Annotated in this window: 106 protein-coding genes, 1 tRNA gene, 1 other RNA gene and 1 pseudogene (1 of these 109 only partly in view); 53 read left to right on the top strand and 56 right to left on the bottom strand. The window is 72.7% G+C overall.

All coding sequences use genetic code 11. The features are described 5' to 3' along the window. Positions 1-47, top strand: the 3' end of a protein-coding gene (gene sepH, locus AB0C78_RS20780; RefSeq protein ID WP_360750249.1) for a septation protein SepH. The gene continues 1,831 nt to the left of window position 1, outside the view; 47 of the gene's 1,878 nt are visible here — the last part of the coding sequence; the start codon falls outside the window, past its left edge; the stop codon is at positions 45-47. Positions 48-59: 12 nt separating this feature from the next. Here the strand turns inward: sepH and AB0C78_RS20775 are convergent, their stop codons facing one another. Continuing rightward, positions 60-1,733, bottom strand: coding sequence for a PH domain-containing protein (locus AB0C78_RS20775; protein ID WP_360750247.1), 1,674 nt, complete (start codon positions 1,731-1,733; stop codon positions 60-62). Next, positions 1,730-2,290 (bottom strand): PH domain-containing protein, encoded by a 561-nt coding sequence (locus AB0C78_RS20770; RefSeq protein WP_360750245.1) that lies wholly within the window; start codon positions 2,288-2,290, stop codon positions 1,730-1,732. Before AB0C78_RS20770 ends, AB0C78_RS20775 begins: the two co-directional genes overlap by 4 nt. A gap of 200 nt (positions 2,291-2,490) precedes the next feature. Here AB0C78_RS20770 and AB0C78_RS20765 point away from each other — a divergent pair, with 200 nt between their 5' ends. Both AB0C78_RS20765 and AB0C78_RS20760 read left to right on the top strand, forming a co-directional pair. Further along, entirely contained in the window at positions 2,491-3,483 is a 993-nt protein-coding gene (locus AB0C78_RS20765) for an ATP-binding cassette domain-containing protein (protein WP_360750243.1), read from the top strand. Then, complete coding sequence (locus tag AB0C78_RS20760; protein WP_360750241.1) at positions 3,480-4,289, top strand: ABC transporter permease; 810 nt, start codon at positions 3,480-3,482, stop codon at positions 4,287-4,289. The genes AB0C78_RS20765 and AB0C78_RS20760 overlap by 4 nt, the downstream gene beginning before the upstream one ends. On the opposite strand, the gene AB0C78_RS20755 is transcribed toward AB0C78_RS20760, so the two are convergent. Continuing rightward, complete coding sequence (locus AB0C78_RS20755; RefSeq protein WP_360750239.1) at positions 4,273-5,613, bottom strand: MFS transporter; 1,341 nt, start codon at positions 5,611-5,613, stop codon at positions 4,273-4,275. The two genes, AB0C78_RS20760 and AB0C78_RS20755, sit on opposite strands and share 17 nt — an antisense overlap. Positions 5,614-5,723: 110 nt before the next feature. Between AB0C78_RS20755 and AB0C78_RS20750 the strand changes: the two genes are divergently transcribed. Next, on the top strand, positions 5,724-6,692 hold the full coding sequence (locus AB0C78_RS20750) for an Lrp/AsnC family transcriptional regulator (RefSeq protein ID WP_360750237.1): 969 nt from the start codon (positions 5,724-5,726) through the stop codon (positions 6,690-6,692). On the opposite strand, the gene AB0C78_RS20745 is transcribed toward AB0C78_RS20750, so the two are convergent. Both AB0C78_RS20745 and AB0C78_RS20740 read right to left on the bottom strand, forming a co-directional pair. After that, positions 6,693-9,968, bottom strand: a complete 3,276-nt coding sequence (locus AB0C78_RS20745; protein ID WP_360750235.1) for a BTAD domain-containing putative transcriptional regulator — start codon at positions 9,966-9,968, stop codon at positions 6,693-6,695. A 90-nt stretch (positions 9,969-10,058) separates the two neighbouring features. Beyond that, positions 10,059-11,432, bottom strand: coding sequence for an NAD(P)/FAD-dependent oxidoreductase (locus tag AB0C78_RS20740; RefSeq protein ID WP_360750233.1), 1,374 nt, complete (start codon positions 11,430-11,432; stop codon positions 10,059-10,061). Between the two features lie 379 nt (positions 11,433-11,811). Here AB0C78_RS20740 and AB0C78_RS20735 point away from each other — a divergent pair, with 379 nt between their 5' ends. From AB0C78_RS20735 to AB0C78_RS20725, 3 genes are all read left to right on the top strand, one after another. Next, positions 11,812-12,396, top strand: coding sequence for a YbhB/YbcL family Raf kinase inhibitor-like protein (locus AB0C78_RS20735; RefSeq protein WP_151541383.1), 585 nt, complete (start codon positions 11,812-11,814; stop codon positions 12,394-12,396). A 255-nt stretch (positions 12,397-12,651) separates the two neighbouring features. After that, on the top strand, positions 12,652-14,553 hold the full coding sequence (locus AB0C78_RS20730) for a hypothetical protein (RefSeq protein WP_360750231.1): 1,902 nt from the start codon (positions 12,652-12,654) through the stop codon (positions 14,551-14,553). A gap of 158 nt (positions 14,554-14,711) precedes the next feature. After that, complete coding sequence (locus tag AB0C78_RS20725; protein WP_360750229.1) at positions 14,712-16,979, top strand: SulP family inorganic anion transporter; 2,268 nt, start codon at positions 14,712-14,714, stop codon at positions 16,977-16,979. Positions 16,980-17,029: 50 nt separating this feature from the next. Here AB0C78_RS20725 and AB0C78_RS20720 read toward each other — a convergent pair whose 3' ends face one another. Then, positions 17,030-17,317, bottom strand: a complete 288-nt coding sequence (locus tag AB0C78_RS20720; protein WP_360750227.1) for a hypothetical protein — start codon at positions 17,315-17,317, stop codon at positions 17,030-17,032. A 235-nt stretch (positions 17,318-17,552) separates the two neighbouring features. On the opposite strand from AB0C78_RS20720, the pseudogene AB0C78_RS20715 reads away from it, so the two are divergent. After that, positions 17,553-18,407 (top strand): annotated as a pseudogene (locus AB0C78_RS20715) (alpha/beta hydrolase); the annotation flags it as partial. A gap of 83 nt (positions 18,408-18,490) precedes the next feature. Here the strand turns inward: AB0C78_RS20715 and AB0C78_RS20710 are convergent. From AB0C78_RS20710 to AB0C78_RS20680, 7 genes are read right to left on the bottom strand one after another with little or no spacing between them, the layout of a single operon-like run. After that, positions 18,491-19,183, bottom strand: coding sequence for a putative N-acetylmannosamine-6-phosphate 2-epimerase (locus tag AB0C78_RS20710; RefSeq protein WP_360750225.1), 693 nt, complete (start codon positions 19,181-19,183; stop codon positions 18,491-18,493). Continuing rightward, positions 19,180-20,037: an ROK family protein gene (locus tag AB0C78_RS20705; protein WP_360750223.1), complete on the bottom strand. Its 858-nt coding sequence runs from the start codon at positions 20,035-20,037 to the stop codon at positions 19,180-19,182. Before AB0C78_RS20705 ends, AB0C78_RS20710 begins: the two co-directional genes overlap by 4 nt. Further along, positions 20,034-20,984: a dihydrodipicolinate synthase family protein gene (locus tag AB0C78_RS20700; protein ID WP_360750221.1), complete on the bottom strand. Its 951-nt coding sequence runs from the start codon at positions 20,982-20,984 to the stop codon at positions 20,034-20,036. Before AB0C78_RS20700 ends, AB0C78_RS20705 begins: the two co-directional genes overlap by 4 nt. Further along, entirely contained in the window at positions 20,981-21,997 is a 1,017-nt protein-coding gene (locus tag AB0C78_RS20695; RefSeq protein ID WP_360750219.1) for an ABC transporter ATP-binding protein, read from the bottom strand. The genes AB0C78_RS20700 and AB0C78_RS20695 overlap by 4 nt, the downstream gene beginning before the upstream one ends. Continuing rightward, the gene (locus AB0C78_RS20690; RefSeq protein ID WP_360750217.1) at positions 21,994-23,955 is read right to left on the bottom strand and encodes a dipeptide/oligopeptide/nickel ABC transporter permease/ATP-binding protein; all 1,962 of its coding nucleotides are present in this window, start codon (positions 23,953-23,955) and stop codon (positions 21,994-21,996) included. Before AB0C78_RS20690 ends, AB0C78_RS20695 begins: the two co-directional genes overlap by 4 nt. Then, on the bottom strand, positions 23,952-24,911 hold the full coding sequence (locus AB0C78_RS20685; protein ID WP_360750215.1) for an ABC transporter permease: 960 nt from the start codon (positions 24,909-24,911) through the stop codon (positions 23,952-23,954). The genes AB0C78_RS20690 and AB0C78_RS20685 overlap by 4 nt, the downstream gene beginning before the upstream one ends. A gap of 34 nt (positions 24,912-24,945) precedes the next feature. Beyond that, positions 24,946-26,541: an ABC transporter substrate-binding protein gene (locus AB0C78_RS20680; protein ID WP_360750213.1), complete on the bottom strand. Its 1,596-nt coding sequence runs from the start codon at positions 26,539-26,541 to the stop codon at positions 24,946-24,948. A gap of 165 nt (positions 26,542-26,706) precedes the next feature. On the opposite strand from AB0C78_RS20680, the gene AB0C78_RS20675 reads away from it, so the two are divergent. The 3 genes from AB0C78_RS20675 (at position 26,707) to AB0C78_RS20665 (ending at position 30,175) form a co-directional block, all read left to right on the top strand. After that, positions 26,707-27,444 carry an FCD domain-containing protein gene (locus AB0C78_RS20675; RefSeq protein ID WP_360750211.1) on the top strand — a complete coding sequence of 246 codons (738 nt, stop codon included), beginning with the start codon at positions 26,707-26,709 and terminating at the stop codon, positions 27,442-27,444. 100 nt (positions 27,445-27,544) lie between these two features. Then, complete coding sequence (locus AB0C78_RS20670; protein ID WP_360750209.1) at positions 27,545-29,251, top strand: sialidase family protein; 1,707 nt, start codon at positions 27,545-27,547, stop codon at positions 29,249-29,251. A gap of 96 nt (positions 29,252-29,347) precedes the next feature. Then, the gene (locus AB0C78_RS20665) at positions 29,348-30,175 is read left to right on the top strand and encodes a hypothetical protein (protein WP_360750207.1); all 828 of its coding nucleotides are present in this window, start codon (positions 29,348-29,350) and stop codon (positions 30,173-30,175) included. Between the two features lie 47 nt (positions 30,176-30,222). Here AB0C78_RS20665 and AB0C78_RS20660 read toward each other — a convergent pair whose 3' ends face one another. Then, the gene (locus tag AB0C78_RS20660; protein ID WP_360750205.1) at positions 30,223-30,735 is read right to left on the bottom strand and encodes a hypothetical protein; all 513 of its coding nucleotides are present in this window, start codon (positions 30,733-30,735) and stop codon (positions 30,223-30,225) included. Positions 30,736-30,766: 31 nt separating this feature from the next. Continuing rightward, complete coding sequence (locus AB0C78_RS20655; RefSeq protein ID WP_360750203.1) at positions 30,767-31,090, bottom strand: cupin domain-containing protein; 324 nt, start codon at positions 31,088-31,090, stop codon at positions 30,767-30,769. A 72-nt stretch (positions 31,091-31,162) separates the two neighbouring features. On the opposite strand from AB0C78_RS20655, the gene AB0C78_RS20650 reads away from it, so the two are divergent. Next, on the top strand, positions 31,163-32,116 hold the full coding sequence (locus AB0C78_RS20650) for a helix-turn-helix domain-containing protein (RefSeq protein WP_360750201.1): 954 nt from the start codon (positions 31,163-31,165) through the stop codon (positions 32,114-32,116). 189 nt (positions 32,117-32,305) lie between these two features. Further along, the gene (locus AB0C78_RS20645; protein WP_360750199.1) at positions 32,306-32,716 is read left to right on the top strand and encodes a hypothetical protein; all 411 of its coding nucleotides are present in this window, start codon (positions 32,306-32,308) and stop codon (positions 32,714-32,716) included. Positions 32,717-32,737: 21 nt separating this feature from the next. Here AB0C78_RS20645 and rnpB read toward each other — a convergent pair. The 4 genes from rnpB to AB0C78_RS20625 all read right to left on the bottom strand — a co-directional run bounded on the left by rnpB (position 32,738) and on the right by AB0C78_RS20625 (position 35,807). After that, positions 32,738-33,127: RNase P RNA component class A (gene rnpB, locus AB0C78_RS20640), an RNA gene on the bottom strand. Positions 33,128-33,157: 30 nt separating this feature from the next. Continuing rightward, a complete protein-coding gene (locus AB0C78_RS20635; RefSeq protein WP_360750197.1) occupies positions 33,158-34,249 on the bottom strand; it encodes a bifunctional RNase H/acid phosphatase in 1,092 nt (363 codons plus the stop codon). After that, complete coding sequence (locus AB0C78_RS20630; RefSeq protein WP_360750195.1) at positions 34,246-34,989, bottom strand: C4-type zinc ribbon domain-containing protein; 744 nt, start codon at positions 34,987-34,989, stop codon at positions 34,246-34,248. Before AB0C78_RS20630 ends, AB0C78_RS20635 begins: the two co-directional genes overlap by 4 nt. Further along, complete coding sequence (locus AB0C78_RS20625) at positions 34,986-35,807, bottom strand: Nif3-like dinuclear metal center hexameric protein (RefSeq protein ID WP_360750193.1); 822 nt, start codon at positions 35,805-35,807, stop codon at positions 34,986-34,988. Before AB0C78_RS20625 ends, AB0C78_RS20630 begins: the two co-directional genes overlap by 4 nt. A gap of 110 nt (positions 35,808-35,917) precedes the next feature. Here AB0C78_RS20625 and AB0C78_RS20620 point away from each other — a divergent pair, with 110 nt between their 5' ends. From AB0C78_RS20620 to AB0C78_RS20585, 8 genes are all read left to right on the top strand, one after another. Next, positions 35,918-36,502, top strand: coding sequence for a pyridoxamine 5'-phosphate oxidase family protein (locus tag AB0C78_RS20620; protein WP_151541406.1), 585 nt, complete (start codon positions 35,918-35,920; stop codon positions 36,500-36,502). A gap of 45 nt (positions 36,503-36,547) precedes the next feature. Beyond that, complete coding sequence (locus AB0C78_RS20615) at positions 36,548-36,907, top strand: DUF6191 domain-containing protein (RefSeq protein ID WP_360750191.1); 360 nt, start codon at positions 36,548-36,550, stop codon at positions 36,905-36,907. A 52-nt stretch (positions 36,908-36,959) separates the two neighbouring features. Further along, positions 36,960-37,358, top strand: a complete 399-nt coding sequence (locus AB0C78_RS20610; protein WP_360750189.1) for a hypothetical protein — start codon at positions 36,960-36,962, stop codon at positions 37,356-37,358. Between the two features lie 147 nt (positions 37,359-37,505). Next, the gene (locus tag AB0C78_RS20605; protein ID WP_360750187.1) at positions 37,506-37,766 is read left to right on the top strand and encodes a YbaB/EbfC family nucleoid-associated protein; all 261 of its coding nucleotides are present in this window, start codon (positions 37,506-37,508) and stop codon (positions 37,764-37,766) included. A gap of 31 nt (positions 37,767-37,797) precedes the next feature. After that, positions 37,798-38,154 carry a YbaB/EbfC family nucleoid-associated protein gene (locus tag AB0C78_RS20600; RefSeq protein WP_360750185.1) on the top strand — a complete coding sequence of 119 codons (357 nt, stop codon included), beginning with the start codon at positions 37,798-37,800 and terminating at the stop codon, positions 38,152-38,154. Between the two features lie 19 nt (positions 38,155-38,173). After that, the gene (locus AB0C78_RS20595; RefSeq protein ID WP_360750183.1) at positions 38,174-38,902 is read left to right on the top strand and encodes a WXG100 family type VII secretion target; all 729 of its coding nucleotides are present in this window, start codon (positions 38,174-38,176) and stop codon (positions 38,900-38,902) included. Further along, on the top strand, positions 38,895-39,494 hold the full coding sequence (locus tag AB0C78_RS20590; protein WP_360750181.1) for a hypothetical protein: 600 nt from the start codon (positions 38,895-38,897) through the stop codon (positions 39,492-39,494). Before AB0C78_RS20595 ends, AB0C78_RS20590 begins: the two co-directional genes overlap by 8 nt. Before the next feature lie 24 nt (positions 39,495-39,518). Next, entirely contained in the window at positions 39,519-39,875 is a 357-nt protein-coding gene (locus AB0C78_RS20585) for a hypothetical protein (RefSeq protein WP_360750179.1), read from the top strand. 25 nt (positions 39,876-39,900) lie between these two features. Here the strand turns inward: AB0C78_RS20585 and AB0C78_RS20580 are convergent, their stop codons facing one another. The 8 genes from AB0C78_RS20580 to AB0C78_RS20545 form a co-directional block, all read right to left on the bottom strand. Then, a complete protein-coding gene (locus tag AB0C78_RS20580; protein ID WP_360750177.1) occupies positions 39,901-40,785 on the bottom strand; it encodes a hypothetical protein in 885 nt (294 codons plus the stop codon). Next, positions 40,782-41,543: a hypothetical protein gene (locus tag AB0C78_RS20575; protein WP_360750175.1), complete on the bottom strand. Its 762-nt coding sequence runs from the start codon at positions 41,541-41,543 to the stop codon at positions 40,782-40,784. Before AB0C78_RS20575 ends, AB0C78_RS20580 begins: the two co-directional genes overlap by 4 nt. After that, positions 41,540-42,748, bottom strand: a complete 1,209-nt coding sequence (locus tag AB0C78_RS20570; protein WP_360750173.1) for a glycosyltransferase — start codon at positions 42,746-42,748, stop codon at positions 41,540-41,542. Before AB0C78_RS20570 ends, AB0C78_RS20575 begins: the two co-directional genes overlap by 4 nt. Before the next feature lie 11 nt (positions 42,749-42,759). Continuing rightward, on the bottom strand, positions 42,760-43,581 hold the full coding sequence (locus tag AB0C78_RS20565) for an alpha/beta hydrolase (protein WP_360750171.1): 822 nt from the start codon (positions 43,579-43,581) through the stop codon (positions 42,760-42,762). Beyond that, on the bottom strand, positions 43,574-43,870 hold the full coding sequence (locus AB0C78_RS20560) for an acyl carrier protein (protein WP_360750169.1): 297 nt from the start codon (positions 43,868-43,870) through the stop codon (positions 43,574-43,576). Before AB0C78_RS20560 ends, AB0C78_RS20565 begins: the two co-directional genes overlap by 8 nt. Next, positions 43,867-48,123, bottom strand: coding sequence for a beta-ketoacyl synthase N-terminal-like domain-containing protein (locus tag AB0C78_RS20555; RefSeq protein WP_360750167.1), 4,257 nt, complete (start codon positions 48,121-48,123; stop codon positions 43,867-43,869). Before AB0C78_RS20555 ends, AB0C78_RS20560 begins: the two co-directional genes overlap by 4 nt. Then, a complete protein-coding gene (locus AB0C78_RS20550; protein ID WP_360750165.1) occupies positions 48,120-55,709 on the bottom strand; it encodes an SDR family NAD(P)-dependent oxidoreductase in 7,590 nt (2,529 codons plus the stop codon). Before AB0C78_RS20550 ends, AB0C78_RS20555 begins: the two co-directional genes overlap by 4 nt. A gap of 242 nt (positions 55,710-55,951) precedes the next feature. Further along, complete coding sequence (locus AB0C78_RS20545; protein WP_360750163.1) at positions 55,952-57,139, bottom strand: alpha/beta hydrolase; 1,188 nt, start codon at positions 57,137-57,139, stop codon at positions 55,952-55,954. 330 nt (positions 57,140-57,469) lie between these two features. On the opposite strand from AB0C78_RS20545, the gene AB0C78_RS20540 reads away from it, so the two are divergent. The 3 genes from AB0C78_RS20540 (at position 57,470) to AB0C78_RS20530 (ending at position 60,762) form a co-directional block, all read left to right on the top strand. After that, on the top strand, positions 57,470-59,344 hold the full coding sequence (locus AB0C78_RS20540) for an HD domain-containing protein (protein WP_360750161.1): 1,875 nt from the start codon (positions 57,470-57,472) through the stop codon (positions 59,342-59,344). Between the two features lie 34 nt (positions 59,345-59,378). Next, a complete protein-coding gene (locus AB0C78_RS20535) occupies positions 59,379-59,831 on the top strand; it encodes a universal stress protein (protein WP_151542472.1) in 453 nt (150 codons plus the stop codon). A 61-nt stretch (positions 59,832-59,892) separates the two neighbouring features. Continuing rightward, positions 59,893-60,762 (top strand): hypothetical protein, encoded by an 870-nt coding sequence (locus AB0C78_RS20530; RefSeq protein ID WP_360750159.1) that lies wholly within the window; start codon positions 59,893-59,895, stop codon positions 60,760-60,762. On the opposite strand, the gene AB0C78_RS20525 is transcribed toward AB0C78_RS20530, so the two are convergent. Together AB0C78_RS20525 and glnII are read right to left on the bottom strand one after the other, a co-directional pair. Further along, positions 60,743-61,375 (bottom strand): hypothetical protein, encoded by a 633-nt coding sequence (locus AB0C78_RS20525; RefSeq protein WP_360750157.1) that lies wholly within the window; start codon positions 61,373-61,375, stop codon positions 60,743-60,745. The two genes, AB0C78_RS20530 and AB0C78_RS20525, sit on opposite strands and share 20 nt — an antisense overlap. Before the next feature lie 175 nt (positions 61,376-61,550). Next, positions 61,551-62,564 (bottom strand): glutamine synthetase GlnII, encoded by a 1,014-nt coding sequence (glnII, locus tag AB0C78_RS20520; RefSeq protein ID WP_360750155.1) that lies wholly within the window; start codon positions 62,562-62,564, stop codon positions 61,551-61,553. A 233-nt stretch (positions 62,565-62,797) separates the two neighbouring features. Here glnII and AB0C78_RS20515 point away from each other — a divergent pair, with 233 nt between their 5' ends. Further along, positions 62,798-64,285: a hypothetical protein gene (locus AB0C78_RS20515; RefSeq protein ID WP_360750153.1), complete on the top strand. Its 1,488-nt coding sequence runs from the start codon at positions 62,798-62,800 to the stop codon at positions 64,283-64,285. Between the two features lie 7 nt (positions 64,286-64,292). Here the strand turns inward: AB0C78_RS20515 and AB0C78_RS20510 are convergent, their stop codons facing one another. The 3 genes from AB0C78_RS20510 to AB0C78_RS20500 all read right to left on the bottom strand — a co-directional run bounded on the left by AB0C78_RS20510 (position 64,293) and on the right by AB0C78_RS20500 (position 66,580). Beyond that, positions 64,293-64,928: a hypothetical protein gene (locus AB0C78_RS20510; RefSeq protein WP_360750151.1), complete on the bottom strand. Its 636-nt coding sequence runs from the start codon at positions 64,926-64,928 to the stop codon at positions 64,293-64,295. Positions 64,929-65,047: 119 nt separating this feature from the next. Next, positions 65,048-66,043 carry a 2-dehydropantoate 2-reductase gene (locus tag AB0C78_RS20505; RefSeq protein ID WP_360750149.1) on the bottom strand — a complete coding sequence of 332 codons (996 nt, stop codon included), beginning with the start codon at positions 66,041-66,043 and terminating at the stop codon, positions 65,048-65,050. 87 nt (positions 66,044-66,130) lie between these two features. Continuing rightward, on the bottom strand, positions 66,131-66,580 hold the full coding sequence (locus AB0C78_RS20500) for a group II truncated hemoglobin (protein ID WP_360750147.1): 450 nt from the start codon (positions 66,578-66,580) through the stop codon (positions 66,131-66,133). 166 nt (positions 66,581-66,746) lie between these two features. On the opposite strand from AB0C78_RS20500, the gene AB0C78_RS20495 reads away from it, so the two are divergent. From AB0C78_RS20495 to AB0C78_RS20475, 5 genes are all read left to right on the top strand, one after another. Next, on the top strand, positions 66,747-67,205 hold the full coding sequence (locus AB0C78_RS20495) for a nuclear transport factor 2 family protein (RefSeq protein ID WP_360750145.1): 459 nt from the start codon (positions 66,747-66,749) through the stop codon (positions 67,203-67,205). A 79-nt stretch (positions 67,206-67,284) separates the two neighbouring features. Next, positions 67,285-68,250, top strand: a complete 966-nt coding sequence (locus AB0C78_RS20490; RefSeq protein ID WP_360750143.1) for an RNA polymerase subunit sigma-70 — start codon at positions 67,285-67,287, stop codon at positions 68,248-68,250. Positions 68,251-68,306: 56 nt separating this feature from the next. Then, positions 68,307-69,035 (top strand): SDR family NAD(P)-dependent oxidoreductase, encoded by a 729-nt coding sequence (locus tag AB0C78_RS20485; protein WP_360750141.1) that lies wholly within the window; start codon positions 68,307-68,309, stop codon positions 69,033-69,035. Between the two features lie 68 nt (positions 69,036-69,103). Further along, the gene (locus AB0C78_RS20480; protein WP_360750139.1) at positions 69,104-69,790 is read left to right on the top strand and encodes a DUF899 family protein; all 687 of its coding nucleotides are present in this window, start codon (positions 69,104-69,106) and stop codon (positions 69,788-69,790) included. Between the two features lie 185 nt (positions 69,791-69,975). Continuing rightward, on the top strand, positions 69,976-70,581 hold the full coding sequence (locus AB0C78_RS20475) for a response regulator transcription factor (RefSeq protein ID WP_360750137.1): 606 nt from the start codon (positions 69,976-69,978) through the stop codon (positions 70,579-70,581). On the opposite strand, the gene AB0C78_RS20470 is transcribed toward AB0C78_RS20475, so the two are convergent. Continuing rightward, entirely contained in the window at positions 70,507-72,372 is a 1,866-nt protein-coding gene (locus AB0C78_RS20470) for a histidine kinase (protein ID WP_360750135.1), read from the bottom strand. The genes AB0C78_RS20475 and AB0C78_RS20470 overlap by 75 nt on opposite strands. A 1,332-nt stretch (positions 72,373-73,704) precedes the next feature. Here AB0C78_RS20470 and AB0C78_RS20465 point away from each other — a divergent pair. Then, a complete protein-coding gene (locus tag AB0C78_RS20465) occupies positions 73,705-74,727 on the top strand; it encodes a DUF262 domain-containing protein (protein ID WP_360750133.1) in 1,023 nt (340 codons plus the stop codon). A 117-nt stretch (positions 74,728-74,844) separates the two neighbouring features. Here AB0C78_RS20465 and AB0C78_RS20460 read toward each other — a convergent pair whose 3' ends face one another. Then, on the bottom strand, positions 74,845-76,254 hold the full coding sequence (locus AB0C78_RS20460; RefSeq protein WP_360750131.1) for a hypothetical protein: 1,410 nt from the start codon (positions 76,252-76,254) through the stop codon (positions 74,845-74,847). 371 nt (positions 76,255-76,625) lie between these two features. Further along, positions 76,626-77,054 (bottom strand): NUDIX hydrolase, encoded by a 429-nt coding sequence (locus AB0C78_RS20455; protein ID WP_360750129.1) that lies wholly within the window; start codon positions 77,052-77,054, stop codon positions 76,626-76,628. An 80-nt stretch (positions 77,055-77,134) separates the two neighbouring features. Between AB0C78_RS20455 and AB0C78_RS20450 the strand changes: the two genes are divergently transcribed. The 14 genes from AB0C78_RS20450 to AB0C78_RS20385 all read left to right on the top strand — a co-directional run bounded on the left by AB0C78_RS20450 (position 77,135) and on the right by AB0C78_RS20385 (position 89,171). Further along, positions 77,135-77,920, top strand: coding sequence for a GntR family transcriptional regulator (locus AB0C78_RS20450; protein ID WP_360750127.1), 786 nt, complete (start codon positions 77,135-77,137; stop codon positions 77,918-77,920). A 136-nt stretch (positions 77,921-78,056) separates the two neighbouring features. Further along, positions 78,057-78,269, top strand: coding sequence for a helix-turn-helix domain-containing protein (locus AB0C78_RS20445; RefSeq protein WP_360750125.1), 213 nt, complete (start codon positions 78,057-78,059; stop codon positions 78,267-78,269). Then, the gene (locus AB0C78_RS20440) at positions 78,269-78,511 is read left to right on the top strand and encodes a hypothetical protein (protein WP_360750123.1); all 243 of its coding nucleotides are present in this window, start codon (positions 78,269-78,271) and stop codon (positions 78,509-78,511) included. Before AB0C78_RS20445 ends, AB0C78_RS20440 begins: the two co-directional genes overlap by 1 nt. 69 nt (positions 78,512-78,580) lie before the next feature. Further along, complete coding sequence (locus tag AB0C78_RS20435; protein ID WP_360750121.1) at positions 78,581-79,213, top strand: hypothetical protein; 633 nt, start codon at positions 78,581-78,583, stop codon at positions 79,211-79,213. Then, entirely contained in the window at positions 79,210-80,589 is a 1,380-nt protein-coding gene (locus tag AB0C78_RS20430) for a hypothetical protein (protein WP_360750119.1), read from the top strand. Before AB0C78_RS20435 ends, AB0C78_RS20430 begins: the two co-directional genes overlap by 4 nt. A gap of 269 nt (positions 80,590-80,858) precedes the next feature. Continuing rightward, a complete protein-coding gene (locus AB0C78_RS20425) occupies positions 80,859-80,996 on the top strand; it encodes a hypothetical protein (RefSeq protein WP_360750117.1) in 138 nt (45 codons plus the stop codon). Between the two features lie 73 nt (positions 80,997-81,069). Continuing rightward, a complete protein-coding gene (locus AB0C78_RS20420) occupies positions 81,070-81,783 on the top strand; it encodes a hypothetical protein (protein WP_360750115.1) in 714 nt (237 codons plus the stop codon). Then, positions 81,780-81,968: a hypothetical protein gene (locus AB0C78_RS20415; RefSeq protein WP_360750113.1), complete on the top strand. Its 189-nt coding sequence runs from the start codon at positions 81,780-81,782 to the stop codon at positions 81,966-81,968. The genes AB0C78_RS20420 and AB0C78_RS20415 overlap by 4 nt, the downstream gene beginning before the upstream one ends. Further along, complete coding sequence (locus AB0C78_RS20410; protein ID WP_360750111.1) at positions 81,965-82,267, top strand: hypothetical protein; 303 nt, start codon at positions 81,965-81,967, stop codon at positions 82,265-82,267. Before AB0C78_RS20415 ends, AB0C78_RS20410 begins: the two co-directional genes overlap by 4 nt. Further along, positions 82,264-82,572 (top strand): hypothetical protein, encoded by a 309-nt coding sequence (locus tag AB0C78_RS20405; RefSeq protein WP_360750109.1) that lies wholly within the window; start codon positions 82,264-82,266, stop codon positions 82,570-82,572. Before AB0C78_RS20410 ends, AB0C78_RS20405 begins: the two co-directional genes overlap by 4 nt. An 86-nt stretch (positions 82,573-82,658) precedes the next feature. After that, complete coding sequence (locus AB0C78_RS20400) at positions 82,659-83,027, top strand: hypothetical protein (protein ID WP_360750107.1); 369 nt, start codon at positions 82,659-82,661, stop codon at positions 83,025-83,027. After that, positions 83,027-85,321, top strand: a complete 2,295-nt coding sequence (locus AB0C78_RS20395; protein WP_360750105.1) for a DNA translocase FtsK — start codon at positions 83,027-83,029, stop codon at positions 85,319-85,321. The genes AB0C78_RS20400 and AB0C78_RS20395 overlap by 1 nt, the downstream gene beginning before the upstream one ends. A 420-nt stretch (positions 85,322-85,741) precedes the next feature. Next, positions 85,742-87,721: a DUF3987 domain-containing protein gene (locus AB0C78_RS20390; protein ID WP_360750103.1), complete on the top strand. Its 1,980-nt coding sequence runs from the start codon at positions 85,742-85,744 to the stop codon at positions 87,719-87,721. Positions 87,722-87,908: 187 nt separating this feature from the next. After that, the gene (locus tag AB0C78_RS20385) at positions 87,909-89,171 is read left to right on the top strand and encodes a tyrosine-type recombinase/integrase (protein WP_360750101.1); all 1,263 of its coding nucleotides are present in this window, start codon (positions 87,909-87,911) and stop codon (positions 89,169-89,171) included. A gap of 66 nt (positions 89,172-89,237) precedes the next feature. Here the strand turns inward: AB0C78_RS20385 and AB0C78_RS20380 are convergent. The 8 genes from AB0C78_RS20380 to AB0C78_RS20345 all read right to left on the bottom strand — a co-directional run bounded on the left by AB0C78_RS20380 (position 89,238) and on the right by AB0C78_RS20345 (position 95,577). Continuing rightward, positions 89,238-89,312 (bottom strand) — tRNA-Val (locus AB0C78_RS20380). A gap of 65 nt (positions 89,313-89,377) precedes the next feature. Beyond that, entirely contained in the window at positions 89,378-90,562 is a 1,185-nt protein-coding gene (locus AB0C78_RS20375) for a geranylgeranyl reductase family protein (RefSeq protein ID WP_360750099.1), read from the bottom strand. 32 nt (positions 90,563-90,594) lie between these two features. After that, on the bottom strand, positions 90,595-91,242 hold the full coding sequence (locus AB0C78_RS20370) for a dienelactone hydrolase family protein (protein WP_360750097.1): 648 nt from the start codon (positions 91,240-91,242) through the stop codon (positions 90,595-90,597). Next, positions 91,239-91,658: a CBS domain-containing protein gene (locus tag AB0C78_RS20365; RefSeq protein ID WP_151542490.1), complete on the bottom strand. Its 420-nt coding sequence runs from the start codon at positions 91,656-91,658 to the stop codon at positions 91,239-91,241. The genes AB0C78_RS20370 and AB0C78_RS20365 overlap by 4 nt, the downstream gene beginning before the upstream one ends. Positions 91,659-91,741: 83 nt before the next feature. Further along, complete coding sequence (locus AB0C78_RS20360; protein WP_225991911.1) at positions 91,742-92,650, bottom strand: PAC2 family protein; 909 nt, start codon at positions 92,648-92,650, stop codon at positions 91,742-91,744. A 98-nt stretch (positions 92,651-92,748) separates the two neighbouring features. Then, entirely contained in the window at positions 92,749-93,693 is a 945-nt protein-coding gene (cbbX, locus tag AB0C78_RS20355; protein WP_360750094.1) for a CbbX protein, read from the bottom strand. Positions 93,694-93,713: 20 nt separating this feature from the next. Beyond that, positions 93,714-94,142 carry a ribulose bisphosphate carboxylase small subunit gene (locus AB0C78_RS20350; RefSeq protein ID WP_151542493.1) on the bottom strand — a complete coding sequence of 143 codons (429 nt, stop codon included), beginning with the start codon at positions 94,140-94,142 and terminating at the stop codon, positions 93,714-93,716. Position 94,143: 1 nt separating this feature from the next. Then, positions 94,144-95,577, bottom strand: coding sequence for a form I ribulose bisphosphate carboxylase large subunit (locus tag AB0C78_RS20345; protein WP_360750091.1), 1,434 nt, complete (start codon positions 95,575-95,577; stop codon positions 94,144-94,146). 201 nt (positions 95,578-95,778) lie between these two features. On the opposite strand from AB0C78_RS20345, the gene AB0C78_RS20340 reads away from it, so the two are divergent. Continuing rightward, positions 95,779-96,708, top strand: a complete 930-nt coding sequence (locus AB0C78_RS20340; RefSeq protein ID WP_360750088.1) for a LysR substrate-binding domain-containing protein — start codon at positions 95,779-95,781, stop codon at positions 96,706-96,708. Here AB0C78_RS20340 and AB0C78_RS20335 read toward each other — a convergent pair. Beyond that, positions 96,665-96,844, bottom strand: coding sequence for a hypothetical protein (locus AB0C78_RS20335; protein WP_360750085.1), 180 nt, complete (start codon positions 96,842-96,844; stop codon positions 96,665-96,667). The genes AB0C78_RS20340 and AB0C78_RS20335 overlap by 44 nt on opposite strands. A gap of 180 nt (positions 96,845-97,024) precedes the next feature. On the opposite strand from AB0C78_RS20335, the gene AB0C78_RS20330 reads away from it, so the two are divergent. Then, positions 97,025-98,203 carry a saccharopine dehydrogenase NADP-binding domain-containing protein gene (locus tag AB0C78_RS20330; RefSeq protein WP_360750082.1) on the top strand — a complete coding sequence of 393 codons (1,179 nt, stop codon included), beginning with the start codon at positions 97,025-97,027 and terminating at the stop codon, positions 98,201-98,203. Here the strand turns inward: AB0C78_RS20330 and AB0C78_RS20325 are convergent. Together AB0C78_RS20325 and AB0C78_RS20320 are read right to left on the bottom strand one after the other, a co-directional pair. Then, positions 98,190-99,341, bottom strand: coding sequence for a GAF domain-containing sensor histidine kinase (locus AB0C78_RS20325; protein WP_360750079.1), 1,152 nt, complete (start codon positions 99,339-99,341; stop codon positions 98,190-98,192). The genes AB0C78_RS20330 and AB0C78_RS20325 overlap by 14 nt on opposite strands. A 110-nt stretch (positions 99,342-99,451) precedes the next feature. Beyond that, positions 99,452-100,108, bottom strand: a complete 657-nt coding sequence (locus AB0C78_RS20320; protein WP_360750076.1) for a response regulator transcription factor — start codon at positions 100,106-100,108, stop codon at positions 99,452-99,454. 182 nt (positions 100,109-100,290) lie between these two features. Here AB0C78_RS20320 and AB0C78_RS20315 point away from each other — a divergent pair, with 182 nt between their 5' ends. After that, positions 100,291-101,241, top strand: a complete 951-nt coding sequence (locus tag AB0C78_RS20315) for a phosphoribulokinase (protein WP_360750272.1) — start codon at positions 100,291-100,293, stop codon at positions 101,239-101,241. 130 nt (positions 101,242-101,371) lie between these two features. On the opposite strand, the gene AB0C78_RS20310 is transcribed toward AB0C78_RS20315, so the two are convergent. From AB0C78_RS20310 to AB0C78_RS20285, 6 genes are all read right to left on the bottom strand, one after another. After that, positions 101,372-102,430 (bottom strand): ion channel, encoded by a 1,059-nt coding sequence (locus AB0C78_RS20310; protein ID WP_360750073.1) that lies wholly within the window; start codon positions 102,428-102,430, stop codon positions 101,372-101,374. Between the two features lie 180 nt (positions 102,431-102,610). Next, entirely contained in the window at positions 102,611-102,961 is a 351-nt protein-coding gene (locus AB0C78_RS20305) for a hypothetical protein (RefSeq protein ID WP_360750070.1), read from the bottom strand. A gap of 73 nt (positions 102,962-103,034) precedes the next feature. Beyond that, positions 103,035-103,493 carry a peroxiredoxin gene (locus tag AB0C78_RS20300; protein WP_151542501.1) on the bottom strand — a complete coding sequence of 153 codons (459 nt, stop codon included), beginning with the start codon at positions 103,491-103,493 and terminating at the stop codon, positions 103,035-103,037. Between the two features lie 142 nt (positions 103,494-103,635). Continuing rightward, on the bottom strand, positions 103,636-104,064 hold the full coding sequence (locus AB0C78_RS20295) for a DUF3052 domain-containing protein (protein WP_151542502.1): 429 nt from the start codon (positions 104,062-104,064) through the stop codon (positions 103,636-103,638). A gap of 264 nt (positions 104,065-104,328) precedes the next feature. Then, complete coding sequence (locus tag AB0C78_RS20290; protein ID WP_360750066.1) at positions 104,329-104,736, bottom strand: secondary thiamine-phosphate synthase enzyme YjbQ; 408 nt, start codon at positions 104,734-104,736, stop codon at positions 104,329-104,331. Positions 104,737-104,811: 75 nt separating this feature from the next. Next, on the bottom strand, positions 104,812-105,018 hold the full coding sequence (locus tag AB0C78_RS20285; protein WP_360750063.1) for a DUF1918 domain-containing protein: 207 nt from the start codon (positions 105,016-105,018) through the stop codon (positions 104,812-104,814). Between the two features lie 218 nt (positions 105,019-105,236). On the opposite strand from AB0C78_RS20285, the gene aceE reads away from it, so the two are divergent. Next, on the top strand, positions 105,237-108,026 hold the full coding sequence (gene aceE, locus AB0C78_RS20280; RefSeq protein WP_360750060.1) for a pyruvate dehydrogenase (acetyl-transferring), homodimeric type: 2,790 nt from the start codon (positions 105,237-105,239) through the stop codon (positions 108,024-108,026). An 87-nt stretch (positions 108,027-108,113) separates the two neighbouring features. Here the strand turns inward: aceE and AB0C78_RS20275 are convergent, their stop codons facing one another. Together AB0C78_RS20275 and AB0C78_RS20270 are read right to left on the bottom strand one after the other, a co-directional pair. After that, positions 108,114-108,488, bottom strand: coding sequence for a VOC family protein (locus AB0C78_RS20275; protein ID WP_360750057.1), 375 nt, complete (start codon positions 108,486-108,488; stop codon positions 108,114-108,116). Continuing rightward, positions 108,485-108,994: an ATP-binding protein gene (locus AB0C78_RS20270; protein ID WP_360750055.1), complete on the bottom strand. Its 510-nt coding sequence runs from the start codon at positions 108,992-108,994 to the stop codon at positions 108,485-108,487. Before AB0C78_RS20270 ends, AB0C78_RS20275 begins: the two co-directional genes overlap by 4 nt. 131 nt (positions 108,995-109,125) lie before the next feature. On the opposite strand from AB0C78_RS20270, the gene AB0C78_RS20265 reads away from it, so the two are divergent. From AB0C78_RS20265 to AB0C78_RS20250, 4 genes are read left to right on the top strand one after another with little or no spacing between them, the layout of a single operon-like run. Next, positions 109,126-109,974 (top strand): helix-turn-helix transcriptional regulator, encoded by an 849-nt coding sequence (locus AB0C78_RS20265; RefSeq protein ID WP_360750052.1) that lies wholly within the window; start codon positions 109,126-109,128, stop codon positions 109,972-109,974. Beyond that, positions 109,971-110,162 carry a DUF397 domain-containing protein gene (locus AB0C78_RS20260; RefSeq protein WP_360750049.1) on the top strand — a complete coding sequence of 64 codons (192 nt, stop codon included), beginning with the start codon at positions 109,971-109,973 and terminating at the stop codon, positions 110,160-110,162. The genes AB0C78_RS20265 and AB0C78_RS20260 overlap by 4 nt, the downstream gene beginning before the upstream one ends. After that, positions 110,159-110,341, top strand: a complete 183-nt coding sequence (locus tag AB0C78_RS20255; protein ID WP_360750046.1) for a DUF397 domain-containing protein — start codon at positions 110,159-110,161, stop codon at positions 110,339-110,341. Before AB0C78_RS20260 ends, AB0C78_RS20255 begins: the two co-directional genes overlap by 4 nt. Next, the gene (locus AB0C78_RS20250; protein WP_360750043.1) at positions 110,338-110,526 is read left to right on the top strand and encodes a DUF397 domain-containing protein; all 189 of its coding nucleotides are present in this window, start codon (positions 110,338-110,340) and stop codon (positions 110,524-110,526) included. The genes AB0C78_RS20255 and AB0C78_RS20250 overlap by 4 nt, the downstream gene beginning before the upstream one ends. A 249-nt stretch (positions 110,527-110,775) precedes the next feature. On the opposite strand, the gene AB0C78_RS20245 is transcribed toward AB0C78_RS20250, so the two are convergent. Together AB0C78_RS20245 and AB0C78_RS20240 are read right to left on the bottom strand one after the other, a co-directional pair. After that, positions 110,776-111,765, bottom strand: a complete 990-nt coding sequence (locus tag AB0C78_RS20245) for a GNAT family N-acetyltransferase (protein ID WP_360750270.1) — start codon at positions 111,763-111,765, stop codon at positions 110,776-110,778. Positions 111,766-111,975: 210 nt separating this feature from the next. After that, entirely contained in the window at positions 111,976-113,286 is a 1,311-nt protein-coding gene (locus AB0C78_RS20240; protein ID WP_360750040.1) for a DUF222 domain-containing protein, read from the bottom strand. Positions 113,287-113,586: the final 300 nt, after the last annotated feature.

The following is a 113,586-nucleotide window of genomic DNA, read 5'->3' as shown; positions in this document are numbered from 1 at the left end:
TGCCGTCCTGGGACGAGATCATGTTCGGCGCCCGCCGCCCCGAGTGACCGCCGCCGGGGTCACGCCCGGGGCGCGGTGCCCCCTTGCGGGGGCGGTTCCGGCGCCGGGCGCTCGATGAACGGCGCGAGCCATTCGGGGGTGATGGCGGCGGCGAAGGCGACGGCGTCCGACTCGGACATGTCCGTCGCGGAGTAGCCGCCGTCGCCCGCGCCCGTCGCGACGAACAGGGTGGCGAGGCCGAGCCGGCGCTGGAACAGCGTGCGGCGGATCCGCCAGCCGATCACGGCGCCGTGGTCGACGACGACCTGGCGGCGGCGCAGGGAACCGGACCGGACGGTGAGGCGCGTGCCGTCGGAGGCGTGCCCCAGCTGGCGGTACCGGTCCAGGCCCAGCGGCACGGCGAGGACGGTGAGGGCCGCGCAGACGTAGGCGACCCACGGCTGGCCCGCGAGCACGGCGATCGCGGCGACGGCGGCGAGCGGCGCGACCGCGCGCGCGACCCGCCGGCCCCGCGCCGCGCGCGGATGCGCGACCAGCGGGCCCGGGACGGCGCCGAGGACCCGGGACGCGAGGTCCTCGGCGACGGGGCGGGGCGCGGCGGGCAGCAGCCGGCCGCGGTGCGCGGCGTCCCCGAGGCCGGTGATGAGCGCGCCCAGCCGGACGACCCCGGCGCGCCGTTCGAGGGGGTTGTCGGACAGCTCGACGCCCCGTAGCCGGCGGCGTTCGAGGGACACCGCCCGCCGGGTGAGCACGCCGCGCTCCACCAGGATCGAGCCGTCCCGCTCGTGCACGGTGAAGTCCCAGTTGAACAGCGCGAACACGATCACCGACATGACCGGCATGGCGACGATCATCAGGGCGAGGAGCGCGACCGCGAGCGCGGGGGCCGCCCCGGCGACGTCGTGTCCGACGGTCTCGACGCGCTGCCGGGTGATGAGCCCGAGGTCGTCGCCGACGTTGTAGAGGGTGCCGAGCACGCTGCCCGCCAGCGCGAACGGGGTGAGCAGGTAGGCGCCGCTGAGCGGGGCGTACAGGTACCAGCGCGGCGTCACGCGGGCGAGGAGGCGGCGCGGCGGGCGCCGGTCGGCGGACGGGCGGGCGAGCAGCACCCGCCGCAGCCGGTCGGCCTCCTGCCGGGACACGGCGTTGAGGGTGCCCTCGCCGCCCTCCGCCCCGGCGTCGATGTGCACGACGGCGAGGCCGAGCAGCCGCTGCGGGAGGGACGCGCTGACGTCGACGCCGCGGATCCGGTCGCGCGGGATGCTCTTGACGGACCGTCCGATGAGGACGCGGCGCAGCTCGATGCGGTCGCCGTGCAGGACGTAGGTGAAGGTGACCCAGCCGGCGACGTGGAACGCCAGCCCGAACGCGAGCCCGGCGAGGGTGAAGTAGAACGCGGTGGACATGCCGCCGACGAGCAGCCCGGTGGCGCCCGCGGCGAGCAGCGCGATCAGCTCGCGGACGGCGCCCACCACGAACGTCAGCGGGTGCAGCCGCCGCCGGCGCGCCCCGGCCGCGACGCCCGCAGCGGACTCGCCGGACGCGACGGCCGCAGCGGACTCGCCGGACGTGGCGGACACACCGGGCGCGGCAGGCGCGCCGGGCGCGGCAGGCGCGGCGGGCGCGGCAGGCGCGGCGGGCGCGGCAGGCGCGGCGGGCGTGGCGGGCGCAGGGGGCGCGGCGGGCGGGCGGTCCGCGGCGGCGGGCTCTCCGGCCTCGGGGCGGACGCTCACGTCGCGTCGTCGCGGAGGTCGTGCGCGCGGTGCGCGAGCTGCTCGGCGAGGCGGGTCGCGACGTCCGCGGGCAGGCCCGCCACCTCCGACGAGCCGGTGTGCGACGCGGTGTTGACCTTGATGGTGGCGAGGCCGAGCAGCCGCTCGATCCAGCCCTGCTCGGTGTCGACGGTCTGGATCCGGCTGACCGGCACCAGCAGCCACTCGCGGCTGAACCAGCCGGTGCGGGTGTAGACGACGTCGGCGCTGACCTCCCAGCGGTGCACCCGGTACCGCCACACGGGCGCCGCGGTGACCATGAGGAACCCGGCCGTCCCGACGATGTACGGCAGCCAGCCGACGCGCCCGGACAGCCAGCCGGGCATGCCGCTCCACCCCGCGTCGCCGAGCCAGGCGGCGACGCCGAGCGCGAGCCCGAACGCCAGCCCCCACAGCAGGAGGTACTCGATCGCCCAGTGCGCGATGGCGCGCGGCGACACCCGGTGTTCGGGCGGCCGCAGCCGCGGCGGGTGCGGCCCCCCGCCGTCCTTGTGGTGACTGCGCCGCACCGACGTCACACCGCGAGTCTAGAACGTCCGGAGAAAACCGGGCGCTGCCAGCGTTTTGTCAGTACCGGCTGCGAAGGTGGCCGGACGTGCCCGGGGAGCCGCCGGGGGCGGCGGAAAAGTGGATGCGGACGGACCTGGGGCACGCATAGGTTGGCGGGTCCGTCCCCGTCGGGCGGGAATGTCCGGCAGACCGAGTCCTAGGAGATCACATGTCCTACGCGATCCAGGCCGACGGCCTGGTGAAGCGGTTCGGTGAGACCAGGGCGCTGGCCGGCGTCTCGCTCACCGCCGAGCCCGGCACGGTGCTGGGCGTCCTCGGCCCGAACGGCGCCGGGAAGACGACGGCGACGCGGATCCTCGCCACGCTGATCGAGCCGACCGAGGGCAGCGCCCGGGTCGGCGGGTACGACGTGGTGAAGGACGCGCACAAGGTGCGGCAGCTGATCGGCCTCACCGGGCAGTACGCCGGGGTCGACGAGATGCTCACCGGCACCGAGAACCTCATCCTGATCGGGCGGCTGCTCGGCATCTCGCGGCGGGCGTCCCGGGCGCGCGCGGCGGAACTGCTGGAGCGGTTCGAGCTCACCGAGGCGGCCGAGCGCGCCGCCAAGACCTACTCGGGCGGGATGCGCCGCCGCCTCGACCTCGCGGCGAGCCTCGTCGGCCGGCCGGAGTTCCTGTTCCTGGACGAGCCGACCACCGGCCTCGACCCGCGCAGCCGCGGCGGCCTCTGGGACATCGTCCGGGGCCTGACCGACGACGGCGTCACCGTGCTGCTCACCACGCAGTACCTGGAGGAGGCCGACCAGCTCGCCGACGACATCGTGGTGATCGACCGCGGCCAGGTGATCGCGCAGGGCACGTCCGACCGGCTGAAGGAGCAGGTCGGCGGGCAGGTGCTGGAGCTGCGGCCGATCCGGGAGGCGGACGGCGAGGCCGCCGCGCGGATCGTCGCCGACCTCACCGGCGCCGAGCCGGAGACCCGGGACGGGCTGGTGTCCGCGCCGATCACCGACCCGGCGCTGATGCCCGCCGTCGTCCGGCGGCTCGACGACGCGGGCGTCGCGGTCGGCGAGCTGTCGCTGCGCAAGTCCAGCCTGGACGAGGTGTTCTTCGCCCTCACCGGCCACCACACCGACGACATCGACGCGGAGGCCGGCGCGCTCGAGCAGGCCGCCGACCGGGAAGGGGCGTCGGCATGACCGCCACGACGTTCGCGCCGCAGGACCTCGCCAAGCGCGTGTCGCCGGGCATCGCCGTCCGCAACACGCTGACGCTGGCGTGGCGCAACCTCGTCCAGATCAAGCACAACCCGATGGAGCTGCTGGACCTGTCCATCCAGCCGATCATGTTCGTGCTGCTGTTCGCGTACGTGTTCGGGCCGGCGATGGCCGGCAGCGTGCACGCCTACCTGCCGATCGTCATCCCGGGGATCATCGCGCAGAACGCGCTGTTCGCCGGGATGAGCACCGGTTTCGGGCTGAACACCGACATCACCAAGGGGGTGTTCGACCGGTTCCGCAGCCTGCCGATCTCGCGGTCGGCGCCGCTCGCGGGCCGGATCATCGCCGACACCGTCAAGCAGGCGTGGTCGATGCTGATCCTGCTCGGGGTCGGGTTCGCGATCGGGTTCCGGGTGCACACCGGCGTCCTGCCGGTGCTGCTCGCGTTCCTGCTGCTCCTCACGTTCGCGCTGCTGTTCTCCTGGACGTCGGTGTACATCGCGATGAAGGTCAACGAGCCGGAGAAGGTGCAGATCTTCGGCTTCGTGGTGATCTTCCCGCTGAGCTTCCTCAGCACGGCGTTCATCCCGACGACCAAGGGCATCCCCGGCTGGCTGGCGTTCTGCATGGACAACAGCCCGGTGACGCAGCTGGTCGCGTCCATGCGGGGCCTGCTGGTCGGCGGTCCCGTCCTGGAGCACGCGTGGATCGCGCTGGCCTGGGGCGTCGGGATCTCCCTGGTCTTCGCGCCGCTGTCGCTGCGCGCGTTCAAGAAGCGCGCCTGATCTTCCCGAGGGCGGTGAAGGCGAGGGCGGCGGCGGCCAGGCCGGTGACGGCGGCGGCGAGGTAGACGTGGTCGAGGCCCTTGGCGGTGTCGTGCGGGGCGTTCTGGAAGAGGACGCCCAGGGCGGCGACGCCGAGGGTCTGGCCGAGCTGGCGGAAGGTGGTCATCGCGCCGGCGGCCATCCCGCGCCGCTCGGGTGGCGCGGCCGTCATGACCGCGGCGCCCATCGCGGGGATCATCAGGCCGACGCCCGCGCCGGTCACGACGAGCCCGAGCGTGATCGAGGACGCGCCGGAGCCGCCGTCCAGGTGCGCCTGCAGCGCGCAGCCGACGCCGCTGAGCAGCAGCCCTCCGGTGACCGCGGTCCGCGGCGGGACCCGGCGCCCGCTCACCGTGGAGACCGCGAAGGTCGTCAGGGCCATCGGCATCAGCGCGAGGCCCGCGCGGACGGGGCCGAGGCCCACCGCCGACTGGAGCCAGATCGAGGTGTAGATCAGGCAGGCGAACGCGGCCGACGAGGCGAGCACGCAGATCATGACGGCGGAGAACGCGGCGTCGCGGAACAGGCGCAGGTCGAGCATCGGGTGGCGGCGGCGTAGTTCGAGAGCGACGAACGCGGCCAAAGCGGCGAGCGCGGCGCCCAGGCCGGCGAGGACGGGGGGCGCACCCCAGCCGTCCGTGCCAGCCCAGGTCAGCGCCGTGGTGAGGGCACCGGCGCAGACGGCGAAGAGGGCCATGCCGGCCGGGTCGAGGGCGGCGGGCCGCGCGGCGCGCTCCCCGGGGCCGATCGCCTTCACCGTCAGGACGAGGGTGAGCAGCGTGACCGGCAGGTTCACGAGGAAGATCGCGCGCCAGCCGAGCGCGGCGGTGAGGACGCCGCCGAGCATCGGCCCGGCCGCGCCGCCGAGGCCGCTGACGGCGCCCCACACGCCCATCGCCGTGCCGAGCGCGGGCCCCTGGTAGACGGCGCCGAGCAGGGAGAACGCGGTGACGGCCATGGCGGCGCCGCCGATCCCCTGGACGGCGCGGGCGGCGATGAGCGTCGCGGCGTCCGGGGCCAGCGCGCAGCCCGCGGACGCGGCCGCGAAGATCGCCAGCCCGGCGGTGTAGGCGGCGCGGTGCCCGTACCGGTCGGCGAACGACCCGGCCGGGAGCATCAGCACGGCGAGGACGAGCGTGTAGACGTTCGCGACCCATTGCAGGCCGGACAGGGAGGTGTGCAGGCCGCTAGCGACGCTGGGCAGCGCGACCGCGACGATCGTGGTGTCGAGGATGAACATGAAGGAGCCCAGGCAGACCGCGGCGAGCGGCGTCCATCGGCGCATCGGAGGCTCTCCTTTCGCTTGAAGACCTCGACAGCGTCGGCGGCGTGGGCACGCGTCCGCCAAGCAGGAACGGGATCACGGCGGAATCCGTCATCTATTACTGTCGATTGATGGATGACGTCACGCTGGACGAGATCGACCGCGGGCTCGTGCACGCGCTGCAGATCGACGGGCGGGCCCCGTTCAGCCGGATCGGCGAGGTGCTCGGCGTCTCCGAGAACACCGTCGCGCGCCGGTACCGGCGACTCCGCTCGTCCGGCGTCCTGCGGGTCACGGGCACGGTGAACGGCCCGCGGCTCGGCTACACCTCATGGACGATCCGGCTGCGCTGCACCCCGGACGCCGCCGGATCCATCGCGGGCGCGCTCGCGGCCCGCGACGACACCTCGTTCGTGCACCTGCTGTCCGGCGGGACGGAGATCTCCTGCAACACGCAGACCCGGTCGGCGGACGAGCGGGACGCCCTGCTGCTGGAGAAGCTGCCCCGTACCCGCCGCGTCATCGGCGTCTCGGCGCACCTGCTGCTGCGGAGCTACGCGCTGCCCGGCACCTGGCTCGGCCCGGCGGTGCTGTCCGACGAGCAGGCCGCCCGGCTCCGGCCGCCCCCGCCGGAGGACGGGACGCAGCCGATCGAGGTGGGCGCCGCCGACCGGGCGCTGCTCGCCGCGCTCGCCGCCGACGGCCGGGCCGGGTACGCCGACCTGGCGAAGGCGACGGGATGGTCGGACTCCACGGTCAGGCGCCGCGCCGAGGCGCTGCGCGCCGCGGGCGTCCTGCGGTACCAGGTCGACATCGAGCCGGCGCGGCTCGGCTTCCACGCCGAGGCGCGGCTGTGGATGGCGGTGCGGCCGTCCGCGCTCCAGGACGTCGCGACGGCGATGGCCGCGCATCCGGAGGTGTCGTTCGTCGCGCTCACCACCGGCCCGACGAACCTGGTCGCGGTCGTGAACTGCCGCGACACCGAGGACCTCGCCCGCTACCTCACCGGGCGCGTCGCCTCGCTGGACGGCATCGCGACGCTGGAGAGCGCCCCCGTGATCCGCACCGTGAAGCGCGCCGGCCCGCCGCTCCCCCTCTGATCAGCCGGGCGGGCGGTGCATGGTGGACGCGGGCGGCCGCTCCAGCGCGAACTCGCCGACGACGTCGTCGAACGTCCGGGCCGCGCCGCGGTCGTAGGCGGCGGTGTAGGCGGCTTCGCCCAGGTCGTCGCGGACGGCGGTTTTGATGGCGAGGACGTCGGGCAGCGACAGGTCGGGGCCGCCGCGCAGCCCGTCGGCGGTGCCGAGCAGCACGGCCGCCCGCTCCGGGTCGCCGAGCAGCCGCGCCCGTTCGGCCAGGCCCGCCAGGACGTACGACAGGATCGGGTAGTCGCGGGCCCGGGCGGCGCCGCGCACCGCCTCGTCCAGCCGGGCGGACGCCTCGTCCATCGCGCCCATCGCCATGTCGAGCTGCGCGCGCGAGCACAGGACCATCGCGCGGAACTGCGGCGGGCCGGGGATGTCCCTGGTCAGCTCCTCCGCGCGGGACAGCCGGCGCCGCGCCTCCGCCTGGTCGCCGGAGCGGCGCGCGAACTCGCCGAGCTGGTAGTGCACGGCCGCGACCTCCTCCGTCCGCCGTGACGCGTCGACGCCCTGCACCGCCGCGAGCAGCAGCGCCTCGCCGCGCTCGCGCTCGCCGACGAGGTCCAGCTCGTTGGCCAGCTTCATGTGGACGTGGACCAGGGCCGCCGTCCCGCCGCCCAGCTCGGCGTTCAGCCGCAGCGACTCCTCGAACAGGGCGACGGAGCGGCGGTGGTCGCCGTCCTGGCCGGCGATCTCCGCCTGCGCGGCGAGCGTGAACGACAGCCCCCACCGGTCGCCGGCCTCGCGGAACGCGGCGAGCGCCCGTTCGCAGTCCTCCTGCACCCGGCCGGACCAGCCGAAGTTGTGGGCGATCTGGCCGCGGATGAAGTACGCCAGCCCGCGGACCCACGGGTCCGGGTCGTCGAGCAGGCCGTCGACGCCGATCGCGGTCGTGTCGTCCCAACCGACCGTGTACATGTCGATGGTGGTGAGCATCAGCCGCAGCACCGGGTGGAGGCGCGCGGGATCGCGGCCGGCGCACAGGGCCCTGGCGCGGGCCAGCCAGCCGAGCACGCGGTCGCCGTCGAGCTGGTTGTCCAGCGAGGCCATGGCCCCGAGCGCGAGGGCGCGGGCGGTGGTCTCGTCGTCCGGGACGTCCGGGAGCGGGAGGACGTCCGCCAGGTGGTCGGCGCCGTCGCGCAGCTCGCCGCGCAGGAACCAGTACCAGCCGAGGGCCGCGCAGAACCGGACGGCGGTCGCCGCGTCCCCGGCGGAGATCGTCCAGCGCAGCGCCGCCGAGATGTTGTCGTGCTCGGCGGTGAGGCGGTCCAGCCACTCCAGCTGCTCGGCCCGGTACAGGTGCGGCTCCGCCTCCTCGGCCAGCCGGACGAAGCAGCCGGCGTGCGCACGGCGGACGTCGTGCTCCTCGCCCGCCTCGGCCAGCCGCTCCGCCCCGTAGGCGCGGATCGTCTCCAGCATCCGGTAGCGGGGCTCGCCGTCCGCGCCCGCCACGGTCACCAGGGACTTGTCGACCAGCGCGGCCAGCGTGTCCAGGACGGCGTCGCGGTCGAGGCCGGGACCGGCGCACACCTGCTCGGCGGTGTCGAGCGTGGCGCCGCCGGGGAAGGCGGCGAGGCGGCGGCACAGCGCGCGTTCGGGCTCGTCCAGCAGGTCCCAGCTCCACTCGACGACGGCCCGCAGCGTCCGGTGCCGGGGCATGGCGGTGCGGCTGCCCGCACTGAGCAGCCGGAACCGGTCGTCCAGCCGGGTCGCGACCTGCGCGGGCGTCAGCGCCCGCATCCGCGCGGCGGCGAGTTCGATCGCGAGCGGGATGCCGTCGAGCGCGCGGCAGATCCGGACGATGGGGGCGACGTTGGCGGCGGTGACGGCGAACCCGGGCGCGACGGCGGCGGCGCGGTCGGCGAACAGCCGGACGGCGGGCCGGGCGAGCGCGTCCTCCGGCGCGGCGGACGGCGGCGGCGCCTCCAGCGGCCCGACGGGCCAGAGCGTCTCGCCGGTGATGCCGAGCGGTTCCCGGCTGGTCGCCAGGATCCGGACGCCGGGGCAGCCGGCCAGGACCCGGTCGGCCAGCCGGGCGGCGGCGTCGAGCAGGTGCTCGCAGTTGTCGAGGACCAGCAGCATCCGCCGTCCCGACAGGGCGGTGACGACCCGGTCCAGCGGATCGGGCGGCGCGGCGCGCTGGCCGGGCCTCGGCTGCGGCGCCTCGCGCAGCCCGAGCGCGGTGAGGACGGCGGCGGGCACCTCCCCCGGGTCGGTGACCGGCGCCAGCTCGACGAGCCAGGCGCCGTCCGGCGCGGTTGCGGGGCCGGGGTCGCCGTAGCGGCGGGCGGCCTCGACCGACAGCCGGGTCTTCCCGGCGCCGCCGGGGCCGGTGAGGGTGACCAGGCGGGCGCCCGCCAGCAGCGCGCCGACCCGCTCCAGGTCCGCGCCGCGTCCGATGAAGCTGGTCAGCGGCGCGCTCAGGTTGCCCTTCGCGGGCTCCGGGCGAGCCTCGGGGCGTCGCTCCGGGCCGGACGCGGCGGCGGGCGCGGGCGCCGGACGGGCCGCCAGGGCCGGGTCGCGGCGCAGCACCGCCAGGTGGACGGCCGCCAGCTCGGGCGACGGGTCGACGCCGAGGCCGTCGGCGAGGGCGCGCTTGGCGTCCTCGTACCGGGTGAGCGCCTCGGCCTGGTGGCCTGCGGCGTACAGGGCGCGCATCAGCAGCGCGGTGACGGGTTCGCGGAGGGGGTCGCCGGCGGCGAGGGCGCGCAGCTCGGGGATCAGCTCGTCGTGCCGGCCGAGGGCGAGGTCGGCGTCGATGCGCTCCTCCTGCGCGGCGCGGCGCAGCGCGTCCAGCCGTGCGGACGGCGCGTCGGCGAACCGCAGCCCGGCCGCGTCGGCGAGGGCGGGCCCGCGCCACAGCGCGAGCGCCTCGCGCAGCCCCGCCGACCGGGCCGCCGCGTCGCCGGCGCGCCGCGCGTCCGCGACCCGCGCCTCGAACGCGTGCGCGTCGACGCTCTCGCGCGGCAGGACGAGCCGGTACGCGCCGGACCGCGACTCGACCGCCGCGCGGCCGATCGCGGCGCGCAGCCGCGAGACCAGCGACTGCAGGGCGTTCGGGGCGCCGCGCGGCACCGCGTCCTCCCAGAGCGCGTCGACGATCCGCTCGGCGGGCAGCAGGGCGCCGGGGTCCAGGGCGAGCAGCGTCAGCAGCGCCCGCAGCCGCGCTCCCCCGACCTCGACGGGGGCGCCGTCCGCACGCACCTCCAGGGGCCCCAGGATCCCGATCCGCACACCGGCGATTCTCCCCCACCGGCGGACATGCCGGAGCCCCGGCGGTCACGGGGACCGCCGGGGCTCCGGATGCCGGGCGAGGGGGGCGGGTCAGGCCGCCGGCTCGCTCGACTTCGCCTTCGGCTTGATGTCGTCCAGGGCCGCGAGCTCGAAGTCGGCGCGCGGCTGCTCGACGCTGGCCAGCGAGACGGTCTCGCGCTTGAGGAACAGCGCGAGCGTCCAGTCCGCGATGACGCGGATCTTGCGGTTGAACGTCGGGACCATCGCACCGTGGTAGCTGCGGTGGAAGAACCACGCGGGCCAGCCCTTGAGCTTGAAGCCCATCGGGTTCGCGACGCCCTTGTGCAGGCCGAGCCCGGCGACGGCGCCGAGGTTGCCGTGCACGTACGGCTTGAGGGCCTTGCCGCGCAGCGACCGGACGATGTTGTCGGCCAGCACCTTGGACTGCCGGACGGCGTGCTGGGCGTTCGGCGGGCAGAACATCCCGTCCTGGGTGAGGTCGGGGATGGCGGCGTTGTCGCCGGCGGTGAACGCGCGCACCAGGCCCTCGATGGTGAGGTACTCGGTGCCCTTGACGCGGCCCCGCTCGTCCACCGGCAGGTCGCCGTGCCGGACCACCGGGGACGGCTTGACGCCCGCGTTCCACACCAGCGTGCCGGCCTGGAAGCTGCTGCCGTCCGACAGCTCGATCTGGCCGTCCACGGCGGACTGCAGGAAGGTCTTCATCTTCACGTCGATGCCGCGGCCGCGCAGCTGCTCGGCGGTCCACTTGCCCATGTCGGGGCCGACCTCGGGCAGGATGCGGTCGGCGGCCTCGACGAGCATGAACCGCAGGTCCTGCGGGGTGACCTTGCGCATGTACTTGGTGGCGTCGCGGGTCATGTCCTCGAGCTCGGCGATCGCCTCGACGCCGGCGAACCCGCCGCCGACGAACACGAAGGTCAGCGCCTTGCGGCGGAGGTCGACGTCGTCGGTCGACTCGGCGATCTCCAGCTGCTCCAGCACGTGGTTGCGCAGGTGGATGGCCTCGCCGACGGTCTTGAGGCTGATGCCGTTCTCGGCCAGCCCGGGGATGGGCAGCAGCCGCGGCACCGCGCCGGCGGCCATGACCAGGTAGTCGTAGGAGATCCGCTCCGGCGGCCCGGCCAGCGGCTGGACGATCGCCCAGCCCTCGTCGTGGTTGAGCTCGGTGACCCGCGCCTTGCGCACGGTGCAGCGGGGCAGCACCCGGCGGAGCGGGACGACGACGTGCCGCGGGGAGATGTTCCCGGCGGCGGCCTCGGGGAGGAACGGCTGGTACGTCATGTACGAGTTGGGGTCAACGACGGTGACCTTGACCTCGCCCCGCTTGAGCTCCTTCTTGAGCTTCTTCTGCAGGCGCAGGGCGGTGTACATGCCCACATAGCCGCCACCCACGATGAGGATGTGGGGAGCGCCAGGGGTCTCCTCGGCGGTCCTGGCCATTGCGGCCTCCTATGTCACGGTCGGCTTGTGAAGACATTCACAAACTAGCCGATGGAACGTGCTCGACACCAACCGAGAACCAGGAAAGAACACGAAAACTTCCCGATCCGGCAAAGTGGAGCGTTACCAGGCGTGTGAAACTCGCCACTCCTTCCCAAAAATTCGCCTGGAACGGGGCAAACCACGCATGACGCAACTCACATCGCGGTTGACGAGCGGCGCCACGGCCGCGGGCGGCCGAAAGGCCCGTTCCACACCCGGGGAAGCCCTAAGGTTGGGCCGGACGAGAAAGGGGGCGCCACCGGCGCGGTGCGCGCGGGACCCGGATGACGGCGATCCGGCGGCGCGCAGCGTACGATCTCGCCCGGGAGCGTAACGAATGAAGAGCAGAGACCGGCGTCCGATCCTGGCCGCGGCGGGCGCCCTCGCGCTCACCGCGGCGCTGGGCGGCTGCGGGCTGATCGGCCAGCCCCAGAACAAGAGCGCCGAGCTGTCGGAGTGGTTCACCGTGACCAGCCCGGTCTTCCGGGATGGGCGCGACTTGCCCACGCGGTACGGCTGCGCGAAGTACCCTGGCGGCGAGGGAAAGACCCCGCCGCTGCACTGGTCGGCGCCGGCCGGGACCAGGTCGTTCGCGATCGTGATGGACGACCCGGACGCCCCGGAGGGCGCCTACGTGCACTGGGTGATCGCGGGGATCGACGGCACGACCAACGAGCTCGTCGAGGGCGCCGAGATCCAGGGCGCCGTCGAGGGGCTCACCACAGGCAAGAAGGCGGGATACGCGCCCCCGTGCCCGCCCAAGGGAGAGCGGCATCGGTACCGGTTCACCATCTACGCGCTGGACGGTCCGGCGCCGTTCCGCCAGGGCGCCAAGCTCAGGGACTCGCTCGGCGCCATCGCCGAGCACACGGTGGGCCGCGGCCGGATCACCGGGAACTTCGGCGGCAATCAGGCGCGTTGACCGTGGAGCCTCCGGGCGCCGGGGTCGGCGCGGACCCCTTCGGGGGGCTGGAGCCAACAGGGGTGTGCGGGTGGCCCGAACGGGCCGGCCGGTACGCGTCGGGTGAGGGTAAATGTGCGCGAAGGGTGTGACAACGGTCATAGCGGTCGGACAGAATCGGACCTACTCCGAGGATGACCGACCGCCGGCGACGAACGGGCCCGACCCGCGGACCGCGCCGACGACTCTCGCCGGGCCAAGGCATTGGGTGGTGGCATGACTTCTTACATCGTGGTCTTCGGCCTCATTGTGGTCGTGGTCCTGGTGGTCGTCCTCGTGGCGCTCGGGCTGCGGGCCAGCAGGGCCGGCCGCGACGACGACGACTGGATGGACGACGAGCCGCAGCAGCAGCCGCGCGGCCGCCGCGGCGTCCCGCCGCCGCCCGACGACATGGGCGTGCAGGACGACGGCTACGGCCCCGGGTACGACCAGGGCTACGGCGGCGCCGCCCCCGACCCCGGCTTCGACCGGCGCGTCGCCGGCGGGCCGCTCGCCGCCCCGGCCCCCGCCGCTCCCTCGTCCCCGCCGCCGCCCGCTCCCGGCGGCCAGGCGTCGGACGAGATGGAGGACGACGACTACTGGGCCACCATCACCTTCGACAAGCCCAAGTTCCCCTGGCAGCACGGCCAGGAGGCGGGCGAGCCGGACCCGGCGGCCGACCCGCTGAACGCCCAGCACGCCGCCCAGCAGGCGCAGGCGACCCAGCACGTGGCGCCGCCCGAGCAGCAGCCCGCCGTCGAGCAGCCCGGCCTCACCCAGCCGGTCGCCCTCGGCGCGGACGGGACGATCCTCAACGGCCTCGGCGGCCCGTCCGGCACCGGCCCGCAGCAGGTCCCCGGCGGCGGCTTCCAGGGCGCCACGCCGTTCGCCGCCGACCCCGGCTCCACCTCGCACGACCCGATCCCGGCGGACCTCGGCGCGCTCGGCGGGCCGTCCGGCACCGGGCCGCAGGCCCCCTACGGCGTGCCCGACCAGCAGGTGTACGGCGGGCAGGAGCCGCAGCCGGCGTACGGGGCGGCCGACCAGTACGACCCGTCCTACGGCGGCGCCGAGCAGTTCGGCGGGCACGGCGACCAGCCGCACTACGGCACGCAGGACCAGCCCGGCTACGGCGACCAGCCGCAGTACGGCGTCCCCGACCAGCCCCAGTACGGGTCCCCGCACGAGCCGTCCTACGGCGACTTCGGCGGCGACCCGCTCGGCTCGCGTCCGGCGGGCGGGCGCCCGGACGCCTACGACCTGCCGCTCGGCTCGTCCGCGCCGCAGCCGCCGGCGCCGCACCAGGCGCCGCCCGCGGCGGACCCGCTGGGCCTGCCGCTCGGCCGCACCGAGGAGCCCGTGCGCGGGTTCGGCGAGAGCACCGGCGGGCTGCCCGGCCCGGCCGAGGCGATGCCGCCCGCGCCCCCGGCCGCTCCCCCGGCCCCGGCCGCTCCGGCGGCGCACGGCGGCCTCGGTGGGGCGCCGTCCGGCGGATCGGGCTCCGACACCGACAACCACAAGCTGCCGACGGTGGACGAGCTGCTCCAGCGCATCCAGACCGACCGGCAGCGGTCCGCGGGCGGCCCGTCCGGGGACTCCGGCGGCTCGTACGGGTCGCTGAACGACCCGCTGAGCGACCCGCTCGGCACCGGCTCGTTCGGCACCGGCTCCGGCGCGGGCACGGGTTCGGGCGGCGGCTCCGGCACGGGCCCGTGGCCCCCGCCGGCGTCCGGCGGCGCGACCGGCTCCGGCGGCGGCTTCGACGGCGGGTACGGCGCGTCCGGCACGGGATCCGGTGCCGGGTACGGCCAGGGCTCGCACACCGACGGGTACCCGACCGCGCCGGCGTACGGCGAGTCGCCCCGCTACGACGACCCGCTGAGCGGCGGGTCGCGGGAGCCGTACGGTTCCGGCGGGCAGGGCGGCGGCACGGGCGCCTACGGCGACTTCAGCGGCAGCAGCTACAACGGCGGCGACCCGCTGGCCGCGCCGCACGACCCGGGCGCCACCCAGGCGTACGGCTCGGGGTACCCCGGGTCGTCGCAGCAGGGCGGCTACCAGCAGGGCGGGCAGCCGAACGACGGCAACCCGTACGGGTCGCGGCAGCAGCCCGACGACTGGGAGAACTACCGCCGCTGACGCGGCACCGCGCAAGCGACGGGACGAGGACCGCCGGTTTTCTGGCGGTCCTCGCTCGTTTCTCCGGCACGCGTGGTTCGTTTCTCAGGCACGCGGAGGGCGGCGCGGGCGGTGCGTTCGGGGGCGCGATACCGGAGAATCCTGATTGGATACGGAGAGTGACTTCAAAGCCACTCAATGCATCTGCACTGCGCCGGGACGTGCTCGCGTCCTTCGTCGTGTTCCTGGTCGCGATCCCGCTGTCGCTGGGCATCGCGGTCGCCTCGGGCGCGCCGGTCGCCGCCGGGCTCGTCGCCGCCGTCGCCGGCGGCGTCGTCGCCGGGCTGGCCGGCGGGTCGCCGCTGCAGGTCAGCGGCCCGGCCGCCGGGCTGACCGTGCTGGTCGCCGACCTCATCGCCGGCTACGGCTGGCGGGCCACCTGCACGATCACCCTGCTCGCCGGGCTGCTGCAGGTCGTGCTCGGGCTGAGCCGGGTGGCGCGCGTCGTGCTGGCCGTGTCGCCCGCCGTCGTGCACGGCATGCTCGCCGGGGTCGGGGCGGTGATCGTGCTCAGCCAGGTCCACGTCGTGCTGGGCGGCGGCCCGCAGGAGTCCGCCGTGGCCAACCTGCGGGAGCTGCCGGGGCAGCTGCTGCACCCGGCGCCGCACTCGGCGCTCGTCGCCGCGCTGACCGTGCTGGTGCTGCTGGGCTGGTCCCGGCTGCCGCGCGGCGGCCGGCTGCGCCTGATCCCCGGCCCGCTGCCCGCCATCGCCGCCGCCACCGCCGCCACGTGGGCGTTCGGGTGGCGGGCCGACCGGGTGGACCTGCCGGAGACCCTCCTGCACGGCTGGGGCCTTCCGGAGCTGCCGCACGGGTCACCGCACGGCGTCGCGGGCGCCGTCGTCTCGCTCGCGGTCGTGGCGGCCGTCGCGTCGCTGCTGTGCAGCGTGGCGGTCGACCGCGTCCGGCCCGCCGGGGTCGCGCCCACCGACCTCGACCGCGAGCTGGCCGCGCAGGGCGCCGCGAACGCGGTGTCCGGGCTGCTCGGCGGCCTGCCGGTCGCGGGCGTGATCGTCCGCAGCACCGCCAACCTGGAGGCGGGCGCCCGGACCCGGCTGTCCGCCGTGCTGCACGGGGTGTGGGTGCTGGTGCTCGCGGTGTCCTGCGGGCCGGTCATCGAACGCGTCCCGCTGTCGGCGCTGTCGGCGCTGCTGGTGGTGCTCGGCGTCCGGCTGGTGGACCCCGCGCGGATCCGTGACCTGCGCGACCATCGGGAGGCGCCCGCCTACGCGGCCACGTTCGCCGGCGTGGTCGTCCTCGGCCTCGGCGAGGGCGTGCTGCTGGGCATCGCCGTCACGGCGGTGCTGGCGCTGCGGCGGCTGACCCGGCTCACCGTCCGGACCGAGCGGCTCGTGCCCGCGCCCGGCGACGGGGACGTCCCGGCCCGCTGGCACGTGGTCGTGGAGGGAACGCTCACGTTCCTCGGGGTGCCGAGGGTGACGCGCGCGCTGCGGTCCGTCCCGGCGGGGGCCGGCGTGGACCTCGACCTCAACGTCGACTTCATGGATCATGCCGCCTTCGACGCCGTCCACCAGTGGCGGCTGGCGCACGAGCGCCAAGGAGGCAGGGTCGACATCGACGAGGTTCACGAGGGTTGGTATGAAAGAGGGGTGACAGGTGATTTGTCTTCGCCGCGTAAGTCGTCCCCTACCGCACGCTGGTGGGCTCCATGGGCGAATCGGCAGCGACGCTCCGCGAGCGCCGCCGAGACCCCGTCCCCGACCTCCGTCCTGCTCGACGGCGTCCGCGAGTACCACGACAGCACCGCCGGGCTGGTGCGGCCGATCATGGCCGAGCTGGCGATGGAGCAGAAGCCGGAGCTTCTCTTCATCACCTGCGTGGACTCGCGCGTCGTTCCCAACATCATCACCGCCAGCGGGCCGGGCGACCTGTTCATCAACCGGAACGTCGGCAACTTCGTCCCGCCGCACGGCTCGGCCGTCCCGGACGACTCGGTCATGGCGACGGTGGAGTACGCGACCAACGTGCTGGACATCCGCACGATCGCGGTCTGCGGGCACTCCAACTGCGGCGCGATGGCCGCGGTCATGGCGGGCGGCGAGGAGGTCGCGCACCTGGAGGGGCTGTCGCGCTGGCTCCGGCTCGGCGGGCCGACCCTGGAGCGCTTCCGCGCCGAGCAGGACCACGGCGACGACCCGCTGGCCCGGCTGAGCCAGGTCAACGTGATGCAGCAGCTCGACCACCTGCTCACCTACCCGTGGCTCCGGGAGCGCGCCGAGGCCGGCGAGCTGGAGCTCGTGGGGCTCTACTTCGATCTGAAGTCCGCGACGGTCAAGGTCCTCGATCGTGCCGAGGGGAAGTTCGCCACGATCCCGAACCACGTCCCGGAGTCGGCCTACCGGAACCCCGGCGACCGCAGGTCCTGACACCTGACGCGTGAGGGTCTCCGGGGCGCTGCCCCGGAGACCCTTTTTTCTCACCGTCCGACCAGCTGCTCCCCGCGCATCCGGCCGTCGTCCTCCGTCCTGCCGTCGTCGATCGCGGGACGGACGTTCCGCGGCGAACCGCGGTGGTACAGGGCGCCCTCCTGCCGCGGGTCGCGGACGTACACTCCGGTCACCCGCCGCGCGGCGCGCGCGCCGCGGCCCGCCGGGGGCGTGAAAAGCGTGTCGCTGCGGCTGGCCCGCGCGAAGACCGCGAGGTAGACCAGGGCCCCCAGCACCCCGGTCAGCACGAGGGCCACGAACACGATGATGATGGACATCAGCGCTCCTCTCCACGGGGCGGCCACCGCGCCCCGCCGCCTCCCGCCGAACCGGCGATCAGCTCTACAGATGACGTTAGGCGCGCTCTTTCAGGTCGTTTGTGTCGTGTGACCCGAAGCCGCCGAGATCCACGCCACTCGGCTCGCGTGCGAGGTTCCCTGCACATCTCAGCTCTGGACGCCCGAGCGGCGCACTGTAGGATGTCCTACGTCCTACGGCAGGAGGTCCGGCCCCGTGAGCACCGGTTTCGATCCCGACATCGCCGAGTGGCTGCGGCACCGCGCCGCGGACCCGACGGCCGCCGACGAGTCCGTCGAGGGCGCGCGCCGCCACTCCCTGGCCGTGAACGAGCGGTCGCTCGCGCTGCTGCCGGACCCGCCGGTCCCGTTCGCCGAGCGCGCCACCGCCCTGGAGACCGCCTCCGGACCGGTGCCCGCGCTGGTCGTCGAGCCCGCCGCCCGGCCCGCCGAGGCCGCGGTCGCGTTCTTCCACGGCGGCGGGTGGATCGCCGGCGACCTGCGGACGCGCCGGCAGCACATGCGCCGCCTCGCGGTGGAGTCCGGCGCGGCGGTGATAGGCGTGGACTACCGGCTCGCGCCCGAGCACCCGTTCCCGGCGGCCTTCGACGACTGCCTCGCCGCGACGCTGCACCTCGCCGAAACCCGGACCGGGCCGCTCGCCGTCGCGGGTGACAGCGCGGGCGGCCAACTCGCCGCGTCCGTCGCGCTCGCCTGCCGCGACCTGGGCGTCCGCCTGGCCGGGCAGCTGCTGGTCGTCCCGGTCACCGACGTCACGGGCGGCTACGCCGATCCGGACGTGAACGCGCGCTACCCGTCCCGGGCCGAACGCGCCGACGGGTACGGGCTGACCATGGCCGGGATGCGCTGGTTCGCCGAGCTGTACCGCCCGCCGGGACGCGGCGACGACCGGCGGGTGTCGCCGCTGCGCGCCGCGGACCTCGCGGGCGTGGCGCCCGCCGCGGTCCACACCGCCGGCTTCGATCCCCTACGGGACGAGGGCGCCGCCTACGCCGCCGCGCTGGACGCCGCCGGGGTCCCGGTCGTGCACCGCGACTGGCCGACGCTCAACCACGGCTTCTTCGGCCTGGGCGGCGTCTCCGCGACCGCCGCCCAGGCCGCGAGCCAGGCCGCCGCCGACCTGAGGTCCCTCCTTCAGCGGGATGGGAGGGCGGCGGCGAAGCGGGCGGTGATCCAGCGGGGGTCGGTGATCGCGGTGCCGACGACCACGCAGGACGCGCCCGCCTCGATCGCCGCGGACGCCGACGCGGGCGCGTGATAGCGGCCCTCGGCGACGATCAGCGCGCCAGGGAGCTCCTCGCGCAGCGCCCGGACCAGCTCCAGGTCGGGACCGTCCGGGGGCGGTCCGGGGGCCGTGTAGCCGGCGAGGGTCGTGGCGACCATGTCGGCGCCCGCCTCGGCGGCGGCGACGCCCTCGGACAGCGTCGCCACGTCCGCCATGAACAGCGCGCCCTCGTCGTGGACGGCCTTGATCGTCTCGGTGAGCGGACGGCCGTCCGGGCGCGGCCGGGACGTGGCGTCGGCCGCGACGACGTGCGCCCCCGCCCGGACGACGGAACGGGCCGCCTCGACGGTCGGCGTGATGAACACGCCGCCGGTGCCGTCCTTGGTCAGGCCGATGACCGGGACGTCCACGGCGGCGGCGATGGCGGCGACGTCGGGCGTCCCGCCGACCCCGCCGCAGCGGATCGCGGCGGCGCCGCCCCCGGCGGCGGCCTCCGCCATCCGGACGAGCGCGGCGGTGTCGCGCAGCGGATGCCCGTCCGGGGCCTGGCAGGACACGATGAGCCGGCCGGTGACGGCGGCGGCGAAGGTCTCGGCGTTCAACGGGCGCTCCCGTGCGAGGTGGATCCGGCGTGCAGGGCCGCGCCGGCGAGCAGGGCCGCGCCGGCCAGCGGCGCGTCCGTGCCGAGCCGGGCGGGGACGATCGGGGTCGCGCGCAGCGGCGGCAGCGCCTCGGCCCGGAACGCGGCGGCGACGGCGTCCAGGTAGGGCGGGCCGATCTGCGCGACGCCGCCGCCGATCACGACGGCGTCGGGGTCGAGGACGGCGAGGAGCCCGGCCAGGGCGCGTCCCAGCAGCGTGCCGGCGCGCGGCGCGTCGCCGGTGGCGGCGATGGCGGGGCCGGACGCGACGGCCTCCAGGTGGTCGCGGCGCCCGCAGCCGCACGGCACCGGCCCCCGTTCGGGGACGAGCAGGTGCGCCAGTTCCCCGGCGGTGCCGTGCGCCCCGTGGTCGAGGTCTCCGCCGGTGGTCAGCGCGCCGCCGACGCCGGTCCCGACCGAGACGTGCAGGACCCGGTGGAAGCCGGTTCCGGCGCCCGCCTGTGCCTCGCCGTACGCCATGGCGCGGACGTCGTTGACCACGGTGACGGGCAGGCCGGTGAGGTCGGCGAGCGTCTCGCGGACCGGCGTCCCGGCCCAGCCGGGCAGGACGTCCGTCGCGGAGACGACGCGTCCGGTCGCCGGGTCGATCACGCCGGGCGCCCCCACCCCGAGCGCGCGGAGCGGACCGTCGGCGAGGCCGTCCAGCAGTCCGGCCGCGGCGGCGAGGACGGCGGGGCCTCCCCCGGCCGGGGTCGGGACGCGCCCGCGCCGCAGGACCGTTCCATCCGCGTCCACCAGCGCGGCGGCGATCTTCGTGCCGCCGATGTCGAGCGCGGCGAGCGTCCCGCCGCTCACAGCAGCCCGGCGGCGGCCAGCGTGCGGCGGACGTGCCCGGTCTCGGCGGCGTCCAGCTGGATCTGCGGCGGTGCGGTGACCGGGCAGTCGATGACGCCGCGCAGGTGCAGGGCGGCCTTGAACGAGCCGAGCGCCGACGACCCTCGCCCCATCCGGGTGGCGCCGCCGGCGTTGACGATGTCGAACAGGCGCAGCAGCCGCTCCTGCTCGGCGCGCGCCTCGTCCCAGCGGCCCTCGCGGCACAGCCGGTAGAGCCGGACGTACCCGTCGGGGTCGACGTTGCCGAGGCCGGGGACGACGCCGTGCGCGCCCATCGCGAGGGCCGAGTCGACGGTCAGCTCCGAGCCGGTCAGCACGCTGAACCCGCCGGTCCCCGCGTCGCGGAGGGCGACGAGCAGCCCGCGCAGCCCGCCCTCGTCGCCGCTGGAGTCCTTCACGCCGGCGAGGACGCCCTCCTCCGCGAGCCGCAGCAGCATCGCCGCGTCCAGCTTGGAGTGCACGGACACCGGCAGGTCGTAGGCGTAGACGGGGACCGGGACGGCGGCGGCGACGCGGCGCAGGTGCGCCTCGATCTCCGCCGGATGGGTGCGGGTGTAGAACGGCGCGGTCGCGACGACGCCGTCGCAGCCGAGCTCGGCGGCGGCGCGGGCGTGCTCGATGACCCGCAGCGTGGTCATGTCGATCGCGCCGGCGAGCACCGGGACCTGCCCGGCGACGTGCTTGACGACCGTCTCCAGCACCGTGCGGCGGTGCGCGTCGGGCAGGAACGCGACCTCGCTGGTGGAGCCGAGCACGAACAGCCCGTCGACGCCGGCGCCGACGAGGTGGTCGACGAGCCGTTCGAGGGACGCGGCGTCGACGTCCAGGTCGGGGGTCAGCGGCGTGCAGACCGGGGGGACGACGCCGGTGAGCGGCGGGGCGGCGGGTCCGGCGGGAGCGGCGGTCACGGGATCTCCTGGGAAACGGGGGAAAGGGCGAGGTCGGACGGGTCGGTGACGGGATGCAGGCAGCGGTAGGCGTGCCCGGCGTCGCCGGCCTCGGCGAACGCGGGCATCGCCTCGGCGCACTCCCCGGTGGCGCGCCAGCAGCGGGTGCGGAACGGGCAGCCGCTCGGCGGGTGGACGGCGGACGGGACGGGCCCGTCCAGCCGGATCGGCTCCATCGGGTCGAGGAGGCTCGGCGTGGCCGACAGCAGCGCCCGCGTGTACGGGTGGCGGGTGTCGCCGCGGGCGACGGCGGCGGCCGGGGCGTCCTCGACGATGCGGCCGAGGTACATGGTGACGACGCGGTCGGACATGCGCCGGACGGTCTGGATGTCGTGCGAGACGAACACCATCGACAGCCCGAGCCGGTCCTTGAGGTCGAGCATCAGGTTGAGGATCTGCGCGCGCACCGACACGTCGAGCGCGGACGTCGGTTCGTCGGCGACCAGCAGCGACGGTTCGAGCGCGAGCGCGCGGGCGATCGCGACGCGCTGCCGCTGCCCGCCCGACAGCTGCCCGGGGAGGGCGGCGGCGAGGTGCGGCGGCAGCCCGACCAGCGACATCAGCTCGCGGACGCGGGCGTCGCGTTCGGCGGGCGTGCCGCGCCGGTGCACGTCGAGCGGGTCGCGGAGGATCGCGCGGACGGGCAGCCGCCGGTTCAGCGCGGTCGCCGGGTCCTGGAAGACCATCCCGACGGACGAGCCGAGCCGCGCCGACCGCTCGCGGGACTTCAGCGCGCCGAGGTCGTCGCCCTCGAACAGCACCGTGCCCTCGGTGGGCCGGGCCAGCCCGACGAGCACCTTCGCGAGCGTGGACTTGCCGCAGCCGGACTCGCCGACGATCCCGACGGTCTCGCCGCGTCCGATGGCGAGGTCGGCGCCGGTCAGCGCGTGCACGACGGCGCGCCGCAGCGGGTTGCCGCCGCGCACCGGCAGCCGGACGTGCACGCCGCGCAGTTCCATGACGGGTGGGGTCATCGCGGTTCTCCCGCCTTGGCGGTGACGTGCGCTTCGGCCGCGCCGATCGGGTGGTGGCAGGCGAACGCGTGCCGGTGCGGCTCGCCGGACGCCTCGGGACGGGTCGTCGCGCACAGCTCGGTGGCGGCGGCGCAGCGGTCGGCGAACCGGCAGCCCGCCGGGAAGTGCGCGGGCGACGGGACGGTGCCGGGGATCTGCACGGGACGCGCGTCGGCCGCCTCCAGCGACACGACCGCGCCGAGCAGCCCGCGCGCGTAGTGGTGCCGGGCCGCCCCGACGACCTCGGAGGTGACGCCGGCCTCGGCGACCTGCCCGCCGTACATCACCACGACGCGGTCGGTGACGTCGGCGACGAGCGCGAGGTCGTGCGAGACGAGGATCAGCGCGAACCCGAGTTCGGCGCGCAGCCGCAGCAGCAGCCGCATGACGGCGGCCTGGACGGTGACGTCGAGCGCGGTGGTCGGCTCGTCGGCGACGACGAGCTTCGGGTCGCGGGACAGCGCCATCGCGATCAGCACGCGCTGCCGCTGCCCGCCGGACAGCTCGTGCGGGTAGGCGCGCAGCGTCCGGTCCGGGTCGAGGCCGACGAGGTCGAGCAGCTCGGCGGGGGTGCGGGTGCCGCCGCGCCGGGTGAGCTGGCGGAGCTGGGCGCGGATCGTCATCGCCGGGTTCAGCGACGACAGCGCGTCCTGGTAGATCATCGCCATGTCGTGGCCGAGCAGCGCGCGGCGCTGCTTGGCGGGCAGGGCGCGCAGGTCGCGGCCGTCGAACAGGAGCCGTCCGCCGACGCGGGCGCCGCGCGGCTCCAGCCCCATGATCGCGAGGCTGGTGAGGCTCTTGCCGCAGCCGCTCTCGCCGACGAGGCCGACGACCTCGCCGGGCCGCACCTCCAGCGACACCCGGTCGACGACGTCGACGTCGCCGTAGCGTCCGGGGAACCCGATGGTGAGGTCCTCGACGCGCAGCAGCGGTTCGCCGTCCGGAAGGGGGCGCGCCCGGTCGGCGAGGCGGCGTCCGGCCTCGCGCAGGTCGCCGTCCAGCTGGAGGGCCGGGGCTGAGGCCGGGACCGCGGCCGGCCGGGCGACGGTCGCGGCCGCGGTCCCGGAGTCGGGGGCCGCCTCGGTGTCGGAGCGGGCGGCGGGCGCGGCCCACGCGTCCGACACGCCCTCGGACAGGACGTTCAGCACGAGCACCGTGACCAGGATGAACAGGCCGGGGAAGAACGTCGCCCACCAGCCGCCCGCCAGCACGAGCGTCTTGCCGTAGGCGATGACGCTGCCCCACGACGGGTCCGGGTCCTGGACGCCGGCGCCGACGAACGACAGGCTCGCCTCGAACACGATCGCGTTGGCGACGACGATCGTGACGAACACCAGGATCGGCGCCGCGCAGTTGATCAGGACGTGCCGCCACAGGATGTGGCCGCGGCGGGCGCCGAGGACGCGTTCGGCGGCCACGTAGTCCTCGCCGTACTGCGACAGCACGTTGCCGCGCACGACCCGCGCGACCTGCGGGACGTACAGGAACGCGATCGTGCCGATCAGCACCGGCAGGCTCTTGCCGAACACGGTGACCAGCACGGCGGCGAGCGCGACGGCCGGGAACGCCATGATCACGTCGAGGCAGCGCATCACCGCCTCGTCCACGGCGCGGTGCGCGGTGGCGGCGACCGAGCCGAGCAGCGCCCCCGCGACGAGGGCGAGGAACGCGGCGCCGAGCCCGATCGCCAGCGACCAGCGCGCCCCGTACAGGACGCGGGCGAACACGTCGCGGCCGACGCGGTCGGTGCCGAACCAGTGGCCGCCGGACGGCGCCTGCCCCGCGACGCCGGTGGCCAGCGGGTCGTGCCGGGCGATCAGCGGCGCGGCGAGCGCCGCCACGACGATCACCAGCAGCACGCCCAGCGCGATCCGGGACGCGGGCCGCAGCCGCCGCCATCCCCGTAGCAGGACGGTCATCGCGTCGCTCCCTTCAGCCGCGGGTTCGCGAACAGGTACAGCACGTCCACGAGCAGGTTGACGACCAGGAACGTCAGCGCGATGCACAGCACGACGCCCTGCACGAGGGCGGGGTCGCCGGCGGTGACGCCCTGCATGATGAGGGTGCCGAGGCCGGGCAGCCCGAAGATCGCCTCGACCACGACGGCGCCGCTGAGCAGGTAGCCGATCTGCAGGCCGAGCACGGTCAGCGGGGTGATCAGCGCGTTGCGCAGCACGTTGCGGCCGACCACGACGACGCGGGGCAGCCCGCCGCCGATCGCGGTGCGCACGTAGTCGCGGTCGAGCTCCTCGACCATCGCGGTCCGCACGACCCGGGCCAGCAGCGACCCGACCGGGAACCCGACGGCGATCGCGGGCAGCGCGAGGCTGCGCAGCCAGCCGCCCACCGAGTCGCCGGGGTTGACGTACCCGCCGGTCGGGAACCAGCCGAACCGCAGCGCGAACCACTGGATCAGCAGGATGCCGAGCCAGAACGACGGCATGGCGACGCCGGCCATGGACAGCACCCGGATGGCCTGGTCGGGCCAGCGGTCCCGGAACAGCGCCGCGGTGACGCCGAGGACCACCGCGAACACCACGCCGACCAGCACCGCCAGCAGCGTCAGCTGGAGGGTGAGCGGGAACGCCGTCCCGATCGCGCCGGTGACGGGTCTGCTCGGCGGCGCGGTCAGCCCGAGGTCGCCGTGCAGCAGGTCGCCGAGGAACCGCACGTAGCGGACCGGCAGCGGGTCGGTGAGCCCGTGCGCGGCGGCGTAGGCGTGCCGCGCCTCGGGCGTCGCGCCCTCGCCGAGCGCGTTGTAGGCGGGGTCGTTCGGGGAGAAGCGCAGCACGACGAAGACGAACAGCGTGATCCCGAGCACCATCGGCACGAGGGTCAGCAGCCGTCCCAGCGCCATGCGCAGGATCGTTGCCATCCGGGTGGTGTCCCTTCTGCGGAATCCGGGACGGTCAGGAGCGGCCGACGTTCAGGAACGACAGCCCGGTGGTCGCCATCGGCCGGAAGCCCGGCAGCTCCTCGCCCTTCCAGCCGGTGTCGAGCTTGCGGTGGAAGATCGGGTACAGCGCGGCCTGCTCGGCGACGACGTCGATCGCCTGCCCCCACAGCGCCTTGCGCCGCGCGGCGTCGGCCTCGCGGGCGGCCTGGTCGAGCAGGTCGACGACCTTCTTCGCCTCGGGGGTGCCGGCGTTGTAGCTGCGGTGCTCGGGCCAGGTGCCGACGTAGAACCAGCGCATCAGCAGGTCGACGTCGTTGCCGAACACCGACGGGTCGCCGGGCGCGGCCATGACCTGGTACTTGCCGGTGTCGACGCGGTTGGCGTACTGCCCGCCGGACTGGCCGACGTTCAGCGTGGTCGCGACGCCGATCGCGTCCCAGCTCTGCTTGATCAGCGGCGCGCAGTCCTTGACGAAGTCGGTGTCGGTGGTGATCAGCTCGACCTTCAGCCCGCTGACCCCGGCCTGCTGCAGCAGCTGCTTCGCCTTGTCCGGGTCGTACCCGTAGACCGTGGAGGCCTTGACGTAGTCGGGGTGCCCGGCGGGCAGGAAGCTGGTCGCGGCGGCCGCGTTGCCGAGCAGCGCCGTCTTGATCAGCTTGTCGGTGTCGAGCGCGTAGTGCAGCGCCTGCCGCACCCGCACGTCGTCGAACGGCTTCACCTTGCAGTTGAACATCATGAACAGCAGGCCGAAGCTCTGCACCGCCTCGACGTCCGCGGACTTCTTCAGCTCGGCGGCGTTCAGGTACGGGACGGCCTCGATCGCCTGGACGCGTCCGGACTGCAGCGCAGTGACCCGGGCGGACGGGTCCGACAGCAGCAGCCAGGTCATCTTGGCGACCTTCGCGGGGCGCGGCCCGTTGTAGGCGTCGAACTTGGCGAACGACAGCCCGCCGGTGGCGCTCGCGGCGGTGAGCTTGAACGGCCCGGACCCGACCGGCAGCGCGTCGAACTTCTTCTGGTCCGCCTCGACGATCTTCTTCGGCACGATCCGGACGACCGCGAGCCGCTCGGAGAACAGCGCGAACGCGTACTTGAGCGTGAACTCGACGGTGCTGTCGTCGACCTTCTTGACCTTGTCCAGGAACGGCAGGAACTGCACGAACAGCGAGGCGTTCTTCGGGTCGAGGACGCGCTCGAAGCTGAACACGACGTCGTCGGCGGTGACCTTGGAGCCGTCGTGGAAGGTGGCGCCGTCGCGGATCCGCACCCGGTAGGTGGTGTCGTCCACCTTCTCCGGCGCGGCCTCGGCCAGCGCGTTGTAGGGCTGCCGGGTCACCGGGTCGAGGTCGACCAGCGACTCCAGCACGTGGAAGTTGGCGGCGACGGCGACGGCGCTGGACGACGTCATCGGGTCGAAGCCGCCGGAGAGGGCGTAGGCGAGCGCGGCCTGGATCGTGTCCTTGGAGCCGCCGGATCCGCCGGAGCCGGTGGAGGACGGGCCGCCGCACGCGGACACGCCGGCGGTGATCGCGGCGGCCGCGCCGAGGAGCCCGGTGTAGCGCAGGAAGTCGCGGCGGTGCAGGCCGCGGCCCGGCTGGAGATCGGTCACGTCGTCTCCTGGAAGGAAGGGGTGGGGCGGTCGCAGGGTAGGCGACCGCAGGTGGGAGGGGAGGTAGGACATCCAACGTCGTTCGTCGGTGTACCGTAGGCTCCGGCACCGGCCAGGTCAAGTGCCGGTCCCGATACCGATCGACGCGATGGGGAGCGTGAGCCGATGACCGCAGCTCGGACGCGGGGACGTGCGACGCGCGGCCGCAGCAGCCGCACCGAGGAGGTGCAGCAGGCGATCAAGCAGCTGATCCTGGAGCGCGGGCTGGCCTCGGGCGACCCGATGCCCACCGAGTTCGAGCTGGTCGAGGAGCTGGACGTCAGCCGCAACTCGCTGCGCGAGGCGCTCAAGGCGCTGCAGGCCGTCGGCATCGTGGAGATCCGGCACGGCTTCGGGATGTACGTCGGCAGCATGTCGCTCGGCGCCCTCGTCGACGAGCTGACCTTCCACGCCCGCATGTCCAAGCGGCAGGGCCGCGACGACCTCGCGCACCTGGTGGACGTCCGCGAGGTGCTCGAACGCGGCCTGGTCGAGCAGGTCATCGACCGCCACCTGCTGTCCGACACCACCGAGCTGGACGAGATCATGCGCCGGATGGACGCCGAGGCCGCGGCCGGCCAGGTGACCCCGGAGACCGACCGGCTCTTCCACGAGCTGCTGTACCGGCCGCTCGCCAACCCGATCGTCAACCAGCTGCTCGGCGCGTTCTGGGACGTCTACCGGACGCTGCAGCACGACCTCGCGCCCGTCCGGCAGGAGGCGGCGGACGTGGCGCAGCGGCACCGCGACATCTACGAGGCGCTGGTCTCCGGCGACCGCGGGGCGGCGGCCACCGCCATGGCGGCGCACTTCCGCGGCATCCGCGAGCGCCTCGGCACGGCCCGCGACGGCTCCGGCGCGTGACCGCCGCGCGGGCGCCGGGGCTTGACGGCCCCGGCGCCCGCGCCTACCTTCCTTCGCGACAGGACATCCTACGTCCCATGTCCAATGTGAAGGTGAGGCCATGCCCCGGTTCCACCCCGTCCCCGCCGCCGTCGCCGTTGCCGCGGTCACCGTGTTCGCCGCGACCGCCGTCCCCGCCACCGCCCGCGCCGCCCGCGCCGCCACCGGCCAGTCCGCGGTCGTCACCACCGACTGCACGTCCGGCCGCGTCCAGGAGACCGTCGTCAACCGGACGTCCTCCGCGACGACGTTCACGCTGACCTGGCCCGGCATGGGCACCTGGACGGCGAACGTCGCCGCCGGCGACAGCTCGCACTTCTACTTCACCAAGCCGTCCGGCACCGCCTACACGTTCCGCACCACCACGCCGCAGGGCCTCGACCAGACCGACACCGGCACCCTCGACTGCTCGGACGCCCTCACCGCCCGCGCCGCCATGGACTGCGGCGACCCGCACCGGCTGCGCCTGATCCTCGACAACCGCTCCCCCGCCGCCCGGACGTTCACGGTCGCCTGGCCGGGCCGGTCCGGCTCCCCGTGGTCGGTGAACGTCCCGGCGTCATCGGGCGACAACAGCCTCCAGTGGACGGTCCCGGACGGCACGCCCTACACGTTCCAGGTCTCATCGGGCGGCTGGAGCCGCACCGTCGCGGGCACGTCCGGCTGCGGCCTCGGCTCCGGCCGGCCCGGGATGAACGCCCAGAGCGTCCTGACGACGTCCACGGTCATCTCCGGGCTCGGCAAGGCGGCGAAGTCCGTGCGCATCCCCGCCCTCGCCGTCGCGAACGACGGCACGGTGATCGCCACGATGGACGCCCGCGTCGACGGCAGCTACGACCTCGGCGGCGGGACGAACGACATCCGGGTCGCGATGGTCCGCAGCACCGACGGCGGCGTGACGTTCTCCGCCCCGAAGATCATCGCGCAGGCGCCCACCACGTCCGAGGGCTACGGCGACCCGAGCCTGCTCGTCGACCGCACCACCGGAAAGATCTTCTGCTTCTTCACCTACTCCCCCGGGCCCGGCGTCGGCTACTACGGCTCCACCGCCGGCGACACCTCCGCGACCGCCACGACCAACACCCACATCCGCTACGTCACCTCGACCGACGGCGGCGCGACCTGGAGTGCGGCCACGGACCTCAACCCGCAGGTCCGCGACGCGGCCTGGGCCGGGATGTTCGCCTCGTCCGGCCACGGCGTCCAGCTGAACTCGGGACGCCTGGTCCAGCCGATCGTCTACCACGACTCGTCGGGCGACCACGCGTCCAACATCTACTCCGACGACCACGGCGCGACGTGGCACAACGGCACCACGGCGGGCACCGGCGTCAACGAGAACAAGATCATCCAGCGGTCGACGGGCCGCGTCGCGCAGAACATGCGCTCCAACGCGGGCGGCAACCGCTGGTACGCGACCGCCGCCGACGTCACCGCCGCCTACGGGACCGCCTGGAACAGCGGCCTGATCGACCCGGGCTGCAACGGCGACGAGATCTCCTACGCGCTGCCCTCGTCCGGCGCGCCGCCCCTGACGGGCACCGCCCTGCACAGCAACAACGCCGCCACCGGCCGCACCGACCTGACCGTCCGGCTGAGCAGGGACGACGGCTCCAGCTGGCCGCAGGAGGCGCTGCTCAAGCCGGGCACCGCCGGGTACTCGACGATGGCGGTCCTGGCCGACGGCTCGGTCGGCGACCTCTACGAGATCGGCGACACCGGCGGCATCGTCTTCACCCGCTTCACCCTCCCCTGGCTGGCCCCCTGACCACGCCTTTCGACCTCCGCCGAAACCGCCGTTGACCTGGACTTTCGGCAACACCTGCGCGGTTTCGGCGGAGGCGCCCCGGGGAGCCCGGCAATTATGAACAAATCCACCATTTCGACCACAGCGGGCGCCGTCGTCCTGGCGGCCGGCGCCCTGCTCCCCGTCAGCACCGCGCACGCGACCACGGCCCCGGAGCCCGGCGCCCCGGCGACCACCGAGCCGGGCGGCGAGACCCCGGGCGGCGGCGGCGACACCGGCGGCCCGGACACGGGAGCCCCCGACACCGGGAACCCCACCGACGGCGGCAGCCCCACGGACAGCGGCAGCCCGACCGACAGCGTCAGCCCCACCGACAGCGGCAGCCCCACGACCCCCGGCGGGAGCCCGACCGCCCCCGGCGCCACGACGCCGGCCCCGGGCGGCGGCGCACCCGCCAACCCCAAGGCCACGACCGTCACCGTCACGGAGAAGGAGTACTCGCTGAAGCTCTCCCAGACCACCTTCAAGGCGGGCCCGTACGTCTTCATCGCGAAGAACATCGGCACCATGCAGCACGCCCTGGCCATCTCCGGTCCGGGCATCACCAACGCGAAGGTGACCCCGGGGATCTCGCCCGGCCGGCAGGCCAAGCTGAACCTCAGCCTGCAGCCGGGCACGTACAAGCTCTGGTGCCCGATCGACGACCACCGCGCGCTCGGCATGCAGACCAAGATCACCGTGCCCGGCTCCGGCGGCGTCGTCCCGCCGGGCGGCCCGGCCCAGAGCCCGACGACCAGCCCCACGGAGAGCCCGACGGGCAGTCCCACCGAGAGCCCGGGCAGTCCCACCGAGAGCCCGGGCAGCCCGACCGAGAGCCCGCCGGAGAGCCCGACCGGCGCCCCGACGGGCACCCCGACCGGCAGCGGCGCCCCCGGCGGCTACTGAGCCCGCCCGTGGCGTGCCGCCCGCTCGAAGGGGCGGCACGCCGCACCTCAACGCGGCTCGCGGACCGCCTCGCGGAGGATGCGGACGGCCTTCGGACCGACGCCGTGCATCGCCAGCAGTTCGGCGTCGGTCAGGGCGGCCACCTGGGCGAGCAGGGTGATGCCCGCGCCGGCGAGGGCCCGGGTGGCGGGCCCGCCGATGGCCTTCGGCAGGTCGCCGACCTCACCGGGTCTCGCCGCGTCCCCGGCGGCCACGCGCGCCGCCAGCCGCTCCGGCGCCTGCGCGAGCCAGGCGCGCCGCACCCAGTGGTTGAGCTGCTGGCCGTTGACATCGCCGATCGGGACGCGCACGCCGTCCGCCGCACCGCGCGCCGTCGGATGCGCGGCGAGGACGCCGTCCACATCGGGCGCCGGGAGCCGGAGTTCCACCAGGCCGTCGTCGCCCACCGACGCGAACCGCTTCTCCCGCACCGTGAAGGCGACGGTTCCCGAGCCGATGACCTGCTCGGCGGTCTCGGGATAGGAAAGGGCGGCCTTGCGAAGCTGGGCGAGCGTCGTCATGGACCCAACCTAGTTGGGCCGGTGCGACGGCTCAGCCTTCCGGATAGAAGAGGAACAGGGTGCAGCCGGTCGTCGTCTGCGGGACGTGCGAGGAGCCCGCGGGCGCGTGGATGAACGAGCCGGCCGGGTAGTCGCGCTCGCCGTCGTTGAAGACGCCCGAGACCACGAAGACCTCCTCGGGCCCCGGCTCATGGACGTCCACGCCCTCCCAGCACGTGCCCGCGTCCATCTCCAGCACGAAGGCCTTCGCGCCGCCGTCCCCGCTCCACAACGGGCGCAGGCGGATTCCCGGAAAGAGCTCGCGCACCGGAGCGTCCTGGACGGAGGACCACGCGTAACCAAGATCTGTCGTCATGGCACCCACCCTGGCGACGGCGCCACCGCCCCGCCGAGTGTCTGGAAAGACATCCTGCGGTACTTTCAGGCCATGCACCGTGTGGTCGCGCTCGTCCGCCCGCCGCAGTCGACCTTCGAGCTCGGCTGCGCGGCCCAGGTCTTCGGGATCGAGCGTGCCGGGCTCCCGACCAGGTACGACTTCGGCGTCTGCACCGAGCACCCCGGCCCCGTCAGCACCCTCGCCGGCTTCGACATGCTCGTCACCACCGGCCTGCAAGCCCTCGACGAAGCGAAGACCGTGATCGTCCCCGGCTGGCTGCCCACCACGGAGCCGCCCTCCCCCGCCGTCGTGGAGGCCCTGCGCCGCGCTCACTCCCGCGGGGCCCGCATCGTCAGCATCTGCTCGGGCGCCTTCGCCCTGGCGCACGCCGGCCTCCTCGACGGCCGCCGCGCCACCACCCACTGGGCGCAGGCCGACGAGTTCGCCGCGCGCTTCCCCCACGTCCAGCTGGACCCGGACGTCCTGTACGTGGACCACGGCGACGTGGCCACGAGCGCAGGCGCCGGCGCCGGGTTCGACCTCTGCCTGCACCTGGTCCGCAACGACCAGGGCGCCCGCTACGCCGCGCACGTCGCCCGGACCATGGTCATGCCGCCGCACCGCGAGGGCGGCCAGCTGCAGTACTCGTCCCCGCCCCACCCCGCCCACATCGACGACACCCTCGCGCCCCTCCTCGATTGGGTCACCGCCCGCCTCGACGAGCCCGTGACCATCGAGACCATGGCCGCGCACGCGGGCGTCTCCCCCCGCACCCTCACCCGCCGTTTCACCGACCAGCTCGGCACCAGCCCCGGCCAATGGCTCCTCGCCCAGCGAATCGCCGCAGCCCAGGACCTCCTGGAATCCACCGACCTCCCCTTGAACGCCATCGCCCGCCGGGTAGGCCTCTCCTCCGCCACCAACCTCCGCCGCCGCTTCCTGAACGCCCTGGCCACCACCCCAGGCGCCTACCGCCGCGCCTTCCGCACCACCCCCGCAGAATGAGGTCCCGAGCCGAACTCGCCATCCCCATAAAGGTCGACCCTTAAGATTTACCCTCAAACCACCCATACCCTATGATCGATGATCATCCCGGCTCCCCGCCCCCGCCGATCGTCCCTTTGAACGCGGCAGCATGCGGCCTTCCGGGGTTTGGACGAAGAGAAGTCCGCTCACGAGGAAACGGAGCGCGTCATGACGAAGATCGTCGGGCTTGTCCTCGCACTCGTCCTCGGGGCGCTCGCGCTGCTCGCAATGTTCGTACCGGCACGCTACTCGGAACCGAACAGCCCCGGCCATGACAGCCACTTCTGCCCGGTCGCGCCTTTCTACGATTCCAAATCCTTTATCGATGACCTGACTCCCGACTCCCTCTCCCACGACTCCGCTGAAATCGCCGCCGCCGAATGCTCGCGCAAACTGGATGGTCGAGTGCGCATTGCGGTCAGCGCGACGGCGATCGGGTTCATCGCCTTCGTCCTGTATGCTTGGGCCGCCCTCAGGGAATTGACACTACGAACGTCATACCTTGACAGAACTCAGGCCGACCTGAAGCGTTCCCTGCAACAACAGGGCCAGCGCGGCAACGCGAAAGACGATCAGTAGCACCACTCGATACGAGCAGGGCGGACGAGTCGGCCTGTAAGCCGGGTTCTGTGCCCGCCCCGGAGGGCGGGTGACGGCCATCCATCTCGGACCGCCGTTGCCGGCGGCCTCCAGCGGTCTACCCGCAGGCTCGGGCGGGCCGCCCTCAGGCACCTGCGCGGGGCCTCTTGCGGGGCCCCTTCTTGACCTTGCTCCGGGTGGGGTTTACCGAGCCGCCCACGTCACCGTGGGCGCTGGTGAGCTCTTACCTCACCGTTTCACCCTTACCACCGGCGGAACCGGTGGCGGTCTGCTTTCTGTGGCACTGTCCCGCGGGTCACCCCGGGTCGGCGTTACCGACCACCCTGCCCTGTGGAGCCCGGACTTTCCTCGACGGGGATCGCTCCCCGACGCGGCCGTCCGGCCGGCTCGTCCGCCGTACACAGAACTCTAGCGGGTCGGTCAGCGTTCCAGGTGATGGGCGTCGTTGAAGGAGCGCAGGCTCGCCGGGCCGTCGGCGTACCAGTCGATCGCGGTGAGGGACGCGACGTCCAGGTGCATCCGGTACAGCGCCTTCATCGGGGCGCCGAGGGCGTCCTTGACCAGCAGCTTGATCGGCGTGACGTGCGAGACGACCAGGACCGTCTGCTGCCGGTTGCGGACCTTCAGCTTGTCCAGGGCGGTGCGGACGCGGCGGGACACCTGCGCGAAGCTCTCCCCGCCGGGCGGCGCGGCCTCCGGGTCGGCGAGCCACGCCTTCATCTCGGCCGGCCAGCCCTTGCCGGCCTCGGCGAACGTCAGGCCCTCCCAGTCGCCGAAGGCGGTCTCGCGGAAGCCGTCCTCGACGCGGACGTCCAGGCCGGTGACGGCGGCGACCTCGGCGGCGGTGTCGCGGCAGCGCGCCAGCGGCGAGGTGACGATCGCCTCGAGGCCGCGGTCCTTGAGGGCGAGCGCGGCGGCGCGGGCCTGGGCGAGGCCGGTGGTGGTCAGCGGGACGTCGTTCGTCCCGGCGAAGCGCTTCTCCACGGACAGGGGCGTCTCGCCGTGCCGCAGCAGGATCGTCCGGGTGGGGGTGGACGAGACGGGCGGCGGCCCCGGGGACTCCTCCCGCGGGGGCTCCTCGACCTTGCGCGACCACTGCTCGCCGCGCGCCGCCGCGTCCATCGCCTCGTTGGCGAGCCGGTCGGCGTGCGCGTTGCGGTTGCGCGGGATCCACCCGTAGGACACGGACCCGAGGCCCTCGGCGACCTCCCGCGCCCGCAGGGCGAGGGGGATCATGTCCGGGTGCTTGATCTTCCAGCGGCCGGACATCTGCTCCACGACGAGCTTGGAGTCCATCCGCACCTCGACCCGCGCGGACGGGTCGATCCCCGCCGCGGCCGTCAGCCCGGCGATCAGCCCCCGGTACTCGGCGACGTTGTTGGTCGCCATCCCGATCGACTCGGCGACCTCCGCCAGCACCTCGCCGGTCAGCGCGTCGCGGACGAGGGCCCCGTACCCGGCCGGGCCCGGGTTGCCCCGGGACCCGCCGTCCGCCTCGACGATCAGCTTCACAGGCCCGACTCGGGGGTGCGGACGAGGATGCGCCGGCACTCCTCGCAGCGGACGACCTCGTCCTCGGCGGCCGCCCGGATCCGGTTCAGGTCGACGGTGTTGAGCGCCAGATGACAGCCCTGGCAGGCGCCGCGGAACAGCTTCGCCGCGCCGACGCCGCCGAACTGGCCGCGCAGCTTCTCGTAGAGGCCGAGCAGGTCGTCCGGGACGTCCTTGGCGACGGCGGTGCGGGCGGCGCCGGTCGTGCCGTTCTCCTCGTCGATCTCCTTCAGCGTGGCGTCGCGGCGCGCGACGACCGCGGCGAGCTCCTCCTGCGCCGCGGTCTGGTCGGCGCGCAGCGCGGCGACGCGGCCGTCGGCCTCCTCGATCCGCTCCATGATCTCCAGCACGACCTCCTCGAGGTCGGACTGGCGGCGGTGCAGCGACTCGATCTCGGCCTGCAGGCCGCTGAGGTCCTTGGCGGAGGTGACCTGCCCGGAGTCCAGGCGCTGCTGGTCCCGCTCGGCGCGGCTGCGGACCTGGTCGACGTCCTGCTCGGCCTTCTTCTGCTCCCGCGCCAGGTCGCCGGCGTCGGTCTCGGCCGCCACGATCGCGTCGCGCAGCTCGGCGAGCCGGCCCTCCAGCCGCTCGATCTCGGCCAGCTCCGGCAGCGTCCGGCGGCGGTGCGCCAGCCGGTCCAGCGAGCTGTCCAGGTCCTGCAGGTCGATCAGGCGAAGCTGGGCTTGCGGTGCGGCTTTCACTGTTCTCCTTCTGCGTGAAGGCTCCACGCGTCGGTGACGAGCGTGGACACCCGTGTCTCCAACTTGCCCGCTTCGGGTGCGGCGGCGGCCAGGCGGCGCGCGGCGTCCGCCAGCCAGGGCCATTCCGTCGCCCAGTGCGCGGCGTCCACCAGCGCCGGGCCGCCGTGCTCGGCGAACTCCGACGCGGGATGGTGCCGCAGGTCGGCGGTGAGGTACGCGTCGACGCCCGCCGCGCGGACGGTGTCGAGGAGGGAGTCGCCGGCGCCGCCGCAGACCGCGACCGTCCGGACGGCGCGGTCCGGGTCGCCCGCGGCGCGCAGCCCCCACGCGGTGGACGGCAGCCCCGCCGCGGCCCGCCGGGTGAACTCCCGCAGCGTGACCGGCGCGTCCAGCTCCCCGATCCGGCCGAGGCCGCGGCGCGGATCGTCGGCGGCCGGGACGATCGGGCGCAGCTCGCCGGTGAGCCCGACGGCCCGCGCCAGCGCGTCCGAGACCCCCGGATCGGCGACGTCGGCGTTGGTGTGCGCGGTGTGCAGCGCGACCCCGTTCGCGATCATCCGGTGGACCAGCCGGCCCTTCGGCGTCGTCGCGGCCACCGAGTGCACCCCGCGCAGCAGCAGCGGATGGTGGCACACGACCAGGTCGGCGCCCCACTCCAGCGCCTCGTCGATCACCGCGGCGACCGGGTCGACCGCGAGCAGCACCCGCCGGACCTCCTGGTCGGGGTCGCCGCAGACCAGGCCGACCGCGTCCCAGGGCTCCGCCCACGACGGCGGGTAGAGCTCGTCGAGAGCCGCGATGACATGGGATAGGCGCACGTCCCGCAGGCTACCGCGCCGAGCCGCTCCCAACGAGCCACCGAGCGTCACCGGGAGGCTCCGCGGTCTGAAACGATGGGCCGGGGAACGTCCGCAGAAGGGAGAGCGCCATGTCGGCTTCCGGGTTCGCCTCGGCACCGGAGCCCGCGTCCGGATTCGCCCTGGCATCGGAGCCCCGCCCCGGGTTCGTCCCGGCGCCGGAGCCCGCCGCAGACCGCCCGCACATGCCCGGTTACGGGATCCGGGGGCCCGCCGAGGGGAGCGGCCTGCTCCCCTGGTCGTGGGCCGTCGAGCGGCTCCGCGCCGCCCGCAACTTCTGGCTGTGCACCGTCCGGCCGGACGGCCGCCCGCACGCGATGCCGGTGTGGGGCGCCTGGTCCGGGGAGGCGCTGATGTTCAGCAGCAGCGTCCCGTCCCGCAAGATGGTGAACCTGCGGGCGAACCCGCAGGTCGTCGTCGCCACCGAGGAGGCCGAGAACCCCGTCGTCCTGGAGGGCCGCGCCGAGGTCGTCACCGAGCCCCGGGACCTGCAGCGCTTCATCGACCTGGTCAACTCCAAGTACGCGACCCGCTATCGTGTCGATTTCCTGGACCCGGAGGTGAACGCGACCGTCGCGGTGCGGCCACAGAAGGCGTTCGGGCTGCGTCAGGGAGATTTCACCGGTTCTCCCACCCGGTGGTCGTTCGGAGGCTGAACGCCCGCCGGGATCAATCTGGAGGCTCGTCGCGTTGGAGTCTGTGTGAAGTCACCGTTTCGCCGCCGCAAGCGCGTCAAGGGGCGCCCGATGGGCAACCGTCCCGAGCAGGCCGGTCACGAGCCCGTCGACTGGCCCACGGAGGGCACCGGCCGGTCGACGCTGATGGGCGCCATCCGCGGCGACGGCGAGACCGGCGCCGGCTTCGGCGGCGGCATGTTCGAGGACCTCGCGTCGGCGTTCGAGGGGTCCAAGAAGGTCAAGCAGGAGGAGCAGCAGCGGCAGAAGGTGCTGCGCCAGGACGACCACGAGCAGGCCGGGGACGGCTCCGCCCGCGACGACCTGGACTCCGGCAAGATCAGGATCCGCCGCAACGGCCCGATCACGCCGCCCGCAACCGACTGAGTTGTCCGGTTCGGGTCGAACATAGGTTCGAATTCCGGGTTATCGTGGACGCGTGAGCACCTACGTTCCGCCCGGCTGGCCCTCGCAGGTGCATCCACCGGGCACCGACCGCTTCGAGGACACGGCTCTGAGCTGGCTGCTGGAGCTCGTCCCGCCCGAGTACCGGCGCTACGGCGTCCTGCGCCGGTACCCGATCGCGCTCGCGCGGATGGCGCGGCACCACGTCAACGCGTCCGTCGAGGCCGCCCGCGAGGGGTTCCGCTCGGCCCGCGTCGATCTCGCGGTCCTCGTCCCGCCGCACGGCGTCGAGGCCGTCCTGGAGGCCTACCGCCGCGAGGGGGCCCGCCTCGTCTCGCTCCTCCAGGCCATCGAGCTGGTCGAGACGGCCCTGCGCGCCCAGGCCGAACCCGACGACCCCGCCCACCGCCGCCCCTTCACCCCCAAACTCTGACCCCGCCATTCCCGCAGATCACTCACAAAGCACGCACCACCGCGCGGCATCAAAAGAGTGAAGCGCCAATGACCGTCTATGCGCCGTCCTTACGCGCCACTACACTCTCCTGACAACTCTCGTTCCCCCGAGCCACGAGACGAGTCAATGCGCCCACCTCCCGAACTCAAGGAAGTGCACGCCGAGCTGTCCCGAGCCCGGATAACGACCGTGAAGGCCGGCGGCCTGGTCACAGCGGAGATCGACGGGAACGGCCGGCTCCTGGACCTCAGCATCGACACGACCCGCCTGGACGCGGCCGGGCTCCGGCTCATCGAGGCGGGCATCGTGGAAGCCGTCAACGAAGCCGAAGACCGCTCCGCCGCCCTCGCGGAACGCCTTTACGACCGCATGTTCGGCGACGAGTAGCCGTGGGGAGCCAGTGACCTTGAGACCTCCCATGAACGCCGGCGCGCGAGCCCACGCCGAGCAACGGCTGGCCGAACTCGACGCGGCGGAACGGCGAATGCGCGAGATCGAGCAGGCGGCGGCCGACTACGCGAATCAACTGTCCGGCCTGGACGCCGAGCAGCGGTATGTGCGGATTGCACAGAAGATCCGCCCCGGGCTCGGCACGATCGAGGTGGACGGCGACGGCCGCCTTCTCCGCCTCTCGCTCGACCGCGATGCCCTCGCGACGTCCGACCGGAATTCCCTCGGCCGCAGGATCCTCGAAGCCCTCGCGGCCGCGCGTGCCGAGGCGAGCGCCCAGTACAAGCAGGAAGCGGCCGGCATCGCCCGCCGCAACCGCGTCTGACCGGAAAGAGGGCCCCAGCATGAGCGCACCCAGACCACGCCCGAGGCCCGGTCGAAGTGGCGGAGGCACGAACTCCGGTCCCGGCGGCGCGGCCACCGGCCTCGAGCAGCCGCAGGAAGGCCCCACCGTTCCGGGCATATTGATCGATGTCGCCAGTTCGGTGCTGCTGGGCACGGAGGTCTTGAAGGCCTACAAAGAACTGCAGCGGATGAAACCCGACCCCGCAGCCGTGCGGAAGGCCGCGGAGAAGTGGTATCAGGCTTCGGCGCACTACCACGACTCGATCGATCCGATGAAGATCTCGTACATCCAGCTCGGCGGCTACTGGAGCGGCCGGGCCTTCGCGGCCTATCAGCAGTACATGGACGGGGTCGCCATATCCACCGCAGACAATAACGCGAAGGTCCTTCAGGCCATCGGAGACGCCTTGGTCGACCTGCACAACCAGGTCGTCGACCAGTACAACGAGGGCATGAAGGAGTACATGGAGACCCTCCAGAAGGCCATCGAATACCACAAGGAACTGGAGACGCAGAAGGGCGACGTGGACAGCGCGGCATGGGCCGCGCTCCACGGAATACTCAGCATCTGGATCGGCAACGTCAACTCCAGGAAGAAGAATCTGGCCTACATCTGCAACAAGGAGGCCGGCGCGATGCAGGCACTGCACGGCCAGATTCTCCAGCTCCAGGCTCCGGCGAGGATGCCCTCGATCGCCTCTGACAAGGGCAAGTGGACCTATGGCTGACATGCGCCGCGAGTCCCGGCAACGCCCTGGCCCCAGGAAGCGCGCACACGAGGTCGTCCTCGCTCTGATCGCCGGTGGATCCCTTGTGGCCGGCTGCTCGGGCGGCGCCGCCGTAGACACCGGTTTCATCAGGACCGGGGCTGTCGCTCCCGACGCGTGCACCCTGATCAACGCATCCCTGGCCCAGGAACTGGTGGGAGATCACACCCTGACGCCGGCGCAGAGGACGGCCGGTTCCAGTGGCTGCAGTTGGCAGGCGCCATTGTCCACGGAACTTTCAAAAACGAGTGGGCTGCTCAACGTTTCCGTCGTGACGGAGACGTTGCGGCGTGCCGGATCCGAGAAGTACGGCGAGGCCAAGACGACCTACCACGGTCTGCAGGACGATGAAGACTGCTCCAAGCTGTCCACTTCTGCCGACGAAGCCTGCTGGCAGAAGGGCCCAGAATCCCTGAGCGTCCTCGTCCGTCAGGGATACACGGTCCTCAAGGCCGACTACACCGCCACGGACTCCTCGGCCCTCAAGGAACAGAACATGGAGAACACGGCGAAGTCCCTCGCGAACGAGATGATCTCGCATCTGCACTCATGACCTGGGCTCCAGCGAGGAGGATCGATGGGCGGATACAGCCTCAAGGGGAAGAAGTACCTGATCGAGGCCGGAGACAAGATCAACGACGCGGTGAACATGTGGGTCGACGCGTCGGTCAGCATCGATGGCGCCTGGCTCGCCCCTGGGGCGTTGAGCAAGTTCGGCGAGGCGGCCGAGCGGAGCTACTCCCAGATGAAGGACGAGGCGCTGCGGAGGTTGCAGGCTTCGGCCAACTCTCTGATCGAGACTCGGGAGACGATGTACCAGGTCGCCGGGGTCTACTCGGCCGCCGAGGCGGAGGCGGCGCGGAAGGCGGCGGAGAAGGCGCGGGAGGCGGGGCTACGGCATCGGCCGGAGTTGGACGGGCCGCGGTACGGGTGACGGCTCCGGCCCCCCGGCCGCGGGGTCAGAGGTGGGGTGGTTCGGCGGAGGTCGGGAGGGCGGTCAGGAGGCGGGGCGGGCGTGGGAGGTCGGGGGTCAACCCGGCGGTGAGGGCCCGGCGGATCCCCGGGAGGGCCGCGGTGGGGGTCAGCGCGACGACGCAGGCGCCGATCTTGCGGCCGCCGAGCGCGCCGGCGTCGAGGGCGGTGCGGAGGGCGCGGTCGGGAAGCGGGTCGCCGAAGGTATGGGCGCCGGTGAGGTGCGGGCCGAGGGCGGACGGCCCCGACGCGCGGACGGCGGCGACGGCCCGGGCGGCGGCGCCGGGCGGGGTGGGCAGGGTGGACGAGTGCCGGGCGCCGAGATCGACGATCAGGACGCGGAGGTCCGCGGCGGCGAGGTCGAAGGGGACGTGTTCGAGGGTGCCGGGCGTGGTCAGGACGGCATGGGCGGCGCGGGCGTGCAGGGCCGTCCGGTAGGCGGGGTGGCCGGCGAGGGGGTGCGGGCCGGCGGGCGGGCCGTGCAGGGCCCGGAGGGCGAGGAAAGTGGCGGCGGCGGTCTCGGCGCCGGTGAGCAGGCCGGTCTCGGCGGGGATCTCGCGGTTGATCACCAGGTGGGTGCCGGGCGCGGGGTCGGCGTGGGAGTTGAGGACGGCGGCGGATTCGCGGGCCCAGTGCGGGACGGGTCCGGAGAGGGACGCGACGCCGTCGGTGTGGTGGTTCACCGAGTAGAGCGAGTGCCCCGCGGACAGGCCCGCGGCGGCGATGGTGCCCCAGGGGAGGGCGATGGTCAGGCCGTCCAGGAGCGGGAGGCCGATGAGGGCGCGGTGGATGGTGGCGGGCGGCGAGCCGTGGACGCGTTCGAAGACGTACGCGGTCATGCGGATCTCCGGGGACGTGGCGAGGCCGATCACGGCTCGTCCTTCCGCGGGTGGCGCAGTGCGGGGCGGCGCCAGGGCGGGAGGTCCTCGACGAGGGTCCGCCACCAGGTGTACGGGGTGAGGACGGGGCGCAGCAGCGCCATCCGGTGCAGGTCGCGGGGCGACAGCGGGGTTCCGGCGAAGACGAGGTAGGGCTCGGCGCAGTAGGCGATGACGGCGATGGGGCCCCATTGCGGGTCGGACGCGAGGGCGGCCAGGACGAGCGCCATGGCGAGGATCGAGGGCACCACGGCCTGCGCGAGCGAGACGCCGAGGCCCTGCAGCCAGGCCGCGCGTCCTTTGCAGGCGGGGGCGCGCGGGGTGAGGTGGCAGGGGACGACGACGTGCCCGGTGTCGGCGTCGTAGCGCCGGAGGCGGGCCATGGTGCTCGTGTAGTCGCCCGTGTAGGCGTCGTCCAGGAGTTCGGTGTGGACGACGGCCGCGAATCCCGCGTCGCGGGTGTGGCGGAGCATGTCGAGGGCGCGGGTGACGGGGAGGTCGGCGGGGATCAGGCCGAGGACGTCCAGGCCGGTGTCGCGGGCGTGGGCGATGGCGGCGTGCCGGACGTTGGCGGAGATGACGGCGCCGCCGGCGCCGATCACGTCGTATCCGCCGGGTTCCCGCAGGCCCTCCCAGCTCAGCGGGACCGCGCGGCGGGGCCGCGGGAGCCGGCGGAGCCGCGCCAGGCGGCGGCGGAGCCGCACCGCGTCCGCGATGAGGCCCGCCGCCACCAGCGCGGGTACCGCGATCACGCCAGTTTCTCCAGGCGGTCGGCGGCCTCGGCGGCGCCGCCGGCGGCGGCGAAGGAGTCCCGGACGGCCTCGGCGGCGGCGCGGTGCGCGCCGCTCGTGAGGACGGTGGTCAGCGCGTCGCGGAGTTCGGCGGCCCGGACCCGGCCGAACCGGACCTGGACGCCGGCGCCGGCGGCCTCGACCTGGCGGGCGATGACGGGCTGGTCGTCGCGGATGGGGGCGACGACCAGCGGCAGGCCCTGCGCGAGGCTCTCGCAGACGGTGTTGTGGCCTCCGTGGCAGACGACGGCGGACATCCGCTGCAGCAGCCGGAGCTGCGGGACGTACTCGCGGACGAGGACGTTCGGCGGCGGGTCGTCGAGGGTCCCGGGCGGGGCGACGAAGACGGCCTGGACGTCCAGGTCGCGGACGGCGTCGGCGGCGACGCGGTAGAACCGCTCGCCGGCGGGCCCGTTGAGGGTGCCGAGGGTCAGCAGGACGCCGGGCCGCCCGTCGAGCCACTCCCACGGGAACGCGGCGCCCGCCGGGCGGTCGAGGGCGGGGCCGACGAACGCGAAGTGGTCCGGGAAGAACGAGGTGTCGCCGACGAGCGCGCCGGTGGAGAAGATCAGCACGAGGTGGTCGGAGAACCGCAGGTCGAGCAGGTCCTCGATGCCGTGGTCGAGCTGGAAGTCGCCGATCCGGTCGCGGACCCAGGCCTCGACGAGCGGCATCCCGGCGAGCGGCCGGGTGAACTCGGCGGAGGTGGTCGCGGAGGTGGCCCACGGGATCTCGCGGTGCCGGGCGGCGACGGGCGCGGCGAGGACGATCTGGTCGCTGATCACCACGTCGGGGCGGAACCGGTCGAGGGCGGTCTCGACGCCGGGCATCATCGCGTGGCCGAGCGGGACGATGAACTCCTCCCACAGGAACCGCAGGGCGGCGGGGCCGCGCAGGCGCAGCCACTCCTCGCGGGCGGCGGTGAGCCGCGCGGCGAACGCGTCGTCCTCGGCGGAGAAGATCCGCGCGCCGGCGCGCAGCAGCGGTTCGAGGGTGGCGCGGTGGCCGGTCCAGGCGACGGTGTGGCCGCGGCGGACGAGTTCGGCGCCGACCGCGACGGTCGGGTTGACGTGCCCGGCGAGCGGCGGCACGGCGAACAGGAACCGGCGCTTCGGCGTCTCGGCGCGCGGGATGCCGGGCGCGCCGAGCAGGGACGGGACCTGCATGCGGCGGCCCTTCACCGGGCACCTCCGCCGGTGGTGACGGGGACGCGGGTGCCCGCGTGGTGCGCCAGCCAGGGCAACATGACCTCCAGGAGTTCGGCGGTCCCCTCGCGCAGCACGGTGTGGGCGTGGCCGGCCATGACGTGCAGGGTGCAGCCGGGGACGGTGCGCAGCAGCAGCCGCCCCGCTTCGGCGACGTCGGAGTGCTGCCCGTACACGGCGAGGACGGGGCAGCGGACGGCGGCGAGGTCGGCGGGGCGGACGGGGTCGGTGCGGGCCAGGTCGTCGAGCAGGCTGGTCCGGTTGATGAGGGCGTCGGCGGCGGCGATCTGCCGTCCGGTCTTGCGCCATCCGGCGGCGAGGAGCTGGTCGGCGAGCCGGTCGTACTCCAGGCCGAGCGCGGACGCGGTGAGCGTGTTGAGCAGGCCCTCGGCCCAGCCGTCGTGCTCGGCGGGCCCGTACGCCTCGATCAGCACGAGGCCGGCGATCCGGTCGGGCCGGGCGAGCGCGGCCTTCAGCGCGACGACGCCGCCGAAGCTGTTGGCGACGAGGTGGACGCGGTCGTGCCCGAGCGCGTCGAGGATCCCGAACAGGTCGGCGACGGCGTCGTCCGCGCCGTACCCGTCCGGGGTCAGCTCGGAGCGGCCGTGCCCGCGCAGGTCGTACAGGACGGCGTGGGCGCCGGCCTCGGCGACGGGCCCGGCGATCGTGTAGTAGAAGCTCGACAGGTTGTCCAGGACGAGCCCGTGCAGGAACACGGCGACGGGCGCGCCGGGCGCGGGCGGCCCGATGGTCTGGACGTGGAAGCGGACCCCGCGGACGGTGACGTCAGGCATGGGCGGCCCGCCCGTCGAGAACCGCCGTGGCGGCGATGTGGTCCACCAGGTCGCCGACCGTCAGGTCCATGATCTCGTCGATGTCCATGCCGGCGATGAACGCGGCGAGGTCGACGCCGTCGCCGTAGTGGTCGCGCAGCTTGTCGGCGAGGGCGACGAACTCGATGCTCTCCAGCCCGAGGTCCTCGTTGAACGAGGTGTCGCGGCCGATCTCCACGTCGAGCAGGAAGTCCTCCCCCACGACCTCGGCCAGCATCCGGACGACCTGCGTCAGGGCGTCGTCGCTCATGTTCGGCTCTCCTCCATGTCGGTTCCGCCCGCCGTGACCGTCCAGGCCACGACGTGTCCGTCCAGCTCGCGCGTCCCGACCTCGGTGACCGTGCCGCCGCCGGCGACCAGCAGGTGCTCGGCGTCGGCGGCGGTGAAGGCGGGTTCGGGGTGCCCGGCGGGCAGGGCCTGCAGGACGGCCTGGGTGGCGGCGCGGACGCGGGCATCCGCGCCGCCGAGGGCCAGTCCGATGCCCGCGGGCTCGCCGGGGGGCCGTGCCAGGGCGACGCCGAGGTCGGCGTCGCAGGCGATGGACACGGCCAGGTCCTGGTCGAAGGGTCCGGTGACGACCGGGTGGTGCCCGGTGCCGTCGCGGACGGTCAGCTCGGCGGGGAACAGGGGGCCGTGGCCGTTGCGCCACAGCCAGTCCCGGACGGCGTCCTTCGCGGCGACGCGCCCGAGCAGCCAGGGGCCCTGCGCGAAGCCGGGGAGCCGCTCGTACTCGGCGCGTTCGGCGGCGCACAGGTACTGGCGCATGACGAGGTCGCGGGAGGCGGTGCCGTCCCAGCGCTTGCGGGCGAGGCACCAGCCGCCGTCCTGCGGTTCCCCGATTCCGGACACTTCGGGGGTGAACTTCATCCGCCAGAGCGCTTCGTCGGTGTAGAAGCGGTGCGTGGTCCATCCGTCTATGCGCGCCCATAGGGTTCCGTCTTCGCGGACCATCTCGACGGAGCAGCGCAGGGTGGTGTCCGTAAGGGACTCCGCCCACACGGTGGTTTCGAGGCGTTCTCCTGCGGACGGCGACGGGCCGTACAGGGAGACGCGTTCGATCCCTACGGGGAAGACGGTCTGGTCCGTCTCCCCGTACACCTGGATCCAGTGGCCGCACAGCTGCCCGGCGCTGTCGATGATCGCGCCGGGCGTGGGCAGGGCCGTCAGGACGCCGCGCACGCCGTCCTCCGCGAGCGCGATCACCTCGGTGACGCCGCGGAACAGCGGTCCGTGGAACATCCAGCGTTCCTCGTAGAGCCGTTCGGCGGTGACGACGGGCGGGCCTTCCCCGGTCAGCGGGGTGCGGTCCGGGGCGGGCGGGGGGAGGTGGCGTTCGGCGAGCAGGACCGTCCCGTCGGTGTGGCCGGGGATGACGACCTTGACGCGGCGCGTACCGCCTTGGCCGTCGCCCGCCTCGACGAGGTGGGCGCGGATGTCGGCGCTGGTCGGCGGCGCCGCCACGACCCACCGGACGGCCCGGACGGCCTCGAACCCGACGACGACCGTGTCGGGCAGCAGCTCCCGCGCGGTCGCCGCCATCACCTCCAGCAGCGTGGCCAGCGGCACGATCGGGAACCGGTCCGACATGTCGGGCCAGCCGGGGGGCTGCGGGAACACGCAGTGGTCCGCGAGGTACGGCATCGCCTCCAGCGAGAACACCCGGGTGATCACCAGCTCGTCCGCCGGGCCGCCCGCATCGCCCGGGGACGCGGGCGCCGCCCCGCCGCCGCCGAGCGCCTCCAGGACGGTCTGCGCGCCGGTCGCCGCGTCGTTGAGCAGCGCCTCCAGCTCGGCGAGCACCGGATCGTCCGCCGGAAGCGACGGCACCGGCGCGCCGCCCGTCCGGATCGGCGGCACGGCACCGTCCAGCCTGACCAGCGGCGTGCCCAGGTCGAGGCGCATGCCCGCCGACGACGGCGGGGCCGGGGACGCCCCGTACCCCTCCGCCCACAGCGCCGCGACGACCCGCCGCAGCTGCGCCATCCCGTCCCGCTTCGGGACGTTCACCGCCATCGCCAGATGCTCGCGGGCGCCGAGCCGGTCGCCGACGAACCCGGTCAGGCTCCCCGGCCCGACCTGTACGAACGCCCGCACGTGCGCCGTCCCGTACAGCTCCTCGATCAGCTCGCTGAACCGCACCGGCTCCAGCAGGTGCCGGACGACCAGCTCCCGCACCGCGTCCGCGCCGGACGGGAACGGCGCGGCCGTCGTCCCCGACCACAGCGGGAAGCGCGGCTCGCCGATCTCCAGCGCCTCGAACGACAGCTGCACCTGCTTCTCGTACGCCTCCGCAAGCGGCGTGTGGAACCCGGTGCGGAACGGCAGCTCCCGGCCGAGGACGCCCTCGGCGGCCAGCCGGTCCAGCACGTCCCGGACGTCGCCGGCCGGGCCGCAGATCACCGACTGGTGCGGGCAGTTGTCGTGGCTGACGAACACGCCGGACCGCCCGGCGATCGCCTCCTGCGCCCGGTCCGCGCCGCAGCCGAGCGCCCCGTACACCACGTCGGGGACGTCGAGCCCCTCGCGGTCGAGGGCCTGCACGAACGCGTCCACGGCGCCCGCGTCGTACATCCCCGCGACGATCATCGCGGTCCATTCGCCGAGGCTGTGCCCGGCCGCGACGTCCGGCTCGACGCCGAGCTCGGCGAGCGCGGCGGCGAGCAGCCGGCCCACCGCGATCACGTCGGCGGCGTGGCCGAGCAGGTCGGTGCGGCCCGTCGGCTCCGGCTTCGGCATCCCGAAGTGCTCGGCGACGTCGTCCACGCGCGGCTCGAACGCCGGCTCGAACCCCGGGAACAGGAACGCCAGCCGGCCGCCCTCCGCGAGCAGCGGCCGCGGCGTGAACCACACGTCGCTGCGTCCCCGCCACGGCGTCCCCCGCTGGACGACCGCCCGCGCCAGATCCAGCCTGCGTGAGGTCGGCCCCACGATCGCGAGGCGGCACGGCAGGTCCGGCGGGGCCTCCCCCGCGCGCGCGAGCAGTTCCTCGTCGGGCACCGCCAGCAGCGCCGCAAGCTCGTCGGTGGTGCGGGCCGCCAGCCTCAGCACCCCCTCCTCCGAGGACGGCGCGTCCAGCCGCCTGCGCCTGCGCGCGCGCCCCGCCGGAGGCTCCTCCAGGATCACGTGCGCGTTCGCGCCCCCGAACCCGAACGCGTTCACCACCGCGCGGCGCGGACCGTCCGCCGGCCGCTCCCACTCCGCCGTCTCCCGGACGACCCGCAGCCGCCCCCCGTCCAGCGCCGGATGCGGATCGTCCACGTGCAGCGTCGGCGGCAGCACCCCGTCCCGCAGCGCGCACGCCGCCTTGATCAGCCCCGCCATCCCCGCCGCCGGCATCGCGTGCCCGATCATCGACTTCACCGTGCCGAGCCCCACCGGCGCGCCGTCCGTCCCGAACACCCGGCGCATCGTCGCCAGCTCCGCCTCGTCCCCCGCCGGCGTCGCCGTCCCGTGCGCCTCCACCAGCCCCAGCGCGCCCGGCGCCCGCGGATCCAGGCCCGCGTCCCGCCACGCCCGCTCCACCGCCAGCACCTGCCCGTCCACGAGCGGGCTCATGATCCCCGTCGCGCGCCCGTCGCTCGACGACCCCGTCCCCACGATCACCGCGTGGATCCGGTCGCCCGCCCGCACCGCGTCCCGCAGCCGCTTCAGCAGCACCACCCCGGTGCCCTCCGCCAGCAGCGTCCCGTCCGCCGCCCGGTCGAACGGCCGGATCGTCTCGCTCGGGCTCAGCGCCCGCAGCTGGCTGAACACGCTCCACACCGTCGCGTGATGCGCGTGGTGCACCGCCCCCGCCAGCATCGCGTCCGCCTCGCCGCTGCGCAGCGCCCGCACCGCGTGCTCCACCGCCAGCAGCGACGACGCGCACGCCGCGTCCACCGTGTACGCCGGACCCCGCAGATCGAACCGGTTCGCGATCCGCGCCGCCGCGAAACTCGGCACCAGCCCGATCGACGCGTCCGGGCCGTCCGGCCCCACCCGCTCGCAGAACGCCCGCCGGATCTCCTCCAGCCGCTCCGCGCCGAGCTCCGGCACCAGCTCCGCCAGCACCCCCGCCACCTGGTGCGACGTCCGCACCCGCTGGTCGAACCGCGCGACGCCCGGGGTGATGTAGCCGCCCCGGCCGATCACCACCCCGACCCGCGTCCGGTCCGGCAGCCGCTCGTCGCCGCCCGCGTCCGCGACCGCCTCCGCCGCCGCCCGCAGCGCCATCAGCTGGTCCGGCTCCATCCCCGGCACCGACGCCGGCATGATCCCGAACCGGGCCGGGTCGAACGTCGCGAGCTCGTCCACGAACCCGCCGCGCCGGCAGTAGAACCGGTCGCACTCCGGCGCCCGCCCGTACGCGTCCGGGTCGTAGTACAGCGCCGGATCCCAGCGGCCCGGCGGCACGTCCGTGATCGCGTCGATCCCCGCCAGGACGTTGCGCCACAGCTCCGCCGCCGAACCGGCCCCGGGGAACACCGCCCCGGCGCCCACGATCGCGATCGGCTCCCCCGTCACCGGACCGTCCCGGTGAACACGACCTGCGTCTCGTCCCCGTGCGCGATCTCCCGCAGCAGCGCCGCCACCCCCGCGTCCGGATCGATCAGCCCGATCCCCCGCCGCGCGTACTCGCGGGCCAGCTCCGGCGACACCATCCCGCCGCCCGCCCACGGGCCCCAGTCCGCCACCAGCACCCGGCCGCGCAGCCGCGTCCGCCACACGTGCGCGAGCGTGTCGCACGCCTCGTTCGCCGCCGCGTAGTCCGCCTGCCCCCGGTTCCCGTGGACGCCCGCGACGCTGCCGAACACCACGAAGAACCCCACGTCGGGCTTCACCGCCGCCGCCAGCGCCGACGCGCCGTCCACCTTCGTCCGGTACACCCGCTCGAACGACTGCGGCTCCTTGTCCCGGACGAGCCGGTCCTCCACGATCCCCGCGCCGTGGACCACCCCGTCCAGCCGGCCGTGCCGCAGATACACCCGGTCCACCACGTCCCGGACCACCCGGGGCTCCCGCACGTCACCCGCGTGGTAGCGGACCGACGCCGCGTGCTCCTTCAGCGCGTCCAGATTCGCGCGGATCTCCCGCTCCGCCAGGATCCGCCGCACCGTCGCCTCGATCTCCGCCGGACGCCGCCCGCCCTGCGCGACCAGCGCCCGCCGCAGGCCCGCCTCGTCCGGGACGTCCGGGAACGACGCCGGACCCACCGGCTCCAGCGTCCGCCCCATCACCTCGATGTGGCAGCCCGTCGTCCGCGCCAGCTCCAGCGCCACCCGCGCGGTGACGCCCCGCGCGCCCCCGGTCAGCAGGACGACGCCGTCCCGCTCCAGCGGCACCCGCGCCTCGCCCCGCAGCTCCACCGGCACCACCCGCGTCGTGTGCCGCAGTTCGCCCTCATGCCCGACCACCACCGGGCCCCGGGCGTCCAGCAGCTCGGCCAGGATCCGCAACGCGATCGCCCGCGGCGTGTCCTTGGTGTCCACGTCCACGGCCCTGACCAGGGTGTCCGGGTACTCCTGCGCGACCGTCCTCGCCAGCCCGCGCAGCCCGGCGCCCGGCCCCGGGTCCCCGATACCGCCGCCGTCGAACGCCCGCCCGAACGTCCCCCCGGCGCCGCTCGCGACGACAAGCCACCGCAATCCGCGCGCCAGCGCGTCGCGGATCCCCGCGTACGCGTCCGGCAGGACCGCCGTCGCCCCCGGCCGCAGCGCCGCCAGATGCACCAGCCCGTCGCACTCGCCGTCCACGTCCAGCGGGGTGCGCACCCGCGCCCCGTGCCGCTCCAGCAGGTCCGCCAGCTCCAGCGCTACGCCGCACCCGTCGTCCACGACCACGAACGTCCGCCCGTCGAACGCCGTCCCGGTGTCCGCGGGCACCGGCAGCGCCTCCAGGTCCGCCGTCCTCACCACCTGCCGGACGACCCGCCGGGCGCGCTCCCCCGACGGCCGGACCCGTCCGGCCAGCACGCGCCGCGCCCCCGTGGCGGTCTCGCCGTCCCGCTCGGCCGGGCCGCGCCGCGCGGGCGTCCCGCCGCGCGCGAAGAGCCCCGCCTGCGCGTCCTCTCCGCCGAGCGCGGCGACCCCGTCGCCGCCGAGCCGCACGACCTCCACGGCCGCCTCGCCCACCGACCGCCGCCCGGCCGCCTGCACCCCGCCACCGACCCCCTGGTCGGACGGCTCGGTGTGCGCTGCTTCGCCGTCCGAAGTCGACTCCGCAGCGCTGCTCGCGGCCTCTTCGGGCGCGGCGCTCCCGTTCGACGACTGCTCGGAGACGCCGGACGCCGCAGATCGCGAGGCCTCACCGGCCGAGGTCGCCTCCGCATCACGGGTCGCCGCGCCCCGAGACGCCGCATCCGAGGACTGCTCAAGCCGCTCGGCGCTCGTCTCGGAGGCGGGCGCCGACATGCGGGGCGCCCCTTCCTCCGAAGCCGACTTCCCAGCTCGGACGCCCACGCCTGTCGACCGCTCGGAAGCGTCGGACGGCTGCCGGCCCGATCCTTCGCCGCTGCCTGTCCGAGCGTCCGACGTCGCAGAGCGCGCCGTCCCGTCCGCGCCACGAGACGCCGCGGTCCGAGAGGTCGCGGCCGCGGGCCGGTCAGGCGCATCCTTCTCCGCAGGCCGGGCGCTCGCCTCCGACGATTGGTCGGGGATTCTTGGCGTCTGCGTGGCCGGGGCTTCGGTGTTGCCTGTCTGGACGTCCGACGCCGCAGGGCGCGATGCCCCGTCGGACGAAGTCGCCTCCGGGGGTGTGCGGCGCGGCGGTTCGGCGGGCCTCGCGGTTTCGAGCGAGGCCGCAGGGCGCGGGGTCGCCTGGGGTGGGACGGCGGGGCGGTGCGGGGCCGGCGCCGACGGCAGGCGGGTGCGGAGCCAGTCGACGATCTCGCCGATCGTGGTGATGCGGGTGAGCTGCTCGATGGCGGCGTCCGGGGCGGTGAGGCCGACGCGCTCGGTGACCTCGCCGATGATGACGGTGCGCTTGATCGAGTCGATGGACAGGTCGGCCTCGAGGTCGAGGTCGCCGTCCAGCATGGACTCGGGGTAGCCGGTGCGGGCGCTGATCACCGACAGCACGGTGGCGTGGACGTCGCGGGCCGGTTCGGGCGCGGCGGGCAGGACGGGGAGGGTCTCGCCGGGCAGGACGGGACGCGGCGCGGGGACCGGCGCGGCGGGCACGTCCGGTTCGGCGGGCGGGGCGCCGAGGTGGCGGAGGATGACCTCGCGCTGCGCGGCGATCAGTTCGCGGCCGGCGCGCAGGTACTCCAGGACGGCGGCGTCGGAGCCGGCGGGGCGGGCGGGCGCCGCGGCGGCGGCGACGCGTTCGGCGGGGCGGAGGGCGCCCGCCGGGTAGCCGCCGTCGGCGGTGCGGACGAGGTGGCCGTTGACGGTCCAGCCGGGCGCGGCGGGCAGGGACGCGGGGTCGAGGACGCGGGCGTCGCGGCCGGCGAACAGCGGCAGCGGGTCGACGGGGACGCCGACGGCGGCGAGTTCGGCGAGGGCGTGCAGGAGGCGTTCGACGGAGCCGCCGCCGGGTGCGTCGCAGGCGACGGCGGTGTGCGGGCGGTCGCCGAGGATGCGGCGGGTGAGCCCGGTGAGGACGCGTCCGGGCCCCGCCTCGACGAAGGTGCGGGCGCCCGCCTCGTACATCGCCTCGATCTGCTCGACGAACCGGACGGGCGCGGCGATCTGCCCGGCGAGGGTGGCGGCGAGGTCGGCGGGGTCGCTGTCGTAGGGGGCGGCGGTGGTGTTGGACCAGACGGGGAACGCGGGCGAGCGCAGGTCGCGGCCGGCGAGGGCGGTGCGGAGGGTGCCGGACGCGGCGGCGACGAGCGGGCTGTGGAAGGCGCAGGCGACCGGGATGCGCTCGGCGGCGAGTCCGCGTTCGGCGAGGACGGCGACGGCGCGGGCGACGCCGGCGGTGGTGCCGGACACGACGACCTGGTCGGGCGCGTTGTGGTTGGCGACGACGATCCCGGAGACGCCGGAGACGGCGTCCCTGACCTGCCGGAGCGGCGCGGCGACGGCGGCCATCGCGCCGGGGTCGGTGCCCGCGGCGGCGAGGATGGCCTCGGCGCGGGCGGCGCTGAGCTCGATCATGTCGGTGTCGTCGAAGACGCCGGCGGCGCAGAGCGCGACGAGCTCGCCGTAGCTGTGCCCGGCGGCGAGGTCGGGGTGCACGCCGACGGCGGTGAGCAGGCGGTGGACGGCGAGGCCGGCGATGCCGAGCGCGGGCTGCGCGACGCGGGTGTCGGTGAGCGCCTCGCGCTGCCGACGGGCGTCATCGGGGCCGAACGCGGCGGGCGGGAACATGGCGGGCGCGTAGCGTCCGCCGGCGAGGCGGAGCAGGCGCTGCAGGCGGGGGAAGGCGACGAAGAGGCCGGCGAGCATGCCGGGCCGCTGGCTGCCCTGGCCGGGGAACAGGAACGCGACCTGCCCGGGGTCGCCCGAGGCGCGGACGTGGACGCCGGGTTCCGCGCGGAACTCGGCGGCGGCGGCGAGCTTGCCGCGCAGGTCGTCGAGGCCGGTGGCGACGACGGCGACCTGGACGCGTCCCTCGGCGGACGCGCAGGTCCGGGCGAGGTCGCGCAGCCGGGCGGACGGGGCGTCCAGCAGCCGCCGGAGCCGGGCGATCTCGCCGCGGGCGGCGGTGCGGTCGGCGCCGCGGACGAGGAACAGCTCGGCGGGCCATTCGGCGAGGCCGGACACCGGTTCGGGGCCGCCGTCGTAGCCGGCGAGGACGGCGTGGAAGTTGGCGCCGCCGAAGCCGAAGCCGCTGACGCCGGCGTACCGGTCGCCGGGGCGGGCGGCCCAGGGCCGCGCGGACGTCCCGAACGCCAACGGCCCGTCCGCCTTCCATTCGGCGTTCGGGCTGGTGAGGTGCAGGGTGCCGGGGAGGACGCCGGTGTGCAGCGCGTACGCGGTCTTGATGAGCCCGGCGAGCCCGGCGGCGCACTTGGTGTGCCCGATCTGCGACTTGACGGAGCCGAGGGTGACGGATCCGGGCGCGGCGGCGGAGAACGCGGCGGTGAGGGTGGCGAGCTCGGTGCGGTCGCCGACCTCGGTGCCGGTGCCGTGCGCCTCGACGAGCCCGACGTCGGACGGGCGGACGCCGGCGCGCTCGTAGGCGCGGTCGAGGGCGAGCCGCTGCCCCTCGGCGCGGGGCGCGGTGAGGCCGAGGGAGCGGCCGTCGCTGGATCCGGCGACGGACTTGACGACGGCGTAGACGCGGTCGCCGTCGCGTTCGGCGTCGGCGAGACGCTTCAGCACGACGCAGGCGACGCCCTCACCGAGCGCGATGCCGTCGGCGGCGGCGTCGAACGGGGCGCAGCGGCCGGACGGGGACAGCGCGCGGACGGCGGAGAACATCAGGTAGTCCTGGATGCCGTTGTGCACGTCGGCGCCGCCGCACAGGACCATGTCGCTGCCGCCGGAGGCGAGTTCCTTGCAGGCGGCGTCGAGGGCGGCGAGGGACGCGGCGCAGGCGGCGTCGACGGTGTAGTTGGCGCCGCCGAGGTCGAGCCGGTTGGCGATGCGTCCGGCGATGACGTTGGTGAGGACGCCGGGGAAGGAGTCCTCGGTGGGTTCGGGGAGCCGGCCGTCGAGGGCGGGCGGGACCTCGCCGTAGTAGGACGGCAGGGCGGCGCGCAGGCCGTAGGCGGTGGCGAGCTCGTTGCCGCCTTCGGCGCCGAAGAACACCGACGTGCGGGACCGGTCGAACGGCCGGTCGGCGTATCCGGCGTCCTTCAGCGCGCGCGCCGCGACCTCCAGGGCGAGAAGCTGGACGGGTTCGACGCTGCCGAGCGTGTTCGGCGGGATGCCGTAGGCGAGCGCGTCGAACGGGACGTCCGGCAGGAACCCGCCCCATTTCGACGGGGTCTTGCCGGGCTCGGACGGGTCGTAGTGGACGGCCGGGTCCCACCGCTCGGCGGGCACCTCGGTGACGGAGTCGACGCCGCCGACGATGTTCGCCCAGTAGGCGTCGGCGTCGCGGGCGCCGGGGAAGACGCAGCCGACGCCGACGATCGCGATGTCGGCGGGGCGGGCGGCGGTGGACGCGGCGGCCCGGTCGCCGGCGATGCCGAGCTCGGCGGCGCGCGCGGCGAGCAGCGCGGTGGCGCCGTTGGTGACCTGTTCGTGCAGGTCGGCGACCGTGGTCGTGGCCGTGCGCAGCGCCGCGACGTCCCCGATCATGTAGAGGCCCTCGGCGCGCTGCTCGTCCGGGCCGACGGGGGTGGAGCGGCGCAGGCCCTTGCTGGCGATGCGCAGCCGGCCGAGGTTGAGGCGTTCGAGCTGCCGCCACATGTCCTGGCGGGTCGTCCCGGCGGCCTCCAGCTCGCGGCGCGCCTCGGCGAACCGCTCGACGTAGGGGGTGCGGGCGCAGCGGGTCGCGTGGCCCGGCGAGGTCTCCAGCAGCGCCGTCCCCTCGCAGTCGACGGCGGCCCTCTGGAAGCCGGGCAGGATCGCGCCCGCCGCGACGGCCTCGGCGGTGAACAGGTAGGCGGTGCCCATCAGGACGCGGACGTCGGCGCCGCGCTCGGCGAGCGGTCCGGCGAGCGCGGCGACCATCGCGGCGGACCGCGCGTCGTGGATCCCGCCGGCGAACATCACCGACAGCTCGGCGGGGTCGCCGCCGAACGCCATGAGCCGCTCGACCTGCGCCTCCCACAGCGGGAAGCTGGCGCGCGGCCCGACGTGCCCGCCGCACTCCTGCCCCTCGAAGACGAACTTGCGGGCGCCCTCCGCGAGGAACCGCTCCAGCAGGTCGGGTGACGGGACGTGCAGGTAGGCGCTGACGCCGGCGTCCTCCAGCGACGCGGCCTGCGCGGGCCGCCCGCCGGAGACGATCGCGTACGGGGGCGCGGCCTCGCGGACCGCGGCGAGCTGCGCCTCGCGGACCTCCGGCGGCGCGAACCCGAGCACGCCGACGCCCCACGGCCGGCCCGCGAGCCGGTCGGCGGTCTCGCGCAGCAGCGTCCGCACCCGGTCGCCGGCCATCAGCGCGAGCGCGAGGAACGGCAGCCCGCCCTCCTGCGCGACGGCCGCGGCGAACGTCGAACGGTCGCTGACCTGCGTCATCGGTCCCTGGACGGCCGGGTACTCGGGGCCGTCCGGGGTCTGCCGGGACGCCAGCGGCGCGGCCTGCACGGCGACCCGCAGGTGCTCGGCGATCCCCTCGCGGACCGCCTGGACGACCCCGCCGGCGGTCCGGTGCCGGGCCGCGAGCGCGGCGGCGAGCGGCGCGTCCTGCCCGGCGGGCAGCAGCCGCGACCGCAGCCCCGTCGCGCCGAGCCGCGCGTTCACCTCCGCCGGGGTGAGGTCGGCGAGGGCGATGTCGGGCAGGTCGGGGCGCGTGTAGACGCGGTGGCCGTGCACGACACGGGTCTCCGAGCCGTCCATCGCGGTGAGCGCCGCGGCGACGTCGGCGGGCAGGTCCATCTCCCGGACGAGCGCGAGCTGCACGTCGAGCACGACGCCCGCCGCTCCCCCGGCGACGGCCGCGGCGGCGGTACGGGGGCCGATGCCGCCGGCGGCGAGCACCGGGACGTCCACGGCCTCGTCCGCGAGGAGCCGCTGCAGCAGCACGAACGTGGTGAGGTCGCCGACCCGGCCGCCCGCCTCGCGGCCCCGGGCGATGAGCGCGGTGCCGCGCGTCCCGGGGAACCCGCCGGCGACGGGCAGCACGGCGGCGGCCTCGTCCGCGCCGACGACCTCGACGAGCAGCCGGCGGCCGCGCGCGAACCCGGCGATGTCCAGCGAGTCGTCGGCGAGCAGCGCCGGGGCGTCGAACACGACGGTGCCGACGGCGTCCGGCAGCTCCTGCGGGCGGACCCGGCAGCCCGCCGGGACCCGCACCCCGAACCGGCCCGCCCACCAGCGGCGCACGTCGGCGAGCGCGGCCAGCGCCGGCTCCCGGTCGGTGCCGAGGTCGAGCACGCCGTGCCCGCCGGCCCGCGCGACGGCCACCGCGAGGTGCGGCGCGGGGCGGCCGAACGGCGTGACGCCGACGATCTCGGTCCCCGGCCCGGTCCCGGACGTCCGCCGGTCCGGGCCGTCCTGGACGGCCCTCGTCTCGTCCCTGTCCGCCGCCGTGCCCCTGTCCGCGGCCATGCACTGCCCCCCGACGCGTCCCGCGCGGCCCGACCCGGCGACCGCGCGGCTGGTGACCCTCGCTCACAACAACGGTCGGCAAGACTACGGTCCGTGAGCGGCCGAGCACCGGGGCGACACACCCGGCGGCGCGCTGATGGCGGCACCGCAAAGGACTTTGGACGCTTCCTTGGCCTGCGGAAGACCCGCCGCCGGTGCGACCGGGCGGTCAGCCGCGCCGGACGGTCGGCCGCGCCGGGCGGCTAGCCGGTGACGGCGGGCGCGCGGCGCTGCCGGCGGATCCCGTGCCGGACCGTTCCCTCGTCCAGCCAGCGGTCCAGGTGCGCCCAGGTGGTCGCCCGCGCGGACCGTCCGGTCAGCACGTCGAGGTGGCCGCCGGCGGCGACCTCGAACCGGACCTTCGGCGCGCCGGGCAGCAGCCGGATCAGCGGCAGGACGGACCGGACGGGCGCGACGCCGTCGCCGCGCCCGGCGATGGCCAGAACCGGCACGCCGACGCGGCGCAGCTCGACCCGCCGGCCGTCGATGTCCAGGCCGCCCGCGGCGAGCGCGTTGTCCTGGAAAAGGGCGCGGTGAATGCGCCGCGCGGTGCGCCCGGTGAACCTGGTGACGGTGTCGGTGAATTGTTCGACGGCTTCGATCTGGGCGAGGAAATCGGCATTGTCGAGGTGGGTCAGCGTCCGGTAGGGGCGGAGCAGGCCTTTGTCGATTCCGGTCGCCCGGCGGACGCGTTTCATCAGCGCGCCCGGCGCGCCGCCGAACGGCGCGCCGAACGGTCCGGCGAAGGCCTCCGCCGCGGCGGCGCGGGCGAGCCCGGGCCACGGCGGCGCGGCGGGCAGGTGCGGCGCCGGCAGCCGGACGGGCAGCCGCGCCGCGCGGACGTCGACCGGCGCGGCGATCGCGGCGATCGACGCGATCGGCAGGGCCGGGTCGTCGGCGGCGGCGAGCAGCGCCACCACCCCGCCCAGGGACCAGCCGACGAGCTGGACGGGCTGCCCGCCCGCGTCCCGGCTGACCGCGCGGATCGCGCCGGGCAGCAGGTCGCGGACCCATTCGCGCAGGCCGGCGTCGCCTTCCGCCCGCCCCGCGGACCCGGCGGGCCCAGCGAACCCGGCCGGGTCGGCGGGGTCGGCGGGGTCGCGGTCGAGCAGGTAGCTGCGCCGTCCCGCGCGCACCACGTGCTCGGCGAGGCTGCACCCACGGCGCAGGTCGTAGCAGCGGGCCGGCGCGGCGGGCGGCGGCACGAACAGCACCGGCGGCCCCGCCGGGACCACCCCCTCCGGCGGCCGGTAGCGGCGCACCCCGCGGGCCTCCCCGCCGCCCTCCACCGGATCCGCCGGCATCGGCCGCAGATCGGCGAGATGGCCGTGCCGGGCGAGCTGGACGGCATTGGCGGCGGCGTCGCGCACGCCTCGCGGGGAGAGGATCATTTCGCCATTATCCAACCGTCCTGACAGAGCGCGGCGCGAGGCCATTGACCAAAGGCGGCCCGGCGCCCTTCACCGCATTAATACACTGGTCAGGGCGGCCGGGAAATCTCCGCCGTGTGAAGCGCGTGTTAAATCGTCTTGACAGCGTGGCCCGGCGGGTCCGTAATGGGCGTGCGGGCCGGTCCGGCGGTGGCACGCTCCAGCGGCCGCCCGGCGGCGCCGGCCCGACGCGAACGCCCCGCTCTCGCGCCACCGCCGCGACGTCGCGCATAATGTCGGTTACACCCAGTAGCAGGGGCGCTACCGGGGCGGGCGGCAGGTGGGTGCGTGATGACGACCCTCGATCCGGCGAACTCCACAGGCACGGCCTCCGCCGCGGGCGCACCGGAGGGCGGGGCCGCGCTCCCGGGCGCGCCCGTCCCGGCGCGCGGGCGGTTCGGTCTCCCGCCGGTCCGGCGGGCGCCCGGCGCCGCGTCGCGGGTGCCGCGCGGCCCGGACCGGCTCCCGCGCGGTCCGGCCCGGCTGCCGCTGCGCCGCCTCCGGTCCGCCGCCGCGGACGGGCCGGTCGGCCCCGCCGTCGCGCCGCTCCTCGCCGTCCACCGGTCCGCCTGCCCGGGCGGCGACGAGGCGGAGTTGCTGCGCGGGTACGAGGTCGCCGAGCGGCTGCACCGCGGGCAGCTCCGGAAATCGGGCGCGCCGTACATCACCCATCCGCTGGCCGTCGCGATGATCCTCGCCGGGATGGGGATGGACACCACCACCCTCGTCGCCGCGCTGCTGCACGACACCGTCGAGGACACCCCCTACACGCTCGGCGAGCTCCGCGCCGACTTCGGCGAGGAGGTCGCCGTCCTCGTCGACGGCGTGACGAAGCTGGACGGGAGCCGGTGGGGCGAGCGCGCCGAGGCCGAGACGTTCCGCAAGATCGTGCTGGCCGCGGCGGCCGACCTGCGCGTCCTGGTCATCAAGCTGTCGGACCGGCTGCACAACCTGCGGACCCTGCGCTACCGGCCCGCGCACAAGCGGGCCCCGTACGCCAAGGCATCCCAGGAGCTGCTCGTCCCCTTCGCCGAACGGCTCGGCATCCACGTGCTGAAGCGGGAGATGGACGACCTGGCGTTCGCCGCGCGCGCCCCCGAGGCGCACGCCGCGACCGACCGCGCCGTCCGGGCCGCGCTGCGGCGGGCCGACGCGGTGTTCGCGCCGGCGGTCGCGCGGATGCGGGACGCGCTCGCCGAGCACGGCGTCCGCGCGCGCGTGCAGATCCGTCCGTCGCACCTGTACGCGGTGCACGTGTCGTCCGGCGGCGACCTCACCGGGCTGCGGCCGTGCGAGGCGGCGCGTCTCCTGGTGCTGGTCGACGGCGAGGAACGCGACTGCTACATCGCGCTCGGCGCGGTGCACGCCGCGCTGCACCCCGTCGCCGGGCAGGTCCGCGACCACATCGCGATGCCGAAGGACAACATGTACCGGTCGCTGCACACCCGCGTCATCAGCCCGGACGGCGACCCGTTCGACGTGATCGTGCGCAGCGAGGCGATGCACCCGGTCGCCGAGTACGGCATCGTCGCGCACATCCGGCAGGCCCGCGACGACGCCGCCACCGCCGACGCCGTCGCGGGCCGCCGCGACCTGGCGTGGCTGAGCCGGCTGCTGGCCTGGCAGTCCAACGCGCCGTCCGCCGACTTCCTCGACGGCCTGCGCGCCGACCTCGCCGCCGGGCACCTCGCCGCGTTCACCCCGGACGGCCGCGCCGTGCCGCTGCCCGAGGGCGCGACCGCGCTCGACTTCGCCTACGCGCTGGACCCCGGCACCGGTGACCGCTGCATCGGCGCCGTCGTCAACGGCCGGCTCGCGCCGATGTCGGTGCAGGTCCGCACCGGCAACGTCGTGGAGGTGCTCACCGACCCGGCCGGCTCCCCGTCCGAGGACTGGCTCGACTTCGCCGTGACGGTCCCGGCGCGCATGCACATCCGGCGGAGCCTCGCGCTGCGGCGCGCGGAGGAGGCCGCCGACGCCGGGCGCCGCACCCTCGTCCGGGCCCTCGCGCAGCGGCGGCTCGACCTGCTCGCCGCGGAGGCGCGCGGCGACTCGCTCGCCGTCGCCCGCGACCTCGGCTACGGCGAGATCGACCAGATGTACGGGGCGCTCGCGGCCGGGGCGCTCGGCCTCGACGACCTGGTGGCCCGCTTCACCCGTCTCTGACATTCCCGACTACTCTGGTCGGCGTGATGATCGCATGACCGGCGAGGGGCCGTTCGAGTACGGCGTGGACGGGCCGAAGGTGATCGTGGCCGGCGTCGACGGGTCGGAGACCTCGCTGCACGCCGGCGCGTACGCGTGGGGCCTCGCGCGCCGCGGCGGGGCACGGCTGATCCTCGTGCACGTCGAGCGGATCGCCGCGCTGTCCACCCTCACCGCCGGCGGCGCCGCGGTGATGCGGGAGGCCGGCGAGGCCGTCGCCGACGACCTGCGCCGCGAGCTGGAACGCGCCGCCGCGAACGCCGACGTCCGCTACGAGTTCGTCACCGAGCAGGGCGACCCGTTCACCGTGATCTCCCGCATCGCCGACGAGAACCGCGCGGACGCGGTGATCGTCGGCGCGTCCGCGCAGGCCGGGCACCGGCTGATCGGGTCCGTCGCGGTCAAGCTGGTCCGCACCGGCCGCTGGCCGGTGACCGTCGTCCCGTGACCCGCCCGCGCCCGGCGGCGCGGCGGTCAGGTTGGACGGCGGCGGCGGGGGAACGGGTCCGGTGAACCGTGCGGAGGACGAGGCGGGGGCGGCGATGTCGGAGCCTTACCTGACGGAGGTCGGCTGGGCGGGGTCCGCGCTCCGCGTCGCCGGCGCGATCAGGCGCGACGACGACCTGCCGGCGGCGCCGGAGATGGAGCTGCTGCTGCGCGAGCGCGACGGCGACGGGCTGCTGCGGCTGCCCGCGTCCGTCGGCGCCGAGAACGGCCTCGTCACCTTCGAGGCGCTGGTGGACGTCGCGTCCGTCGAGCGCGGCGAACCGCTGCCCGGCGGGCTCTGGGACGTCGGCCTCGCGATCGGCGCGCCGCCCGAGGGGCGCGTCGTCGACCTCGGGCCCGAACGCGCGCCCGGCCTCGACACCTCCCCGCAGCGGCGGTTCCTGCCGGGCGCGGTCACCGTCGCCGCCTACTTCGGCGGGCGCGGGACGCTGTCCATCGACGTCGGCGGCCGCTCGCACGTCGCCGGCACGACGTCCGCCGACGGGGTCGCCTGGGACGAGCGCCGCGCCGAGGTCGTCATCACCGGGCACATCGACCGGCGGTGGCTCAGCATGCCGGTCTCCGGGACGCTGATCCTCACCGAGCGGGACACCCGCCGCACCTTCGAGGTCATCGCCGCGCTCGAGGAGACCGACGACCGGCTCGGCTACCGCGCCGCGCTGCCCGTCACGCGGGCGTTCGTCGACGACCCGCTGCCGCGCGGCACCTGGGACGTCTCGCTCTGCCTCGGCTTCTCCGGCATGCACCGCGAACTCGGCGTCCTCGCGCCGGAGGGCACGGTGGACGTCCAGGTGTGGAGGCGGCTCCGGCACGTGCGCGTGTCGTCGTCGTCCGCGCCGGACCCGCTGGCCATCACGGTCGGCCGCGCCTGAACGGCCGGTCCGGCCAGAACGGCCGCGAGCCGGCGGCGACCACCCCCGCGAGCAGAACGACCACCGACGTCCCGCCGATGAGGTTGACGCACGCGGTCGCCACCGCCGCGTCGGGCGGGCCGTTCAGCAGCAGCGGCAGGAGCGTCAGCAGCACGACCGCGAACCCGCCGATCCACGCGAACGCCCGGATCGGGCGCGCCGCCGTCGCCAGCAGCAGGTGCATCAGCGCGGTCGCCTGGATCGTCCCGGCCATCGCGACCAGCGCGTAGCTCGTCGCCGCCGGTCCCGCCGCGGTGTGCCCGCCCGCGAACACCGGCACGTCCAGCCCGAACAGGCCGCGCAGCCCCATCACGGCCGCGAACGCCATGCCGCCGGCGGCCAGTGCCGCCGCGATCCCCGCCCACCACAGTGGCCGGAGCGGGAGCGCCGAGCCCGCCGAGATCTCCTCGTGCAGGGCGACGAACTCCTGGTACCTCCTCGCCGGAGCCTCCGCCCGGCGCCGCCGCGCCGTGGAGGGACACCGGAACGACCGCTCGTACGGCCGTGGCGCAGGACGGCCGGCGTGCCTGCCCGGCAGGCCGCCGGGGTACCGCCCGAATGGCGTATCGGGCATGTTCCCTCCCCCCGGTGCGAACGATGTAGGTGCTACCCGGCACCGATAGGGGGAACTCTCACAAGCACAACAATTTGCAGATGTTTGGCCCCGTCACTGGTCATAGCGGCGTTCTTCGCGGAACGCGAAGGGCCCCGGGAAGCACGCTTCCCGGGGCCCTTCGCCGTGCGTTCGGTCAGACCTGGCCGGCCTTCTCCAGCGCCGCGCAGCAGGTGCCGGTGATGAGCCGGGCCACCACGTACGGGTCGACGTTGGCGTTCGGGCGGCGGTCCTCGATGTAGCCCTTCTTCTCCACCTCGACCTGCCACGGGATCCGCACGGACGCGCCGCGGTTCGACACGCCGTAGCTGAACTCGCTCCACGGCGCCGTCTCGTGCATGCCGGTCAGGCGGCGCTGGATGTCGGCGCCATAGCCCTGGACGTGCTCCTGCGCGCGCTCGGCGAGGGCCTCGCAGGCGGTGATGATGGCGTCGTAGTTCTCGCGCATCGCCTTCGTCGAGAAGTTGGTGTGCGCGCCGGCGCCGTTCCAGTCGCCCTCGACCGGCTTCGGGTCGAGCGTCGCGGACACGTCGAACTCCTCGGCGATGCGGTAGAGCAGCCACCGCGCGATCCACATGTGGTCGCCGACCTCCAGCGGCCCCGCCGGGCCGATCTGGAACTCCCACTGCCCGGGCATGACCTCGGCGTTGATGCCGGAGATCTTCAGGCCGGCGTCGATGCAGGCGTCGAGGTGCCGCTCGACGATCTCGCGGCCGAACACCTCGTCGGCGCCGACACCGCAGTAGTAGAAGCCCTGCGGCGCCGGGAAGCCGCGCTCGGGGAAGCCGAGCGGGCGGCCGTCCTTGAAGAAGGTGTACTCCTGCTCGATGCCGTACCAGGAGTCCTGGTCGGCGTACTGCTCCGCGATCGGGCGCAGCTCGGCGCGCGTGTTGGTCTTGTGCGGCGTCCCGTCGACGAGGTACACCTCGCACAGGACGAGCTTGTGGTCACCGCCGCGCAGCGGGTCGGGGCAGGAGAACACCGGCTTGAGCACGCAGTCCGAGTGGTCCCCGGGGGCCTGGTTCGTGCTGGAGCCGTCGAAGCCCCAGTCCGGCAGGTCGGCACCGTCGGGGAGGATCCTGGTCTTGGACCGCAGCCGCGCGGTGGGCTCGGTGCCGTCGATCCAGATGTACTCGGCCTTGTAGCTCAACGTCGATCCCTTCGCTCACTGCCGGGCCTTGTGGGTTCCGCGGCACCCACCACGCTGCCAACCAGCCATTTCGCACCTGTTGCCCAAATGTGAACGCCATGTAACACGCCACCCTGGCCCCGAGTCCCTCCTCACATCCCACGGGCCGTGATCAGGACCACCGAAACCACCAAGGCATGGCAACAACTCCTGTTAGCCTCAGTCAACACCGCCGTCCTCCAGGGAGTGGGACCTTGACCCCCAAAGGACTCTCCGCCGACGTCAAGTACTCGATCACCCAGCTGCTCTACTACGCGCCGCGCTACATCGAGGTGGGGCGGACCCTGGCGGACGCCGAGTCCAGCGCACGCGAACGCCTCCACGACCTGGGCCCGTTCTGGGGTCACTCCCTCCCCGACAAGCCGTTCGCCTCCAGCTACGAGCCCGCCCAGAACGCGCTCCTCGGCATCGCGCGGCAACTCGCCGTCGACATCCAGGGCATCGGCGGCGGCGTCCAGATGATGGCCAGGACGTACGGCATCGCCGAGGCCGACGTCACCCGCCGGGCCGCCCGCATAGGCGAGGCACTGGGCCGGTCGAACCACCAGATCATGCAGACCGGCGGCTTCCCCGAACCGCCCGACGTCCCGCCCGACCCCGGACCCGCCACGACGATCCGCACCGACGCCCCCATGCCCTCGCCCGGCGCCGCTCCCTCGGTGCCTCCGAAGTCCACCCCGAGACCGCATCCGGCGCACACACCCTCGACGCCGACCACCCCGAACCCCCGGCCCGACGTCGCGCCCGACGCGAACGCGTGGAAGAAGACGGGTTCCCTCTCGATCGGCGGCCCCTGGCCGTCCGGCGACGTGTCCAAGATGGAGGAGGCCGCCGGCGCCTGGAAGGACCTGGCCGGCGCCCTCGACACGGCATGGTCCGACCTCCAGCGCTACACGGCCTACGTCATCTCCGACAACCAGGGCCCCGCCGCGGACCGGTTCGCGAAGTACGTCCAAGGACTGACCGACGCGAACGCCGGCAGCCTGACCATGGCGATCCAGGGCTGCGAACACGCCGGCTACGCCTGCGCCGACCAGGCCCAGGCCATCCGGCGGCTCAAGCACGACGTCGAAGAGCTGATCGCCCAGCTGGTGGTCTCCTTCATCGTCGGCCAGCTCGTCGCCGCCCTCACCTTCGAGACCGCCCAGGCCCTCACCGACGCCCTCGACGCCGGCATCGCCGCGAGGATCTCCTACGTCATCGAAGACTTCGCGCTCAACGGCGGAAAGCTGGCGGCGGCGATCGAGAACGCGATCAGCACCCTCTCCTCCATCACCGCGAAGTCGATCGTCGGCGGCGGCAAGGGGGCGCTCACGGCGGGCATGGCGCTTCCCTTCAGCAACTCCGTCGCCGGGGCGTTCGGCGACGACCCGAAACTGGGCAAGGCGGCGCTGGAGTCCCTGATGTGGGGTGGGCTCCTCGGGGGTGCGGGCGGAGCGATCGGCGGTTCGGCCTCGGCGATGTCGTCCACGCTCCGGTCTCTGGCCGCGCAGGGCGGACCCGGTGCCATGAGGCTGGACGCGCTGGCGAGCGACCTCGACAGCGGCTCGATCAGCGTGACCGCGGCGAGCAACACGCTCGGTCAGCTTCTCCAGAAGGGAACCGTGGATCCGGCGGCACTCGCGTCCGCGGTCGTCGGCACGAAACTGCAATCGACGATCCAGGCGCGCAGGGAAGGCTGACTCGCGATCACGGGGCGTCGGTGTTCGCGCCCGGAGATTCCGCGGCGTGGGAAGTATCGAGTATTTCGAGGCGCGGCCCCGCGGCCTGCTTGATTCTTTCGACTGCTTCCGCCATGGGGATGTCGACGTCGTAAGGCAGAACGCCGACCACCAGCCACCGGCCGGTAGGGGGACGAACCTCGCCGCCGCGCAGCAGTGCGGCGTCCGGAGCGAGCCGGATGCGCACCGCAGAAACTGGCTTTCGCCCTTTCAGGGCATGTCGCAGGACCATCTGCTCAATGTCAGCCCAGGGGACGGTGACGTCACCTCGGCGCGCCTGGAACCGGACCCCGTCCGCTCGGAGCACGGCAGGCGGGCGCCGATAACGGCCCCAGATCCGCCGCGTCTTGATGGCCCCGTAAGCGAGGAGACCGCACCACGTCAGCGAAAAGAGGGTGAGGAGACCGCCGAAGATCAGGGATCGCACTTCAAGCAGAACGCCCATCCGGAAATCCGGGCCTCCCCAATGGGCCATTGCGACGACACCCCAGAAAAGGGCGGCGGCGGCCGCCGGAACCCCCGCCCATGCGAGCCCCCCGCCGTACAGCGTCCAGCCGGAAGGCCGGAAGCGCACCTCGGAACTCGCGTCTTGGGGGTCGGGCATGGTTTACCTCCGGGGGCCGGGGGGCCTTCAGAGGGTAGACCGGGGGTGCGGGCGGTGGTCGGTCTTCGTCTGAATCCGGGGTTTTCCGTGTCGGCGGGCGGTGGTCAAGGCGCCGATCGTCATGCGGGGATTTGGGCGGTGAGGGCGGTGGGGGTCATTGAGCCGGGTTCGCGGGCGGTGCGGGCGAAGTCGTTCGCGACTCGCAGGAGCGTCTCGTTGACGGGTGTCGCTATGCCGTGGAGGCGTCCGAGGAGCACGATCTCGCCGTTGAGGTAGTCCGCCTCGACGGAGGTGCTGCCGCGCCGCAGGCTCTGCCAGGTCGAACCGCCGGCGGGGGCGCCGCCCTCGACCGGCCGCACCTCGACGCGGCCGGACCGCAGGTCGCGCTGCTCGTCGTCGGTGGCGCGGTCGATGCCCGCCGCGTCCAGGACCTCGACGGCCTCCGCGCGCGCACGCGCGATCAGGGACTTCGCGTCGTCGCCGGCCTGCGAGCCGCAGACGGCCTCGACCGCGTTCGCGAGGTTGCCGAGCAGCTTCGCGTACTTCCAGCGCATCACCTCCGGCGTGACGGGCACGAGGAAGTTCGCCTTCTCCAGCCCTTCGGCGATGCGGTGGGCGGTCTCGTCGGCGCCGGACGGGTAGCGTCCGAGGTTGAGCGCCCCGGTGTACGGCGCGCAGCGGACGGTGACGGCGCCCGGCTCCAGGTAGCTCGCCGGGAGGAACACGCACATTCCGTAGACGCGGCGGAAGCGGCGCAACGCCAGCCGTTCGGCCTCCACGCCGTTCTGGGCGCACACCAGCGGCAGGCGCTCCGCCGCCGTCCCGCCGCCGGCGACCGGGCGCGGCGCCCACGCGTCCAGGGCCGCGACCGCGTCCTGGGTCTTCACGGCGAGCACGAGCACGTCGTCGGGGGTCAGGTCGAGCGCCTCGGGACCGTCGACGGCCGGGACCGGAAGGTCGAAGGAGCCGTCCGGTCCGACGAGCCGCAGCCCGCGCTCGCGCAGCGCCTCGTACTGCGCGCCGCGTGCGACCAGCACCACGTCCTGGCCCGCCTGCTGCAGACGGCCGCCGACCGCGCCGCCGATCGCCCCGGCGCCGATGATGACGTAACGCATGTAAGCCCCGTTCGACCTGGACGTCCGTGACCTCCACACCTTATGCGTCGAGATCATCGGCCTTGCGCCCGGCCGAGGGGTCCTGGGTCAGGAGGTTCCGGCGGGCCAGTCCCAGCGGGGGACCTCGCGCAGCGGATGCAGTTCGTCGTCGGTCTTGGCGTGCGAGTTCTGCTTCGCGACCTGCGAACCGAACTCGACGTGCTCGAGCAGCGCCTGCCGGAACGGCGCGTCGTCGGGCAGGCCCGTGGCGTCGGCGGCCGCCATGTACAGCTCGACGAACCTGCGCCGCTGCTCCTCGGTGATCTGCAGATGGCGGTGCACGTCGATGAGGTGGGCGAAGCCGCCCATCTCCCGCGAGAAGGTGTCGGGGCCGCCGAACGTCTCGGCGGTGAAGGCCGTCAGGTGCTCGACGTGCGTGGGCCGCCCCTCGCCGAACAGCGGCTTCAGCAGCGGGTCCGCCAGCAGCGAGGCGTAGAAGACATCGATGAACCGGTGCAGGCCTTCGTGGCCGCCCGCGTGCTCGTACAGCGTCCGCATGTCCCCGCCTGGGCTCGCCGTGTCGCGTACAAGCCGTTTATCGCAGCCGCCGGATCCCTTGTCCACCGGATCGCCGGTTCCGGCCGCCGGCCGGCCCGGTGGCGCCACCTCACGTTTCGGCCGCCTGTCTCGTCATAGAGGGGAGGAACGAGGTTAGGAGAGCACCATGACCGATCTGCAGGCCATCGCCGACCGCGTCGAGATCGAGGCGCTGCGCGCCGAGTTCTCGGACGCGGCGATGATGCGCGACCGCCCCCGCCTGGCGTCGCTGTTCACCGAGGACGGCGTGCTGCGGATGCCCAACGTCCCCGTCGAGATGACGGGCCGCGAGGAGATCCGCACCGGCGGCGAGAAGCTCCAGGCCCGGTGGGACTTCTTCGTCCAGACGACGCATCCGGGCGTGATCGAGCTCGACGGCGACACCGCGACGGGCCGCGCCTACATCCAGGAGATCGTCCGCACCCTCGACGGCATCGAGGGCGTGAACTTCGCCGTCTACCACGATCGCTACCGGCGCACCCCGGACGGCTGGAGGTTCACCGAACGGGTCTACGAGGTCAGGTACCTCGACACGACGCCGCTCGGCGGCTCCGCGCCCCGCCCCGTCCGCGGGGGCAGGGTGTGACGTAGGCCACAGCGCTCCCGCGTCGGATTCTCCTCGGGCGGACGGTCTTGATATCGACCGTCCCGCCGAAGGGAGCCCGATGCGATCCGACACGGAGTTCGCCGCCCTCGCCGAGCCGTTCCGGCCGGAACTGCTCGCCCACTGCTACCGGATGCTCGGCTCGATCCACGAGGCCGAGGACCTCGTCCAGGACACCTATCTGCGCGCGTGGCGCGCCTTCGACCGGTTCGAGGGGCGCTCGTCGCTGCGCCGGTGGCTGTACGCGATCGCCACCCGGAGGTGCCTGACCGCGCTGGAGAAGCGGCCGCGGCGGCCGGTGCCGTCCGGGCTCGGCGCCCCGTCCGACGACCACCGGACGGCCCTCGCGCCCGACGAGCCGGCGATGCTGTGGCTCCAACCCGTACCGGACGCGCTGCTGGACGGCGACGATCCCGCGGCGGTGGTCGCCGGACGGGCCGGAGTGCGGCTCGCGCTCATCGCCGCGCTCCAGCTCCTGCCCGCCCGGCAGCGGGCGGTGCTGACGCTCCGCGACGTCCTGGCGTTCCGGACCGCCGAGGTCGCCGAGATCCTCGGGACCACGACCACCGCGGTCGACGGCGTCCTCCGCCGCGCCCGGGCCCGCCTCGCCGAGGCCGGCCCGGTCGAGGAGGACCTCGCCGAGCCCGACGAGGAGTCCCGCCGCGCCCTGCTCGACGACTACGTCGAGGCGTTCGCGCGGGCCGATCCCGCCGCGCTGATCGAGCTGCTGAGGGCCGACGTCGAGCTGGAGATGCCGCCGACCCCGACGTGGTTCACCGGACGGGACGCGGTGCTCGGGTTCCTGGCCGCGGTCGTCCTGCGAAGCCCGGGCCTGTGGCGCATGGTCCCCACTCACGCCAACGGCCAGCCCGCCTGCGTCGTCTACCGCCGCTCCGCCGCCGGCCGGTACGAGGCGTACGGCGTCCAGGTCCTCACGCTGATCGGGCCGCGCGTCGCCCGCATCACGTCCTTCAACGACCCGAGCCTCGTCCCGACGTTCGGGCTCGCTCCCGCGCTCACCAGCTGACCCGGCCGCGTCCGCGACCGGTCCCGTCCCGAGGAACACCTAAGGAGAGCGGCAGCATGCCGACCATCACCGACAAGTCAGTACTGATCACCGGAGCCAACCGCGGCATCGGCCGCGCGCTGGTCGAGGAGGCGCTCCGCAGGGGCGCACGGCGCGTGTACGCCGCCGCGCGCGCCCCCCAGCCGCATCCGGACGAGCGGGTCACGCCGCTGACCCTGGACGTGACGGACCCGGAGCAGGTCCGGCGGGCGGCCGAGGCGGTCGACTCGCTCGACGTCCTCGTCAACAACGCCGGCGTCGCGATCTACGACGACCTGACCGACCGGTCCGTCCTCGAACGGCACCTCGCGGTGAACTTCTACGGCCCGCACCGGGTCACCGAGGCGTTCCTGCCCCTGCTGACCAGCGCAAAGGGCGCCATCGTCAACAACCTGTCGGTGAACGCGCTCGCCGCGCTGCCGCTGGTCCCGGGCTACTCGATCTCCAAGGCGGCCGCGTTCTCCATGACGCAGTCGCTGCGCGCGCTCCTCGCTCCCCAAGGGGTGTCGGTGCACGCCGTCCTGACGGGGATCGTGGACACCGACATGTCGCGCGGGGTGGAGATGCCCAAGGCGTCGCCGGAATCCGTCGCGAGCGCCGTCTTCGACGGCCTGGAGAAGAACGAGGAGGACATCTTCCCCGACCCCATGGCGGAGGCGATGGCCGTGGGCTGGCACGGCGGCCCCATCAAGACCCTGGAGCACCAGTACGCCGGCCTCGCCCAGGGGGCGTCCGCCGCCACGTGACCGATGACTTCCGGGGTCGGGCACGGTCTACCTATGAGGACGCCGAACCGTGAACCTCGGAGGAGACCATGACCACCAAGGCACTGCCGCCCGTCGTCGACGCCGAGACCTGGCGACGCCATCTCGACGAGCTGCGCGCCCGGGAGAAGGCCGCGACCCGGGAGCTCGACGCGATCGCCGCGGAGCGCCGCCGGATGCCGATGGTCGAGATGCCCGCCTACACCCTGGAGGGCGAGGAGGGCCCGGTCGGGCTGGCCGACGTCTTCGACGGCCGGTCCCAGCTGATCGTCTACAACCACATGTGGTTCCCCGGCAAGACGTGGCAGTGCCCGGGCTGCACGGGCTTCACGTCGCAGTTCACGCGGCTGGAGTTCCTGGACGCCTACGACGCCCGGTTCGTCATCGTCACCCAGGGCCCGCTCGACGAGGCCCTCGCCTACAAGCGGCGGGTCGGCAACAAGATGACCTGGTACTCCACGGCGAACAGCCCGTTCGGCACGGACGTGGGCGCCCCGCCCGGCGGCGGCTTCGCGGTCAACGTGTTCCTGCGCGACGGCGACACCGTCTACCGCACCTGGCACACCGAGGGCCGCGGCACCGAGCAGCTCAGCCACACCTTCCCGCTGATCGATGTGCTGCCGTACGGGCGCCAGGAGGAGTGGCAGGACGTCCCGGACGGCTGGCCCCAGTCCCCCACCTACAGCCGCTGGCCCGGCAGCAAGGACATAGCGGCCCTCTACGGCGAGGACGCCTAGAGCCCCGGGTGCCTGCGGCGTGAACCACGGCCGAGGGCGGGTCCCCCCGTCCTCGGCCTGTGCGTGCCGCCGTCACGCGGAAACCGTGAGTTCCGCACGTCCCCGGGAGTGCCGCCGTCACGGATCGGGTGTGCGGAACGCCCATATGATCGACTCGTGGTGGGGATGGCAGCCGGGGGCGCGGCGTGATCCGCGTGCTGATCGCCGAGGACATGGACCTCCTGCGGGAGGCGCTCGCCGAACTCCTCGACCTGGAGGACGACGTGCAGGTCGTGGCGCGGGTGGCCGCCGGCGACCGGATCGTCCCGGAGGCCGAGCGCCACGCGCCCGACGTGGCGATCGTCGACATCGACCTGCCCGGAATGGACGGCGTCACCGCCGCCGCGCTCCTGCGGTCGCGGGTGCCCGGCTGCCGGGTGCTGATCCTCACCGCGCTGAGCAGGCCCGGCGAGCTGCGCCGCGCGCTGGACGCCGACGTCGCCGGGTTCCTGCCCAAGGACGTCCGGCCGGACGAGCTGGCGGCGGCCGTCCGCACCGTCGCCGCGGGCGGCACGACGATCGACCAGGCGCTGGCGGTGTCCGCGCTGAGGGCGCCGCAGAGCCCGCTCACCCAGCGGGAGACCGAGGTGCTGCGCCTGTCGGCGACCGGCGCCCGGCCGCTGGAGATCGCCGAACGGCTGTTCCTGTCCCACGGGACGGTGCGCAACTACCTGGCCTCAGCGGCCGGCAAGCTCGGCGCCCGCAACCGGGTCGACGCCATCCGCATCGCCACCGAGGCCGGCTGGCTCTGACGGGAACTCGGCCACCACCTCGAACCCGCCTTCCGGCCGCGGCCCCGCCGACAGCCGTCCCGCGGCCCGCGCCGCCAGGCTCTCCAGCCCCACGCCCCCGGCGCCCGGCCCCGGCGGCGCGCCGACGCCGTCGTCGACGATCCGCAGCCGCACGGCGCCGTCCGCGCCGGTGACCGTGATGGAGCAGGTGCGCGCCCGGCTGTGCCGCAGGACGTTGGTGACGCCCTCGCGGAGCACGGCGGCCAGGGCGGTGCCCGTCTCCTCCGGCAGCGGCCCCGCCGCGACCTCGGCCCGGACGGCCAGGCCCGCGGCCTCCAGCACCTCGACCGCCGCGCCGACCTCCCGGCCCAGCTCGAGCCGGACCCGTCCGCCCGCGATCGAGCCGAGCTCGGCCTCCGCCTTCTCCAGCACCGGGACCAGCGCCGCCAGCTCCGTCGCGGCGCGGACCGGGTCGCGGTCGAGCAGCCGCAGGGCCAGCTCGCCGCGCAGCGCGACCGCCGACAGGCTGAAGCCCAGCACGTCGTGCAGGTCGCGGCCGATCCGGACGCGTTCGGCGGCGACGGCCGCCGCCGCCAGCTCGTGCCGCGCCCGTTCGAGCAGCACCACCAGGTCGGCGAGCCGCGACAGGCTGTAGAACAGCCACGCGAGGATCATGGTGGAGAGCAGCTCCGCCACCACGCCCGCCGGCGGGGAGACCGGCGGAGGGGTGACGGACAGCACGGCCACCAGCGCCAGCACGGCCGCGGCGATCGCCCACGACCTGGGCGGACGCACCCGGACCAGCACCGCGCCGACGAGCAGCCCCCACAGGCCCTCGACCACGCCCAGGACGTTCGCGACATAACTCCCGGGCCAGGCCACCGGGACCACCAGCAGGCCGAGCACGATCAGCCGTCCGCGCCCCGGCCGCGACAGCAGCAGCGGCACGGCCACCGCCAGCAGCGGGACCAGCAGGAACAGCCAGCGCGGGTCCCCGGCGAGAAGGAAGACGTTCACGACCGCCCTCACCGCCTGGATGAGCACCACCACAACGAGGATGACGCGGACGAACCTTGGCGACCTCACCGGCGGCGCCGCGCGGCCGCCGCCCGCGGCGCGGTAGCCGCTCGCCATCGAACGCACCTCGGCCAGCGTCCGCCTCGCCGTCTCCGTCGCCTCCCGCACCTCGGCGCGGGCGTCCTCGGGCGGCGCGCCGGCCGCCGCGGCCAGCCTGCCGGCGATCGTCCGCAGCCCGGTCCCCACGGTCCCGCGCAGCTCGGCGTCCATCCGCAGCCGTTCCCGGACCGTCTCCAGCGTGGCCAGCTCGTCGCGTGCGGCGTGCAGGTCCACGACCATCCTGCTGATGGTGTGCAGGCTGAACACGATCAGCGCGTCCGTCGCGACGGCCAGCGGCCGCCACACCCAGATACCGACCGGGTCCCCGGCCAGCAGACCGCCGACCGCCGTGCCCGCCAGGACGAGACCGAGCAGCGGCCAGGACACCCGCGCCGGAAGCGCGACCAGCACACCGGCCCCGATCGTCCAGGGCAGCCACTCCCAGTCCATGCCGACCAGCGCGAACGGCATGAGGGCGAGCACCACCAGCACCGCCAGCAGCCCGTACCGCACGCCCGCCCGCCACCGCCGCACCAGCAACGCCACCAACGGCGGATAGGGCGCCATGGCCACCACCCACACCTCGACGCCCAGGCCCTTCTGGACCGCGTTGAACAGCCGGATGCAGAACACCATCCCCAGCGCGGTCCACAACATCGCCCGCGCGACCCGCGCCCGAAACTCCCCAGCCCCCACGCCGCCTCCCGCAGCCCCAAACCCACCCATTCTCCCCCGCCCGACAAGCCCTCCACTTGACCAGCCACTACGCCGAGGGGAACGCCGGCACCCAGGGCGCACGGCGCAGGGCCCTGACTTGGGAGCTAATGGCACGCTGATAGCACAAAGACCCCGTTCCTAGATCAGGAACGGGGTCTTTTGGCTGGTGGGCGCGGACGGTTTCGAACCGCCGACTCCTCGCTTGTAAGCCAAGATCACCCAGCAAAGCCGCAGGTCCTGGCCCTGCACACGGGTACCCCACCGGCCGTCGACGTCCACCCATGTCCGCCACGACTGTCACCCAGTTAGACACTCCACGCGGCACAGCTCGGAAGCTGGACGACGGTCACTGATCACATCTCACCCGAACCTCGAGAGCCGCCTGCCCCGCCGGGACTTCGTCCGCCGACGCGCTCGGAGACTTCCAACCTCGAGCCCAAACGACCGCTGGTGAGAGCTATCTCCACACAGTCAAGGGCGCCGCTCCGCTGCCGCCTCGGCCAGCTCGGCGTGCGGCCGCTTCGGGCCCGGCCCAGCCAGCCGAGATCGAAACGGTGGACGAGGACTACCCACACGACCTGAGGAGGCTTAAGGAAGGTTCTCCGCCAATCCGGAGAAGACTGCCCCTGACGCCGCGATCAAGAGTACAATTTGGTCAATCGCGACAGCCCGATCCTACTGTGGACATGCGAGTCAAAGGATGAGTCTTCTGGAGACTATTGGGGATGACGAAATTATTAGGCGAAAGGAGAGATTTCGAACGACCTTACGAGATGAGGTAAATGATGTAGCTGTAGTAAATCAACACCTCCTCCACGGTTCATGCTTTGCGATAGACGAAACCAGCCACTACACCCTGAAACAGGAAGTAGCAGATCGGTTCTCACTGCAAGTCAATCAAGACATCTTCATTGTAGGATCGGCGAAGTTGGGGTTCAGTATCGCTCCACATAAGAGGTACCGCTCTTTCAGTGACAGCTCAGATATCGATATAGCCATAGTGAGTCATCGTCTATACGAGCGAGTTTGGCACGAAGTGAGCAACTATGTAGAGTCCGGCGCGGATTGGCCAAGGAAAAGCCAATTCGAGCGGTATGCAGCATGGGGCTGGATAAGGCCTGATAAATTGCCTTCGGGACCCTTATTTCCCTTTGCAGACGAATGGTGGGACTTCTTTCGGGGGTTGCAGTACTCGCGGAATTATGGCCCATATAAGATGGCGGCAGGACTTTATCACGATATGCATTTTTTAGTTAACTACCAGACTAGGGCAGTGGCGGCCTGTAGGGCCGATCAGATGGAAGGTTCCTAATGCAGACCTCAGCAACGAATAAGCGCATGCGGACCCTACTAACTGGGATACGCGATCAAACACTGATACCCAATCCACACTTTCAGCGTCGACTTGTTTGGTCGAACGCACATAAAATTGCGTTCTTGCAAACGGTCCTAGAAGGTTTGCCGTTCCCCGAAATTTTCATTTCGGCGGGAGAAGTTAACCCTGACACGGGGGACGGCACTGAACTCATCGTAGATGGCCAACAAAGGATGACGACCCTGTTTGAGTACTTCACAGGTTCGCGCGACCTTCGTTTTACTGGCAGCCCGATAGTGGAGTACAAGGAACTCGATCAGATACAGAAGGTCGCTTTCCTTGAATATGAAGTAGTCGTCCGGGACTTGGGACCGCTCACCGAGGATGAGACTCGCGATATCTTCCAACGCATCAATTCTACTAGGTATTCACTCAATGCAATGGAAGTGAATAGCTCTCGATATGACGGGGAGCTGAAGAAGTTTGCAGAGTTCCTTGCAAATTCAAGCTTCTTTATTAGACACAACATCTTCACCTCTCTCGATGGGCGGAGGATGAATGATGTTCGTTTCGTTCTGACACTCTTGATTACCATCATGAGCGGATACTTCAAGCGAGACGAGGAGCACGAAACCTACCTAGAAAGATACAACGACCAATTTCCCGATGAAGCCAAGATGAAAACGGAAATGCATGTCGTTTTCGATTTCATTGAATCCTGTCACTTCGACGAGAAGTCGCGGGTATGGCAAAAGGCTGACCTGCTCACGATTCTGGTCGAGCTGCATCGGGCGCTGATCGTTGACGGCCGTTCTCTCGATCCACTTTCTGTGGGGTCCACAATGACCGCCTTCTATGAGGAGGTGGAGTCCGTAACCCGCTCGGAGAGTCCTCAACCAGACGCTGCAGAGTACTACCGCCGAGTACGCTCGGGAATCAACGACAGGATAAGCCGGGCCAACCGTGGAGCTATCGTGCGAAGGCTCCTACTGAGTGCCGGCGAGATACCCTCAAAGTAAAATCGGATCATCGATAAGGGCTTCCAGGTCGGACGACACCTTCGTTCCGCCCGCGGCGACAGTATACGATCCAAGCCTCCAGTCCGCTGCGCCGGGGCAGCCGCCGCTGAACGTGCGTCAGGCTTCGGCATCGCCTTCTTGTACAGGGGCTGGCTTTGTTTCATGAATCACCGACCTCCAGTCATCGGCCCCCGCAAGCTTGCCGCAAGTCCCAAGCAAAGCCTTGCGCCATTTATCGGCCCGAGAAGAATCTTCTTCGAGGTCAGCAAGGATGACAAACAACTGAAGTCCCGTGATGAGACAGTGTCCTCTACTCTCACAATACGGGAGCATCTGGCTCGGAAAAGCATCCTGGACTCGCTCGTCGAGCGGCAATTCTCGCCAGGCATTGACTACAAGTATCCCCTTTGGTGCCTTTCCTGTCGCCTCGAGTTCTGCGGCCACCCACTTCTCAAGCTGAGCCGCATGTTTCTCTGCGGCACTCTTGCCTACCCCTTTAACTTCTACAACAGCATTTCCTTCCGGGAAAGCAACTTTCCAATCATCCCGTCCAGGGTCAGGCTCGATAACAATTCCACCGAGAGCCTCAAGAACCTTTCCAACCTCCACCTCAAGTGCCCGGCCACTGCCAAGAAACAGCTGATCGCGAGCCTCGGCAGCTTCTTTCTGCTGCTGAAGCTTTGCAAGTTTGTTCCGAGCCGATTCCACGCGTTTCTGCTGCTTTGTAAGCTCCTGCTGAATCTGCTCTTCTCGGGTCGTTGAATATCGCTCCATCCAGGTGGGTCTGCTGTGAGTAGCGCTGCCGACGAGCTGGCTGATCGCCTCAAGAAGATCCGCCTGAAAAGTCGGCGCCTCTTCGATATAGAGGTCCTCGTCTTCCTCGCCTTCCTCGTCTTCGACGTCTTCCTCATCCAAGCGCAGATCGACGACTGGCAGTAGAATCAGATATCCCCCGTCCTCTCTCCGATCGATTGAACTGACGACTCGATCGGTTCCGGTCACTCGAGCAACGGCCGTTCCCGGATACCTCGATAGAACCGCCTTGTATGCCAAATACTCCTTGTATTTCCGCAGCAGGCCAACTATTGGCCCATCGCCCACAAATTCGATTCTTGAGCCGCGAGCACGCGATGGATTAACCTCGCACGGCAAAGCCGACAGGAGATCAAAAAGAGAAACCATATTTGTGGTGATACGGTTTCTTCCCGTGCCAGAATGTTCGCGTTGTCCGGTGTCGATGTAGCAAAGTTGAGGCGGACGTGAAATCACCACAAGAGTTCGCCCAGAGCGAATGAATTCTCTAAATTCATTCGCCCTTCTATCGGCGTCCGCCTGTATGCGAACAGAAATTCCCTCTGCCAGGCACGGGAGCCCTCTATAAGTGTCGCTATGGGTAGCATAGAAGCGCAAACTTTCGGCAGGATCCCAGATCACAACATCATAGTCGAATGCACTGAAGTCTCCCGCAAAAGTGGCTCGAGTGGCCTCGCCATAGACAGGGTCGTAGTCTAGGGATAGTAGACGCATATTGTGATTATGGCATGTGACGTCTCCCCCCGCCTGTCATTTGCTGCGGATCGCACCACCTAGCACGGCAAGCATTGTCACTACGAGCTGCAGCCGAGCCGTCCGTTGCCTGAGCGAGTGTGAAGCGGGGCCTCGCAAGCACCACGTCGCGGGTGGCGGCACTCCCTGCCTGTGACGCCTTCTCGCCGTTCGCGCGGGCGCACCGCCGGAACGGTTCGTCTTCTAATGTCAGTCCAACCAGTGAGGCCGGATGTCCTCGGACGGGTATGCCCCGGCCGGACGGCGCAACGATGGCCAGCAGACTCTCGGGAACACTGCCGGACGATACTGATCTCGCTCGTAGTCAAGACAGGACCTGCGACCGGTGGACGTCAGCCGAGTATTTGAATGCCGTCATGTTGGCGGATGGGGACGGTTGAACGGGCGGCCATGGCGTCTTGGACTCGGATGGCGAAGGCTTCGTCGGCCAGCTCGGCGACTTCGTCGGCGGTGACCCAGCGGAAGGCGGAGGTCTCGTCGGACTCTCGAAGGGAGCCGGCCTCGGCCTTGCAGCGGAAGACCAGGGCAACGATGCCACGGGTCATGTTCTTGTAGACGCCGGTCAGGGCGATCGGCGTCACGTCCAGGCCGGTCTCCTCCTGCACCTCGCGGCGAAGGCCCGTGATGATGTCCTCGTCCTGCTCCAGGACGCCCCCGGGTGCCTCCCAGTGGCCGTTGTCACGGCGCTGGATGAGGAGGGCTCGACCGTGGTCGTCAACGACGACCCCCGCCACGCTGACGGAGTGGCGACTGTCGGGCATTTCGCAAGCTCCTCTGACCAGGTCCGGCTACTAGACTCAACGCTAGTACACGTACGTACGAGTTGAGGAGTTGGCCGCGCGTGGGCGAGCTGGGGTTGCCAGACCTGGATCCGACTAGCGATCGGCCGGTCTTCAAGCAGATCGCTGATCACCTGCGGGCGGCGATCGACAGCAAGGAGCTCGCACCGGGCGAGAAGCTGCCTTCGGAGAGCCAGCTGATTGGGCACTACGACGTGGCCAGGATGACGGTGCGGCACGCTCTCCAGATTCTGCAAAGCGAGGGGCTGACCGTCGCTGAGCATGGCAAGGGTGTTTTTGTTCGGTCCCGGCCCCCGGTACGGAGGCTGGCCTCCGACCGCTTTGCTCGGCATCATCGCGAAGAAGGTAAGGCTGCTTTCATCGCCGAGGCCGAAGAGGCCGGCGTCAAGCCGTCGGTCGACTCCATCAACATCACGGAAAGCACGCCATCGCCAGATGTTGCGTCGAAGCTGGATCTCGCGAGTGGTGAGCTGGTCATCGTCCGGGCGCGTCGATATCTGCTCAACGGGCACCCCGTGGAAACAGCAACCTCGTACATCCCAGCCTCGATCGCTCGCGACTCGCAGATTGCGCAGCCCAACAGCGGCCCCGGCGGGATCTACGCCCGCTTGGAGGAACTCGGCCACCGTCTCGACCACTTCACCGAGGAGATCCGCGCCCGGATGCCGCTCCGCGATGAGGCCCGGGCGCTGAAGCTCGCGCCCGGAGTGCCGGTGTTCCATCTGGTGCGCACGGCCTATGACCAGGCCGGACGACCGGTCGAGGTCTGCGACACGGTCATGTCGAGTGACGCGTACGTCCTCTCGTACGAGCTTCCAGCCCGGTAGCGCTTGACTCATCTAGACGAGTTGTGTCACGGTCTGGACGTACTCCTCTAGACGTCTAGGTGTCCTTCTGGACGTCTCTGGACACACCGGGCTCTCGCCGTTGTGCGGCAGAGCCGTCAAGGGAGGTTCCCACTCGATGACCACCATGACTTCGGGCGCCGTTGAGGCGCCGCCGGTGCGGCTGTACCGGGTCAGCGAGGCGATGGAGTTGCTGTCGCTGTCCCGGTCGGTGATCTACGAGCTGATCCGGTCGGGGCGGCTGCGGTCGGTCCAGGAGGGCCGCTCGCGCCGGATCCCCGGCTCGGCCATCGCCGAGTACATCGCGCTGCTGGAGAGCGAGGCCGGCTGATGGCCCGCGAGCGCCGCAGGCCCGGCTCCGACCTGGCGATTAAGCCGGTGGCCGCCGAGGGGATGCCCGCGGCCGGTCTCCGGATCCGGCTGATCGGTCTGCCGGACGAGGTGCTGGCCGGGGCCGAGGTCCTGGCCGAGGCGTTCGACCTGATCGAGGTGTCGTCGGCGTACCCGTGCCGTGGCGCCTCTCGGAACGTGCGCGCCTACCTGCAGGTGCGCCTCATGAGCCCCCGAACGTAGAGCGGCCCTCGTCATGGCGACGCAACCGCCTGACGAGGGCCTTGATTGGACCTCAGGAGGTCCAACCCGATGAACCTTCATTCTGACACTCCCTCGGCCCCGTTCTGGGTCGACGCGGAGTACGACCGGGAGTACGCCAGTGACGGCGTCTCCCGGTACGGCGCCTACGTGCGGGACCGGCTGGGCGGCTCGTTCGCCGAGTGCTGGGACGGGACGTGGGGCGAGGCTTCGACCAGGCTGGCCGAGTTCGCGGCCGCGGCCTGGCGGACGGCGACCGGGCCGGTCATGGCGCCCGGCTACGTCCGCCACCACTCGCGAGTGTTGAGCACCTGCGTGGAGCGGAGCCAGTGGGACGGAACACTGGTCGCGGCCGTGAGCCTGGTGGCTCCCTGGCCGACGGCGCTGGCCCAGTCGTTCGACTGGCAGCGCGGCCGGTACTGGCGCGACTGGCCCACGGAACTTCGCGGTGAGGGCTACGACTACGTCGACCCCACCGAGAAGGACGTGACCGAGTACCCGTTCATGCAGGCCAGCCTCGCGCTGACGTTCGCCGTTCCGGTCGGCCTGTTGCCGGCGGCTCCGAGCGGTCCGACCGACGGTGTCGAGTACGCCGCCCGGCAGGCCGTCGCAGGGATGGTCACCGAGCTGAACCGCGTGATCGGGCCGGTCCTGGACGTCCTGGAGGGAGGGCGTTCGCGATGACGATCCTGAACAGGAAGCCGCGGACCTCCCACGCGCCGGCGAGCCCGGAGGAGCTGACCCGTGAGCTGCAGCGGCAGCGGGAGCTGGCGGACGCGCGGCGGGTCGATGAGCTGGAGCGGCTCCGGGCGGCGGCCGGCCACGGCCGGGCGCGGGCGGACGTGGCCGAGGAGTCGCGGCTGGCCGAGTTGGCGCGGGCCGAACGTGAGGCCGACGTCCAGGCCGAGGCGGAGCTGGCTCGGATGCACCGGCAGTTCCGGGCGGCCGGTGAGCGGACGCGGGTCAAGGCGCTGATGGCGCGGTCCGGGGAGGCTCGTGCGCTGCGCCTGGAGTGGCTGCGCAGCCGGAACCTGCACGTCCTGGTGCCGTTGCTGGTCGGGTTCGGCATCTGGTCGACGACCGGTGTCCAGCAGGGCGCCGCACGCATCATGCAGGTCGATTCGCACAGCCCGGTGTGGTGGGCGCTGTGGGGCTTGGAGGCTCTGCTGATCGGCACGGTGTGCTGGATCATCGTCGTCCGCGCACGGCTGGCCGGCGCGGGCGGTGAGCTGTCGAGGCAGGCGGAGAAGATCGGTGTGGGCTGTCTGACCACGTCGGTCCTCCTCAACCTGGTCGCGGCCGTGCCCGCCGGCCACAGCGCCCACGTGTCCGTATGGGCGGTCATGGGGGCGATGTTCGCTCACGCGCTCGGGCCGGTCGGCGCGGCCGTGACGGCGCACCTCATCGGCGTGATCGACAGGTCGATCAGCACGGCCGATCCCTGGCATGACAACGACGGTCGGGCGATGCCGCGGCTGGCAGAGATGGATCTGCGAAGCGCCGGATCGGCGCTCGCCGAGCGCGGCACCGCCGTTCCTCCTCTGGACGCTTCCGACAGCGCCAAGGAAGGTGACGCTGAGCGCGCCGGCATCGTCCCGGTGATGGCGTGGCCGGTCGCCAGCGGGCAGCGGCGAATCCTGCCGGTCATCGCTCGCCCCACCCCGGCCCGGACTACCGCCGAGGGCGGCGAGACGAGGCCGCGAATCGGTGACGACCGGCCGCAACAGCGGAAGTCGGAAGCGCCCCGTAAGCGGCGTCCGAACAAGGGCGTCCGGGTGCCGGAGAGCGCGAAGCCCGCACCGCCGCGTGCGCTCACCGACGAACAGCAGTGCGAGCGAATGGTCGCTGCGATCGACCGGGGCGAGCTGCCCGAGGACGCGTCCATTCGCCAGGTCCAGAGCGCTCTCGGCCTCGGGTTCACGCGAGCCAAGAAGGTCAAGGAGCTGTACGCCGAGCAGCTCGCGGACATCGAGCGAGCCATCGTCCAGGCGCTGCCCGAGCCGGACGAGCCGTCGGCGACGTCGCGCGCCGAGCTGTCCGTGGTGGGCGGCGAGCGGTGATGACGGCCTTCCGCACCGGACGCCACGCCTGACCAGAGCCGGATATCTCCCGGCCCCCATCGTCTCGGGCACTTCCGCCCGTGACCAGCACAAAAGGGCCCCGCCGGCAGCCTGGCACGCATAACGGCGGGGCCCACCTCAAGAGAGGCAGGTCCAAGTATGTCCGATCAGAGCCGGTCCAGCAGCGGAGGCACCGCGACCGCGCCCACGTCCTCCATGTGGGGCAAGAAGGGCCGCGGCTACCCCGAGCTGGCCAAGGGCGGCAAGAAGTGAGCGGCAAGGCGTGCTGCCCGACGTGCGGTAGCGCGCAGAACGTGACCTACAAGGGCCGCGAGGGCGGCACCGGACCGAGCCAGGACGTCTGGCGGTGCTCCCGGGACGGCGAGTTCCGCACCACCGCCCGCTGACGACACGGCACCAGGGGGCCGGCTCCGGCCGAGTCGGCCCCCTCTCCCCCAAGACAACACAGGAGTTTCTCCGATGTTGAAGACCATTCCCGACGCGTTGCGAGCGCGGATTGACCGCTCGGCCGCGCGCCGCCGGTACGCCGACCTGCAGGACACCCTGAACGAGACATTCGACGACCTGTACGTGGTCCAGGACCACGACGACCGGGCGGCGCTGGAGGACCGCGCCGCGCAGCTCGCCGAGCAGCTGGCCGAGACGCACACCGCCGCGTGGGGCCGCGACGTCGACGCGGACGGACGGCCGATGGCCTACTCGCTGGCCTGCCAGGCGGCGTTGCTGCGTCAGGTCGCCGCGACCGAGCGCGCGGTCATTGGTGCGGTCAGTTGGCCGGACACCGAGCCGCTTCCGGGTGACGAGTACAGGACCGAGCTGTTGGCCTGGACGGAACTCGCGCACACCTCGGCGCCTGACCGGCGCGCGTCCTGCTTGCGGCGGCTGCGCTCGCTGGCCGCTGATCACCTGGGCGACCGGGCCGCCGAGGTCCTGGTCGTGCTCGCCGAGGTCGAGGAGCATCGGGCCGGCGGCAGCACCGAACGCCCGCGCCGGTATCGGCTGTCGCGGGTGCTGATCGGCGCGCTGATGGCCGTGCTCGCCGTCGTCGGTGTCGTCCCGGGCCTGGACGTCCTCGGCCGGATCGTGCTGTGGGCCATCGTCCTCGGGACGGCGTACGTGGCGCTATGCGTCTACGTCGGCGTCCGCGGCCGCGCCCAAGGGGTGAACCGATGAGCGCCCGGGCCCGGGCGCGGCGGTCGCTGGCCAGGGCGGTGCTGCTGTTCCTCCTGGTCTTCCTGGTGGTGTGGGCGGCGCTGACGATGTGGACGGCGATGTACGGCAACGCCGCCTGCATGGTCGCGGCGCTGACCGCCTGGTGGGCCGTCCGCTCGCGCCCTTTTGCCCGGAGGCGGCGGTGAACGCGACGCAAGGCGCCGCCCAGGGCTCGAGCTTGTCGCGGCACTTCCGGATCCAGACGCCGCCCGGCCCCTCCTTCTGGGAGCGGTTCGGCCCGGTGGCTCGCGGCGTGCTCGCCGTGCTGTCGCTGCTGGCGACGGCGCTGGACGCGCTGGTGACCGCCTTGCTGGGCACGGCGCCGCTTGCTCCGCGTCTGTGCAGGGCCGGGCGGGTGCTGGCCGATGAGTACCGGGCCGGACGCGCCGGCGCCGTCGACGCCGAGGTCATCGACGACAACGAGAAGCAGAAGGTGTGGCGATGAGCAACATCACCGAGCTGTCCAACGTGGAGTTCCGCGGCTCGCTCGGCGAGGCGTTCAAGACCTACGGCCAGGAGCTGGAGGCGCTGGCCGACCGGTGGAAGACCGAGCTGGAGATCGCCGCCGTGGACGCCGAGGCCGCGATGGGCACGATGAAGGGCCACCTGCTGCTGTTCGGTCTGGACTCCAAGATCCGAGCCCGCCGCGTGGCCAAGCGACTCAAGCGCGCGCAGGACCTGGCCGCCTCGGTCGCTGACAGCGCCGACCAGTTCCACCGCTCCTACCGCAAGCACTTCAAGCCGTCCTGACCCGATCGGGGCGGCCGGGTCCTCATAGGTCGGCCGCCCCGATCCGGGATGTGCCGTGAGAAGGAATCGCAGGAGGTCAACGTCAGATGGGTTCGGGAAGCCGGCGGCTGGACGAGATCGCCGCCATCGAGTTCCGCGGCAAGGTGCCCCGACAGGTCGCCGCCTACGCCAAGGCCACCCAGCGCTTCGCGCACGACCTGGCGCGCGAGCTGGACGCCGCCGAGTCGGCCGCGGACGCGGCGATGCGGCAGCTCAAGGGGCACCCGCTGCTCGCCGGGGTGGACGTGGCCGTCCGGGCCTGGTGGGTGAGCAGGCATCTGCGCGACGCCCGGGAGCTGGTCGAGGGGGTCAGTGCCGAGGCGGTGAAGTTCAACATCCAGTTCCGCAACGAGTTCCTCGACGGCGAGGACCGCTCCACCAAGAAGAGCGACTACAAGGGCGAGGTTGATCTGTGATGGCTCGCAAGACGCAGAGCCTGCAGCTGGTGCAGGACGCGACGATGGAGCGCATCGCCGTGTCGGCGGTGTCCAAGGTGGGCGTGCTGGTGCCGCCGTGGGCGGTGCTCGGCCTGGAGGCCGCCGGCGGCGCGGTGTCGCACGCGATGTGGGGTGCGGCGCCGGCGGTGACGTGGGCGGCGGCCGGATGCACGCTCGGTTCCACGCTGCTGACCGCGCTGACCTGGTTGGCAACCCACCGGCGGCGGATGCTCGGACGAGTCCACTCCACCGTGACCGCAGGTGCCGCGACCAGCTGGTTCACCGTGGCCACCATCACCGGCGTGACCGCCGACACCACGGCGGGGGCGTTGTTCTTCGGTGGTGCGACGCTGGCGTTGAGCTGGAACATCCGGACCGTGATCCGCGGCCAGGGCGACGGGGAGTCGTCCGAGGACGCGCTCGGCTCGCTGTTCGACCGGGCCAAGGAGCAGGCCGGGCTCAAGGGTGCACGGGTGCGCGCCACCGAGGTCACCGATCACAAGGTCAAGGGGCAGATGCAGCTCCCGGCCGGGGAGAAGACCGCCGAGGACGCCATCAAGGCCACCGACCGCATCGAGTCCGGGATGCGGCTGCCTCCCGGCTCGGTGATCGTGGCTAGGGACGACGACCGCGCCGACCGGGCGCACGTCACCGTCTCCGACCCGCGCGCCATCCGCCGTCCGATCGCCTGGCCGGGGCCGTCCCGTCCGGGCGGCTCGGTGGACGAGCCGCTGCGGATCGGGATCTACCAGGACGGCGACGAGGTCGAGTACCGGTTCGTCGGCCATCACCTGCAGATCATGGGCATGACCGGCAGCGGCAAGTCCATCGGTGGCGCGTGGAACATCGTCGCCGAGATCATCACCCGCGTCGACGCCGCCGTGTTCTCCATCGACGTCTCCAAGGACGACCAGACCATGGGGCCGCTCAACGCGGGGCTGCATCGCTTCGAGACCGGCAAGGCCGGCGCGGTCGACCTCATCCGGGCGATGCACGCCGCGATCCCCGAGCGCACCAAGTGGCTGGCCGCGCACGGGTACCAGGCATGGGAGCCAGGATGCGGGCTGACCTACTGGTACCTGCACATCGAGGAAGTCCCCAAGCTGTTCAACGAGCTGGCCGGAGAGGACGAGGAGCGGCTGGCGGAGATCCTCAAGGAGATCCGCTCGGCGGGCGGCAGCGTCATCCTGTCGCTGCAGCGCGCCGACTACACGCAGATCCCCACGCTGATCCGCTCCCAGATGGCCAAGATGTGCTTCGGGCTGTCCGATCCGGACGACGTCAAGTACGGCGTGTCCGCGCGGCAGCGCAAGGCGGGCGTCGAGCCGCACGAGTGGGAAGACCACTACCCCGGCATGGCCTACCTGGACGGCAAGAGCGTCCGGTCCACGCACTACGCGATGCCGCTGCGCACCTTCTCCTGGGGTACCGGCAGCGCGGAGGCCAACGCTGCGATGGCCTCGCACGCCGCCAGGTTCCCGGCCGCTGCCAAGGACGTCGACCACTTCACCGCCGCGCTGAGCCGCCTTCGGACGCCGACGCCCGTCCAGGCCCCGGCCGTGGCTCCTCCAACAGCGAGCCCCGCCCTGCGGGCTCGTGAGGACGACGTCGTCCAGGACGAGGAGCGCGAGGCGTTCGCTGCCGACTTCGCCGAGCTGCTCGGCGACGCGGCGGAGCTGGTCATCGCCGTCCAGCACGCGTCACCGCAGATGCTGCAGCGCAAGCTCCGTGTCGGCCGTGAGGACTCCCTGCGGCTCCTGGAGGCCCTGGAGCGCAAGGGCGTCGTCGGACCCGCCGGCGACGACGGTGAAGGCCGCCCCGTCCTGATGAACGCCGCCGACGGCGCTGAGGCGGCTGCTCGGCTGCGAGACAGCGGTGACCCGGTGGCGGCCGCGCTCCGCACCGACGACCCCGATCCGGCCGTCACCGCGGGGGCCGGCGACCGGGTCCAGGAGCCGACCGACGCCGAGGCCGAAAGCCTCGTTACCGAGGACGACGACCGTGAGCCGATGACACCGGCCGCCGCCCGCGGGCTGGTGTACGACTGGCTCCGCCACCGCCAGGAGAGCCGGAGGCCGTCGTTCACCGCCTCCGACTCCGAACTGACCGCCGTCCGCAATCGCTCTGGCAACGGCCGCGCCTGGATCTACAAGGTCCTCAAGGACCTGACCGCCCGCGGCGTTCTCCGGGCCGACAAGTCCGGTAGCAGCACGACGTTCACCATCGCCGACCTGTCGCCCCTGGACCGCGACGATCTCGGGCACGCCGCATGAGCGGCCGTGTGACCGTGACGCCGCCGCGCGCGAGGCCCGGCTTCCGTGCGGCTGCGCGTGGGGGCGTGCCCGCAGCGCGGATGATCTTGTCACACGCCTGTCACGGGCACGTGCCACACCCGCGTCACGGGCGCCGTGTCAAGGCGTCACACCGCCTCTGACCTGTAACTCCCTCCCCCAGCCCCTACCTGTGGCCCTGACCGGTGTCACGGGTTCAGCCGAACGACTCTCGCCGGCCGACCTGAAGAGCAGAGCCCGGCCACCGGCTCCGGTGGACCGGGCCTCTCTCGGCCCGTCGAGTCACATCCGTCCCGTCCCGCTCACCGCTCGCGGACGGCCTCGTCTTCGCCGTGGAGGACCAATGAGATCTGCCTGGGCACGCCCGCCCGGACGACACAGCGTCTTGAGGACGGTCACCCGATGACCAAGCCTCCGCTTCGCGTCGTGGACGATCGCCAGGACGACCAGAGCCTGTCCCAGGCGCTCCCCCACGACCTCGGAGCCGAACGACAGGTCCTCGGGGCGATGATGCTGTCCGCGCGAGCCGTAGCCGACGCCCGAGACGTGCTCGACGGCAGCGAGTTCTACCGGCCCGCCCATCAGGTGATCTGGCAGGCCATCTGTGACCTCGCCGACCGTGGCGACCCCTGCGAACCCACCGCGGTCGCCGCCGAGCTCGGCCCGCGCCGACTCGGCAAGGTCGGTGGCGGTCCCTACCTGCACACCCTGATCCAGGACACGGTGTCCTCGACACAGGCCGCCTACTACGCGCGCCGTCTGGCCGATCTCGCCTACGCCCGGACCGTCGCGACGACCGGCATCCGCCTCACCCAGCTCGGCCACCAGGCGGCCGACGGCGACACCACCGACCTACGCGGCGCCGTCACCTCGGCCGTCCAGGAGATCACCGCACCGGACGCCCGGGGGTGGCCGACCCCCACGCCGCTCGAGGCGGCCCGCATCCTGCCGACGTTCCCGTTGCCGATGCTGCCGGACTGGCTGGCCGAGTACGCCGCCCGGCTGGCCGAGCAGACCCAGACGCCGCCCGACCTGGCGGGCTGTCTCGCCCTGGCCGTGCTCGCGGTCGCCGCCGGCGGCAAGGTCTGGGTCCAAGCGCGCGGCTGGCACGAACCGACCAACATCTTCACCGTCATTGCCCTCGGGCCTGGAAACCGGAAATCCGAAGTGTTCGCGGCGATGACCGGCCCGATCCGCGCCGCCGAGGCAATGCTGCGAGAGCAGGCCCAGCCGTACATCACCGACATCGCCATGCAGCGGCGCGTCGCCGAGGCGGACATGGAGAAGGCGGAAAAGGCCGCGATCAACGCCATTGACGCCGTAGTCCGCGAGCAGCACCTGGCCGACGCGCGCATCGCCGCCGAACGGCTCCAGGAGCTGCAGGTCCCGGCCGAGCCGCGGCTGTTCTCCGACGACGCCACGCCTGAAATTCTGACGTCTCAGCTCGCGCAGCAAGGCGGACGGATGGCCGTCCTCTCCCCAGAAGGCGAGATCTTCTCCATCGCCGCAGGGCGCTACAGCGGCGCACCGAACTTCGCCGTCCTCAAGCATGGCCACGCCGGTGAGGGAATGCGGATCGACCGCGTCGGGCGGCCGTCCGAGATCATCGAGTCCGCGCACGTCACACTCGGCATCTGTACTCAGCCTGACGTCCTGGCCGGACTCGCGGACACACCGCAATTCCGCGGCCAGGGCCTGCTCGGGCGCATCCTGTACGCCGTCCCCGCCTCCCTGCTCGGCTATCGCGACGCCAGCCCAGAACTGATCCCGCCACATGTCGCCCAGACCTACGCCGACACGCTCACCAGCCTCATCACCCGGCTACATGACCGCGACGAACCGATCAGCCTCAACTTCAGCGACTCCGCCATTGCCGCCGTCCAGGAGCTGCTTCGCGAGACCGAGCCGCGATACCGGCCCGGCAACGACCTCGCGCACATGCCCGACTGGGGCGGCAAGTACCCGGGCGCCGTCGTCCGCATCGCCGGCCTGCTCCACATAGCCCAACACCACCACGGCACCTGGGCCCGCCCCATCACCGCGGAGACCTTCGCCTGCGCCCGCCAGATCGGCGACTACTTCCTCGCGCACGCCCAGGCCGCCTACGACCTGATCGGCGCTGACCCCGACCTGGCCGACGCTCGCGCACTGCGCGACTGGATCGCACGCACCGGCACTCACCGCTTCACCGCCCGCGACGCCGTCCAAGCCCTCAGGCCCCGCTTCCGCAAGGTCGCCGACGTCGACGCCGGCCTACGCGTCCTGGAAACCCACGGCTGGATTAGGCGCCTGCCCGTCCCACCTCGCAGCGGAGGCGCCGGACGGGCACCCGCCGCCACCTACGAAACCCACCCGAACACCGCATCGGAGGGCACTTCGTGACCACCGCCCACCGTCACACACCGTCACTGGCCCGACCGGCTCACGGCCGCCCGCACCCTTGCACGCATGCACACAATGCACGGAAATCAATTGTTGTGCATTGTGTGCATGCGTGCAGCCGTGCAGAGCCACGTCCGGGCCTCGCCACCCATCACTCAACGTGACCCCTGACCCGGAAGAGGAACTCATGGCTGACGACGACCGGCGTGCGCCCGAGAGCCCGGACGAAGGCAACGGCGACAAGCCCAAGCGGCGCAGCCGCGGGGACGGTGGCCTGCACTGGGACAAGAGCCGACGCCGCTGGATCGCCTCCGTGACCGTCGGATACACCCCGCAGGGCAAGCGGATCGTCCGGAAGGGCAGCGGCAGGACCAAGACCGCCGCCAAGGAGGCGCTTCGCAAGGTCCTGCGTGACCACGAGGACGGCCTGCCGTCCGAGCCGGCGAAGTACACGGTCGGCGAGGCGGTGGAGTACTGGCTGAAGCACGGCCTCAGCGGCCGATCCGAGCGCACCGTGGAGATGAACCGGACGTTCGCCGAGAACCACGTCATCCCTGCCTTGGGCGCCCGCAAGCTCCGTGACCTGTCCGCCGAGGACGTGGACAACTGGCTCAAGGCCAAGTCCGAGGAGCTCAGCACGCGCTCTCTCAAGCTCGTCCATTCCATCCTGCACCGCTCGGTGCGGAAGGCCATGGCACGCGACAAGGTCCGGCGCAACGTCGTCGAACTGTGCGACGTCCCCGAGGGCCGGGAGGGGCGCCCGTCCAAAGCTCTAACGCTCGTCCAGGCAAAGGCCGTGCTCAACGCAGCCCGGAAAACCGAACCGAGGATCGGCGCCTACATCGTCCTTTCCCTGGCGACCGGGGCCCGTACCGAGGAACTGCGAGCGCTGGCCTGGGATCACGTCGTCGCCTACGTCGAGGACGCCGAACGATGGATTCCCGTCCAAGAAGCGGGCTGGAAACACGGTGCCTATGCCATGTACGTCTGGCGATCCGTCCGCAAGAAGGGCGACACCAAGACCAGGAAGTCCCGCCGCACCCTGAAATTGCCGCGAATCTGCGTCGAGGCGCTCCAACGGCTCCACGAGCACCAGGAGGCGATTCGCGAGAGCGCCGGCGACGCCACTTCCGAGCCCAGCCTGGTCTTCTGCACGCGCAGCGGCCTCCCGCTGTCGGCCGCCAACGTGCGGCGGGACTTCCGCAAGGTCCTCGACCAGGCCGAGCTGGTCGGCGCCGAGTGGGCGCCGCGGGAGATGCGGCACAGCTTCGTGTCGGTGCTGTCCGACCACGGCATCCCCATCGAGGACATCTCCCGGCTGGTAGGCCACCGCAGCACGGCCGTTACCGAGACCGTCTACCGCCTGCAGATCCGTCCCGTCATGGAGAAGGGCGCGACCGCCATGGACGGCATCTTCGCCGCCGAAGACGGCACGGACGAGAACCCTTAGTCACTCACTCTGTCACTCGGATGAGGAAGGGCCATGATCCAGCTTGCTGGATCATGGCCCTGACCTTGGTGGGCGCGGACGGTTTCGAACCGCCGACTCCTCGCTTGTAAGGCGAGTGCTCTACCCCTGAGCTACGCGCCCGCGTGCTCGTGACCGGGAAAGCGTACCTGGTTCGGTGGGGCGATCGCGAAACGGTGGCGGGACGGTCAGGAGGCGGGGGCCAGGCGGGTGAGGGCGGCGGCGAGGCGGTCGGCGGACGGGTCGGTGAGGTTGCCGAGGAGCTTGAGGGCGAAGCGCATCAGGGGCGGGCTGCCGAGGCCGGCGCGGGTGGCGGCGCGCATGACCGCGGGGTTCTCGATGGCGCGGGCGAAGGCGCGGCCGAGGGTGAAGGGGCGCCCGTTGGCCTGGCGGATCGCGGACGGGTAGGTGTAGAGGGCGCGCTCGCGGGCGCCGGGGGTGGGGGCGGCGAGGGCGGTCGTGACGGTCTCGGCGGCGATGCGGGCGGCTTCGAGGGCGTACGCGATGCCCTCCCCGTTGGACGGGTTGATCATGCCGCCGGAGTCGCCGGTGAGCAGGAGGCCCGGGAGGTAGTGGGGGCGGCGCGTGTAGCCCATGGGGAGGGCGGCGCCGCGGAGGGGGGACGTGGCGTTCTCCTCGGTGAAGCCCCAGTCGGGCGGGGTGCGGGCGAGCCAGTCGCCGAGGAGGCGGCGGTAGTCGGCGTGCGCGGTGCGGAGGAGGGCGACGCCGACGTTGCAGGTGCCGTCGCCCATGCCGAAGACCCAGCCGTATCCGGCGGGGACGAGGTCGAGCCACGCTTCGAGGTACGGGTCGTCGTGGCGGGGGCTGCGGTAGTAGCGGCGGGCGGCGGTGCCGATGGGGCGGTCGCGGCGGGGGTGCAGGCCGAGGGCGACGGAGAGGCGGGAGGACGCGCCGTCGGCGGCGATGACGATCGGCGCGCGGTGCTCGCCGGCGTCGGTGCGGACGCCGGTGACGCGGCCCGTCCGGTCCCGGAGCGGGGCGGTGACCTTGGTGTTCTGCGACAGGATCGCCCCGGCGGCGACGGCCCGGCGGGCGAGGATGTCGTCGAAGTCGTGGCGGGTGCGGGTGAGGCCGAAGGACGGGTAGGGGCCGCCGGACGGCCATGGGAGTTCGAGGAGGCGGTCGCCGGCGATGAGGCGGAGCCCCCGGTTGCGGAACCAGCCGGGGCCGTCGATGTCGATGCCCAGGTCGAGGAGTTCCCGGACGGCGCGCGGGGTGAGGCCGTCGCCGCAGACCTTCTCGCGGGGGAACGCGGACTTCTCCAGCACGTGGACGTCGAGTCCGGAGCGGGCGAGGTGGCAGGCGGCGGCCGAGCCGGCCGGCCCGGCTCCGACCACGATGACGTCGGGCATGCCGACATCGTGCCCCGGGGGCCGGTTCCGAATCAGTTTCCGTGGTCGAGGTGGCGGTTGAACCAGTCGGCGGCCTGCGTGGTGACCTCTTCCAGCGCTCCCGGTTCCTCGAACAGGTGGGTGGCGCCGGAGACGATGTGCAGTTCGGCGGCGTCCAGCTGCTGCCGGGCCTCCTCGTTGAGGCGCAGCACCTCGGGGTCGGCGCCGCCGACGATCAGCAGGACGGGCGCGCGGACGCGGGGCAGCGACGGGCCGGCGAGGTCGGGGCGGCCGCCGCGCGACACGACGGCGCCGACGTCCGGGCGGGCCGCGGCGGCGGCGAGTGCGGCGGCGGCGCCGGTGCTGGCGCCGAACAGCCCGATCCGCAGGCCCGCGGTGTGCGGCGCGGACTCGAGTCCTTCGGCGAGCGCGTCGACGGTGCCGATCAACCGCATCGTCAGCAGCTCGATGTCGAAGCGGAGCGCGGCGGTGACCCGGTCGACCTGGTCCTCCTGCTCGGTGAGCAGGTCGAGCAGCAGCGTGCCGATGCCGGCGGCGTTCAGGCCCTCGGCGACGGCGCGGTTGCGGGGGCTGTGCCGGGAGCTGCCGCTGCCGTGCGCGAACACCACCATGCCCGCGGGGTCGTCCGGGATCGCGAGGTCGCCGTTCAGCTCGGCGTCCGGCAGCTTCAGCGTGATCATGTGTTGGGGGGTTCCGCGCTGATGTCGGCCAGCGCCGAGCGCTCGTCGCGCTGCACGGCGAGGTCGCCGATCGACACCATCCCGATCGGGCGGTCGCCGTCGACGACGGGGAGCCGCCGGACGGCGTGCCGCCGCATCAGCCGGACGGCCTCGTCGGCGTCCTCCTCGGGCGCCACCGTCACCATGTTGGTGCTGCAGATGTCGCCGACCGTGGTGTCCCCGACGTCCTTCTGGACGGCGACGGCGCGGACGACGATGTCGCGGTCGGTGACCAGTCCCCGCAGGCGCCCCTCGTGCACCACGAGCACGTCGCCGATGCCGTGCCGGCGCATCAGGTCGCTCACCGTGACCAGCGTGGTGTCCGGGGACACCGCCACCGGCACCGGCGTCATCACTTCGTTCACTCTCTGGGCCATGGGCGGTCCTCCCCCCTCGGGGGCTCGCCTACCCAGCGCCCGGCCGGATATGTCAGGACACCCGAGGGGGACGTCCGCCGGGGTCAGGACGAGGAGTCGGGGCCCTCCTGCTCGGCCAGGAACCGCTCGAACTGCGCGCCGAGCTCGTCCGCGGTCGGCATGTCCTGCGACTCGGCGAGCAGGCTGTCGCGCTCGGCGGCGCCCGCGAACGCGTCGTACTGCTGCTCCAGCGCCCGGACGACCTTCTCGACCTCGGCGTTGCCGTCGACCTGCTCGGCGATGTCGGCGTCGGTGGCGGCGGCGGCCTCGCGGAGCCGCTCGACCGGCAGCACCAGCCCGGTGGTGGAGACGATCTGCTCCAGGGCGGCGACCGCGGCGGCCGGGTAGGCGGACTGGGCCAGGTAGTGCGGGACGTGCACCGCCAGGCCGAGCGCGTCGCGGCCCGCCTCGCCGAGCCGCAGCTCCAGCAGCCCGGCGGCGCTGCCGGGCACCTGCACCTTGTCGAACCAGGTGTTGCGGGTGATCAGCTCGGGCCGGGTGGCGTGCGCGGTGACGCCGACCGGGCGGGTGTGCGGCACGCCCATCGGGATGCCGTGGAACCCGACGACCAGCCCCACGTCCAGCCGCTTCACCAGGTGCACGACGGACTGGGTGAAGCCCTCCCAGAGCCGGTCGGGCTCGGGCCCGGACAGCATCAGGAACGGGCTTCCGACCTCGTCGCGGAGCAGCCGCACCACCAGCTCGGGCGCGTCGTAGGACGCCCAGTGGTCGCGGTCGAAGGTCATCGTCGGGCGGCGCGCCCGGTAGTCGATCAGCGAGTCGACGTCGAAGCGGGCGATGACGCGGTGCTCCAAGGCCTCCAGCAGGTGCTCGCGCACGAGCTGCCCGGTGGATCCGGCGTCCACGAAGCCGTCGAGGCTGTGCAGCAGCACCGGGCCGGTCATCTCCGGCAGGTCGGTGTCCAGCTCGTACAGATCCTCAGGGTTCAGCAACTTCTCCCCCACCTCTTCATGTCTCGTCTTAACACTAGGACATGAAGAGGTGAATCCCTTTCCCGACTGTGATCGCGACCTCATTCGGGTGCCGTGGATCACAGGAAGACGCGGCTGGTGAGGAAGTCGTCCGGGGCCAGGGTGGTGAGGGCGGCGCGGTCGACCTCGCCGCCGGCGGCCAGGAGGCGGTTGGCGTGCCGGAGGCGCGCGCGCTCGATGGCGTTGCGGACGGAGCGGGCGTTGGCGAAGCGCGGCTGGACGCGCCGCCGGTCGAGGTAGTCGCGGAAGACCGGCTCGGTCTCCGCGGCCAGGACGTACCCTTCGCGTTCCATCATCAGGTGGCCGATCGCCTCCAGCTCGTCCGGCTTGTAGTCGGGGAAGTCGATGTGGTGGGCGATGCGGGAGCTCATGCCGGGGTTGGACGCGAAGAAGGAGTCCATGCGGTCCTTGTAGCCGGCCAAGACGACGACGAGGTCGTCCCTCTGGTTCTCCATGACCTGCAAGAGGATCTCGATGGCCTCCTGCCCGTAGTCGCGCTCGTTCTCGGCCCGGTACAGGTAGTACGCCTCGTCGATGAACAGGACGCCGCCCATGGCGCGCTTAAGGACCTCCTTGGTCTTCGGCGCGGTGTGGCCCACGTACTGGCCGACGAGGTCGTCACGCGTGACGGAGACCAGGTGCCCCTTGCGGATGTAGCCGAGCCGGTGGAGCAGTTCGGCGAGCCGGACGGCGACGGTCGTCTTCCCGGTTCCGGGGCTGCCGGTGAAGCACATGTGCAGGTTGGGCCGTCCGGAGTCGATGCCGAAGCGCGCGCGGACGCGGTCCACCAGGAGCAGCGCGGCGATCTCCCGGATGCGGGTCTTCACCGGGGCGAGGCCGACGAGTTCGGCGTCGAGGGCGTCCAGGACCTCGTCGGCGTGCGAGTCGGCGCGCTCCTTGGCGAGGTCGACGCGCGCGTCCGCGGGCAGCGTGGGCGGGGCCGGCTCCCCGGCGGCGGGAGCCTGGGGTGGGACCGCCGGGGAGCCGTTTTCGGAGGGTCGCATGCCGAACCCGGGACGGTCGCTCAAAGCGGGTCCCCGTAGCGCTCGCCTTCGGGACGGTCCGTCGCGTAGGAGTGCAGCGTGTACCGGATGCGCCGGTCGGAGGTCTCCTCGCGGTCGAGCCGGAAGCCGGGCTCCACGGGCGGGCGCTGCACGATGAACGACAGCGCCGTGGTCTGGCGCCCGTAGTGCGCGTCGTAGGCGTTCAGCCGGACGTAGTGGTTCGGGTACGCCTTGCGGCATTCCTTCACCTCGTACAGGACCCCGGCGGGGTCGGTGAGGTCGAACATGGGCAGTCCCCACATCTCCCAGTAGGAGTTGCGCGGGTGCGGGTCGTCGGTGAACTCGACCGAGCAGGGCCAGCCCTGGTCCAGGGCGTACGCGATCTGCTTGGCGATCTCGTCGTCGGTCAGCTCGGGCAGGTAGGAGAAGGTGCCTTGGGTGATCCGCATGTCACACGCTCACGGGGGTCTCGACGGCGTCGGGGGTGTCGGTCGACTCGTAGGTGAAGGTGATGTCGCCCCAGGTGGACAGGGCGATGTCCAGCTCGCGGCTGTGCTTGGCGGCGGCGCGCAGGATGTCGGGGCCCTCGGCGAGGTAGTCGCGGCCCTCGTTCCGCGCCTTGATCATCGCCTCGAGCGCGACGCGGTTGGCGGTGGCGCCGGCGGCGATGCCCATCGGGTGGCCGATCGTCCCGCCGCCGAACTGCAGGATCGAGTCCTCGCCGAGGTAGTGCAGGAGCTGGTGCATCTGCCCGGCGTGGATGCCGCCGGACGCGACCGGCATGCAGCCCGGCAGCGACGCCCAGTCCTGGTCGAAGTACAGGCCCTTCACCGGGTCGGCGGCCGCGTGGTCGAGGCGGAGGGTGTCGTAGTAGCCGCGGACGCTGTTGGGGTCGCCCTCCAGCTTCCCGACGACCGTCCCGGCGTGGATGTGGTCGACGCCCGCGAGGCGCATCCACTTGGCGATGACGCGGAAGTTCACGCCGTGGTTCTTCTGCCGCGTGTAGGTGGAGTGCCCGGCGCGGTGCAGGTGCAGGATGACGCCGTTGCGCCTCGCCCACTTGGCCATCGACTGGATCGCCGTGTAGCCGATCGTCAGGTCGATCATCACGATGACGCTGCCGAGGTCCTTCGCGAACTCGGCGCGCTCGTACATGTCCTCCATCGTCGCGGCGGTGACGTTGAGGTAGTGGCCCTTGACCTCGCCCGTCGCGGCCTGCGCCCGGTTGACGCCCTCCATGCAGTAGAGGAACCGGTCGCGCCAGCGCATGAACGGCTGCGAGTTGATGTTCTCGTCGTCCTTGGTGAAGTCGAGGCCGCCGCGCAGCGCCTCGTAGACGACGCGCCCGTAGTTGCGGGCCGACAGGCCGAGCTTCGGCTTGACGGTCGCGCCGAGCAGCGGGCGCCCGAACTTGCCGAGGTACTCGCGTTCCATGACGATGCCGTGCGCCGGGCCCTGGAACGTCTTCACGTAGTGGGTCGGGATCCGCATGTCCTCCAGGCGCAGCGCCTTCAGCGCCTTGAACCCGAAGACGTTCCCGATGATGGACGACGTCAGGTTCGCGATCGACCCCTCCTCGAACAGGTCGAGGTCGTAGGCGATGTAGGCGATGAACTGGTTCTCCTGGCCGGGGACCTGCTCCACCTTGTAGCACTTGGCCTGGTAGTTCTCGTAGGACGTGAGCCGGTCGGTCCACACGACCGTCCAGGTGGCGGTGGACGACTCGCCCGCGACGGCCGCGCCGGCCTCCTCCGGCGGGACACCGGGCTGCGGCGTGATCCGGAAGGCGGCGAGGATGTCGCTGTCCTTCGGCTCGTAGTCGGGCTTCCAGTAGCCCATCTCCGCGTAGGGGATCACGCCCGCCGACCATCTGCCCGAACCCATCGCCGATCTCCTTCGCGTGCTGGGCGGGACGCGGCGGCCCGTCCCGCGAAAGGACGGCAATGCCCAGGGGAATGGGGGCGGAGCGCCGCGTCCCGGCCACGTGGAACCGTGACGCGATGAGCTTCGCCTCCCGACACTTGCGCTGTCCATCAAGTGTTCTACGGTGATCCTCAAGTATTCGCTTGAACGAGGAGGCCGGACGTGACGGAGGCGCGGCTGCGGACGTTCGTGGCGCTCGCCGACACCGGGTCCGTGCGGGCGGCGGCGCTCCGGCTGTACGTGACGGAGTCAGCGGTGTCGGCGGCGGTGTCGGCGCTCACCCGCGACCTCGGCGTCCCGCTCGTCCGGCGGGTGGGGCGCGGCGTCCGGCTGACCCCGGCCGGGACCGTCTACGCCGGGTACGCGCGGCAGGTGCTCGGCCTGCTGGAGGAGGGGCGGTCGGCGGCGCGCGGCGCGGCCGACCCGGGACGCGGGCCGCTGCGGCTGGCGGCGGTGACGACGGCCGCCGACCAGATCCTCCCCGAGCTGCTCGCCTCCTTCCGGACGCGCTGGCCCGACGTCGAGCTGAACCTCGAAGTGGGACCGCGGCGGCAGGTGTGGAGCAGCCTCGCCGCCCACGAGGCCGACCTCGTCCTGGCGGGGCGCCCGCCCGCGGACGCCGCCGCGACCGTGCTGGCGACGCGTCCGAACGAGCTGGTCGTGGTCGGCTCGCCGGACGTCGCGGACGGCTTCTCCGCCGCCCGGACGCCGTGGGTGATGCGCGAGCCGGGCTCGGGAACGCGGGCGTCCGCGGACGCCTACCTGGCCGAACGGGAGGTCGCGCCGCCCCGGCTCGTGCTCGGCTCGAACGGCGCGGTGATCGCGGGCGCGGCGGCCGGGCTCGGGGTGGCGCTGGTGTCGCGGGACGCGGTCGGCGCCGAGCTGGCGGCGGGACGGCTCGTGGTGATCGAGATGCCGGGGATGCCGCTCGACCGTCCGTGGCACGCCGTCGCGGGCGCCGCGCCGACCCCGACGACGCTGCTGTTCGTCCGCCACCTGCTGGACGCCCCGGGCTGGACGGCCCCTCAGGCGGCTTCCGAGGCCCCCGCTAGGGCAGGCTCCACAGGGGCACCGACAGGAGGACGAGGCTGACGCCGATGAGCGCGACCGCCACCGACCGTCCGCCGTCACCGCCGCCCGGCACCGTCGCGGGCCGCAGCACGCCGATGAGGGACCAGCAGAGGCAGAGCACGGCGACCACGTCCATCGCCACGGCGAGCCCGATCACGCCACCATCCCCCCTCGTAGGGGCCAACACTAGGGCATACGCAGGCATGGGCCGGGCGCGCGCGAGGATCCTGCGTGCGGTCGCTCACATCGGTGGGCCAGGGTGCGCGCGGCGGGACGGAAGCACGACAGAATCAGGTTCGGTACAGGTTCACCGTCAGTACCGGGGAAAGGCGCAGCCATGACCACCGACCGTCCGTACGACATCGTGCTGTTCGGCGCCACCGGCTTCACCGGCGCCCTCACCGCCGAGTACCTCGCGGGGCACGCCGACCCGGGCACGCGCTGGGCGCTGGCCGGCCGCAACCAGGCGAAGCTCGCCGCCGTCCGCGACCGGGCCGCCGCGATCGACCCCGCCTGCGCGGACCTCCCGCTGCTGCACGCCGACACCACCGATCCGTCCTCCATCGAGGAGATCGCGAGGTCGGCCAAGGTCGTCATCACGACGGTCGGGCCGTACGTCCAGTACGGTGAACCCCTCGTCGCGGCGTGCGCGCGCGCCGGGACCGACTACGTCGACCTCACCGGCGAGCCCACCTTCGTCGACCGGATGTACCTGAAGTACCACGACGAGGCGGTCCGCACCGGCGCCCGGATCGTCCACGCCTGCGGCTTCGACTCGATCCCGCACGACCTCGGCGCCTACTTCACCGTGAAGCAGCTGCCCGAGGGCGTCCCGCTGCACGTCGAGGGGTTCCTGCGCGTGCACGGCGACGCGTCCGGCGGCACGATCGCCTCCGCGGTCGGCATCTTCGCCGACGTGACCGGCATGATGCGCGCCGAGCGCGAGCGGCGCCGCGTCGAGGGGCGGCCGGAGGGCCGGACGGTCCGGATCTCGCGGCGGCCCGCGCCGCGCGCGCGGATCGGCGGCGGCTGGACGCTCCCGCTGCCGACCATCGACCCGCAGATCGTCACCCGGTCCGCCGCCGCCCTCGACCGGTACGGCCCGGACTTCTCCTACGGCCACTACCTGGCGGTCAAGCGGCTGCCCGTCGCCGCCGGGATGGCGGTGGGCTCCGGTGCCCTGCTCGCGCTCGCGCAGCTCCCGCCGACCCGGTCGCTGCTGCTGCGGCTCCGCGCGCCGGGCGACGGGCCGTCGCCGGAGCGCCGCGCCCGCAACTGGTTCAGCGTGAAGTTCGTCGGCGAGGGCGGCGGGAAGCGCGTCGTGACGGAGGTCGCGGGCGGCGACCCCGGTTACGGCGAGACCGCGAAGATGCTCGCGCAGTCCGCGCTGTGCCTGGCCCACGACGACCTTCCGAAGACGTCCGGGCAGGTCACCACGGCCACCGCGATGGGCGACGCGCTGATCGCGCGGCTCACCGCCGCCGGCATCGCCTTCCGGGTGCTCAGCCGCGGGTAGCGGGTCCGGGGCGGCCGCGGCCCGGGACGGGGATGACCGCCTCGACGGTCGTGCCGACGCCCGGGCGGCTGGTCACGGTGACGCGGCCGCCCAGCAGTTCGGCGCGCTCCCGCATGCCGCGCAGGCCGTAGGAGTCGGTGCGCCGGGTCCGCTCCGCGCGCGCGCCCTGCGCGAACACCTCGCGCACCGAGAACCCCGTGCCGTCGTCGGTGACCTTCAGCAGGACCCGGTCGCTCGCGTGCTCCAGCAGCAGGTCCACGCACGTCGCCGACGCGTGCCGCAGGCTGTTGCCGACGGCCTCCTGCGCGATCCGGTACAGCGCGGTCTGCACGTGGTCGGGCAGTTCCTCCTCCAGCTCGCCCTCCACGGTCACGCTGACGTCGAGCACGCCGGACGGCCCCGGGCCGTCGCCCGCCTCCCGGGCGAGCGTCGCCAGCGCCGCCGACAGGCCGAGGTCGTCCAGCACGGGCGGCCGCAGCCCGCCGATCGCCGCCCGCGTCTCCGCCGCCGCCAGCTCGCACAGCTTCCGCGCGATCATGATCTGCGCGAGGCCCTCCGGATGGTGCTCGGGCAGCGCCCGCTCGGCCGCCGACAGGTGGAAGCCCAGGCTGGCCAGCCGCTGCGCGATGCCGTCGTGGATCTCCCGGCTGAGCCGGGACCGCTCGGCCTCCTGCGCCTCGACGGCCCGTTCCGCGAACCGCTCGGCGGCGTGCTCGCGCTCGCGGGCCGTCCGCAGCCGCCGGCACGAGCACAACACCGGCGCGAACAGCTCGGCCAGCGCGGTCACCAGCGCTACGTCGTCGTCCGGGCACGGGCCTGCGGACCGCACGTCGACTACGGCGATCGTGGTGTTCCCGCTGCGGACGGGGATCGCGACGCCTCGTCCGTCCGTGTGCGCGCGGGCACGGCCGTGGGCGGCCACCCAGCCCACATCACCCTCCCCTATCGGGACGGCCGGACCCGACCATTCGAGCGCCCGCTCCTCGTCGTCCAGTACGTAGACGTCGCAGAACGTCAGCGCGCGCGCCGACCGGACGACCAACCCCGCCAGCTCGTCGGCCATCCGCGGCAGCTCCCGGTCGGAGCAGGCCACCGCCACGATCCGGACGAGCAGGTCGTTGCCCCGCCCGGCGAGCAACTCCGCCGGCGACGACGGCGAAGACCCCGGCGGAGACCCCGGTGACGGCGGCGACCCTGGCGATCCCGGTGACGGCGGAGACCCCGGTGACGGCGGCGCGGGCGAGGCCGTCACCGGAACAGCCCCTCGCGCAGCGCGACCGCGATCGCCGCCGACCGGTCGGTCACCTCGAGCTTGCGGTACAGCGCCCGCAGATGGCTCTTCACCGTCTCCTCGCTGAGCACCAGCCGGGCCGCGATCGCCTTGTTGGACAGCCCGCCGACCAGCAGCGACAGCACCTCGCTCTCGCGCTGCGTCAGCCCCCGGTTCGCGCCCGGCCAGAACTCGCCGCGGGTCAGCCGGGCCGCCGTCACCGCCATCCGCCCGGCGAGCGTCGGGTCGACGACGGTCTCGCCCTGCGCGACCTCCTCCAGGCGCCGCACGAGCTCCGGCCCGTCCACCCGTTTCAGCAGGTAGCCGCCCGCCCCGGCGCGCAGCGCCTCGAAGACGTACTGCTCGTCGTCGTACACCGACAGGAACACCACCCGCGCCTCCGGGACGCGGCCGGTGAGCAGCCGGCACAGGTCGAGGCCGCTCTCCGGGCCGAGCCGCACGTCCAGCAGGACGACGTCGGGCCGCAGCGTGGTGACCAGGCGGGTGGCCTCCTCCCCCGTCCCCGCCTGCCCCACGACGCGCACCCGCCCGGCGAATCCGGCCAGCATCGCCTGGAGTCCGGCGAGGATCATCTCGTGGTCGTCCACCAGGACGACGCGTACGGGGGTGCCCATTCCGGCACGATAACAACCGCTGGCTACTCACCAGTAGCCCCCGTGCGGCGGGGCCTCCCGCGCACTTCACCCCCGCTCTCCCCCGACCGGGGGACGCGTCCGCGCCGGGACCGCCGTACTCTCCCTGTCGAAAACCGGATTCCGCAGGACGGAGGAGCAAGGTGCCCCATCGGATCGTGCATATGCTCCGGGCGCGCGGGTCGGGCCGCCGCCCCGTCATGCTCGCCATCGCCGGGGACAGCGCGGCGGGCAAGACCACACTGACCAGGGGGCTTGTGCGGTGTCTGGGGGCCGAGCGGATGACGGCCGTCTGCGTCGACGACTACCACCGCTATGACCGGGCCGAACGCGCCGGCAAGCCGTTCACGGCGCTGCACCCGGACTGCAACCACATCGACATCATGGAGCAGCACCTCCAGCTGCTCTCGATGGGCGAGCCGATCCTGAAACCGGTCTACGACCACGCCACCGGCGAGCTCGTCCGGCCGGAACTGGTCGAGCCCCGCGACTTCGTGATCGTCGAGGGCCTGCTCCCCCTGCACACGCGGCTCGCCCGCGCCTGCTTCGACATCACCGTCTACCTCGACCCGCCGGAGCCGCTCCGCCACTCCTGGAAGGTCCGCCGCGACTGCGAGAAGCGCGGTTACACCCCCGAGCAGGTGATGGCCGAGCTCGCCCGCCGCGAGCCGGAGAGCGCCGCCTACATCCGGCCGCAGCGCAAGTACGCCGACATCGTCGTGCGGTTCGCGCCCGTCGCGGGCCGGCTCGACCCGCCCGGCACGCCCCTCTCGGCGGAGCTGCTGCTGCGCCCCACGATCGACCATCCCGAACTCGCCGACGTCCTGGACGGCGCGTCCGGCGACGCCGACAAGCTCCTGCACCTGCGGCTGCACCGCGACGACGACGGCCGGCCCGTCGACGCCCTGCACGTGCACGGCTACGTCTCGCCCGAGGAGTCGCAGGTCGTGAAGAAGGCGATCTGGGAGCGGCTCGGCGCCCGCGCCGGGGACGGCCTGCCCGACCCCGACGCGCTGGGCCGCCTGGGCGACGCCGGCACCAGCGACCCCCTGGCGATCACCCAGCTGCTCCTGCTCTACCACCTGCTGGACGCCGACCACCGCCAGGCCGCCTGAGCACGCGGGCCGCCGGACTCCGCGGGCGTGCGGGGAGGCCCCGAGGCCTGGACCTGTGCCTCGGGCCGCACGCGCCGCGGCGGCCGGGAGAGCGTCCCCAGCGGGCGCGAGGGGCGCTCTCCCGGTCCTTCTACAGCTCCTGCCAGGGGATCTCCGGGCGGGACGGGGCGACGATCGCGAGCGACTGGCCGCCGCGGACCACCTCGGCCGGGTCGGAGGTGAGCCGGAAGCGGGCGTTCGGGCGATGCGACTCGCCGACGGCGAGCAGCGTGCTGCCGCGCCGCAGCAGGAAGATCGCCACATCCAGGCGGGGCCACTCGCCGGCGCCCTCGGGCACGTCCACGCGGTACAGGGTGCCGTCGGCGTCGAGGGTGCTGGCGAGGTTGTGGTAGATCGCGGCGACGCCGGGGTTGCGGATCGCGACCGCGACCACGGCGGGGTCGTCGATGTCGACCGGCTCGATGTCCGGGCCGATCAGGCCGAGCGCCTCGGTGATCTCGGCGCGACGGCCGCCGTCGTGCACGCCCGCCAGCAGGTGGACGGCCGGCGCCCCGTGGCGCCGCAGGTACGCCGAGACGCCCAGCATCACCCGGACGGTCTCGTCGTCGGTGCGGCCGACCACCACGACCGTCCGCGCCGCCTCCAGGCAGGCCCGCTGGTAGGCGGTGTCGTCGAAGGCGACCACGTCGTACAGGTCGGGGTCGGGGTTCTCGCCGGCCAGCTCGCCCGGCCAGAAGACCGTGACAACGGGGGTGCGGGCGAACTCGGGGTCGGCGCGCAGCTGGGTGATGATGGCGCGCAGCCCGTCCCGTTCGTACCCGACGACCACGATGTGCCGCTTGACGTGCAACTGCGCCTGGCCGTTGGCCCGCATCGTCCTGCCCTTCGCCATCCAGAGCGTCAGCTCGGCGAACAGGACGAGCCCCGCGGTGAGCCCGGCCACGATCACGATCACGCCGCCGATCCGGCCGCCCGTCGAGGACGGGTAGAGGTCGCCGTAACCGGTGGAGGTGCCGCTGACGAAGAAGTACCAGATGTAGTTCCACGGCTGCTTGATCTCGGCGCCGGGCTTCTCGCACACCGCGATCAGCAGCCAGCCGATGCCGAACGCCCCGAGCAGCACCAGGGCCGGCGCGCGCCAGGAGCGTGCCGCGACGCGGTGCGCCAGGCGCAGCAGGATGATCGGCATTCGCGCAGCGTGCCAGCAGGCGAAATACCGCGTCAAGCCCGGAATGCCCGGAACGTGACCACCGTACGTGACGGGATGCGACAGGCTGGCCGGAGGCGGCCACCAGCGGCTCGACCCGCCTCGTGCGGGTCGGCCCGTCACGCGTGCCCGCCTCGCCCGGGTCAGCCCGTAAAGCGGGGATCAGCCGGCCGGGCCGCGCCGCAGCACGCGGGTCAGCGCCGCCGCGACCTCCTCCGAGAGCCCGCGGTCGTCCCGGGGCCCCGCGCTCGACGGCACCAGGTCGGGCGGGCGGGGGTCGTCGCGCACCGCCTCCCGGGTGTGGCCGCAGTCGCGGCACTCGACCTCGCCGAGCCGGCAGACCAGCGCGACGGAACCGCAGTCCGCGCAGCGGTCGAGATCGTCCGCCCAGTCGTGGGCGGTCTGGCAGCCGGGGCAGACCAGCACCTGGTGGTCCGCCCGGACACCGCGCCTCCACGGGCTCGCCCCGCGCACGGGGTCGGTCTGCCGCGCCCCGCAGCGGAAGCAGGGCATCACACCTCCAGGGGTGCGGGGGCCGGAACCGGCCGCGGGACGCCGCCGCGCGGCCGGGACCGGCCCGTTTCGCTCAGAGCCCGGCGAGCGCCTTGCGGTACTCGTCGAGGTCGCGTGCGTCCGGGATGGCGTTCACGACCTTCCAGCGGACCACGCCCTGCGCGTCGATGATGAAGGTGCCGCGGACCGCGAGCCCCTTCTCCTCGTCGAACACGCCGTAGCGCTGCGCCGTCCCGCCGTGCGGCCAGAAGTCCGACAGCAGCGGGAACTGGTACTTCTCCTGCTCGGCCCAGGCGCGCAGCGCGAACACCGAGTCGACCGACACGGCCAGCACCTGCACGTCGTCGCCGCCGAGGGTGGGCAGCTCGTCCCTGATCTGGCACAGCTCGCCCGTGCACACGCCGCTGAACGCCAGCGGATAGAACACCAGGACGACGGTCTTCTCGCCCCGGAAGTCCGACAGCTTCACCGGCGTGCCGTGCTGGTCCTTCAGCTCGAAGTCCGGTGCGCTGTCGCCTACCTCAACCGACAAAGCCTCTCCCGCGGATCGTCCCCGCCCGGGCGGGGGGTGTGGGCGCCCCCACGGGCGTGGGGACGGGCCCAGTCTGCCACCCGCCGCCGGAGCCGGACGGCCCGGCCGTCCGCCGCTGCGGCGGACGTCCCGGGCCGTGCGGCTACTTGCGGACCTTGGGCGCGACCAGCCGCGTTCCGGACCACTCCTTCGCGGCGCTGACGCTGCTCGTCTGCGACAGCCCGGCCGTCTGCGCGGCCTCGCCGATGTCGCTGGGCTCCACGTGCCCGTCCCGGCCCGCCTTCGGCGTCAGCAGCCAGATGTTGCCGCCGCCGGTGAGCGGGATCATCGCGTCGGTCAGGCCCTCGAACAGGTCGCCGTCCTCCTCGCGCCACCACAGCAGCACGATGTCGACCACGTCCTCGTAGTCCTCGTCGACCAGCTCGGTCCCCGTGACGGCCTCGACGGAGCGGCGAAGCTCCTCGTCGACGTCGTCGTCGTAGCCGATCTCCTGCACCACCTGGCCCGGCTTGAGGCCGAGCCGTTCGGCCAGGCTGCGCTCAGACTGCGCCTGACCCGCGGTCGCGCTCACGAAAGTCCTCCCATTGTCGTCAGTCCGCACGGTGTCCCGCGCATTTCTCGTCTCCAGGCCCCGTGTCGGGCGGCCTGCCCGCACCCGTGCGGTGTTTGCGGGACAGTCCACACAAGTGAGGGCCCCTAGCGCAAGTGTCTTCCCGGCTTTTGGTGGGCTCATTGGCCCGAACACGGCGACCGTCGTCACAGGACCTCCACAGAAAGTGACAACGCGCGGTCATGCCGTGCCCCCGCGACGGGGGGATTCCCCCGCTCGTCCCGTTCATCCCCGGAGAAAGGACAGCCGGACCTGCCGATCCGGGTTGTCCACGTTGAGATCGACCAGGGCCACCGACTGCCAGGTCCCGAGCGCGAGCCGGCCGTCCACCACCGGCAGCGTCGCGTACGGCGGGACGAGCGCCGGCATGACGTGCGAGCGGCCGTGCCCCCGCGACCCGTGCCGGTGCCGCCACCGGTCGTCGGCCGGGAGCAGGTCGCCGAGCGCGGCGAGCAGGTCGTCGTCGCTGCCCGCGCCCAGCTCGATGATCGCGATGCCCGCGGTGGCGTGCGGCACGAACACGTGCAGCAGGCCGTCGCCGCCGGCCGCGCCGGCGAACCGCTCGCACTCGGCCGTGATGTCGTGCACGGCCTCCTGCGTCCCGGTGGTCACCCGGACCACGGTGCTCTCCATGATCGCAGGTCTACCCGATCCGCGGCGCCGGACGCATCCCGGCGCGCGCGGATCCGGGCGGGCCCGCCCCGTCCGCTACCGGGCGGGGTGCCCGGCGGTCTCGCGGGACTCGACGACGGCGTCCGGCCCCGGGTAGACCAGCGTCTGGTGGCCGTCCTCGAACTGGACCACGTACGGCGGGCCGCCGCTCTCGCCGCGGATCTCGATGATCTCGCCGACGCGGTCGTGCTGGCCCACGACGGTGCCGTGGACGTGCAGCAGGTCCCCGATTCGCGCGTTCATGGCTCCCCTCCGTTCTCTGTGAAAAACGGCTCCTCGAAAGGTGCGTACCCCGGTTGACCGGGGAGAATGGTTACCGGTTGGTAGAGATGCGTTAGCCGTCACGAACGACGACGATGGATCACGAAACCAGGCGGTGAGACACCTCCGCCGGGGACCGCGGACCGCCGAACGGCGGCCGGGTCCCCACCAGCAAAGACGGCAAGCACAGAGGGGATCCCGTGGCTTCCGGACGTCAACGCTTTTCGATCATCAGCGACGGCCTGCCGAGCCAGCTGCCGGACATCAACCCGGACGAGACCCGGGAGTGGCTGGAATCGCTGGACACGGTCATCAAGACCGAGGGCCGCGGCAGGGCGCGGTACGTGATGCTCCGCCTCCTGGAGAGGGCCCGGGAACTGCAGGTCGGGGTCCCCGGGCTGCGGAGCACCGACTTCATCAACACGATCCCGCCGGAGTCGGAGCCCTGGTTCCCCGGCGACGAGCACGTCGAGCGCCGGATCCGCGCCTACATCCGGTGGAACGCGGCGATCATGGTGTCGCGGGCGAACCGCCCCGAGCTCGGCGTCGGCGGCCACATCGCCACCTACGCCTCGGCCGCGTCCCTGTACGAGGTCGGCTTCAACCACTTCTTCCGCGGCAAGGACCACGGCGAGTCCGGCGACCAGGTGTTCATCCAGGGGCACGCGGCGCCCGGCATCTACGCGCGCGCGTTCCTGGAGGGGCGGCTGCCGGAGGAGAAGCTCGACGGGTTCCGGCAGGAGCAGTCGCACCCCGGCGGCGGCCTGTCGTCCTACCCCCACCCGCGGCTGATGCCGGACTTCTGGGAGTTCCCCACCGTCTCCATGGGCCTCACCGCGATCAACTCGGTGTACCAGGCGCGGTTCAACCGCTACCTGTACAACCGGAAGATCAAGGACACCTCCCGCTCGCACGTGTGGGCGTTCCTCGGCGACGGCGAGATGGGCGAACCGGAGTCGCTCGGCGCGATCGGCCTCGCCGCCCGCGAGGAGCTGGACAACCTCACCTTCGTCGTCAACTGCAACCTCCAGCAGCTCGACGGCCCGGTGCGCGGCAACGGCAAGATCATCCAGGAGCTGGAGTCGTTCTTCCGCGGCGCCGGCTGGAACGTCATCAAGGTCATCTGGGGCCGCGACTGGGACCCGCTGCTCGCCCAGGACGTCGACGGCGTGCTGGTCAACCAGATGAACACCACCCCCGACGGGCAGTTCCAGACCTTCTCGGTGGAGACCGGCGACTACATCCGGGAGAAGTTCTTCGGCGCCGACCCGCGGCTCCGCAAGATCGTCCAGCACCTGTCGGACGACGACCTGCGCAAGCTGTCGCGCGGCGGGCACGACTACCGCAAGGTGTACGCGGCGTTCAAGGCGGCCCGCGAGCACGTCGGCCAGCCGACCGTGATCCTCGCGCACACCATCAAGGGCTGGACGCTCGGATCCGACTTCGAGGCCCGCAACGCCACCCACCAGATGAAGAAGCTCACCAAGGCCGAGCTGAAGGAGTTCCGGGACCGCCTCTACCTGGACATCCCCGACTCGGCCCTCGAAGCGCCGCTGCCGCCCTACTACCACCCGGGCGAGGACTCCGACGAGATCCAGTACATGCGCGAGCGCCGCGCCGCCCTCGGCGGGTTCCTGCCGAAGCGCGTCGTGCGCGCCAAGCCGCTGAAGCTGCCCGGCGACCCGGTCTACAGCGAGCTGAGCAAGGGCTCCGGCAAGCAGAACGTCGCGACGACGATGGCGTTCGTCCGGCTGCTCAAGGACCTGATCAAGGACGAGAACCTCGGCGCCCGGTTCGTCCCGATCGCCCCGGACGAGTACCGGACGTTCGGCATGGACTCGCTGTTCCCCACGTCCAAGATCTACTCGCCGCACGGGCAGACCTACGACGCGGTGGACCGCAAGCTGCTGCTGTCCTACAAGGAGTCCGAAAGCGGCCAGATGCTCCACGAGGGCATCAGCGAGGCCGGGTCAATGGCGTCGGCGATCGCCGCGGGCACCGCGTACGCCACGCACGGCGAGCACATGATCCCCGTCTACATCTTCTACTCGATGTTCGGGTTCCAGCGGACCGGCGACCAGATGTGGGCGCTCGGCGACCAGATGGGCCGCGGGTTCCTGCTCGGCGCCACCGCCGGCCGCACCACCCTCACCGGTGAGGGCCTGCAGCACGCCGACGGGCACTCCCCGCTGCTCGCCGCCGCGAACCCCGCGTGCGTCCACTACGACCCGACCTGGGCGTTCGAGCTGGCGCACATCACCAAGGACGCGCTGCGCCGCATGTACGGCTCGTCCGAGGAGCACCCGCAGGGCGAGAACGTCTTCTACTACCTGACCGTCTACAACGAGCCCTACCAGCAGCCCGCCGAGCCCGAGGGCCTCGACGTCGACGGCCTGCTCAAGGGCCTGTACCGGTTCCGTGAGGCGCCGGAGGTGTCCACGGGCAACGGGCAGCCGCCGCGCGCGCAGATCCTCGCGTCCGGCGTCGGCGGCCGGTGGGCCCTGGAGGCCCAGCGGATGCTCGCCGAGGACTGGGGCGTCGCCGCCGACGTCTGGTCGGCCACCTCGTGGAACGAGCTGGCCCGCGAGGCCCGCGAGTGCGACGAGCAGAACCTCCTCAACCCCGAGGCGGAGCAGCGCGTCCCGTACGTCACCCGCACGCTCGACAACGTCGCCGGGCCGATCGTCGCGGTGTCGGACTTCATGCGCGCCGTCCCCGACCAGATCGCGCCGTGGGTGAACGGCGACTTCACCTCGCTCGGCACCGACGGGTTCGGGTTCTCCGACACCCGCGCCGCCGCCCGCCGGTTCTTCCACGTGGACGCCGCGTCGATCGTCCTCGCGGTCCTCACCCGGCTGGCCCGGCACGGCGAGGTCAAGCCGGAGGCGCTGCCCGAGGCGATCCGCCGCTACCGCCTCGACGCCGAGGTCAGCGACGTCTTCGCCGGCGGCGTCGGCAGCGCCGAGAGCAACACCGGCGGCGACGCGTGAGACGGGTGATCGCGGAGGTGTAGGCCGCGATCACCCGCGAAAGGGCCCCGAGGAGCGTCTCCTCGGGGCCCTTTCTCACGCGCGGGGTCAGGACGCGGGCGGCGTGAACACGGCGAACCGGTTGCCGGACGGGTCCTGCAGGTGCGCGAACCGCAGGCCGTCGGGCGTCGTCACGCTGGGAACGGCGACGCTGCCACCGGCCTTCTCTGCCTGGGCGCACGCCGCGTCCACGTCCTCGACGAGGACGAAGAAGACCGCGTGGTTCTGCGACGCGTCCGGCACCTGCGCGACGCCGCCGCTGGGGTGCTCGGCGCCCTCGTAGCTGACGAGGTCGTAGCCCTCGCTCTGCGGGTCGGACGTGAACTTCCACCCGAACATGTCGCCGTAGAAGCGGCGCGCCTCCTCCGGCGCGTCGGTGCCGATCTGGAACCAGGCGACGGTGTTGTATGCGGGAACGCTCATCGTTCTCCTCCTTCGAACGCTGTGGACATCAGCGTCGAGGAGCCCCGCGACAGCCCCCTGTCGGAGTTTCCGAACAGATCGGGGCCGGCCGACGGGAACTCCGCCCACACGACCGTGCCCGGCCCGTCCGGACGGAATCCCCAAGCGCAGGCCAAGGCGTCCACGATCCGCAGCCCGCGCCCGCTCTCGGCGCCCGTCTCCGCCCTGACCTGCGGACATCCGCCGCCCGCGCCGTCGTCCGCGACCTCCAGCCGCAGGAAGCCGTCCCCGGCCAGCAGGCTGACCGTCACCCATCCCCCATCACCCGAGGCCGTGTGGGTGACGGCGTTGCAGACGAGCTCGCTCACGACCGTCACCAGGTCGTCCAGGCCGGGGTGGTCCGGGGACAGCATGTCCCGCAGGAACCGCTGCGCATGCCCGACAGACCGCCGGACGCCCGGAAGCGTGAGCGCGCCCACCACGACCAGCCCGGGCCCCGTCCCTCTGTTCTCGGGCGCTCCCATCATGCGCCTCCCCTCGATTCGGAAACGCCCGCCACATTCGCCGCCCGCCGGCCTCCCGGTACCGGCTCTGAACGTTTCCCGACTGAACGTTCAACCGGTCACCACCCCGACACACTCAGTGACATTCTCGAAGGATGCCTTCCGGTACCGCCCCCACCGTCCGCCAGCGCCGGATCGGCTCGGCGCTCCGCAAAGCCCGCGACCGCCACAACCTGACCGTCGCCACCGTCGCCCGCCGCTTCGGCCGCTCCCAGGGCTGGATGAGCATGGTCGAGAACGGCCTCCAGGCCATCGCCCCCGACGAGCTCAGCGACCTCCTCGACCTCTACGGCATCGAGGACGGCCCCCTCCGCGAATCCCTCCTCCACCTCGCCACCCACCGCCGCGGGACGTGGGAGCGAGCGTGGGAAGGCCGCATCTCCGCCGCCGCTCTCGACCTGGCCAGCCTGGAAGAGGACGCCGACGTCATCCGCACCTTCCAGCCCAATCTCGTTCCAGGGCTGCTCCAGATTCCCGACTACAACCGAAAACTGATCGCCGTCGGACCTGCAAAACACAACTCCAAAGCGCTGGTCGACTTCCGACTGTCGCGCCAGCAAGTCCTAAGCGCTCCCAATCCACCCCGCTACATACCGATCATCTCGGAAGCGGTCCTCCACAATCGGGTCGGCGGCGACCCAGGAATCCTGCGCAGACAGCTTCAGCGGCTGGGCGAGGCCGCCCGACTCAAGCACATCGACTTGCGGGTGCTCCCCCGCGAAGCCAGCGAGTACCTGTGGCTCATCACCCCGTATCACCTTCTTTCCCTGCGGCCACCCGGACGACTCACCGTCTCTGTAAGCGACCAACTCAACCGGAGCATCTTCGTCGAGGACGAGGACGAGGTCGCGGCACACGAGGAGATCTTTGAACTGCTGCTCTCAGCGACCTTGAGCAGAAGCTCTTCGCTGCTGCTGATCGAGGAGGTAGCGTCGCATTCATGAACACTCCGGAGCCGCCTCAGGCCGTTTGGCGCAAGAGCACTTACAGCGGCGGCGTCGAAAATGAGTGCGTCGAGGTCGCTGACCTCAAGAGCCACGTTGGCGTCCGCGACAGCAAGGACCCCGCCGGTGGGCACCTCACCCTCACACGCCAAGACTTCGCCGACCTCCTCTCCCAACTGCGGTCGTGACCACCACCCCGACCCGCTGGCGCAAGAGCACTTACAGCGGCGCCAACGAAGGCAACTGCATCGAGGTCGCCGACCTCAACGGCCGTATCGGCGTCCGTGACAGCAAGGACCCCGACGCCAGACACCTCACCCTCACCCGACAGGACTTCGCCGACCTCCTCGCCCACCTGCGACCATGACCACCCCAGTCCACTGGCGCAAGAGCACCTACAGCGGCGCCAACGAAGGTGAGTGCGTCGAGGTCGCCGACCTCCATGGCCGCATCGGCATCCGCGACAGCAAGGATCCCGCCGCTAGGCACCTTGCCATCACCCGCCGCGACTTCGCCGCACTTCTCGCGCGCTTGGGACAGCGGACGGAATAGGTTCGCGACGACGAGCCGGGGTGAGGTGAGGCTCGGCAGTAGACCGGGGCAGACGGTCAGCATGCAGGGCGGCGGACATCGGCGTCATGCGATGGCGGCTGCGTGTCTGGGCGTGGTGAGCACGCCCAGGCGCCCTCCCACCGGACGTACCGGTGGTGGTGAACTGATCGTCGGGTTGCCGTGTTGGTGAGTTTCAGCAACACCCTGGGGCTTGCCGAGACCAGACCGCCGGCTGATCCGCACCACGGCTCATCCAAGGGCGGGACCGCACCGCGGCCCGCCCTTCAATCGGTCGGTTGATACCTCCACCAGCAGACGCTCTCGCAGAAGGCGGTAGCCGACCGCCCGGTTCACGGCGAGCATCGGCGCGTTCTGCTGGTTGACCGTCACCGTGACCGACTCGACCGTCGGGAACAGCTCATGCAGACGCAAAGCCTGACGGGCCTTCATCCATCGAGCCAACCCGCCACCCCGATGCTCGGGCAGCACCGCGGTGTCGTGCTGCTCAGCCACCCCCGCCTCCCAAGACGGAACGGTGGTGACCGTCGCACCGACGACATCGTCCGACGGTAAATGAACCACCGCACCGACAAGCAGATGCCGACCGCCCATCCCTGCCTCCCATGCACGGACCGCCGCGGTGTCCCAGGTCCGGGACGCCATTTGCAGATCAGCGCCCGGCGCGTCCAGCACATGGCCCATCACCCGCCCGAACGAGGCCACCCATTGCTCGGGCGCGGCCCCCTGCCAGAACACCAGCCGGTGAGCCGGGTGCGCTGCGATCGCCAGCTCCTGGCAGCGCCGCAGCGTGTCCTGATCGAGCCGCTGCTCATGCAGCTCCAGCCGCAACACCACCCGCCATCCACCGACAAACGGCTCGCCAGGCGGTCCCGCCAGCACGGTCGCCTGAATCCGCTCCACACTCGCATCCGCCGCGACCCGGGCAAGCAGCCTGGACCCGACCCCCCTTCGCCGCGCCGACGGTGTCACGAACAGGCGAAGGAACCCAGCCGCGGGATCATGCTGCTGCGTCCGCAACTCCGCCACGCCACAGATCGAACCGGCCCTCCGCGCCAGCCACCGTCGCACACGACCTTCGTCCCCGACACGCAACTGTTCAGCCAGTACTCCGGGATCAACCACCCCGCCGGACAGCTCCGCCTGGCCCTCTGCGAACACAAGGCACCAGGCATCCAGATCTTGTTTCATGGAGGTCTTCGCCTCGAACGCCTCAATCACCAGCAAGTCCGCGACCTCCTTGGGCCCGTGAGGCCGCCACTTCGCCACCGCCTGCCCCCGGAGGGCTCAGAAAGAGGCGCTCACCTATCCACCGCCACCTCACCGTCGCTGGTTCTCATCAACATCATCGTCCCCGCCGGCTCCCGACCGTCGCTCAAACCGACGCACAAACGTTGCTGCTTCTGACGGCCGCAGCCATGGGGTGGATGGTCAGGCGGCCCAGCCGGTGGGCGGCGGGGGTTCCCAGGGGGAATCGCCTTCCTCTGGTGAGTGCCACGTCCGCGTCGAGTCGCTCGGCCAGGGTGGGTCACCAGTTCGAGGCGGTGTTGTGGTGGGTGGCAGGAGCCGGTAGACCCAGCGCCCGTCCGGATCCTTGCCGATGGCGATCTGGTGGGGCTTGGCGTGCTTGAAGCGGTTGTGCCAGCCACAGGTGAGGGCGAGCTGGTCGATGTCGGTCGGCGAATTCCCGAGGGCCCAGCCGTGGACGTGGTCGACCTCGCACAGCGTCCCGGGGATCTCGCACTCCCGTACCGCGCACGACGGATACAGCGCCTCCAGTACCTGACGCTGCGCCGCGCTGGCGAACCGCTGTCGATGTCCCAGATACAGCGGGGTGTTGCCGCGTCCCAGCAGCAGGGGCGACACCCCTGCCGCAAGCGCGATGCGGCGGGCCTGCGCCGCCGGGATCGGTGTCCCGTCGGTCAACCGTGCCGGTGCGTCGCCGCCGGTCAACGTGTCCAGGTCGCAGAGGACGGTGACCTTGGTGGCCTGGTGCCCGTCCGACAGCGCACTGGACAGCGCCGCCGCCGTCCGCTCCGCCACGTCCCGGCGATCGTCCGGCCCTGCCGGTTTGACCAGGGGGCCGAGGGTGCCGTCCCAGATCGCGGTGTCCTCGGCGTTCAGCCATCCCCTGATGTAGCGGCCACCGTCCAGCGATCGCGTCGAAGTGATCCAGGACCGCTCGTATCCCCGCTTGACGTCGTCGGGTGCTCGCCCGGTGCCGTCGCGGTCGGCGATGACCTCCCGGATCCGCCGCCCGAACGCCGCCACCTTGCCGGGAGAGAACCCGTCGCCGGCCATCCGCAGCAGGGTGGCCTCTGCGGTGGCGCAGTCGGTGTCGTCCAGGCGGGCGACCGAGTCGGCGACGGTGGCGGCGTAGCCGTAGGACAGGTCCCCGGCCGCCAGCCGCTCAACCACCTGCGGGAGACGGTGCCGTTGGCGGGCGAGGGTGAGGCGTTCCTTGGCACGGCTCTCGCGCATCCCGAGGCGTGAGCGCAGCCATGCCCGCGCGGACGGATAACCCCATCGGCAATGCTCACCGGCGGCGTCGACCCGACCGATGAATCCGGCCAACGCGCTTTCCTGCATATCGGCGGCGGCCCCGAGTTTCTCTGCCAGTTCCAAGCAGGCGGCCGCCGAGTCGGGGGTCTCGCGAGTGGCGAGTTCAGCGGCGATCACGGAGAGCGCGTCCACCAATTCAACGGTGGACGCGGCCTCAAGCTCGACCGTCACTGATTGCATAGGTAAAGAATACCCTGCGCGCACGACGATTTGCGCCGCCCGAGTTAGATTCTGCAAGGTATTTCGCGCTCCAATGGCACCGAGTATCTGAGTGCGCAGCCGAACACGCACTCGCAACCCTCTTTCGACGCCCCGGCGCCCTCGCCGACTCGACGACTCGGTCATTCAGTGGACCGCCGATGGTTCGCTACGGAAGGGGGTGGTGGGGTGGCGCGACCCGGGGGCGGGGGGGGGGGGGGCGGGCCCCCCCCCCCCCCCCCCCCCCCCCGCGGGGCGCAAAAAAAAGGGGGGGCGATCGGG

This window comes from Actinomadura sp. NPDC048394 (assembly GCF_040651755.1).
Lineage (GTDB): Bacteria > Actinomycetota > Actinomycetes > Streptosporangiales > Streptosporangiaceae > Spirillospora > Spirillospora montaniterrae.
The sequence above is the reverse complement of the archived record's forward strand: the minus strand, read 5'-3'. Positions and strand labels throughout refer to the sequence as shown.

Coding starts and splice junctions, on each gene's coding strand:
- AB0C78_RS20645 (WP_360750199.1), top strand. CDS start 32,306: ATGACGAAGATCGTCGGGCTTGTCCTCGCACTCGTCCTCGGGGCGCTC.
- AB0C78_RS20720 (WP_360750227.1), bottom strand. CDS start 17,317: ATGTCCATCATCATCGTGTTCGTGGCCCTCGTGCTGACCGGGGTGCTG.
- AB0C78_RS20345 (WP_360750091.1), bottom strand. CDS start 95,577: ATGGGTTCGGGCAGATGGTCGGCGGGCGTGATCCCCTACGCGGAGATG.
- AB0C78_RS20695 (WP_360750219.1), bottom strand. CDS start 21,997: ATGACCCCACCCGTCATGGAACTGCGCGGCGTGCACGTCCGGCTGCCG.
- AB0C78_RS20740 (WP_360750233.1), bottom strand. CDS start 11,432: ATGGCCAGGACCGCCGAGGAGACCCCTGGCGCTCCCCACATCCTCATC.
- AB0C78_RS20550 (WP_360750165.1), bottom strand. CDS start 55,709: ATGGCCGCGGACAGGGGCACGGCGGCGGACAGGGACGAGACGAGGGCC.
- AB0C78_RS20620 (WP_151541406.1), top strand. CDS start 35,918: ATGTCGGCTTCCGGGTTCGCCTCGGCACCGGAGCCCGCGTCCGGATTC.
- AB0C78_RS20420 (WP_360750115.1), top strand. CDS start 81,070: ATGTTGAAGACCATTCCCGACGCGTTGCGAGCGCGGATTGACCGCTCG.
- AB0C78_RS20310 (WP_360750073.1), bottom strand. CDS start 102,430: ATGCCGATCATCCTGCTGCGCCTGGCGCACCGCGTCGCGGCACGCTCC.
- AB0C78_RS20375 (WP_360750099.1), bottom strand. CDS start 90,562: ATGCCCGACGTCATCGTGGTCGGAGCCGGGCCGGCCGGCTCGGCCGCC.
- AB0C78_RS20460 (WP_360750131.1), bottom strand. CDS start 76,254: ATGCGTCTACTATCCCTAGACTACGACCCTGTCTATGGCGAGGCCACT.
- AB0C78_RS20320 (WP_360750076.1), bottom strand. CDS start 100,108: ATGGGCACCCCCGTACGCGTCGTCCTGGTGGACGACCACGAGATGATC.
- AB0C78_RS20285 (WP_360750063.1), bottom strand. CDS start 105,018: ATGAACGCGCGAATCGGGGACCTGCTGCACGTCCACGGCACCGTCGTG.
- AB0C78_RS20415 (WP_360750113.1), top strand. CDS start 81,780: ATGAGCGCCCGGGCCCGGGCGCGGCGGTCGCTGGCCAGGGCGGTGCTG.
- AB0C78_RS20655 (WP_360750203.1), bottom strand. CDS start 31,090: ATGACGACAGATCTTGGTTACGCGTGGTCCTCCGTCCAGGACGCTCCG.
- AB0C78_RS20265 (WP_360750052.1), top strand. CDS start 109,126: ATGCCTTCCGGTACCGCCCCCACCGTCCGCCAGCGCCGGATCGGCTCG.
- AB0C78_RS20465 (WP_360750133.1), top strand. CDS start 73,705: ATGCAGACCTCAGCAACGAATAAGCGCATGCGGACCCTACTAACTGGG.
- AB0C78_RS20755 (WP_360750239.1), bottom strand. CDS start 5,613: ATGCGCCGATGGACGCCGCTCGCCGCGGTCTGCCTGGGCTCCTTCATG.
- AB0C78_RS20585 (WP_360750179.1), top strand. CDS start 39,519: ATGGGCGGATACAGCCTCAAGGGGAAGAAGTACCTGATCGAGGCCGGA.
- AB0C78_RS20605 (WP_360750187.1), top strand. CDS start 37,506: ATGCGCCCACCTCCCGAACTCAAGGAAGTGCACGCCGAGCTGTCCCGA.
- AB0C78_RS20600 (WP_360750185.1), top strand. CDS start 37,798: ATGAACGCCGGCGCGCGAGCCCACGCCGAGCAACGGCTGGCCGAACTC.
- AB0C78_RS20535 (WP_151542472.1), top strand. CDS start 59,379: ATGACCGGCGAGGGGCCGTTCGAGTACGGCGTGGACGGGCCGAAGGTG.
- AB0C78_RS20685 (WP_360750215.1), bottom strand. CDS start 24,911: ATGGCAACGATCCTGCGCATGGCGCTGGGACGGCTGCTGACCCTCGTG.
- AB0C78_RS20270 (WP_360750055.1), bottom strand. CDS start 108,994: ATGATGGGAGCGCCCGAGAACAGAGGGACGGGGCCCGGGCTGGTCGTG.
- AB0C78_RS20430 (WP_360750119.1), top strand. CDS start 79,210: ATGACGATCCTGAACAGGAAGCCGCGGACCTCCCACGCGCCGGCGAGC.
- AB0C78_RS20275 (WP_360750057.1), bottom strand. CDS start 108,488: ATGAGCGTTCCCGCATACAACACCGTCGCCTGGTTCCAGATCGGCACC.
- AB0C78_RS20510 (WP_360750151.1), bottom strand. CDS start 64,928: ATGCCCGACCCCCAAGACGCGAGTTCCGAGGTGCGCTTCCGGCCTTCC.
- AB0C78_RS20315 (WP_360750272.1), top strand. CDS start 100,291: ATGCTCCGGGCGCGCGGGTCGGGCCGCCGCCCCGTCATGCTCGCCATC.
- AB0C78_RS20390 (WP_360750103.1), top strand. CDS start 85,742: ATGACCAAGCCTCCGCTTCGCGTCGTGGACGATCGCCAGGACGACCAG.
- AB0C78_RS20445 (WP_360750125.1), top strand. CDS start 78,057: ATGACCACCATGACTTCGGGCGCCGTTGAGGCGCCGCCGGTGCGGCTG.
- AB0C78_RS20505 (WP_360750149.1), bottom strand. CDS start 66,043: ATGCGTTACGTCATCATCGGCGCCGGGGCGATCGGCGGCGCGGTCGGC.
- AB0C78_RS20560 (WP_360750169.1), bottom strand. CDS start 43,870: ATGAGCGACGACGCCCTGACGCAGGTCGTCCGGATGCTGGCCGAGGTC.
- AB0C78_RS20260 (WP_360750049.1), top strand. CDS start 109,971: ATGAACACTCCGGAGCCGCCTCAGGCCGTTTGGCGCAAGAGCACTTAC.
- AB0C78_RS20330 (WP_360750082.1), top strand. CDS start 97,025: ATGACCACCGACCGTCCGTACGACATCGTGCTGTTCGGCGCCACCGGC.
- AB0C78_RS20370 (WP_360750097.1), bottom strand. CDS start 91,242: ATGATCACGCTGAAGCTGCCGGACGCCGAGCTGAACGGCGACCTCGCG.
- AB0C78_RS20490 (WP_360750143.1), top strand. CDS start 67,285: ATGCGATCCGACACGGAGTTCGCCGCCCTCGCCGAGCCGTTCCGGCCG.
- AB0C78_RS20495 (WP_360750145.1), top strand. CDS start 66,747: ATGACCGATCTGCAGGCCATCGCCGACCGCGTCGAGATCGAGGCGCTG.
- AB0C78_RS20730 (WP_360750231.1), top strand. CDS start 12,652: ATGACTTCTTACATCGTGGTCTTCGGCCTCATTGTGGTCGTGGTCCTG.
- AB0C78_RS20305 (WP_360750070.1), bottom strand. CDS start 102,961: ATGCCCTGCTTCCGCTGCGGGGCGCGGCAGACCGACCCCGTGCGCGGG.
- AB0C78_RS20500 (WP_360750147.1), bottom strand. CDS start 66,580: ATGCGGACGCTGTACGAGCACGCGGGCGGCCACGAAGGCCTGCACCGG.
- AB0C78_RS20675 (WP_360750211.1), top strand. CDS start 26,707: ATGACCGCAGCTCGGACGCGGGGACGTGCGACGCGCGGCCGCAGCAGC.
- AB0C78_RS20570 (WP_360750173.1), bottom strand. CDS start 42,748: ATGCAGGTCCCGTCCCTGCTCGGCGCGCCCGGCATCCCGCGCGCCGAG.
- AB0C78_RS20485 (WP_360750141.1), top strand. CDS start 68,307: ATGCCGACCATCACCGACAAGTCAGTACTGATCACCGGAGCCAACCGC.
- AB0C78_RS20365 (WP_151542490.1), bottom strand. CDS start 91,658: ATGGCCCAGAGAGTGAACGAAGTGATGACGCCGGTGCCGGTGGCGGTG.
- AB0C78_RS20760 (WP_360750241.1), top strand. CDS start 3,480: ATGACCGCCACGACGTTCGCGCCGCAGGACCTCGCCAAGCGCGTGTCG.
- AB0C78_RS20385 (WP_360750101.1), top strand. CDS start 87,909: ATGGCTGACGACGACCGGCGTGCGCCCGAGAGCCCGGACGAAGGCAAC.
- AB0C78_RS20240 (WP_360750040.1), bottom strand. CDS start 113,286: ATGCAATCAGTGACGGTCGAGCTTGAGGCCGCGTCCACCGTTGAATTG.
- AB0C78_RS20690 (WP_360750217.1), bottom strand. CDS start 23,955: ATGACCGTCCTGCTACGGGGATGGCGGCGGCTGCGGCCCGCGTCCCGG.
- AB0C78_RS20590 (WP_360750181.1), top strand. CDS start 38,895: ATGGCTGACATGCGCCGCGAGTCCCGGCAACGCCCTGGCCCCAGGAAG.
- AB0C78_RS20665 (WP_360750207.1), top strand. CDS start 29,348: ATGAACAAATCCACCATTTCGACCACAGCGGGCGCCGTCGTCCTGGCG.
- AB0C78_RS20405 (WP_360750109.1), top strand. CDS start 82,264: ATGAGCAACATCACCGAGCTGTCCAACGTGGAGTTCCGCGGCTCGCTC.
- AB0C78_RS20750 (WP_360750237.1), top strand. CDS start 5,724: ATGGATGACGTCACGCTGGACGAGATCGACCGCGGGCTCGTGCACGCG.
- AB0C78_RS20660 (WP_360750205.1), bottom strand. CDS start 30,735: ATGACGACGCTCGCCCAGCTTCGCAAGGCCGCCCTTTCCTATCCCGAG.
- AB0C78_RS20595 (WP_360750183.1), top strand. CDS start 38,174: ATGAGCGCACCCAGACCACGCCCGAGGCCCGGTCGAAGTGGCGGAGGC.
- AB0C78_RS20670 (WP_360750209.1), top strand. CDS start 27,545: ATGCCCCGGTTCCACCCCGTCCCCGCCGCCGTCGCCGTTGCCGCGGTC.
- AB0C78_RS20250 (WP_360750043.1), top strand. CDS start 110,338: ATGACCACCCCAGTCCACTGGCGCAAGAGCACCTACAGCGGCGCCAAC.
- AB0C78_RS20350 (WP_151542493.1), bottom strand. CDS start 94,142: ATGCGGATCACCCAAGGCACCTTCTCCTACCTGCCCGAGCTGACCGAC.
- AB0C78_RS20765 (WP_360750243.1), top strand. CDS start 2,491: ATGTCCTACGCGATCCAGGCCGACGGCCTGGTGAAGCGGTTCGGTGAG.
- AB0C78_RS20395 (WP_360750105.1), top strand. CDS start 83,027: ATGGCTCGCAAGACGCAGAGCCTGCAGCTGGTGCAGGACGCGACGATG.
- AB0C78_RS20545 (WP_360750163.1), bottom strand. CDS start 57,139: ATGATCCTCTCCCCGCGAGGCGTGCGCGACGCCGCCGCCAATGCCGTC.
- AB0C78_RS20735 (WP_151541383.1), top strand. CDS start 11,812: ATGAAGAGCAGAGACCGGCGTCCGATCCTGGCCGCGGCGGGCGCCCTC.
- AB0C78_RS20650 (WP_360750201.1), top strand. CDS start 31,163: ATGCACCGTGTGGTCGCGCTCGTCCGCCCGCCGCAGTCGACCTTCGAG.
- AB0C78_RS20565 (WP_360750171.1), bottom strand. CDS start 43,581: ATGCCTGACGTCACCGTCCGCGGGGTCCGCTTCCACGTCCAGACCATC.
- AB0C78_RS20540 (WP_360750161.1), top strand. CDS start 57,470: ATGACGACCCTCGATCCGGCGAACTCCACAGGCACGGCCTCCGCCGCG.
- AB0C78_RS20440 (WP_360750123.1), top strand. CDS start 78,269: ATGGCCCGCGAGCGCCGCAGGCCCGGCTCCGACCTGGCGATTAAGCCG.
- AB0C78_RS20435 (WP_360750121.1), top strand. CDS start 78,581: ATGAACCTTCATTCTGACACTCCCTCGGCCCCGTTCTGGGTCGACGCG.
- AB0C78_RS20400 (WP_360750107.1), top strand. CDS start 82,659: ATGGGTTCGGGAAGCCGGCGGCTGGACGAGATCGCCGCCATCGAGTTC.
- AB0C78_RS20480 (WP_360750139.1), top strand. CDS start 69,104: ATGACCACCAAGGCACTGCCGCCCGTCGTCGACGCCGAGACCTGGCGA.
- AB0C78_RS20290 (WP_360750066.1), bottom strand. CDS start 104,736: ATGGAGAGCACCGTGGTCCGGGTGACCACCGGGACGCAGGAGGCCGTG.
- cbbX (WP_360750094.1), bottom strand. CDS start 93,693: ATGCGACCCTCCGAAAACGGCTCCCCGGCGGTCCCACCCCAGGCTCCC.
- AB0C78_RS20525 (WP_360750157.1), bottom strand. CDS start 61,375: ATGCCCGATACGCCATTCGGGCGGTACCCCGGCGGCCTGCCGGGCAGG.
- AB0C78_RS20455 (WP_360750129.1), bottom strand. CDS start 77,054: ATGCCCGACAGTCGCCACTCCGTCAGCGTGGCGGGGGTCGTCGTTGAC.